General features: G+C 65.0%; 101 protein-coding genes, 2 tRNA genes and 1 pseudogene (1 of these 104 only partly in view). 56 read left to right on the plus strand and 48 right to left on the minus strand.

Features of this window, described 5'->3' with window-relative positions:
- The first annotated feature begins 64 nt into the window (after positions 1-64).
- Positions 65-916 carry an NlpC/P60 family protein gene (locus C5L14_RS04870; RefSeq protein WP_105860923.1) on the plus strand — a complete coding sequence of 284 codons (852 nt, stop codon included), beginning with the start codon at positions 65-67 and terminating at the stop codon, positions 914-916.
- Positions 917-962: 46 nt separating this feature from the next.
- On the plus strand, positions 963-2,012 hold the full coding sequence (locus tag C5L14_RS04875) for a serine hydrolase domain-containing protein (protein ID WP_105860924.1): 1,050 nt from the start codon (positions 963-965) through the stop codon (positions 2,010-2,012).
- A 39-nt stretch (positions 2,013-2,051) separates the two neighbouring features.
- Here C5L14_RS04875 and C5L14_RS04880 read toward each other — a convergent pair whose 3' ends face one another.
- From C5L14_RS04880 to accD, 7 genes are all read right to left on the minus strand, one after another.
- Positions 2,052-3,383: a bifunctional folylpolyglutamate synthase/dihydrofolate synthase gene (locus tag C5L14_RS04880; RefSeq protein ID WP_105860925.1), complete on the minus strand. Its 1,332-nt coding sequence runs from the start codon at positions 3,381-3,383 to the stop codon at positions 2,052-2,054.
- A gap of 113 nt (positions 3,384-3,496) precedes the next feature.
- Entirely contained in the window at positions 3,497-3,973 is a 477-nt protein-coding gene (locus C5L14_RS04885; protein ID WP_146126836.1) for a hypothetical protein, read from the minus strand.
- A 72-nt stretch (positions 3,974-4,045) separates the two neighbouring features.
- Positions 4,046-4,303, minus strand: a complete 258-nt coding sequence (locus C5L14_RS04890) for a hypothetical protein (RefSeq protein ID WP_146126837.1) — start codon at positions 4,301-4,303, stop codon at positions 4,046-4,048.
- A 235-nt stretch (positions 4,304-4,538) separates the two neighbouring features.
- Entirely contained in the window at positions 4,539-4,949 is a 411-nt protein-coding gene (locus C5L14_RS04895) for a hypothetical protein (RefSeq protein ID WP_105860928.1), read from the minus strand.
- Between the two features lie 89 nt (positions 4,950-5,038).
- The gene (locus tag C5L14_RS04900) at positions 5,039-5,581 is read right to left on the minus strand and encodes a GbsR/MarR family transcriptional regulator (protein WP_105860929.1); all 543 of its coding nucleotides are present in this window, start codon (positions 5,579-5,581) and stop codon (positions 5,039-5,041) included.
- Positions 5,582-5,673: 92 nt separating this feature from the next.
- Positions 5,674-6,609 (minus strand): IS110 family transposase, encoded by a 936-nt coding sequence (locus tag C5L14_RS04905; protein ID WP_146126830.1) that lies wholly within the window; start codon positions 6,607-6,609, stop codon positions 5,674-5,676.
- A 280-nt stretch (positions 6,610-6,889) separates the two neighbouring features.
- A complete protein-coding gene (accD, locus tag C5L14_RS04910) occupies positions 6,890-7,768 on the minus strand; it encodes an acetyl-CoA carboxylase, carboxyltransferase subunit beta (RefSeq protein ID WP_105860930.1) in 879 nt (292 codons plus the stop codon).
- Positions 7,769-7,991: 223 nt separating this feature from the next.
- Between accD and C5L14_RS04915 the strand changes: the two genes are divergently transcribed.
- From C5L14_RS04915 to C5L14_RS04940, 6 genes are all read left to right on the plus strand, one after another.
- The gene (locus tag C5L14_RS04915) at positions 7,992-8,753 is read left to right on the plus strand and encodes an SDR family NAD(P)-dependent oxidoreductase (RefSeq protein WP_105860931.1); all 762 of its coding nucleotides are present in this window, start codon (positions 7,992-7,994) and stop codon (positions 8,751-8,753) included.
- A 237-nt stretch (positions 8,754-8,990) separates the two neighbouring features.
- The gene (locus C5L14_RS04920; protein WP_181161027.1) at positions 8,991-9,863 is read left to right on the plus strand and encodes a 2-dehydro-3-deoxygalactonokinase; all 873 of its coding nucleotides are present in this window, start codon (positions 8,991-8,993) and stop codon (positions 9,861-9,863) included.
- A 35-nt stretch (positions 9,864-9,898) separates the two neighbouring features.
- Positions 9,899-10,543: a 2-dehydro-3-deoxy-6-phosphogalactonate aldolase gene (locus tag C5L14_RS04925; RefSeq protein WP_105860933.1), complete on the plus strand. Its 645-nt coding sequence runs from the start codon at positions 9,899-9,901 to the stop codon at positions 10,541-10,543.
- A gap of 76 nt (positions 10,544-10,619) precedes the next feature.
- Positions 10,620-11,522 carry a ribokinase gene (locus C5L14_RS04930; RefSeq protein ID WP_105860934.1) on the plus strand — a complete coding sequence of 301 codons (903 nt, stop codon included), beginning with the start codon at positions 10,620-10,622 and terminating at the stop codon, positions 11,520-11,522.
- A 289-nt stretch (positions 11,523-11,811) separates the two neighbouring features.
- Positions 11,812-12,294 carry a protein-export chaperone SecB gene (gene secB / locus C5L14_RS04935; protein WP_105860935.1) on the plus strand — a complete coding sequence of 161 codons (483 nt, stop codon included), beginning with the start codon at positions 11,812-11,814 and terminating at the stop codon, positions 12,292-12,294.
- Between the two features lie 567 nt (positions 12,295-12,861).
- The gene (locus tag C5L14_RS04940; protein ID WP_146126838.1) at positions 12,862-13,212 is read left to right on the plus strand and encodes a hypothetical protein; all 351 of its coding nucleotides are present in this window, start codon (positions 12,862-12,864) and stop codon (positions 13,210-13,212) included.
- A gap of 556 nt (positions 13,213-13,768) precedes the next feature.
- On the opposite strand, the gene dnaQ is transcribed toward C5L14_RS04940, so the two are convergent.
- From dnaQ to C5L14_RS04960, 4 genes are all read right to left on the minus strand, one after another.
- A complete protein-coding gene (dnaQ, locus tag C5L14_RS04945; RefSeq protein WP_105860937.1) occupies positions 13,769-14,458 on the minus strand; it encodes a DNA polymerase III subunit epsilon in 690 nt (229 codons plus the stop codon).
- A 135-nt stretch (positions 14,459-14,593) separates the two neighbouring features.
- The gene (gene coaE, locus C5L14_RS04950; RefSeq protein WP_105860938.1) at positions 14,594-15,184 is read right to left on the minus strand and encodes a dephospho-CoA kinase; all 591 of its coding nucleotides are present in this window, start codon (positions 15,182-15,184) and stop codon (positions 14,594-14,596) included.
- A gap of 91 nt (positions 15,185-15,275) precedes the next feature.
- The gene (locus tag C5L14_RS04955; protein WP_105860939.1) at positions 15,276-16,109 is read right to left on the minus strand and encodes a shikimate dehydrogenase; all 834 of its coding nucleotides are present in this window, start codon (positions 16,107-16,109) and stop codon (positions 15,276-15,278) included.
- 18 nt (positions 16,110-16,127) lie between these two features.
- The gene (locus C5L14_RS04960; RefSeq protein WP_105860940.1) at positions 16,128-16,769 is read right to left on the minus strand and encodes a Maf family protein; all 642 of its coding nucleotides are present in this window, start codon (positions 16,767-16,769) and stop codon (positions 16,128-16,130) included.
- A 229-nt stretch (positions 16,770-16,998) separates the two neighbouring features.
- Between C5L14_RS04960 and C5L14_RS04965 the strand changes: the two genes are divergently transcribed.
- The 5 genes from C5L14_RS04965 (at position 16,999) to C5L14_RS04985 (ending at position 22,432) form a co-directional block, all read left to right on the plus strand.
- On the plus strand, positions 16,999-18,126 hold the full coding sequence (locus tag C5L14_RS04965) for an ABC transporter ATP-binding protein (protein ID WP_428832600.1): 1,128 nt from the start codon (positions 16,999-17,001) through the stop codon (positions 18,124-18,126).
- Positions 18,126-19,046, plus strand: coding sequence for an ABC transporter permease (locus C5L14_RS04970; protein ID WP_105860942.1), 921 nt, complete (start codon positions 18,126-18,128; stop codon positions 19,044-19,046). Before C5L14_RS04965 ends, C5L14_RS04970 begins: the two co-directional genes overlap by 1 nt.
- Entirely contained in the window at positions 19,039-19,839 is an 801-nt protein-coding gene (locus C5L14_RS04975; protein ID WP_105860943.1) for an ABC transporter permease, read from the plus strand. The genes C5L14_RS04970 and C5L14_RS04975 overlap by 8 nt, the downstream gene beginning before the upstream one ends.
- Positions 19,840-19,944: 105 nt before the next feature.
- Positions 19,945-20,979, plus strand: a complete 1,035-nt coding sequence (locus C5L14_RS04980; RefSeq protein WP_105860944.1) for an extracellular solute-binding protein — start codon at positions 19,945-19,947, stop codon at positions 20,977-20,979.
- 265 nt (positions 20,980-21,244) lie between these two features.
- A complete protein-coding gene (locus tag C5L14_RS04985; RefSeq protein ID WP_105860945.1) occupies positions 21,245-22,432 on the plus strand; it encodes a serine hydrolase domain-containing protein in 1,188 nt (395 codons plus the stop codon).
- Here the strand turns inward: C5L14_RS04985 and C5L14_RS04990 are convergent.
- Positions 22,392-22,895, minus strand: coding sequence for a hypothetical protein (locus C5L14_RS04990; RefSeq protein WP_105860946.1), 504 nt, complete (start codon positions 22,893-22,895; stop codon positions 22,392-22,394). The two genes, C5L14_RS04985 and C5L14_RS04990, sit on opposite strands and share 41 nt — an antisense overlap.
- 191 nt (positions 22,896-23,086) lie before the next feature.
- The gene (locus C5L14_RS04995; RefSeq protein WP_105860947.1) at positions 23,087-23,926 is read right to left on the minus strand and encodes a pyruvate, water dikinase regulatory protein; all 840 of its coding nucleotides are present in this window, start codon (positions 23,924-23,926) and stop codon (positions 23,087-23,089) included.
- A 545-nt stretch (positions 23,927-24,471) separates the two neighbouring features.
- On the opposite strand from C5L14_RS04995, the gene hemE reads away from it, so the two are divergent.
- From hemE to rho, 3 genes are all read left to right on the plus strand, one after another.
- Entirely contained in the window at positions 24,472-25,494 is a 1,023-nt protein-coding gene (hemE, locus tag C5L14_RS05000; protein ID WP_105860948.1) for a uroporphyrinogen decarboxylase, read from the plus strand.
- 249 nt (positions 25,495-25,743) lie between these two features.
- Positions 25,744-26,184, plus strand: a complete 441-nt coding sequence (gene hemJ / locus C5L14_RS05005; protein ID WP_105860949.1) for a protoporphyrinogen oxidase HemJ — start codon at positions 25,744-25,746, stop codon at positions 26,182-26,184.
- A gap of 242 nt (positions 26,185-26,426) precedes the next feature.
- Positions 26,427-27,692 carry a transcription termination factor Rho gene (gene rho, locus C5L14_RS05010; RefSeq protein WP_105860950.1) on the plus strand — a complete coding sequence of 422 codons (1,266 nt, stop codon included), beginning with the start codon at positions 26,427-26,429 and terminating at the stop codon, positions 27,690-27,692.
- A 373-nt stretch (positions 27,693-28,065) separates the two neighbouring features.
- Here rho and C5L14_RS05015 read toward each other — a convergent pair whose 3' ends face one another.
- Positions 28,066-30,090: a thioredoxin domain-containing protein gene (locus C5L14_RS05015; RefSeq protein ID WP_105860951.1), complete on the minus strand. Its 2,025-nt coding sequence runs from the start codon at positions 30,088-30,090 to the stop codon at positions 28,066-28,068.
- Between the two features lie 109 nt (positions 30,091-30,199).
- On the opposite strand from C5L14_RS05015, the gene mnmE reads away from it, so the two are divergent.
- From mnmE to xth, 6 genes are all read left to right on the plus strand, one after another.
- The gene (gene mnmE / locus C5L14_RS05020) at positions 30,200-31,522 is read left to right on the plus strand and encodes a tRNA uridine-5-carboxymethylaminomethyl(34) synthesis GTPase MnmE (protein WP_105860952.1); all 1,323 of its coding nucleotides are present in this window, start codon (positions 30,200-30,202) and stop codon (positions 31,520-31,522) included.
- Positions 31,523-31,803: 281 nt separating this feature from the next.
- On the plus strand, positions 31,804-33,669 hold the full coding sequence (gene mnmG, locus C5L14_RS05025; RefSeq protein WP_105861323.1) for a tRNA uridine-5-carboxymethylaminomethyl(34) synthesis enzyme MnmG: 1,866 nt from the start codon (positions 31,804-31,806) through the stop codon (positions 33,667-33,669).
- A gap of 207 nt (positions 33,670-33,876) precedes the next feature.
- On the plus strand, positions 33,877-34,521 hold the full coding sequence (gene rsmG / locus C5L14_RS05030; protein WP_105861324.1) for a 16S rRNA (guanine(527)-N(7))-methyltransferase RsmG: 645 nt from the start codon (positions 33,877-33,879) through the stop codon (positions 34,519-34,521).
- Positions 34,522-34,560: 39 nt separating this feature from the next.
- Positions 34,561-35,367: a ParA family protein gene (locus C5L14_RS05035; protein WP_105860953.1), complete on the plus strand. Its 807-nt coding sequence runs from the start codon at positions 34,561-34,563 to the stop codon at positions 35,365-35,367.
- A gap of 9 nt (positions 35,368-35,376) precedes the next feature.
- A complete protein-coding gene (locus C5L14_RS05040) occupies positions 35,377-36,255 on the plus strand; it encodes a ParB/RepB/Spo0J family partition protein (protein ID WP_105860954.1) in 879 nt (292 codons plus the stop codon).
- 214 nt (positions 36,256-36,469) lie between these two features.
- Positions 36,470-37,291: an exodeoxyribonuclease III gene (gene xth, locus C5L14_RS05045; protein ID WP_105860955.1), complete on the plus strand. Its 822-nt coding sequence runs from the start codon at positions 36,470-36,472 to the stop codon at positions 37,289-37,291.
- Between the two features lie 526 nt (positions 37,292-37,817).
- On the opposite strand, the gene C5L14_RS05050 is transcribed toward xth, so the two are convergent.
- The 4 genes from C5L14_RS05050 to C5L14_RS05065 all read right to left on the minus strand — a co-directional run bounded on the left by C5L14_RS05050 (position 37,818) and on the right by C5L14_RS05065 (position 41,776).
- On the minus strand, positions 37,818-38,633 hold the full coding sequence (locus C5L14_RS05050; protein WP_181161028.1) for a DUF3108 domain-containing protein: 816 nt from the start codon (positions 38,631-38,633) through the stop codon (positions 37,818-37,820).
- A 398-nt stretch (positions 38,634-39,031) separates the two neighbouring features.
- Positions 39,032-40,270, minus strand: coding sequence for a tRNA (N(6)-L-threonylcarbamoyladenosine(37)-C(2))-methylthiotransferase MtaB (gene mtaB / locus C5L14_RS05055; protein ID WP_105860957.1), 1,239 nt, complete (start codon positions 40,268-40,270; stop codon positions 39,032-39,034).
- Positions 40,267-41,145 carry a diaminopimelate epimerase gene (dapF, locus tag C5L14_RS05060; protein ID WP_105860958.1) on the minus strand — a complete coding sequence of 293 codons (879 nt, stop codon included), beginning with the start codon at positions 41,143-41,145 and terminating at the stop codon, positions 40,267-40,269. The genes mtaB and dapF overlap by 4 nt, the downstream gene beginning before the upstream one ends.
- 67 nt (positions 41,146-41,212) lie before the next feature.
- Positions 41,213-41,776 carry a GNAT family N-acetyltransferase gene (locus C5L14_RS05065; RefSeq protein WP_181161029.1) on the minus strand — a complete coding sequence of 188 codons (564 nt, stop codon included), beginning with the start codon at positions 41,774-41,776 and terminating at the stop codon, positions 41,213-41,215.
- A 125-nt stretch (positions 41,777-41,901) separates the two neighbouring features.
- Between C5L14_RS05065 and C5L14_RS05070 the strand changes: the two genes are divergently transcribed.
- Complete coding sequence (locus C5L14_RS05070; RefSeq protein WP_105861325.1) at positions 41,902-42,720, plus strand: APH(3'') family aminoglycoside O-phosphotransferase; 819 nt, start codon at positions 41,902-41,904, stop codon at positions 42,718-42,720.
- Here the strand turns inward: C5L14_RS05070 and C5L14_RS05075 are convergent.
- On the minus strand, positions 42,687-43,790 hold the full coding sequence (locus tag C5L14_RS05075) for a glycosyltransferase family 4 protein (protein ID WP_105860960.1): 1,104 nt from the start codon (positions 43,788-43,790) through the stop codon (positions 42,687-42,689). The genes C5L14_RS05070 and C5L14_RS05075 overlap by 34 nt on opposite strands.
- A 577-nt stretch (positions 43,791-44,367) precedes the next feature.
- Here C5L14_RS05075 and C5L14_RS05080 point away from each other — a divergent pair.
- Complete coding sequence (locus C5L14_RS05080) at positions 44,368-45,792, plus strand: hypothetical protein (protein ID WP_146126839.1); 1,425 nt, start codon at positions 44,368-44,370, stop codon at positions 45,790-45,792.
- A gap of 17 nt (positions 45,793-45,809) precedes the next feature.
- Here the strand turns inward: C5L14_RS05080 and C5L14_RS05085 are convergent, their stop codons facing one another.
- Positions 45,810-46,676: a glycoside hydrolase family 16 protein gene (locus C5L14_RS05085; RefSeq protein WP_105860962.1), complete on the minus strand. Its 867-nt coding sequence runs from the start codon at positions 46,674-46,676 to the stop codon at positions 45,810-45,812.
- 497 nt (positions 46,677-47,173) lie between these two features.
- Here C5L14_RS05085 and C5L14_RS05090 point away from each other — a divergent pair, with 497 nt between their 5' ends.
- The 6 genes from C5L14_RS05090 to C5L14_RS05115 all read left to right on the plus strand — a co-directional run bounded on the left by C5L14_RS05090 (position 47,174) and on the right by C5L14_RS05115 (position 55,003).
- Positions 47,174-48,664, plus strand: coding sequence for an oligosaccharide flippase family protein (locus tag C5L14_RS05090; protein ID WP_105860963.1), 1,491 nt, complete (start codon positions 47,174-47,176; stop codon positions 48,662-48,664).
- Positions 48,665-48,668: 4 nt separating this feature from the next.
- Positions 48,669-49,610 carry a glycosyltransferase family 2 protein gene (locus tag C5L14_RS05095; RefSeq protein ID WP_245196823.1) on the plus strand — a complete coding sequence of 314 codons (942 nt, stop codon included), beginning with the start codon at positions 48,669-48,671 and terminating at the stop codon, positions 49,608-49,610.
- Between the two features lie 15 nt (positions 49,611-49,625).
- Positions 49,626-50,489: a glycosyltransferase gene (locus C5L14_RS05100; RefSeq protein WP_105860964.1), complete on the plus strand. Its 864-nt coding sequence runs from the start codon at positions 49,626-49,628 to the stop codon at positions 50,487-50,489.
- 197 nt (positions 50,490-50,686) lie between these two features.
- A complete protein-coding gene (locus tag C5L14_RS05105) occupies positions 50,687-52,999 on the plus strand; it encodes an NADP-dependent malic enzyme (protein WP_105860965.1) in 2,313 nt (770 codons plus the stop codon).
- Positions 53,000-53,015: 16 nt separating this feature from the next.
- Positions 53,016-53,561, plus strand: a complete 546-nt coding sequence (locus C5L14_RS05110) for a hypothetical protein (RefSeq protein ID WP_105860966.1) — start codon at positions 53,016-53,018, stop codon at positions 53,559-53,561.
- A 329-nt stretch (positions 53,562-53,890) separates the two neighbouring features.
- Positions 53,891-55,003 (plus strand): TauD/TfdA family dioxygenase, encoded by a 1,113-nt coding sequence (locus C5L14_RS05115; protein ID WP_105860967.1) that lies wholly within the window; start codon positions 53,891-53,893, stop codon positions 55,001-55,003.
- A 649-nt stretch (positions 55,004-55,652) separates the two neighbouring features.
- Here C5L14_RS05115 and C5L14_RS05120 read toward each other — a convergent pair.
- The 5 genes from C5L14_RS05120 to C5L14_RS05145 form a co-directional block, all read right to left on the minus strand.
- Positions 55,653-55,725: transfer RNA gene (locus C5L14_RS05120), tRNA-Ala, on the minus strand.
- Positions 55,726-55,764: 39 nt separating this feature from the next.
- Positions 55,765-56,262 carry a hypothetical protein gene (locus C5L14_RS05125; protein WP_146126840.1) on the minus strand — a complete coding sequence of 166 codons (498 nt, stop codon included), beginning with the start codon at positions 56,260-56,262 and terminating at the stop codon, positions 55,765-55,767.
- A 287-nt stretch (positions 56,263-56,549) separates the two neighbouring features.
- Entirely contained in the window at positions 56,550-57,365 is an 816-nt protein-coding gene (locus C5L14_RS05130) for a sulfite exporter TauE/SafE family protein (protein ID WP_105860969.1), read from the minus strand.
- A 236-nt stretch (positions 57,366-57,601) separates the two neighbouring features.
- Positions 57,602-58,717 carry a hypothetical protein gene (locus tag C5L14_RS05135; protein WP_105860970.1) on the minus strand — a complete coding sequence of 372 codons (1,116 nt, stop codon included), beginning with the start codon at positions 58,715-58,717 and terminating at the stop codon, positions 57,602-57,604.
- Positions 58,718-59,367: 650 nt separating this feature from the next.
- Positions 59,368-59,443, minus strand: a tRNA-Thr gene (locus C5L14_RS05145).
- Positions 59,444-59,766: 323 nt separating this feature from the next.
- Between C5L14_RS05145 and rpmB the strand changes: the two genes are divergently transcribed.
- The 4 genes from rpmB to C5L14_RS05165 all read left to right on the plus strand — a co-directional run bounded on the left by rpmB (position 59,767) and on the right by C5L14_RS05165 (position 62,989).
- Positions 59,767-60,057 carry a 50S ribosomal protein L28 gene (rpmB, locus tag C5L14_RS05150; RefSeq protein ID WP_105860972.1) on the plus strand — a complete coding sequence of 97 codons (291 nt, stop codon included), beginning with the start codon at positions 59,767-59,769 and terminating at the stop codon, positions 60,055-60,057.
- A 353-nt stretch (positions 60,058-60,410) separates the two neighbouring features.
- Positions 60,411-61,409, plus strand: coding sequence for a TerC family protein (locus tag C5L14_RS05155; RefSeq protein WP_105860973.1), 999 nt, complete (start codon positions 60,411-60,413; stop codon positions 61,407-61,409).
- Between the two features lie 349 nt (positions 61,410-61,758).
- A complete protein-coding gene (locus C5L14_RS05160; RefSeq protein WP_105860974.1) occupies positions 61,759-62,034 on the plus strand; it encodes a sulfur globule protein precursor in 276 nt (91 codons plus the stop codon).
- A 280-nt stretch (positions 62,035-62,314) separates the two neighbouring features.
- Positions 62,315-62,989 carry a FecR family protein gene (locus C5L14_RS05165; protein WP_105860975.1) on the plus strand — a complete coding sequence of 225 codons (675 nt, stop codon included), beginning with the start codon at positions 62,315-62,317 and terminating at the stop codon, positions 62,987-62,989.
- On the opposite strand, the gene C5L14_RS05170 is transcribed toward C5L14_RS05165, so the two are convergent.
- The 3 genes from C5L14_RS05170 to C5L14_RS05180 form a co-directional block, all read right to left on the minus strand.
- A complete protein-coding gene (locus C5L14_RS05170) occupies positions 62,928-63,560 on the minus strand; it encodes a GNAT family N-acetyltransferase (protein ID WP_105860976.1) in 633 nt (210 codons plus the stop codon). The genes C5L14_RS05165 and C5L14_RS05170 overlap by 62 nt on opposite strands.
- Positions 63,561-63,692: 132 nt before the next feature.
- On the minus strand, positions 63,693-63,962 hold the full coding sequence (rpmA, locus tag C5L14_RS05175; RefSeq protein ID WP_068283371.1) for a 50S ribosomal protein L27: 270 nt from the start codon (positions 63,960-63,962) through the stop codon (positions 63,693-63,695).
- A gap of 120 nt (positions 63,963-64,082) precedes the next feature.
- Positions 64,083-64,757, minus strand: coding sequence for a 50S ribosomal protein L21 (locus tag C5L14_RS05180; RefSeq protein ID WP_105860977.1), 675 nt, complete (start codon positions 64,755-64,757; stop codon positions 64,083-64,085).
- A gap of 344 nt (positions 64,758-65,101) precedes the next feature.
- On the opposite strand from C5L14_RS05180, the gene C5L14_RS05190 reads away from it, so the two are divergent.
- Positions 65,102-65,740, plus strand: a complete 639-nt coding sequence (locus C5L14_RS05190; RefSeq protein WP_181161030.1) for a tetratricopeptide repeat protein — start codon at positions 65,102-65,104, stop codon at positions 65,738-65,740.
- A gap of 273 nt (positions 65,741-66,013) precedes the next feature.
- On the plus strand, positions 66,014-67,705 hold the full coding sequence (locus C5L14_RS05195; RefSeq protein ID WP_105860979.1) for a GMC family oxidoreductase: 1,692 nt from the start codon (positions 66,014-66,016) through the stop codon (positions 67,703-67,705).
- Positions 67,706-67,863: 158 nt separating this feature from the next.
- Here C5L14_RS05195 and C5L14_RS05200 read toward each other — a convergent pair whose 3' ends face one another.
- From C5L14_RS05200 to C5L14_RS05230, 7 genes are all read right to left on the minus strand, one after another.
- A complete protein-coding gene (locus tag C5L14_RS05200; protein WP_105860980.1) occupies positions 67,864-70,560 on the minus strand; it encodes a nitrate reductase in 2,697 nt (898 codons plus the stop codon).
- 235 nt (positions 70,561-70,795) lie between these two features.
- Positions 70,796-72,433 carry a sulfite reductase subunit alpha gene (locus C5L14_RS05205; protein WP_105860981.1) on the minus strand — a complete coding sequence of 546 codons (1,638 nt, stop codon included), beginning with the start codon at positions 72,431-72,433 and terminating at the stop codon, positions 70,796-70,798.
- Entirely contained in the window at positions 72,430-74,178 is a 1,749-nt protein-coding gene (locus C5L14_RS05210) for a NirA family protein (protein ID WP_105860982.1), read from the minus strand. Before C5L14_RS05210 ends, C5L14_RS05205 begins: the two co-directional genes overlap by 4 nt.
- Positions 74,178-75,413, minus strand: coding sequence for an NAD(P)/FAD-dependent oxidoreductase (locus C5L14_RS05215; RefSeq protein WP_105860983.1), 1,236 nt, complete (start codon positions 75,411-75,413; stop codon positions 74,178-74,180). The genes C5L14_RS05210 and C5L14_RS05215 overlap by 1 nt, the downstream gene beginning before the upstream one ends.
- Positions 75,414-75,422: 9 nt before the next feature.
- Positions 75,423-76,640, minus strand: coding sequence for a nitrate/nitrite transporter (locus C5L14_RS05220; RefSeq protein ID WP_105861327.1), 1,218 nt, complete (start codon positions 76,638-76,640; stop codon positions 75,423-75,425).
- Positions 76,641-76,985: 345 nt separating this feature from the next.
- A complete protein-coding gene (locus C5L14_RS05225; protein ID WP_105860984.1) occupies positions 76,986-78,239 on the minus strand; it encodes a CmpA/NrtA family ABC transporter substrate-binding protein in 1,254 nt (417 codons plus the stop codon).
- Positions 78,240-78,290: 51 nt separating this feature from the next.
- Positions 78,291-78,881 (minus strand): ANTAR domain-containing response regulator, encoded by a 591-nt coding sequence (locus tag C5L14_RS05230; RefSeq protein ID WP_105860985.1) that lies wholly within the window; start codon positions 78,879-78,881, stop codon positions 78,291-78,293.
- Positions 78,882-79,037: 156 nt separating this feature from the next.
- On the opposite strand from C5L14_RS05230, the gene C5L14_RS05235 reads away from it, so the two are divergent.
- Entirely contained in the window at positions 79,038-79,667 is a 630-nt protein-coding gene (locus C5L14_RS05235) for an HAD family hydrolase (protein WP_245443257.1), read from the plus strand.
- Positions 79,668-79,785: 118 nt separating this feature from the next.
- On the opposite strand, the gene C5L14_RS05240 is transcribed toward C5L14_RS05235, so the two are convergent.
- The 4 genes from C5L14_RS05240 to C5L14_RS05255 form a co-directional block, all read right to left on the minus strand.
- On the minus strand, positions 79,786-81,204 hold the full coding sequence (locus tag C5L14_RS05240; protein ID WP_105860987.1) for an FGGY family carbohydrate kinase: 1,419 nt from the start codon (positions 81,202-81,204) through the stop codon (positions 79,786-79,788).
- Positions 81,205-81,216: 12 nt separating this feature from the next.
- On the minus strand, positions 81,217-82,476 hold the full coding sequence (locus tag C5L14_RS05245) for an NAD(P)/FAD-dependent oxidoreductase (protein WP_105860988.1): 1,260 nt from the start codon (positions 82,474-82,476) through the stop codon (positions 81,217-81,219).
- Positions 82,473-83,849: an NAD(P)/FAD-dependent oxidoreductase gene (locus tag C5L14_RS05250; RefSeq protein ID WP_105860989.1), complete on the minus strand. Its 1,377-nt coding sequence runs from the start codon at positions 83,847-83,849 to the stop codon at positions 82,473-82,475. The genes C5L14_RS05245 and C5L14_RS05250 overlap by 4 nt, the downstream gene beginning before the upstream one ends.
- 157 nt (positions 83,850-84,006) lie before the next feature.
- On the minus strand, positions 84,007-84,585 hold the full coding sequence (locus tag C5L14_RS05255; RefSeq protein ID WP_105860990.1) for an NADPH-dependent FMN reductase: 579 nt from the start codon (positions 84,583-84,585) through the stop codon (positions 84,007-84,009).
- Positions 84,586-84,757: 172 nt separating this feature from the next.
- Between C5L14_RS05255 and soxR the strand changes: the two genes are divergently transcribed.
- On the plus strand, positions 84,758-85,204 hold the full coding sequence (soxR, locus tag C5L14_RS05260) for a redox-sensitive transcriptional activator SoxR (RefSeq protein WP_105860991.1): 447 nt from the start codon (positions 84,758-84,760) through the stop codon (positions 85,202-85,204).
- Positions 85,205-85,515: 311 nt separating this feature from the next.
- On the opposite strand, the gene C5L14_RS05265 is transcribed toward soxR, so the two are convergent.
- Entirely contained in the window at positions 85,516-85,761 is a 246-nt protein-coding gene (locus C5L14_RS05265) for a DUF2312 domain-containing protein (protein ID WP_105860992.1), read from the minus strand.
- Positions 85,762-85,926: 165 nt separating this feature from the next.
- A complete protein-coding gene (locus C5L14_RS05270; RefSeq protein WP_105860993.1) occupies positions 85,927-86,748 on the minus strand; it encodes an N-formylglutamate amidohydrolase in 822 nt (273 codons plus the stop codon).
- A gap of 152 nt (positions 86,749-86,900) precedes the next feature.
- Here C5L14_RS05270 and C5L14_RS05275 point away from each other — a divergent pair, with 152 nt between their 5' ends.
- The 3 genes and pseudogenes from C5L14_RS05275 (at position 86,901) to pyk (ending at position 90,418) form a co-directional block, all read left to right on the plus strand.
- Complete coding sequence (locus tag C5L14_RS05275; RefSeq protein WP_105860994.1) at positions 86,901-87,815, plus strand: DMT family transporter; 915 nt, start codon at positions 86,901-86,903, stop codon at positions 87,813-87,815.
- Positions 87,816-87,938: 123 nt separating this feature from the next.
- Positions 87,939-88,508, plus strand: a pseudogene (locus C5L14_RS30265) (DUF1036 domain-containing protein); the annotation flags it as partial.
- Positions 88,509-88,981: 473 nt separating this feature from the next.
- A complete protein-coding gene (gene pyk / locus C5L14_RS05285) occupies positions 88,982-90,418 on the plus strand; it encodes a pyruvate kinase (RefSeq protein WP_105860996.1) in 1,437 nt (478 codons plus the stop codon).
- Between the two features lie 196 nt (positions 90,419-90,614).
- Here pyk and C5L14_RS05290 read toward each other — a convergent pair whose 3' ends face one another.
- The 3 genes from C5L14_RS05290 to ykgO all read right to left on the minus strand — a co-directional run bounded on the left by C5L14_RS05290 (position 90,615) and on the right by ykgO (position 92,806).
- Positions 90,615-91,607 carry an alpha/beta fold hydrolase gene (locus C5L14_RS05290; protein WP_105860997.1) on the minus strand — a complete coding sequence of 331 codons (993 nt, stop codon included), beginning with the start codon at positions 91,605-91,607 and terminating at the stop codon, positions 90,615-90,617.
- Positions 91,608-92,019: 412 nt separating this feature from the next.
- Positions 92,020-92,577: a tetratricopeptide repeat protein gene (locus C5L14_RS05295; protein WP_105860998.1), complete on the minus strand. Its 558-nt coding sequence runs from the start codon at positions 92,575-92,577 to the stop codon at positions 92,020-92,022.
- A 103-nt stretch (positions 92,578-92,680) separates the two neighbouring features.
- A complete protein-coding gene (gene ykgO / locus C5L14_RS05300) occupies positions 92,681-92,806 on the minus strand; it encodes a type B 50S ribosomal protein L36 (RefSeq protein ID WP_068283257.1) in 126 nt (41 codons plus the stop codon).
- A 377-nt stretch (positions 92,807-93,183) separates the two neighbouring features.
- Between ykgO and zapE the strand changes: the two genes are divergently transcribed.
- From zapE to C5L14_RS05315, 3 genes are all read left to right on the plus strand, one after another.
- Positions 93,184-94,362: a cell division protein ZapE gene (zapE, locus tag C5L14_RS05305; protein ID WP_245443279.1), complete on the plus strand. Its 1,179-nt coding sequence runs from the start codon at positions 93,184-93,186 to the stop codon at positions 94,360-94,362.
- Between the two features lie 19 nt (positions 94,363-94,381).
- Positions 94,382-94,984: a TetR/AcrR family transcriptional regulator gene (locus C5L14_RS05310; protein WP_105860999.1), complete on the plus strand. Its 603-nt coding sequence runs from the start codon at positions 94,382-94,384 to the stop codon at positions 94,982-94,984.
- A gap of 332 nt (positions 94,985-95,316) precedes the next feature.
- On the plus strand, positions 95,317-96,996 hold the full coding sequence (locus C5L14_RS05315) for a bifunctional diguanylate cyclase/phosphodiesterase (protein WP_105861000.1): 1,680 nt from the start codon (positions 95,317-95,319) through the stop codon (positions 96,994-96,996).
- 43 nt (positions 96,997-97,039) lie between these two features.
- Here the strand turns inward: C5L14_RS05315 and phaR are convergent, their stop codons facing one another.
- Positions 97,040-97,648 carry a polyhydroxyalkanoate synthesis repressor PhaR gene (phaR, locus tag C5L14_RS05320; RefSeq protein ID WP_105861001.1) on the minus strand — a complete coding sequence of 203 codons (609 nt, stop codon included), beginning with the start codon at positions 97,646-97,648 and terminating at the stop codon, positions 97,040-97,042.
- Positions 97,649-98,110: 462 nt separating this feature from the next.
- On the opposite strand from phaR, the gene C5L14_RS05325 reads away from it, so the two are divergent.
- The 4 genes from C5L14_RS05325 (at position 98,111) to C5L14_RS05340 (ending at position 101,949) form a co-directional block, all read left to right on the plus strand.
- The gene (locus C5L14_RS05325) at positions 98,111-99,283 is read left to right on the plus strand and encodes an acetyl-CoA C-acetyltransferase (protein WP_105861002.1); all 1,173 of its coding nucleotides are present in this window, start codon (positions 98,111-98,113) and stop codon (positions 99,281-99,283) included.
- A 178-nt stretch (positions 99,284-99,461) separates the two neighbouring features.
- Positions 99,462-100,187, plus strand: a complete 726-nt coding sequence (phbB, locus tag C5L14_RS05330; RefSeq protein WP_105861003.1) for an acetoacetyl-CoA reductase — start codon at positions 99,462-99,464, stop codon at positions 100,185-100,187.
- Positions 100,188-100,343: 156 nt separating this feature from the next.
- Positions 100,344-101,255 (plus strand): polyprenyl synthetase family protein, encoded by a 912-nt coding sequence (locus tag C5L14_RS05335; RefSeq protein WP_105861004.1) that lies wholly within the window; start codon positions 100,344-100,346, stop codon positions 101,253-101,255.
- Between the two features lie 34 nt (positions 101,256-101,289).
- Positions 101,290-101,949, plus strand: coding sequence for a DUF1345 domain-containing protein (locus C5L14_RS05340; protein ID WP_181161031.1), 660 nt, complete (start codon positions 101,290-101,292; stop codon positions 101,947-101,949).
- Positions 101,950-102,110: 161 nt separating this feature from the next.
- Here C5L14_RS05340 and C5L14_RS05345 read toward each other — a convergent pair whose 3' ends face one another.
- On the minus strand, positions 102,111-103,109 hold the full coding sequence (locus C5L14_RS05345) for a GlxA family transcriptional regulator (RefSeq protein WP_082979449.1): 999 nt from the start codon (positions 103,107-103,109) through the stop codon (positions 102,111-102,113).
- A gap of 451 nt (positions 103,110-103,560) precedes the next feature.
- On the opposite strand from C5L14_RS05345, the gene C5L14_RS05350 reads away from it, so the two are divergent.
- Genes C5L14_RS05350 through C5L14_RS05365 form a run of 4 tightly spaced genes read left to right on the plus strand, consistent with a single transcriptional unit; the run spans position 103,561 to position 108,725 of the window.
- On the plus strand, positions 103,561-104,811 hold the full coding sequence (locus tag C5L14_RS05350) for a sarcosine oxidase subunit beta (RefSeq protein ID WP_245443259.1): 1,251 nt from the start codon (positions 103,561-103,563) through the stop codon (positions 104,809-104,811).
- Between the two features lie 8 nt (positions 104,812-104,819).
- Positions 104,820-105,170 carry a sarcosine oxidase subunit delta gene (locus C5L14_RS05355; protein WP_105861007.1) on the plus strand — a complete coding sequence of 117 codons (351 nt, stop codon included), beginning with the start codon at positions 104,820-104,822 and terminating at the stop codon, positions 105,168-105,170.
- Positions 105,167-108,169 carry a sarcosine oxidase subunit alpha family protein gene (locus tag C5L14_RS05360; protein ID WP_105861008.1) on the plus strand — a complete coding sequence of 1,001 codons (3,003 nt, stop codon included), beginning with the start codon at positions 105,167-105,169 and terminating at the stop codon, positions 108,167-108,169. Before C5L14_RS05355 ends, C5L14_RS05360 begins: the two co-directional genes overlap by 4 nt.
- On the plus strand, positions 108,162-108,725 hold the full coding sequence (locus C5L14_RS05365) for a sarcosine oxidase subunit gamma (protein ID WP_105861009.1): 564 nt from the start codon (positions 108,162-108,164) through the stop codon (positions 108,723-108,725). The genes C5L14_RS05360 and C5L14_RS05365 overlap by 8 nt, the downstream gene beginning before the upstream one ends.
- Positions 108,726-108,777: 52 nt before the next feature.
- Here the strand turns inward: C5L14_RS05365 and C5L14_RS05370 are convergent, their stop codons facing one another.
- Positions 108,778-109,671 (minus strand): sugar-binding transcriptional regulator, encoded by an 894-nt coding sequence (locus C5L14_RS05370; RefSeq protein ID WP_105861010.1) that lies wholly within the window; start codon positions 109,669-109,671, stop codon positions 108,778-108,780.
- A gap of 208 nt (positions 109,672-109,879) precedes the next feature.
- On the opposite strand from C5L14_RS05370, the gene C5L14_RS05375 reads away from it, so the two are divergent.
- The 3 genes from C5L14_RS05375 to C5L14_RS30605 are packed head-to-tail and all read left to right on the plus strand — an operon-like array spanning position 109,880 to position 112,231.
- On the plus strand, positions 109,880-110,791 hold the full coding sequence (locus tag C5L14_RS05375; protein ID WP_105861011.1) for a tagatose-bisphosphate aldolase: 912 nt from the start codon (positions 109,880-109,882) through the stop codon (positions 110,789-110,791).
- Between the two features lie 10 nt (positions 110,792-110,801).
- Positions 110,802-111,701 carry an ROK family protein gene (locus C5L14_RS30600; RefSeq protein ID WP_245443261.1) on the plus strand — a complete coding sequence of 300 codons (900 nt, stop codon included), beginning with the start codon at positions 110,802-110,804 and terminating at the stop codon, positions 111,699-111,701.
- Positions 111,698-112,231: an AAA family ATPase gene (locus C5L14_RS30605; protein ID WP_245443263.1), complete on the plus strand. Its 534-nt coding sequence runs from the start codon at positions 111,698-111,700 to the stop codon at positions 112,229-112,231. Before C5L14_RS30600 ends, C5L14_RS30605 begins: the two co-directional genes overlap by 4 nt.
- 131 nt (positions 112,232-112,362) lie before the next feature.
- Here the strand turns inward: C5L14_RS30605 and argC are convergent, their stop codons facing one another.
- Positions 112,363-113,322 (minus strand): N-acetyl-gamma-glutamyl-phosphate reductase, encoded by a 960-nt coding sequence (gene argC, locus C5L14_RS05385; RefSeq protein ID WP_105861012.1) that lies wholly within the window; start codon positions 113,320-113,322, stop codon positions 112,363-112,365.
- Between the two features lie 501 nt (positions 113,323-113,823).
- On the opposite strand from argC, the gene C5L14_RS05390 reads away from it, so the two are divergent.
- A protein-coding gene (locus C5L14_RS05390) for a BufA1 family periplasmic bufferin-type metallophore (RefSeq protein WP_105861013.1) crosses the window boundary here: on the plus strand, positions 113,824-113,968 show its 5' portion. It continues 137 nt past the right edge of the window; only the first 145 of its 282 coding nucleotides appear in the window; it begins with the start codon at positions 113,824-113,826; its stop codon lies beyond the right edge, outside the window.

Here is a 113,968-nt window from a genome sequence, read left to right on the forward strand (position 1 = left end):
AGAGCTTGCAGCCCCCGCCGAGCTGTTCCATTGAAGACATACCCCGATTCAAGGACCGACCTCTTTGACTGCCCATGATCGTCGCATCACCCCGGCCCGGCCGGACCTCGCCGCCGCCTCGCTGCGCGGCATCGTCGCCGCGCCGCGCTATGTCCAGGGCAGCGAACGCCGCGTGATCGAGACGGCGGTGCCGCTGCGGCCTGAACCGGATTTTTCCGCCTCCATCGATACCGAACTGCTCTTCGGCGAGACCTTCACCGTCTATGACGAGATGGAGGGCTGGGCTTGGGGCCAGGCCGGCCGGGATGGTTACGTCGGTTGGCTGTCCGCCAATGCGCTGGCGGCCCCGCGCCCGGCTACCCATCGCATCGGCGCGTTGCGCAGCTTCGTCTACCCCGTCCCGTCGATCAAGGCACCGGTGATGCTGGCGCTGAGCCATGGTTCCGCGCTTTGCGCGGCCGCCAGCGAAGGGCAATTCCTCCGCCTCGCGGATTGGGGCTTCGTCTTCGCCGCCCATGCCAGGCCCATCGACATCAATGACAGCGATCCGGTCGCGGTCGCCGAGCGTTTCCTCGGCGTGCCCTATCTGTGGGGCGGCAAATCGAGCCTTGGCCTCGATTGTTCGGCGCTGGTGCAGACGGCACGCCATGCCTGTGGCTTGGCCTGCCCGCGCGACAGCGACATGCAGGAACGCGAGCTGCCGGGCGAAAGGCTCGACCCCGGCGGCCCCCTCTCGCAGATGCGGCGCGGCGACCTCCTGTTCTGGAAGGGCCATGTCGCCATGGTCCGCGACGGCGAGACCATGATCCACGCCACCGGCCATACCATGACCGTGATGGTCGAGGGCCTGGCCGAAGGCGTCGCGCGCATCGCTGCGGCGGGCAGCCCTTTGCGCAGCATCGTCAGACCGGACTGAATCGGGGCGGGACGCTCACAACTTCGGGAAGAGGAAACCAGCCGCCATGAGCTCGACGGACGTTCCGCCAAGAACCATCGACGGCAGGCTGACCATGTCGGGCAAGCTTGCCGCAGGCATCGCCTCCGGCCTCCTGCGCGACCTGCATGCGGTCCTCGCCAGCCATGCCGGCGGCATCGTTCTCGAACATTACCAGGCCGGGCTGGACGAAAGTTGGGGGCGGCCGCTCGGGGAGGTCGCTTTCGGGCCTGAGACGCTGCACGATCTGCGCTCGGTCACCAAGAGCGTCGTCGGTCTGCTCTATGGCGTCGCCCTCGATCGCAAGCTGGTGCCGCCGCCGGACGCACCCTTGCTACCGCATTTTCCGGAATATCCCGACTTGCTTGCCGCACCCGATCGGCAAAAGCTGCGGATCGAGCATGCCCTCACCATGACGCTCGGCCTCGAATGGGACGAGGAGCGGCCCTATACCGATCCGCTGAACAGCGAGATCGCCATGGAAAGGGCGCTGGATCGCTACCGCTTCGTCCTCGACCGACCCGTAGTCGCGGAGCCCGGCACGCGCTGGATCTATTCGGGCGGCAGCGTAGCCCTGATCGGCGAGCTGATCCGGCGGGGAACCGGCAAGACCCTGCCTGAATTCGCCAGGGAAGCGTTGTTCGATCCGCTCGGCATTGGCAGCTTCGAATGGGCCTGCGGTAGCGACGGCGTCGCATCGGCCGCCTCGGGCCTGCGCCTGCGGGCCGCGGACCTGCTGCGGATCGGCGAGCTCCTCCTCGCCAAAGGCCTCTGGAACGGCAGCAGGGTCGTATCGCAGGACTGGGTCGAGGCTTCCTTCAAACCGGTCATACCAACCGGCGACGGGCTGGCCTATGGCCGGCTGTGGTTCATCGGTGCGGCGACGACGACCGCCCTGCCCGGCGGCGAGCATCCCTGGATCGCCGGATTCGGCAATGGCGGCCAGCGCCTGTGGCTGATGCCCGACGCCGGCATCGCCGCCGTGATCTATTCGGGCAAATACAACGCGGCCGACGCCTGGGTGACCCCGACCCGCATCTGGCGCGAGATCATCCTCGCCAATGCCGACAGGAACTGAGCCCCAGGCGCACCTCTCGGCAGCAAAGCACCATCGAATCTATTTCGGGGTCGTGCCGTTGAAGGCCAGGATCTCGCCGGCGAGATAGAGCGAGCCGGTGAGCACCACGCGGGGCGCCACAGGGAAGGCTTCGCTGGCAATCGCCTCGAGGGCGGCCCGAAGGCTGCCATGGGCGCGGGCGGCGAGCCCGGCCTGGCGGGCGGCTTCGGCCACGGCCTCGGGTGAACGGGCGGCCGCGCTGTGCTCGATCGGCACCGTGTGCACCTCGCGGGCGAGGCCGGCGAAATTGTGCAGAAAGCCGTCGGAATCCTTGGTGGTCAGCATGCCCGTCACCAGCACCAAGGGCCGGGAATGGCGCTCCTCCAGCTCGGCGAGGGCCTCGGCCAGCACGCGGCCGCCATCGACATTGTGGCTGCCGTCGAGCCAGATCTCGGAGCCCACCGGCAGCAGGGCCGGAATGGCACCCTGGGCGATGCGCTGCAGGCGGGCGGGCCATTCCGCCGCCTGCATCGCCTTTTCGAAATGGGCGTCCTCGACGGTGAACAAGCCCTGGTTGCGCAGCGCGGCGATGGCAAGACCGGCATTGCGATGCTGGTGCCGCCCGGCAAGACGCGGCAAGGGCAGATCGAGCAGGCCCCGCTCGTCCTGGTAGACCAGGCGGCCGTTCTCTTCATGTATGTCGAAATCCTGGCCGCCGATCACCAGCGGTGCGCCGACTTTGGCCGCCACGCTCTCGATCACGGCCCTGACAGCGTCGATCTGCGGATAGATCACGCCCGGCGCACCGCGCTTGAGGATGCCGGCCTTCTCGCGGGCGATGCCCTCGATGTCGTTGCCGAGAAAATCGGCATGGTCATGCGAGATCGAGGTGATCACGCAGAGGAGCGGCTTGTCGATGACGTTGGTGGTGTCCATGCGCCCGCCCAGCCCCACCTCCAGCAAGAGAACATCGGCCGGATTCTCGGCGAAGAGCTTGAAGGCGGCCGCCGTGGTGATTTCGAAGAAGGTGATCGGCGCGCCGTCATTGGCCTGCTCGCAGGCTTCGAAAGCCTCGATGAGCTTGTCCTCGCTCACCAGCGTGCCGCCACCGGCTTCCCCCGTGGGCCGGGCCAGGCGGATGCGCTCGTGGAAATGCACGAGGTGCGGCGAGGTATAGACATGCACGCCATAGCCGGCCGCTTCCAGCGCCGCGCGCAGGAAGGCGATGGTCGAGCCCTTGCCATTGGTGCCGGCGACATGGATCACCGGCGGCACCCGCCGCTCGGGATGGCCGAGCTTGGCCAGCAGCCTCTCGATCCGGTCGAGCGAGAGATCGATCTTTTTCGGATGCAGCGCCATGAAGCGGGAGAGATAGGCGTCGGACTGCGTCATGACGGCGGTAGGGCCTCGAATTGACCTGGTTCGGATAGAACCGGGAGGAAATGGCGAATTGTCAGCCTTACCTTTTCCCCCGGCAGCGGGCCAGACCCTTTTTTCGCACGCCATTATGTCACCCAGGAGGTACGCCAGCGACAGATCGAAGCAACCACCGCCCCGGTAAACGCGAAGGCGGTGAGAACCACCCCGTCTCCAACGCCGATGCAGGCAGCGGGGCCTGTGGCAGCGAACGCCCCCGTCAACGCCCAGAATGCCGGGTGACGCAGCCCGATATTGTCCTGGCCGAGTCCCGACAGCGCCATCGCTCCCAGCATGGCGAGCGGGAAGGCAATGATGGCGCCGACGATGACGGCGGCCAGCATCAACCCCATCAAGGCCGGCAGCAGATCCGGATCGAAATCGAGCGGAACGGCCCGCTCGGGCCGCCAGCTCAATGCGCCCAGGCCCAATCCGAGGAGGAAGGCGGGGCCCGCGGCAACCGCGCCGAGCGCGATACCGGGGAAGTAGGGGCGCCTGCTACCAGGGCGATTCAGCAGGAAGATGGCGGCGCAAACCAGGCAGAGGAGGACAAGTGCGGCAAGCATGGCGACCATCCTTTTCGATCAGACTGCAATGGGGATCTCGGATCTGCCCGTTGTGGAGCAGGCATTGTTTCATCATTGGCCGCCGAGCTCGGCCCGCTTGGCTCCAAGCCAGCCACGCCCCTTGCTGCCCGAGCGGGATTTTTCGCGGCTCCTGCCATTCGACGCCACGGCGGAGATGCGCGCGACGACTGCGCCGGCAAAGGCGAGAGCCAGATAAAGGGCCGGCTCCTCTCCGGCCGCGATGAAGGCGGGAACCCCTGCCATCACCGCTCCTGTCACCGTCCAGACGAGCGGCCGGCGAACGAGCGCATGGCGCTGGCCTAGTTCCATCAGTGCCGTGGTCCCGAGCAATGCGAATGGGAACGCAGTGAGGGGTCCGACAACGAAGGCGAGCAATACCAAGAACGTCAAGGTGGACCGGGCCTCCGGCGTAAAGGCCAGTTCCCTGATTATCGGACCCCAGGACCACGAAGACGATGAACGCCACCGGACCTGCGGCAAAGCACCCAAGACTTACCCCGCCATAGCGGTTCTGCTCGGGTCTGTGGCGCATCGCCGCCTCCTTTCAAGGCAGGGGTGCCGCTTCGGCGGCGGGCGGCGCAGCCCGAGCAGCCGGCCGCTGTGCTTCTCCGAGCCAGCCATTCACCTTGCGGCCGAACTGGGCGATCGCGCCCATGTTGAAGAAATGCATGGCGCCGAGCACCAGCACGGCGAGGCCCACCTTGCCGCTCAGGAAGCGCATCGCGCCGGTGACGGTGGTCGGTTCATCGCCCAGGCTGAGGGTCAGGGTGATGAAGCCAATATTGACCAGATAGAAGCCGACGATCAGCAGGTGATTGGTGGAACGGGCCAGGGTCTCGTTCTGGCCGAAGCATTGGATCAGGAAGACCAGCCCGCTGCGCGATAAGGTGCGCGCCACCCAGACGGTGATGCCGATGGTGATGACGAGGTAGAGCAGGTAGACGATCTCGGTCATGTCGTTTCCTATCGTTATATCCGTTATTTCTGAATTTTCAGAAATATTATGGCGAACAAGAATTGGAGCCGGTTTCCCGTCTTGCCGATCTACTCCTTGGCTCTTCCGGGAATGAAGCGGGCGACCTTGCCGCCCAGTTTCATCAGCGTGACCAGCGTCGGCTTGGGCAGGACACGGACCTGCTCGTACCAGCCACTCAGGGTGGACATGAATTCGTGCAGGCGTGTCACGCGCTCGCGGATATGGGCGGGGGCGTTGCCGTCGCGCTGCAGCTTTTGCGAAAGCTCGCCGAGCAATTGGATGGTAGGGTCGATCTCGCGCCGCTTGCGTTCGATGGCGATGCGCATCAGCATCTCCCAAAGATCGGTCTCAGCGACGAAATGATCGCGCCGGTCACCCTCGACATGCACGCGGCGGACGATGTTGTAGCCCTGCAATTCCTTGAGGGCTGTGGAAACGTTGGAGCGGGCGAGGCCGAGTTCCCCGACGATGGTTTCCGCGTCGACAGGCCTGTCGGACAGATAGAGCAGCGCATGCACCTGCGCCACCGAGCGGTTGACCCCCCAATAGGTGCCCATCTCGCCCCAATGGAGCACGAAGGTCTTGGCTTCGGGGTAGTCGAGCAGGCGCATGATTTATCCTATTTCTGTAAAAACAGAAATAACAGTCATGGGCGAGGGAGTCAATCCAGCAACCTGCTCCGGCAACTGTAGTTGAGCGAGTGTCAGGCCTTGAACGGGGCCTGATCGCGCAAGATTGCATTGAGAGTGATGAGGATCTTTCGGGCCAAGGCGATGAGAGCCAGTTTGGGCGGCTTTCCGGCTTGTCGCAGTGCGCGATAAGTTTGGGCGAAGTTGGATTTGGATCGGCTGGCTGAAACAGCAGCCATGTAGAGGGCCTGGCGCACGCGTCGTCTGCCGCCGATGACTTTGCGTGTGCCGCGCATGAGGCCGCTATCGCGATTGAAGGGAGCCAGGCCTGCCAAGGCGGCGATGGTCTTGGGCGAGCGTTGGCCAAGTTCGGGCAGGAGAGCCAGCAGGGTCGTGGAAATGACCTTGCCGATGCCTGGAGTGGAGCACATGAGTTGGCGCCTTTGCTCAAGGCTGTCATGGCGGGCAATGAGGCGAGTGATATGCTGGTCGAGGCTGGCAATGGCGGCCTCCAGCCAGGCGAGATGGTCCAGGAGGCTGTCGCGGATCTGGGCCATGTCGGCTTGAGCCAGGCGCGTCAGTTCCTGCTTGCGGGTGGCGACGAACTGGTCGCGGCGCTTGTGCAGCAAGGCCAGTTGCTGGCGGTGGGGATCATCGGCAGGGTCGGCTTGCAGGTTGAGGCACTGGGCCATGGCGGCGAGCATGCGGGCGTCGATGGCGTCGGTCTTGGCCAGCAGGCCGATGGACTTGGCAAAGTCGCGGGCACGGGCCGGATTGATGCGGACAAGGGACAGTTGCAGGCTGGCCAGAGCCGTACGCAACGGCCCATCATAAGGCCCGGTCGCTTCGAAGGCGACGAGCTTGATTGGATCGGCTCGCAAGCGCTCGAAAGTCGAGGTGATCGCCTGTGGGGTGTTGTCGATGCGCTCGACATGCTGGGTGGTGGCATTGAAAATGTCGAGATGGTGTTTGGAGACATCGATCCCGATGAAGCCAGGGTGTATGATCATCGCGCCTATCCCTGTGCTACGAGGTCCGGTGGTGCGGCCTCGATCAACTGTTCAGGTTGGGTACTCGAACGCGGGCGAGGACCAAGCCGGAAAACGGCCTTAACGGGCCGGGGTGCACACGGTCTCTCGCCCGCACCCATCCTGACACATTCCAACTACACAGGGTGCACGGGCATCTTACCCGTTCTTCCGATCCTGCAAACGCCGCATGTCCAGGGCACGGGCAAGATGCCGTGCACCCGGAAACGCGCCTGAGGAAAGGCTTGGCCTCCCTGGAAGATCAGGCGGCTTCCGCCGGGATCTCCTTGGGCGGGGTTTTGGTCAGCAGGCGGCAGATGCGCGCCACCGTGGCTTTCATCTCGTTGCGGTGCACGACCATGTCGACCATGCCGTGCTCCTGGAGATATTCGGAGCGCTGGAAGCCCTCGGGCAGTTTTTCGCGGATGGTCTGTTCGATGACGCGCGGGCCGGCGAAGCCGATCAGGGCGCCGGGCTCGGCCAGCTGCACGTCGCCGAGCATGGCATAGGAGGCGGTGACGCCGCCGGTGGTCGGGTTGGTCAGCACCACGATATAGGGCTTCTTGGTTTCCCGGAAACGCTGGATCGCCACCGTGGCGCGCGCCATCTGCATGAGGGACAGAATGCCTTCCTGCATGCGGGCGCCGCCGGACGAGGCGAACATGATGAAGGGGACGCCGCGGTCGGCCGCCGTGAGCAGGCCCTTGACCACCGCCTCGCCCGCCGCCATGCCGAGCGAGCCACCCATGAAGTCGAAATCCTGCACGGCAATCACGGCCGGCAGGCCGTCGATCGTACCGGCGCCGAGCTTCACCGCATCCTGCATGCCGGTCTTGGTGCGGGCATCCTTCAAGCGGTCGACATAGCGCTTCTCGTCCTTGAACTTGAGCGGATCGGGTACGACCTCGGGAAGCGCGATGTCTTCCCACTTGCCATCGTCGAACATCAGCTTGAGACGCTGCGTCGCCGTCATGCGCATATGATAATTCGAGGCTGGAATGACGTAGTTGTTCTGCTCCAGGTCCTTGTGAAAGACCATCTGTCCCGTCTCGGGATCCTTGATCCAGAGATTCTCGGGCGTGTCGCGACGCGAGAAGAAGTCCTTGATGCGTGGCGGAACAACGTTGGCGATCCAGTTCATGGGATACCTTTGAGCACGGGCGCCCGGCCTGGGGCGCCGGGGCTGCAGATCTATCATTGATGCCCTACTTAACCGTTCCAAACGCCTTTGTCAGCGTCCCCGGCGCAAGACCGCCTCTGCACCGGGGCCGTGACTTTCGACATGCGCTGGACGGCGCACGCGAACCGCGCAATATGTAGGACGAATCCACGTTCAGACCGAGAAGCATCAGGGAGTCCCAGGGATGGCGAATGCCATTTATCCAGATTTGAAAGGCCGCACTGTCGTCATCACCGGCGGCGGGCAGGGCATCGGCGCCGCCACCGTCAGGCTGTTCGCCGACCAGGGCGCCAAGGTAGGCTTCATCGATATTGCCGAAAAGCCGTCCCAGGCGCTGGCGGACGAACTCAACCAGGGCGGCGCCACCGTCCTGTTCAAAAAGGCCGACATCACCGACATCGAGGCCTTGAAGGACGCCATCGCCGATATCAGCGCCACGCTCGGCCCGGTCACCGTGCTGGTCAACAATGCCGCCCATGACCAGCGCCACAAATTCTTCGAGGTGACGCCGGACTATTTCGACGACCGTATCGCCGTCAACCTCAAGCACGCCTTCTTCGCCGCCCAGGCCGCGATCCCCGACATGATCGCCGCCGGCGGCGGCACCATCGTCAATCTCGGTTCCGGTTCCTGGCTGATGGGCTCGGAGGATCTGAGCGCCTATGCCACCGCCAAATCGGCGGCCTACGGCTTGACCCGCGTGCTGGCCCGTGAATTCGGCAAGGACAATATCCGCGTCAATTGCGTCATTCCCGGCTGGATCATGACGGAACGCCAGCTCGCGCTCTGGGTCGACGAGGCGGGCGAGGAAGCGATCGCGCGCAACCAGGTGCTCAAGCGCAAGCTGGTGCCCGACGACATCGCCAAGGCGGTGCTCTTCCTCGCCTCGGAGCAATCCTCGGGCATGACCAACCAGCAGATCATCGTGGATGGTGGCTGGCATTGAGCCGAGACTTGCGCGGCGGCCGGTGGACGCGCATGTAAGCGCAATGCGGTTCGCCTGTGCGTCAGCCGAGTTTGCACGACCTTTGTCATGGCCGGGCCTGACCCGGCTATCCCTCTATCATGCCCTCACCTGGTGGGGGCGGGATTGCCGGGTCGAGCCCGGCCATGACAAATCGGAGTGCTTTCGGCTCAGATGAACTGCATTTCGCCACCTGGCGCTCAACCGGATTGGACCAGCATGACTTCTGAACTCATTGCCGTGGATTGGGGTACCAGCCGTTTCCGGGCCTATCGCCTCGATAGTGCCGGCAAGGTGCTCGACCGCGTCTCGGCGGAGGACGGCATGTCGACCGTCCCGGCCGGGGGTTTCGCGGGCGTGCTGGAACGCCATTGCGGCGCCTGGATGAAGGCGAGCCCCGATGCTCCGGTGCTGATGGCCGGCATGGTCGGCGCCCGCAATGGCTGGGCGGAGGCTGCCTATGCTCCCTGTCCCGCTTCGCCCAAGAGCCTGGCCGAGGCGCTGCTGCGGATCGACGACCGGATTTCGATCGTTCCCGGTGTGATCGCACACGATGAAACGGGTCCGGATGTGATGCGCGGCGAGGAAACCCTGATCTTCGGCACCGATGTCCGCAACGGCCTGGTCTGCCTGCCCGGCACCCACTCCAAATGGGCGCGGGTGGAGGACGGCGTCATCACCGGCTTTGCCACTTTCATGACCGGCGAGACCTATGCCCTCTATCGCCAGCACAGCCTGCTCGCCCGCCTCGCCGCCGAGCCCGAGGATCTCACCGGCTTCGACGACGGCCTGGAGGCGGCCACCGACGAGCGTGGCCTGCTGAACCGCCTGTTCCAGGCCCGTACCCGCGTGCTCGCCGGAGAGATGAGCGGCGAGAAAGTTGGCCCCTATCTCTCCGGCCTGCTGATCAATGCCGAGATCGAGGGCGCCTTCAAGCGCTATGGCGCCGACCATCTCGTGACTCTGGTCGCTGACGGCGTGCTGGCCAAGCGCTATGTTTCGGCGCTGAGAGCCCGCGGCAGCGCCATCGAGATCATCGCGCCCGAACGTGCTTTCCTCGATGGTCTTTCCACCCTGGCCGCGGCTCGCTGATAGCCGGCCTCTTGAACCAACGACAAGGACAAACCATGAGCCTCACACTCGCCTCCGCCCTGGCGCAGATGCCGCTGGTCGCCATTCTGCGCGGGGTCAAGCCGGATGAGGTGGAAGCCATCGCCGAGGCGATCGTCGCCGCCGGCATCCGTATCCTGGAAGTGCCGCTCAACTCGCCCGATCCCCTCACCTCCATCGGCCTACTCGCCCGCAGCCTCGCAGGGCGCGCCTTGGTGGGTGCGGGCACCGTGCTCACCGTCGAGGATGTCGCCGGGGTCGCCGAGGCGGGCGGCACGGTAATCGTCTCGCCCAACACCAATGTCGAGGTGATCCGGGCCAGCAAGGCGCGCGGCCTGCTGTCCCTTCCTGGCTTCTTCACACCGACAGAGGCTTTCGCCGCGCTGGATGCGGGAGCCGACGCGTTGAAGCTGTTCCCGGCCGAGATGGCTTCGCCGGCAGCCGTCAAGGCCATGCGCGCCGTGCTGCCGCGCAGCACCAAGCTGCTGGTGGTCGGCGGCGTCTCGCCCCAGACCATTCCGCCCTATCTCGCCGTCGGCGTCGACGGTTTCGGCGTGGGTTCGGACCTCTATTCCGCCGGCCGCGGCGCCGCCGAAGTCGGCGAGCGCGCAGCTGCCCTCACGGCCGCCATCCGGGCGCTCAACGGCGAGCGCACGGCCTGAACCTTTCCCGTCAAGGCCGAGTTGCGCGCCCCGCCTTTCCCGTTATGCTTTCCAAAACAATCGAGGAAACCGCCCTATGATCGTCGTGTTCGGTTCGCTTGGCGTGGACCTGGTCACCAATGTCAGCCACATCCCTCACCCCGGCGAAACCGTCCTGTGCGAAGGCTATTTCATGGTGCCCGGCGGCAAGGGTGCCAATCAGGCGGTGTCGGCGGCACGCGCCGGTTCGAAGACGGCCATCATCGGCTCCCGGGGCAATGATGGTTTTGCCGATCTAGCCCTTTCGGTGATGCGCGAAGCCGGTGTCGATGTCGCGCCGGTACTGCCGGTCGACAAACCGACCTGCGTCGCCCTGATCACGGTGGACGAGAAGGCCGAGAACGCCATCGTCGTCGCCTCCGGCGCCAACCAGGCCACGCGCGCCGAACAGCTGGAAGCTTTCGACCTCGCCGAGGGCGACATCGTGCTGCTGCAGCGCGAGATCCGCGACTCCGAGAATTTCGCCGCGATCAAGCATGCCAAGTCGCGCGGCGCCCGCATTGTCTTCAACGTGGCGCCGGCCGGCCCGCTCCCCGAGGAGATTCTCCGGCTGGTCGACGATCTCGTCGTCAACGAGCACGAAGCCCTGGTGGTCGCCAAGGCTGCCGGCATCGAAGCGACCGATCCGGTCGAGGCCACCCGTGTGATCAGCGAGCGCTTCGGCTGCGCCGGCATCGTCACGCTGGGCGCCGAAGGCGTGGTCGGCTGGAGCAAGGGCGCGCGCCACGCGGCGCCGGCCCTCAAGGTGACGCCCGTCGACACCACCGCCGCCGGCGACAGTTTCACAGGCGCCTATGCCGCCGCGCTCGACCAGGGCCTCGGCTTCGAGATCGCCCTGGCACGCGGCGCCGCCAGCGGTTCCCTGGCCTGCACCCGGCCTGGCGCCCAGTCGTCGATCCCGACCAAAGCCGAGATCGACGACGCCCTGCGCCAATCGTGACCTGAAAACGGGCAGGCGCGACGCGTTCCTCCAGGAACGCAAGTGCAGGGCTCCCCTTGTCGCCACGGCGCTGGCGTGGTACCCGCGCGCTGGCTCAGCGGCCAGTCACGATCGGGCTGCCGCTGGATTGTGATTCCTAGAGTATGGTGTGTCCGAGCCGGAATGCGCCTTGCCCTAGCCCTTTGTTCCGATGCGTCGTTGCCCGGCTCGGCGGCCTTGCCGAGCCACGAGATGCCCCGGAACGCTTTTTCCTTCGGCCCAAGGGCTGCACACCCATAAGGAACCTGACATGGCGAACGAACAGCAGAACGGCCCCGAAGAGGCGCAGGAAATCCAGCCCTCCCTCAACGTGCTGGCGCAATATATCAAGGACCTCTCCTTCGAGAATCCCAACGCGCCGCGCTCGCTCGGCAACCTGCAGAACTCGCCGCAGATCCAGCTCACCGTCAACGTCAACGGCAAGCCGCTGGGCGGCGCCGACTATGAAGTCGAGCTGTCGATCGAAGGAGGCGCCGGCGAAGGCGCCAACACCCTGTTCAAGTTCGAGCTGCTCTATGGCGCGGTGATCCGCCTCGGCGGCATCCCCGAAGAGAACATCCACGCGATGGTGATGATCGAAGGTCCGCGCCTGCTCTTCCCCTTCGCGCGCCAGATCATTGCCGACTGCACCCGCAATGGCGGCTTCCCGCCCCTGATGATCGACCCGATCGATTTCGTGGCGCTCTATCGCAACCGCCTCGCCCAGAGCCAGCCGACCGTCGGCCAGGCCTGATCGTCGCGAACTGCGAAACTCTCCTGGACAGGTCCGGCGGCGCGCACCCGATGCGCCGCCTGGGGTCCTTTTGAAACAGGCGCCCTTCCCGATCGGTTTTCGATCATCCGGCCGCGCCCCATTCCCGCCGCCACGGAACAAGTCGCGGCGATCCTCAGCCTCATGTCCCTGACCGGCAGCGATACCGGCTGCGAGAAGCCGATGGACGACATCCCCGCAAGCCGTTCCGGTTTCGGCCAGCTCGACTCGGACAACCAGCGATTTTGGCGCGAGGGTCGCGAGGGTCTGGGCTACGCCCTGTCCCCGTCGGCGACTGATGCCCCCGAATATACTGACACGTCACCAAGATGCTCATCGGCGCCGGTACGCTGAGAGGAAGAGAGTCGACACCGGTTCACCGTAAGGCTGGACATTGGAACGGTTCTTCCCTCTCATACCCCGTCATGGAGTTGACCCGGCATGCCTGGAAACCTTGCAAGACCCGCTTCCAAACGACCGCAGCGGCACTTTCGAACAGGTTTTGCCGTCATACTCGGCCTGCTGCTTGTTCCAACGGATGGAAGGGCGGTGCTGCCAGCGTCCCCCCAATTGGAACGGGAGAGCCGGAACGCCCTGGTGAAGGCGCTCGGCGAGGCCGGTATTTCCGAAACCGGCAGCTCCGCCGTGCTGAACACGCTATTGTCGGTGCTGGGCACGGAGCCGGCGGCCCGGCAATATCGCTACAGCGAACCCTATCCGCAGCTGCCCGACGTAACCGCTACCTCGGTGCCCGCCGAACCGGACTGCGCCAGGGTGAAATTGACCGCCTTGCCCAAGACGGAACCAAGACGCCCGGTGATGCTGCACGGTCTTTATTGTCTGGCGGACAGGGCTAGCTACACTTGGCGTGGCCGTTCCCTGCAGGTCGAACCCCGCTGAAGCTTCTCACCAGGACCGGCTCTTCCCAGGGAAACGTGTCTTCGATGGCTTGGACTTTTTGCAACCCAGCATGAGATCGCAGGAAGCAGGTGGCATCGGCCCGGCCGGTGCTGCAGATCTTGAGAAAACCCGCTTCTCGGATCTGCACCATGACGATGCCGGTTATTTCCAATTGCCCGATGGGGTCCATCGAATGGGGGCTGTTGCTCGCCCTCTCGTTGCCGTGGGCGGGTCCTTCTTCTTCAGCTGAAGCATTTCGCCGAGATGGCCTTGGTCGGCCTGGCGTTGATTGCGATCGACGGGTGTCGCGTCGGGCGCCTGCGTACGGCGTGAGGCGAGAAGAAGGCTGGTCTTCAGACCAATGCGGTTCACCTAAGCGTCTTTGAGTTTGCTCGACCTTTGTCATAGCCGGGCTTGACCCGGCAATCCAGCCTGGATCTCAACGTTGCGCCTGCGGCTTCCGGATAGCCGGGTCAAGCTCGGCTATGACAATCGGCAGCGTTTCCTCCTTAAGTGAACCGCATTGGGTCTTCAGACCGTTATTCCGGCGACCCCGTCACGGTGCATATTTCTTCCACAGAGCGTTCTCGCCCAGACCGGTGATGAAAGCCTCATGGGCGGCCAGTTCCTCGGGCCGGATGCGCGAGGGCAGCGCCTTGGGGCGCGGTCTGACCGTGCCGCCGCCGGCGCGGGCGATAATGGCGGCGGAGGCCGAGGCCAGGCTGAGCGCCGTCTGGCGTCCGCCGGTCAGCTCGATATAGACCTCGGCCAGGATCTCGGCGTCGAGCAAGGCGCCATGCTTGACGCGCTTGGAATTGTCGATGCCGTAGCGCTGGCAGAGCTCGTCGAGCGAGGCACGCGCGCCGGGATGCTTGCGCCGCGCCATGGCCAGGGTATCGATGACCCGATCCATCGCCAGGGCGGCCAGGTTGACCCGCTTCAGCTCCGCATTGAGGAATCGCATGTCGAAGCCGGCATTATGGATGACGAGATGGGCGTCACCGACGAAATCGACGAATTCCTGGGCGAGTTCGGCGAAAAGCGGTTTGTCGGAGAGGAATTCGGCGGAAAGCCCATGCACGTTGAAGGCTTCCACCGGCATGTCGCGCTCGGGATTGAAATATTTGTGCCAGGTGGCGCCGGTTGGATTGCGGTCGATCATCTCGACGCAGCCGATCTCGACCAGCCGGTGCCCTTCATTGGGATCGAGGCCGGTGGTTTCGGTATCGAGGATGATCTCGCGCATTTAGGGTCCGTCGTCAGCTATGGTTTGGAATTTGATGAGGTCAAAAGTGGTCAGATGGGAGGACAGAGCGTAGCCAAGACTTTCGTCTTGGCAAGCGAAGCGACGCTGCAGATGACCATTTTTCACCTCATCGCCTCAGGCGGTGGAGGAGAGGGCCGCGATTATGGCATCCACCTGACTCTGGGCAAAGTCGAGACCCTTGCTTGAATCGATGATGAAATGGGCACGGCGGCGCTTTTCCACATCCGGCACCTGGCGGGCCAGGATCACGGCGAACCGTTCCTCGTCCATGCCGGGGCGCGCCATCACGCGCTCGCGCTGGATGCGGGCCGGAGCGGACACCACCGCAACAGCCCGGCAGCGCCGCTCGCCGCCGGTTTCATAAAGCAGGGGAATGTCGAGCACGGCGAGGTTCGCACCTTTGGCGCGAGCCGCGGCCAGGAACTCCTGTTCTGCGGCATGGACGAGCGGATGTACGATCGTCTCGAGGGTGCGCATCGCCTCGGCATTGCCGAATACCTGTCGGCCGAGCTTGGCGCGGTCGATCACCCCGTCCACCGACACCCCCGGAAAGGCGGCCTCGACGGCTGCCACGGCGGGGCCGGCATAGAGGCGGTGGACCGTGGCATCGGCGTCATGCACGGGAATGCCGCGCGCCCGGAACATCGCCGCCGTCGCCGACTTGCCCATGCCGATCGAGCCGGTCAAGCCAAGGATGAAGGTCATCATCGCCTCCAGGGGGACGGGCGTCCACCCGCATCGTGATCACATTGGGGCACTGGCAGAGATCACCAGCAACGCCTACGCCCCAAAAATCCTACGCTTTCGCCTCGATGTCCGCCAGCACCAGCGCTCGCAATTGCGGAGTCACCTCGGGCCTGGCGCCGAACCAGCGCTCGAAGCCGGGAACGGCCTGGTGCAGGAGCATGCCGAGCCCGTCCACCGTGGCGAGCCCGGCCCGCCGGGCCGCGGCGAGCAGGGGCGTCTCCAGCGGCACATAAACGATGTCGGTCACCAGCGCCGATCGGGGCAGGCGCGAGAGATCGAGCTCGAGCGGCGGCTGGTCTTTCATGCCGAGCGAAGTGGTGTTAACCAGGAGATCGGCCCCCTCGAGGGCAGCCTCGGCCTGATCCCAGGCCAGGGCCTTCACCTTCTGGCCGAAATGGCGAGCCAGGGCCTCGGCGCGCTCCACCGTGCGATTGATCAGCAGGATCTCGCCGGCGCCACGCTGGATGAGGCCATGGAGAATGGCTCGGGACGCGCCGCCGGCGCCGAGCACCACCGCCCGCCGCAGACTATCGCCCCAGCCCGGCGCTTCCTGGTCGAGATTGGCCAGAAAACCCGCCACGTCGGTATTCATGCCCTTGAGCTTGCCGGCTTCGAACCAGAGCGTGTTGGCGGCTTCGAGATCGCGCGCGACAGGATCGTCCACGCTCGCGAGGCGGAAGGCCGCCTCCTTGTGCGGCACCGTCACGTTTCCGCCGACGAAGCCCCGGTCGGCCAGAGTCGTGACGAAGGTCTCGAAAGCCGCCGGTTCCACGGCGATGCGCTCATAGCTGCCCTGAATGCCGAGTTCCTTCAGCCAGAAGCCGTGAATCAGCGGCGAACGCGAATGGGCGATGGGATAGCCGACGACGAAGGCGCGTTTCATGGCATGTCCTGTAAAGGTTCAGGCAGTCGCAAGGCCCCGCTCGCGCAGCGCGGCGAGCAAAGGCAGCAGGGGAAGGCCGAGAATGGTGAAATAATCGCCCTCGATCGCCTCGAACAGGGTCACGCCCAATCCTTCGAGCTGGTAGCAACCGACGCTGCCCAGGATGCCCTCGCCCGCGCGGTCCAGATAGTCGTCGAGAAAGGCATCGGAGAAGTTGCGCATGGTCAAGCGGGCGCTGGCAACCCCGCTGGCGACGACTTCGCCGTCCCGTGCCAGCGCATAGGCGGCATGGAGTTCGTGGCACCGTCCCCGCAAGGCGAGGAGCTTGTCGCGGGCCTGTGCCAACGTCGCCACCTTTGAAAAGCGCTGCTCGCCCATGGCCATGGTCTGATCGGCACCAATCACCACGGCACCCGGCTCGGCTCGGGAAACGGCGAGGGCCTTCTCGCGGGCAAGCGCCTCGGCGACCCGGTCGGGAGCCAGATTGTCCGCCTGCCATCGACGTTCGAAGCCGCGCTCGTCGATCGACGCCGGAATGGTCTCGATCGCGAGCCCGGCTGCTCGCAGCATATCGCCGCGAATGGCGGATTTGGACGCCAGCACGAAGCGCGGCGGCGCTCCCGTGGCTTTATCCCGCAGCTGAGCGTCAACTTTTTTCATTCGTCTGAAAATCCCGTTTTCCGCCCTGCCTTAGCAGCCCATCCGGCATTTGCGTAGGGGAACGGTCAAAAATGCCGCGTGATCGCTGCTTTGCGCCGCAGGGATCGCCTAAAAATCCTGCATATCCTACCGTTGCAAACTGCCGGATATTGTGATCACATTATCAAAAGCCAAGAAAAATGAACCGAGACGAGCCTGGCCGCGAGCCATGGCAGATGAGGGGTTGTGCGTGCCGGACGGAACGGTTGTCAATTCAATCGAAGTTCGCGATGTGCGGAAGGTTTTCGGCGCTGGCGAGAATGCCTTCGTCGCTCTGGATACGGTAAGCGTATCCATTCGCCAGAATGAGTTCTTCACCCTGCTCGGGCCGTCGGGCTGCGGCAAGACCACGCTGCTGCGCCTGATCGCCGGGTTCGACTTTCCCACATCCGGGCAGATCCTGCTCTATGGCGAGGATATTGCCGGTCTGCCGCCCTTCAAGCGGCCAGTGAACACAGTATTCCAGAGCTATGCGCTCTTCCCGCACATGTCGGTGGCCGAGAATATCGGCTTCGGTCTGGAGATGCTCGGCAAGCCTAAATCCGAAATCGGCGCCCGCGTCGCCCAGATGCTGCGCCTGGTGCGCATGGAGCACCTCGCCGACCGCAAGACCAGCCAGATCTCCGGCGGCCAGCAGCAGCGCGTCGCCCTCGCCCGCGCCCTGGCGCCCCAGCCCAAGGTGCTGCTGCTCGACGAACCCCTGTCGGCCCTCGACTACAAGCTGCGCAAGGAAATGCAGCTCGAATTGAAGCGCCTGCAGCACGAGACCGGCATCACCTTCATCTTCGTCACCCATGACCAGGAGGAAGCCCTGGCCATGTCGGACCGTATCGCGGTGATGTCGTCGGGGCGGATCCTGCAGGTGGGCGCCCCACGCGAGATCTATGACACGCCGGCCGAGCGCTTCGTCGCCGAGTTCATCGGCGAGACCAATTTCATAGAGACCGATTTTCTCGGCCGCGACGGTGCCCAGGCCCGCGTCAAACTGCCCTCGGGACGTGAGATCCGCGCCGGCCTCAGCGACGGGCACCAGCCCGCCGACAAGACCTGGCTGGTGGTCCGCCCCGAACATGCCCAGCTCACCGGCGCCGAGGGCGCACTCCTGGCCGGCACGGTGGAGAATGTCGTCTATCTCGGTACCGATACGCATTTTCACCTGCGTCTCGACCACGGCCCCCGCTTCACCGTGCGCCGGCAGAATACCAGCGCCCAGGCCGCGGGCCATCACGCTTCCGCCGGCTCGAACGAGAGCTTCCAGCCGGGCCAGCGCGCCGGCGTCACCTTCGCCGAAGGCACAGCCCGGGTGTTGAGGGACTGATGACAGAGGCCGCCGAAATCGCATCCAAGGCCCGGCGGAATGAAATCCGCAATCGCTGGCTGCTCTCCACCCCCGCTTTGCTGGTGATTCTGCTCGCGGCCACCGGCCCGCTCCTGATCGTGCTGGTCTATTCCTTCCTGGAACCCGGCCCCTATGGCGATGTGAAATGGAACTTCTCCACCGAGGCCTGGACCTCGGTGTTCTTCGAACGCGACATGTTCGACGACACGCTGTCGCTGGCCGGCGCCCATCTCACCATCTTCTGGCGTTCGGTGAAGCTGGCGCTGATGACCACGCTGGTCACGCTGGCGCTCGGTTTTCCCACCGCCTATTTCATCTCGACGCGGCCGGCCCACCGGCGCGACCTCTGGCTGTTCCTGATCACCATTCCGTTCTGGACCAACCTTCTGATCCGCACCTTCGCCGTACTGCAGATCATCCGCAACGAAGGCCTGTTCAACGCGGTGCTGATCAAGCTCGGCGTGATCTCGGCGCCGCTGCAGATCCTCTATACCGATACCGCCATCCTGGCCGGCATGGCTTATGTCTATCTGCCGCTGATGGTGCTGCCGATCTATGCCAGCATGGAGAAGTTCGACTTTCGCCTGGTCGAGGCGGGCTATGATCTCTATGCCAGCCGCTTCCAGGTGCTCCGCCGCATCATCATCCCGCTGACCAAGCCCGGCATCGTCGCCGGCTCCATCCTGGTGTTCATCCCGGCGCTCGGTGCCTATGTCACGCCGAACCTGCTCGGCGGCGGCAAGAACATGATGCTGTCCAACCTGATCGAGCTGCAGTTTGGCCAGGGCCGCAACTGGCCGCTGGGCGCCTCGCTCTCCATCACGGTGATGGCGATCGTGATGGTGGCGCTGCTGGTCTATGTGCGCAACACCGGCGGCTCGGGGGTGAAACATGGCTGAGCCCTTCTCCATCCGCCGCCAGCCCGGCTTCACCACCATCGCGCTCGTCTGCTTCGTGCTGCTCTATCTGCCGATCGTGGTGATGGTGATCTATGCCTTCAACGAAGCGACATCGGTCTCCACCTGGGGCGGCTTCTCGCTGAAATGGTTCGTGGCCGCCTGGAACAACGACCAGGTGGTCGACGCCACCTTGCGCTCCTTCCAGATCGCCACCATCGCCGCAGTGCTCTCCACCGTCTGCGCCACCATGGCAGCGCTCGCGACCACGCGCACCGAAGCCTATCCCGGCCTCACCTTCACCTATTCGGCCATCAACCAGCCGCTGATGGTGCCCGAGATCGTCACGGGCGTGGCGCTGCTGATCTTCTTTTCGCGCATCAAGATCGTCACCGGCTATGATGGGCTGGCCTATCTGATCGCCGCCCACACCGCCTTCTGCGTGCCCTTTGCCTATCTGCCGATCCGGGCCCGCCTGGAGGGCATGGACCTCACCCTGGAGCGCGCCGCTGCCGATCTCTATGCCACGCCATGGCAGGCCTTCCGGAGGGTGACGCTGCCGCTGCTCTGGCCCGGCATCCTCGCAGGCCTGATGCTGGCCTTCGTCACCTCGCTCGACGACGTGGTGATCACCGAATTCGTCAAGTCCGGCGGCCAGGATACGCTGCCGACCTACATGCTCGGCCAGCTGCGCCGCGGCGTCACACCCGAAGTCAACGCGCTGTCGACGGTCTTCCTCCTCCTCTCCGTCGTCATCGTCACGATTTTCTTCTTCATCAGCAGGAAGAAAGACTGAGACGGCGGCGGGGCGGGGATCGAACCTCGTCCGCTGCCCTATCACCAACCAGGTTGGGGCAAAAGAGCTCAAGCCGGTGCCCCGGCTTTGCAACGGGAGACAGGAATGAACTGGAAATCGACGGCCACAGCTGCCGCCCTGGCGCTGCTCGCATCCACGAGCCTCGCCAGCGCGGAGGGCGCGCTCAACATCTTCAACTGGGGCAATTACACCAGCCCGGAGATGATCAAGAAGTTCGAGCAGAAATACAACGTCAAGGTCACCATCACCGACTACGATTCCAACGACACGGCGCTCGCAAAGGTGCGCCAGGGCGGCACCGGCTATGACATCGCCGTGCCCTCGCAGAACTTCATCCCGATCTGGATCTCCGAGGGCCTCGTCCAGGAAGTCGATCCGTCCAAGATGGAGAACTTCAAGAACGTCGCCAAGGAATGGGCCGATCCGCCCTTCGATCCCGGCCGCAAATATTCCGTGCCGTGGGCCTGGGGCACGGTCGGCGTCGCGGTCAATACCGACGTCTACAAGGGCGACATCAACACCTGGGGCATCATCTTCGACACGCCGCCCGAGCTGAAGGGCAAGACCAATGTCGTGCCGGAGATGAACGACGTCATCCACGCCGCCATCCGCTACAATGGCGGCAAGATGTGCGACGGCGACAAGACCTTGCTCAAAAAGGTGCGAGACACGCTGGTCAAGGCCAAGCCCAACTGGATCGCCATGGAATACAACACCATCGAAAAGATGGGCGCCGGCGATTTCAAGGCCACCAGCGACTGGAACGGCTCGGCCCTGCGCCAGCGCCTGGCCCATCCGCAGATCCACTACGGCTATCCCAAGGAGGGCGTGCAGCTCTGGAGCGACAATATCGTCGTGCTGAAGGAGGCCAAGAATGTCGAGAACGCCAAGCTGTTCATGAACTTCATGATGGACCCGGAAAACGCGGCGCTGAACTCGGCCTTCCACCGCTATGCCAACGGTATCGCGGGTTCGGAGAAGTTCATGCCGGCCGACATGAAGGATGCGCCTGAAGTCAACGTGCCCGAGGCGATCATGAAGACCGCCGAATTCTCGCATGCCTGCCCGCCCGAAGTGACCGAGCTCTACAGCAAGATCTGGACCGAGCTGCAGAAGTAAGGGCTCGACGTCTCGACCGAGCAAAATGAAGCGCTATTCCCTTCTCCCCTTGCGGGAGAAGGTGGACCGGCGCAGCCGGGCCGGATGAGGGGTCCGCACCTCCCTCTCGGCAAGGTTGCGTTTCTCCCCTCATCCGCCCCCAGGCTTCTTACTCGGACGCGTGCTCCTGAAAGGAGCACACTGCGGCACCTTCTCCTGCAAGGGGAGAAGGCTGGCTGCGCCGCACCCTGATCTCCCATCAATTATTGACGCCTCTTCAGCGCCCATGCCTCATTCAGCCTTCGAATCCGCCTACGGTTTTTCCCGCAATGCCGTACAGCTCTCCAATTGGCGCCAGGCGCCCTGGAATGTCTGGGCCTTCCGCAACGTTTCCGAACTGGTCCCGTCGGCGCGGATCTCGGCCGGCATCGTTAAGCCCGAAACACCGGATGCCGATCCCTCCGGCCTGCTGCGCGAGAGCCTGACGATCGGCGGCGACAGCCGTTCCATCGCCGACTTCCTCACCACGACCTCCACCGATGCCCTTGTGGTGATGAAGGCGGGCCGCTTCGTGGCCGATTACCATGCCGCGCATTTCACCAACGCGAGCCGACACATCGTCTTCTCGATTTCCAAATCGCTGACCGCGATCCTGGCCGGTGTCGCCGAGGACGAGGGCCTGCTCGATCCCGAAACGCCCATCGTCGACTACGTGCCCGAGGTCGCCGGCTCGGCCTTTGCAGATGCCAGCGTGCGCCATTTGCTCGATATGCGCGTCAGCCTCGCTTTCGAGGAAGCCTATCTCGACCCAACCGGCGAATTCGCCCGTTATCGGCGCGCCACTTTGTGGAATCCCTCCGCGCCGGGCCAGGATCCCGGCACGCTGCTCGGCTTCATCGCTTCCATGCCCAAGGGTGCCGGCGCGCATGGCGGCCCCTTCCGCTATCGCTCGCCCAATTCCGACCTGCTCGGCCTTGTGGTCGAACGAGCCAGCGGCGAGCGCTATGCCGATTACGCCTCCTCGCGCCTGTGGCAAAAGCTCGGCGCCCGCCAGGACGGCAGCGTCACCGTCGATGCAGCGGGCACGGCGCGCGCCGCCGGCGGCGTGAGCATGAGTGCGCGGGACCTTGCGCGTGTCGGCGAAATGATGCGCCGGGGCGGCGATCTCGAAGGCAGCCGCATCGTCTCGCAGCGCTGGGTGGAGGATACCTGCCGGAGCGGCGGCAGCGCCGAGGCCTGGCAGCAGGGCGATTTCGTACATCTGCTCGGCCAGGGCCGCTACCGCAACAAATGGTACCAGACCGGCTACGCCAATGGCGCGTTCCTGGCCATCGGCATTCACGGCCAATGGCTCTATGTGAACCCGGCCGACGAGGTGGTGATCGTCAAGATGTCGTCGCAGCCCGAACCGGTCGACGACGCCACCGACAAGCTCAATCTACAGCTGTTCGAGGCCCTGGCCACCAGGGTTTGAGCGCGAGGCCGGCGGGGAGCCGCACCGCCACCAGCCAGAACACCAGGCCGCAGAGAGCGCCCATCAAGCCGAACCCGCTGGCTACCCCGGCCAGTTCGGGGCTCCCGTTGGAAATCCACTCGGTGCCGAACATCAGATAGACCGAGCTTACGGCCGCGACGATCGCAGCCGCCGCCATGTAAGGCCAGGCTGCCCGCCAGCCGAGCAGATGCATGAGGGCGCGCGTCAGCAGCGCCGGCAGGCCTGCGAGCAGCACGGTCATATAAGCCAGGAAGCCGACCAGGGTCGGGATATCGCCGGCATCGCCGAGGCCGGTGTCGGAGCGAACCATCATTGCGCCGATATAGATCAGGGCCGCGGTGAGCGAAGCCACGCCGATGCCGATGATGCTGAAGGCGAGGTGGACGAAGAAATTCAGAACCGGGCGGGGCTTCGGCGCCGCAGGGGTTGCATCGGCCATCATCGTAATGTTCCTGACCCTACCAAACCGGCCCTTACCGCAATCGGACTACCCGGTCGCTGTTGGGAGCGAAGCAATCCACGGTCCGAAATCGAATCCCGGCGACCCCGCTAGTTCCTGTCGGCGCAGACATAGCCGGCCCGTCTCCTCGACGTTGTATCCGGCGCAACAGCAAGAGGTGCATGCACCTGCCCTCACGTCTCCACGATGCGGGCGCGGCGATGGGCGCGCAGCAGGCCCTGGATGGCCGCCGCGGTTTCCTCGATCGAACGGCGGGTGACGTCGATCATCGGCCAGCCGCGCTGGGAAAACAGGCGGCGGGACTGGGCAATCTCCTCGGCCACGGCCATGCGGTCGGTGTAGGTATCGACATCATGATGCGGACTGAGGGTCAGCACGCGGTTTTCGCGGATCTGCACGATGCGCTCGGGCGAAGCGAACAGGCCTACGATCAGCGGGTTCTTGAGATGCTCGACCTCCGGCGGCAACGGCACGCCCGGCACCAGCGGAATATTGGCGGTCTTGACGCCGCGATGGGCCAGATAGATCGAAGTCGGCGTCTTCGAGGTTCTGCTGACGCCGAGCAGCAGCACGTCGGCTTCCTCGTAATCGGTCGGCATCAGGCCGTCATCATGCATCATCGTGTAATTGAGGGCGTCGATGCGGCGGAAATAATCGGCGTTCAGCACATGCTGGGCACCGGGCTTCACCATCACCTCGGTGCCGAGATAGGACTTGAACAGATCGAAGATCGGCTGCAGCACCGACAGCACCGGCGCGCCCATCTCACGGCAGCTGCGCTCCAAGCGCTCGGCCAGTTCGGGTTCGACCAGCGTGTAGAGCACCACGCCGGGATTGGCTTCGATCTCGGCGATGGTGCGATCGAGATCCCGCTCGCTGCGCACCAGCGGATAGATGTGCTCGAGCGCCGAGACCGCCGGATATTGGGCAGCGACAGCCCGCCCGGCCATGATCAAAGTCTCGCCGGTGGAGTCCGAAACCAGGTGAAGATGGAAGAAGCTTCTTGTGGCCATGACAGGACGTAGCGCGGGATGGCACTGTGGACAAGTGGGGACAGGAGAAGGGCCTTAACCCGATCTTAAGAAGGGCTGTGGAAGAACTCGATCTTTCATCAACAGGCTGATCGCTTGGGATGGGATTCCGCGCGCTCGGCTGCAAAAGACTCATAAGGCGCTAAGTGGGACTCTGCGCCCTCCCCCCGGCCTTGCCGCCAGCACCTTGATTCAATAGCCGGAATCCGCGTTGTTCTCTCCCGATTTTTCGCACCGAATTTCCGGCGTCACACCTGTGTCGCCTGTGAATAGATTGTGGACGGCAAGGAAGCACGGTAAACGAAGCGTTAAGAAGAAAGAGAATGAAGATTCATATCTCTCTCTTTTATTTTCTTTGGCGGTAGGTCGGATCGGGCGAACCCTTTCGCCGGGCTGAATTCCCGAGCGCCCCTATGAGTGGATCCGTACACGCCAGCCACGTTTCAATCTTTCAGCGGGGCCAACCGGCCGAAGCGTCGGTTCGATCCATTGGCCCTGTTTGGTGTTGCCGAGAAAGCCTGACCGACATGACCAAACCTCTCCTCGACGTTCTTGCCGGCAAGGCCCAGCCGGTGCCGCCAATCTGGCTGATGCGCCAGGCGGGCCGTTATCTGCCGGAATATCGAGCGATCAGGACCAAGGCCTCGGGCTTTCTGAACTTCTGCTACACGCCGGATCTCGCCGTCGAGGCGACCTTGCAGCCGATCCGGCGCTTCGGTTTCGATGCAGCCATCCTGTTCTCGGACATTCTGGTGGTGCCCGATGCCCTGGGGCAGACGGTCTGGTTCGAGGAAGGCGAAGGCCCGCGGCTGGAGCCGGTCACCGATCTCGCCGGCCTGGCCAGGCTCAAGACCCAGGTCGATCTCGACCATCTGGCGCCGGTGTTCGAGACGATCCGCCAGGTCAAGGCAGCGCTGCCGGCCAACGTGACCTTCCTCGGCTTTTGCGGAGCGCCCTGGACGGTGGCGACCTATATGATCGCCGGCCGCGGGGTGAAAGACCAGGTGCCGGCGCGCCTCGCCGCCTATCAGGATCCCGCCTTCTTCGCCGCCCTGATCGATCGGCTGGTTGCGGCTTCCATCGATTATTTGTCGGCCCAGCTTGAAAATGGCGTCGACGCTGTCCAGATATTCGACAGCTGGGCCGGCATCCTGCCGCCGGATGAATTCGAGCGCTGGGTGATCGGACCTGCCAGGCGCATCGTCGAAGGCGTCAGGGCGCGCCATCCCGAGGCGCGCATCATCGGCTTTCCGCGCGGTGCCGGTTCCTTCTATCGTGATTATGCGCAGGCTGTGGCGGTGGATGCTGTCGGGCTCGACTGGGCAGCCGATCCGGCCTGGGCGGCGCGCGAGGTGCAGTCCGTTAAGCCGGTGCAGGGCAATCTCGATCCGCTGGCGCTGGTAGCGGGCGGCGATCCTCTGAGCCGGGCGCTCGACCGCATCCTCGACGGCCTCGCCGCCAAGCCCTTCATCTTCAACCTCGGGCACGGCATCGTGCCGCAGACGCCGATCGCCCATGTCGAACAGATGCTTAAGCGAATCAGGGGCTAGGGTTGCTAAGGTGCTGCCAGAGCCGCGAAGACGCTACCGCCTTCTCCCCTTGGGGGTGTCGTCAACGCCCTTGTCGACTAGAGGTGTCCCAAAGGGGCGGATCAGGGGAGAAACGCCTCGCTGGCACGGGATCGCACGACCTCTCATCCCCCTACCGGGACCCGAGGCACTTCCGTGGGAGTGCCAAGTCCCGCGAGGAGAGAAGGAAATCGATCCTTTCGGGTTGGTTCGAATAGCAGGAACGACGTGATGGAATATGGCAGCACGGCCTATGATCTTGTAAAGGCGGGGCACATCATCGCCGTGATCGCCTGGATGGCGGGCATGCTCTATCTGCCGCGGCTGTTCGTCTATCATGCCGAAGCTGCCAAGGGCTCGATCCAGAGCGAGACCTTCAAGGTGATGGAGCGCCGCCTGCTCAAGGCCATCATCAACCCGGCCATGGGCGCGACCTGGATTTTCGGCCTGCTGCTGGTGTGGTCTTCGGGCTTCTACCACCAGCCCTGGTTTCATGCGAAGTTCCTGCTCGTACTGGTGCTTTCAGGCGTGCATGGCTGGTTTTCGAAGCTGACGCGCGAATTCGCAGAGGACCGCAATGTGCGTCCTGCCAAGTTCTTCCGCATGATCAATGAAATTCCCACCGTGCTGATGATCCTGATCGTCATCCTGGTGGTGGTGAAGCCCTTCTGAGGATTTCGCGCTTTTTCGATATTTGGCCGGTCCGCCCGCTTGCCGAGGCGCGGGGCCGGCTGTATAAAGCGCTTCTCCTTCCATTGCAGGCTGGCGTCTTGAGGGTATGGGTGTCGAACCCGGCCACGGCGCTGACGCAAGACTAAGTCTGGCGATAACAAGACCTGTTCCCCCCGAAAATCCTTCTGCCCGCGCTTTTCAATGCGCGTCATGAAACGAATCGATCCCCAACAAGGACCCCCATGCGGGAAATCAAACTTCAGGATCTCAAATCCAAAACCCCAATCGAAATGCTTGCCTTCGCGGAGGAACTCGAGGTCGAGAACGCCTCCTCGATGCGCAAGCAGGAACTCATGTTCGCCGTGCTCAAGCAGCTCGCCAATCGCGAGGTCGAGATCGTCGGCGAGGGTGTCGTCGAGGTGCTGCAGGACGGCTTCGCCTTCCTGCGCTCGCCGGAAGCCAATTATCTGCCCGGCCCCGATGACATCTATGTGTCGCCCTCGCAGATCCGCAAATTCGGTCTGCGCACCGGCGATACGGTCGAGGGCATTATCCGCTCTCCCAAGGATGGCGAACGCTACTTCGCCCTGCTCAAGGTCAACACGATCAATTTCGAAGATCCGGACAAGACCAAGCACAAGATCAATTTCGACAATCTCACGCCGCTCTATCCCAACCAGCGGCTGAAGCTCGAAATCGGCGACGCCACCAAGAAGGACTATTCCTCGCGCGTCATCGATATCGTGGCCCCGATCGGCAAGGGTCAACGCGCCTTGATCGTGGCGCCGCCGCGTACCGGCAAAACGGTTCTCCTGCAGAACATCGCCCAATCGATCACCGCCAATCACCCCGAATGCTATCTGATCGTGCTGTTGATCGACGAGCGTCCGGAAGAAGTGACCGACATGCAGCGTTCGGTGAAGGGCGAGGTGATCTCCTCCACCTTCGACGAGCCGGCCGCCCGCCATGTGCAGGTTTCGGAAATGGTGATCGAGAAGGCCAAGCGCCTGGTCGAGCATGGACGCGACGTGGTGATCCTGCTTGATTCGATCACCCGCCTCGGCCGTGCCTACAACACCGTGGTGCCGTCTTCCGGCAAGGTGCTGACGGGTGGTGTCGACGCCAATGCCCTGCAGCGGCCCAAGCGCTTCTTCGGCGCGGCGCGCAACATCGAGGAAGGCGGCTCGCTGACCATTATCGCGACGGCCCTGATCGAGACCGGCTCGCGCATGGACGAAGTCATCTTCGAAGAGTTCAAGGGCACCGGCAACTCGGAAATCATCCTCGACCGCAAGGTCTCGGACAAGCGCGTCTTCCCGGCGATCGACATCACCCGCTCGGGTACCCGCAAGGAAGAGCTGCTGGTAGCGAACGACATCCTCAAGAAGATGTATGTGCTGCGCCGCATCCTCAATCCGATGGGCACAGTCGATGCCATCGAGTTCCTGCTCGACAAGCTCCGGCAGACCAAGCTCAATGCGGACTTCTTCGATTCGATGAATACCTGAGGCGTCCAACCCGGATGGCTTGCGAACGGCCCGGCAGCGATGCCCGGGCCGTTTTGCTATGGGCATCGATTCGGACGCGGAACGGGAAATGACAGTGGAATGAGCCGCAGGCACCTTCCTCCCCTGCGGGAGAAAGTGCCAGGAAGGAGCGGATGAGGGGCGGTGGGCAACTCTCGAGATATGGGCCAACACCCTTATTCGTCATTGCTTCGCAACGCTGCCTTCTCCGAAGGGGAGAAGCAGCTGGAGCCTACCCTGACGATAAAAAAATGAGCTGTCCGCGATTAACCCTGTTTCACGTGAATCACCCTCACGGCCTGATTCACGTGAAACAGGCGCAAGATGATTCACGTGAAACAAGCCTCGATCGCGCTCAGCCGCCCTCGGCTCGCATGGCTTTGATGGTTTCCGACAAGCCCGCCTCATCCCTGACGGGCAGTGAGCAGCGCTGGCCGGAGCAGACAAAGGCTGCGGGATGACCATCGATCCCGGCACTGCGCACGGCGTGTCCGGCCGGTAGCTCGTCGGCACTGGTCGCCCGCAGAATGATCCGGCCTGGGAAAGGCTGATCGAGGGCGGCCCGGTAAAGCTGATCCGCCGCCTGCCCAGTGCCCACCACCACGATTTCCAGGCCGTGGAGCCTGAGGTCGAGGGCGTTGAGCAGGGAGGCATGCCCGAAGACATTGCCGGCCATGGCTGGCGACAGGGCCGTCAGCACCTCATCTGCGCGGCGGAGCCAGCGATCCTCGCCGGTCAGGGCGGCGAGACGGATGAGATTATCCGCCATGATGCCATTGGCGTTGGGAACGGCGTCGTCGAGCGTGGAACGCGGCCGGGTAACCAAGGCCGCGGCATCCGCCGCGGTGAGGAAATAGCCGCCCCCCTCGGCATCGGCGTAGTCATGCTCGATGGCCTGGGTCCAGCCGAGGGCGTGATTGAGATAGGCCGGCCCCGCCCCGCCTTCATACAGAGCGAGCGCTGCACGGATCATGGCGGCAAGATCAGTGGCCAGACCCGGCTTCAGCAATCGCCCCTCGCGCCAGGAATGGCCGAGCCGCGCTCCGTCGGCCATGGATTCGGCGACGAAACGAAAGGCATCGCGAGCGAGCGTGAGCCAGTCCCGCCTTTCGAATATCACGGAGGCGCGTGCAAGCGCCGCAATGGCGAGGCCATTCCAGTCGGCCAGGACCTTATCGTCGCGGGCGGGGGCAACACGCTTGGCCCGCTCGGCGATCAGCCTGGGCCGCAGATCCTGCCAGCCGATCGCGAGGGCCGGTTCGAGGTCGGGCTTGCCGAGGCGATTGGGGATCGACTGGCCCTCCCAGTTGCCGCCATCGGCGATGTCGAAGGCGTGGGCGACAAACTCGGCATCGTCCATGCCGAGGATCTCGATGAGTTCATGGGGCTTCCAGACATAGAAACGGCCTTCGTGGCCTTCCGAATCGGCATCGAGAGAGGCCGCGAAAGCGTGACCGTCACCCGCCATCATCTCGCGCTGCAGCCACTCGACCACCTCGATGGCCGCCTGGCGATAGAGATCGCGTCCGGTCTCCAGCCATGCCAGGGCCAGCAGCTCGAGCAATTGGGCGTTGTCGTAGAGCATCTTCTCGAAATGGGGCACCAGCCACCGTTCATCGACGCTGTAGCGCGCAAAACCGCCGCCGACATGATCGCGGATGCCGCCCTGGCAGATGCGCTCCAGCGTCAGCAGCATCAGCTTGCGGGCCTCGCTGCCCGGCCCGCCGCGCCAAAGCAGTTCGAGATAGGAGGCATTCGGGAATTTCGGTGCCCCCTTGGTGCCGCCATCGACCGGATCGGTAATGCCGGCCAACGCGCTGATCGCCTGGGCGAGGCTATCGGCCCCGAAAGCGCGATCGCCGCGCTGGGGAATGCGGTTGAGCACGCCGAGCAGCGCCTCGCGATTGCGGCCGACCCGTTCGAAATCGGTGTGATAGGCCTTGGCGATGGCCCGGAGCACGTCGACGAAGCCGGGACGGCCATAGCGCGATTCAGGCGGAAAATAGGTGCCGCCCCAGAAAGGCTCGCCGCCAGGCGTGAGGAACATGGTGAGAGGCCAGCCACCCTGCTCCCCGAGAGCATGAAGGGCCGTCATATAGATCTGGTCGATATCCGGCCGTTCCTCGCGATCCACCTTGATGTTGATGAAAAGCTCGTTCATGACAGCGGCGATGTCGGGATTCTCGAAACTCTCATGCGCCATGACATGGCACCAATGGCAGGCGGCGTAGCCGACGGAGAGCAGGATCGGTTTGTTCTGGGTCCGGGCCAGCGCCAGGGCCTCTTCCCCCCAGGGCTGCCAATGCACGGGATTGCCGGCGTGCTGGATCAGATAGGGGCTGGTTTCATGAGCGAGGTTGTTTTGCAGCGCGTTGGACATGAGGACAGCCTCCCTTTTCTGACTAGAGTATGGGGTCGCCAGCCGGGAAGTGAAAGCGCGGCGGCGTCGCCAGGGGCGGAATCCGCCGGGATCGGCGGAGCCTTTGGGCATGGCTGAGACCATTGTCGCGCTTGCGTCCGGGGTGGGCCGCGCCGGCATAGCCGTGATCCGGCTGTCGGGTCCCTCGGTTCGATTCGGACTGGAAACGATTGCGGGGGGTGTGCCGCAGCCGCGCCGCGCTGCATTGCGGCGCCTGAAGGATCCCGAAAGCGGAGAAGTGCTCGACGAGGCGCTGGTGGTGTTTTTCGCGGGGCCGGCCAGCTTCACGGGTGAGGATGTCGCCGAATTGCAGGTGCATGGCGGCCGGGCGATCATTTCCGGGGTGATCGCTGCCCTGACCGCCCTGCCCGGCTTTCGCCTGGCCGAGCGGGGCGAGTTTACCCGGCGGGCCGTTGCCAATGGCCGCATGGATCTCACCTCGGCAGAGGGCATTGCCAGCCTGGTCGAGGCCGAGACAGGGAGCCAGCGACGGCAGGCCCTGCGCCAGGCGGGCGGCGCGCTGGAACGGGCGGCGACGGCCTGGAGGCAGCGCCTTGCTGCCCTGCTGGCGCTGATGGAGGCCGAGATCGACTTTCCCGACGAAGAGGACGTCCCTATCCTGTTCCAGTCGGTCCGGTCCGGCGCCGGGGCCTTGCTGGCGGAGATCGAGGCAGCCTTGCAGGGCGCACGCAGCGGCGAGCGGCTGCGCGAGGGTGCAGTGATGGTGATTGCGGGCCCGCCCAATGCCGGCAAATCCACACTGCTCAATGCCCTCGCCCGACGCGATGTCGCCATTGTCTCGCCGATTGCCGGCACCACCCGCGATACGCTGGAGGTGCATCTCGACCTTGGCGGCTACCCGGTGACCCTGATCGACACCGCCGGCCTGCGCGAGACGGTGGATGTGGTGGAGGCGATCGGCGTGGAGCGGGCGCGGGCAAGCCTGGACCGCGCCGATCTGGTGATCTGGCTGGAGGCCGGCGATGCCCGCGCCGACCCACCCGATCTGCCTGTTCCTCTCCTGCGCGTTTTCACCAAGCAGGACGGCGGCCAAGCTCCCCTGCCCCAGACGCTGCCGGCAGCCTTTGAGCTTGGTTTGTCGGCCCGCAGCGGCGCCGGTATGCCGGCCTTGCTCAAGCGGCTCGAAGAGGCGGCGAGAGCAGCTCTGGAAAGCGGCGAGACGGCTTTGGTGACGCGGGAGCGGCATCGCCGGGAGCTCGAGATCGTGAAGGCCCATCTGGCCTTGGTGCAGGCGGCTGATGAGACGACGCCTGTGGAATTCGTCGCCGAGGATCTGCGCCTGGCCGTGCGGGCCATCGGCCGTCTGACAGGCAGGGTCGATATCGACGAGATCTATGACGTGATCTTTCGCGAATTCTGCATCGGCAAGTGAGCGGAACGAAGCCGATCCAGCCGCCCCGGCATTGCAGCCGGAATTCCGATTTCCAGGATGTGATTGCGAGTGAAGCGAAGCGATCCGGGGCAGAGACACGCTGCATCCATGGCTTCAACATTGCTTCTCTTCGCTCGCAATGGCGGTGGAATAACGAAATTACCACCAGGGCTGGGGTTTTGACGCGGAGGCTGCTTCGGCGTAATAGCTGCAGCCGAAACACGGATATTTTGCGCGTCATTGCGAGCGCAGCCCCGGATGACGGGCGAATGGATTCGATGATGAACCGGCAATTCGATGTGATCGTGGTAGGTGGGGGTCATGCCGGCTGTGAGGCGGCGGCGGCTGCTGCGCGGCTTGGCGCGCGGACAGCTCTTATTACCCATCGGGCCGAGACCATCGGCACCATGTCCTGCAATCCGGCGATCGGCGGGCTCGGCAAGGGACATCTCGTGCGCGAGATAGACGCGCTCGATGGTTTGATGGGACGGGTTGCCGATCAGGGCGGCATCCAGTTCCGCGTCCTCAACCGGCGCAAGGGACCGGCCGTGCGCGGTCCGCGCGCGCAGGCGGACCGTGTGCTTTATGCCGCCGCCATGCAGGCGGCGATCGCCGGGCAGGCCAACTTGACCGTGATCGAAGCCGAGGTCGACGATCTCGAAATCGCGGAGGGCCAGGTCCAGGCCGTATCGACCACCAAGGGCGATCGATTCGGATGCGGATCGGTTGTTCTCACCACCGGGACCTTTCTGAGCGGTGTCATTCATATCGGGGATATCCGGATCGCGGCCGGCCGTGTCGACGAAGCCCCCGCGCTCGGCCTTTCCCGGACCCTCGCCCGCATCGGCTTCGAGTTGGGGCGACTGAAGACCGGCACCCCGGCCCGTCTCGACGGCCGAACCATCGACTGGGCCTCGCTCGAGATGCAGCCCGGCGATGAGCCACCGGAGCCGTTCTCGACCTTGACCACGCATCTGCCCAATCCGCAGGTTTCCTGTGGCATCACCCGTACCACGCCCCAGACCCACAAAGTCATCCAAGAGAATATCCATCGCGCTCCGATCTATTCGGGGCAGATCGAAAGCCGCGGCCCGCGCTATTGCCCGTCGATCGAGGACAAGGTGGTGCGCTTCGGCGAGCGGGACGGCCATCAGATCTTCCTGGAACCGGAGGGCCTGAACGACCATACCGTCTATCCCAATGGCATCTCGACCTCCCTACCCGAAGACGTACAACAGGCCATGCTCGCGACCATTCCAGGCCTGGAAAAGGTCCGGATGGTCCGTCCCGGCTACGCCATCGAATATGACCACATCGATCCGCGCGAGCTCGATGCCACGCTGGAGGCGCGGCGGGTGCGCGGGCTATTCCTGGCTGGCCAGATCAATGGCACCACCGGCTATGAGGAAGCGGGCGCTCAGGGCCTGGTCGCCGGTCTCAATGCGGCGCGCCGGGCGGGCGGTGGCGACGGCGTCGTTTTCGGTCGCGACGAATCCTATATCGGCGTGATGATCGACGACCTCGTCACCCGCGGCATCAGCGAGCCCTATCGCATGTTCACCTCGCGGGCCGAATATCGCCTGACCCTGCGGGCGGATAATGCCGACCGGCGTCTGACCGATCGCGGCCTTGGCCTTGGCCTAGTCGGTGCAGAGCGGGAGACGGCCTGGAAGGCCAAGCAGGCGGCTTTCGATACAGCCTCGGCCTGGAGTCGATCCGTTTCGGTGACGCCCAATCAGGCCGAGGTGGCCGGTATTCATATCAATCGCGATGGCGTCAGGCGCTCCGCTTTCGATCTCCTTGCCTATCCCAATGTCGGTTTCTCCGATCTCGCCCGTCTGTGGCCGGAGGCGGCCCAGTTCGATGATGCCGTGCTGGAGCAGGTCGAGATCGAAGCCAAATATGCGGTCTATCTGGAACGGCAGAGGGCGGACGTGGCCGCCTTTCGTCGTGATGAAGACATTGAAATTCCTAGCGATTTCGATTTTCAGTCCGTGGTTGGCTTCTCTAACGAAACCCGACAGAAATTCGCCAGCGTACAGCCGCGTACCATCGGTCAGGCAAGCCGGATCGACGGCATCACGCCTGCAGCCACCACTCTTTTGCTTGCCGCCTTGCGCAAACGCAGACAGAGGACCGCCTTGTGATCGATTCGGACTCGTATCGAATCCTGATCGAACGGCGCTCGAACTGACAGTACAGTTAGATCCTATTTCAGGAGTGGACCGCCGGCGGGGATCTACAGTTATTCGGCTGAGGCCGAATGGGGGTCAAGCTAGGGGCTGACACCCGCAGCGTTGGATTATTCCAGGTCCTGCTTGCCTCAACGAGTGGTATCAGCCATGGTCCGGGGCATGACACCCGATCTCGATCGCCAGGAAGCGCTGCAATCCCTCCCTGTTTCACGTGAAACAGTTGGAGACTTGGATCTCTATGTCGAGGCACTGCAGCGCTGGCAGAAAATCAAGAACCTGGTGGCGCCATCGACCCTTTCTCAGATCTGGAGCCGGCATATCGCTGATAGCGCGCAATTGCTTCCCTTACTCGGCGATGCCAGGACGGTTGTCGATTTCGGCAGTGGCGCGGGCTTCCCGGGCATGGTTCTGGCGATTGCGAACAAGGCTGTTCCGGGTTTCCGCGTGCATCTGGTCGAGTCAAACGGCCGCAAGGCGTCCTTCTTGCGCGAGGTGGCGCGGATAACCCATGCGCCCGCGACCGTGCATGCGATGCGGATCGAGGATTTCGTTTCGAACTGGCAGGGCCGGGCGGATCTGGTCACGGCCCGCGCCTTGGCGTCGTTACCCGAATTGCTCGATTACAGCGCGGAGCTGTTGAAAACGGGGGCCCGGGCTCTGTTTCTCAAGGGTCAAGATGTAGAGCAGGAATTGACCCAAGCAACCAAATATTGGAATATCCAGGCGCAATTGATACCGAGCCTTACTGACTCGGCCGGGCGAATTGTTTCGATCAACACCGCGACAAAGCACCCGGACGAGTGACATTTAGATACCGTTTCCACGCTTTAGGCTGCAGGAAAGATGGGTGCCATGACGTTGCCGCGTATTCTCGCTATTGCCAACCAGAAGGGTGGGGTGGGCAAGACCACGACGGCCATTAATCTCGGCACGGCGCTCGCCGCCATTGGCGAGGATGTGCTGATCATCGATCTGGATCCCCAGGGCAACGCTTCAACGGGCCTGGGCATCGGCATGAAGCAGCGCGTAAGAACCACTTACGACGTGATGGTAGGCGATTGCGATTTGCGGGCGGCGATCGTCGAAACTGTGGTGCCGCGCCTGCATATCGCACCGTCCAATATGGACCTGCTCGGTGTCGAACTTGAAATCGCCGGTGAGCGCGACCGCGCGTTCCGTCTGCGCAAGGCCATTCACGCCCTGGCTTCGTCAGGTGATGTCCCCTGCTCCTATGTCTTGGTGGACTGCCCACCCTCACTCAATCTTCTCACCGTGAATGCGATGGCAGCTGCCGATGCTGTGCTGGTTCCCCTGCAATGCGAATTCTTCGCACTGGAAGGGCTGTCGCAGCTGCTGCGTACGGTGGATCAGGTACGCAACTCGCTGAATCCGCATCTCAGCATTCACGGCATCGTGCTGACCATGTATGACGCCCGTAACAATCTTTCCGGGCAGGTCATGGCAGATGTCCGCGAATTCCTGGGGGAGAAAGTTTACCAGACGGTGATTCCGCGCAATGTTCGCGTGTCGGAAGCCCCTTCCTATGGCAAGCCGTCGCTGCTCTACGATCTCAAATGCCCGGGCAGCCAGGCCTATGTTCGTCTCGCCTCCGAAGTGATTCAACGCGAGAAATTGCTGCGTGCCGCGTAAGGAACGACCATGACTTCTGACGATAAAATGCGCCCAAGGCTTGGACGCGGCTTGGCCGCCCTGATCGGCGATGCAGGTGATGAAGGCGCGGCGATCGAGCGGGCACGCGGCCAGCGTCGGGTGCCGACGGGTTTCCTGCGGCCCAATCCCAAGAATCCCCGTCAGAATTTCAGCGAGGAAGAACTCGAAGATCTCGCCAATTCCGTTCGAGAGAAGGGTATCATCCAGCCCATCCTGGTTCGTGCCGTCGCAGGCAGCATGGATGCCTACGAGATCATCGCCGGGGAGCGGCGGTGGCGCGCCGCACAGCGCGCCGAACTTCATGATGTACCCGTAACGATCGTCGAGGCATCCGACAAGGAGGCGCTTGAACTTGCCATCATCGAGAACGTCCAGCGGGCTGACCTCAACGCCATCGAAGAAGCGATCGGCTATGACCGCCTGATCGAGGAATTCTCCTATTCTCAGAATGATCTCGCCAAGGTGATCGGTAAGAGCCGCAGCCATGTGGCCAACACGCTGCGTCTGCTCAAGCTTCCCGATACGATCAAAGCCAATGTGGTCAATGGCAAATTGACGGCGGGGCATGCTCGCGCGCTCCTGTCAGTTTCCGATCCCGAAAGTGTCGCCCGGCTGATCATCGATGAGAACATGTCGGTGCGCGATGCCGAGAGCATCGTGCAGGATCAGTCACAAAGTGCCGGCAAGACGTTGAGGGCTCGCAGCCGTGTCGAGAAAGATCCCGATACCATCGCCCTGGAGCGAACGATCTCGGACGTTCTCGGTCTCAAGGTCGTGCTCGATCATCGTGGCGATGGCGGCGAGCTGAAGATTCGCTACAAATCGCTCGAGCAGCTCGACGATCTCTGCCGCCGGCTACGTGGCTAGAGGTTTTGCCATCCGGCGAGTCGAAAGGCGATAGCGGAGAACATGCGGGACCAGGCTGAACAGAGCCGGGGCGCGACCCTAGCACCCGAGAGGGCATGGGGCCGGAGAGAGCGGCTTCGCTTCTCGCCTCGAAATCACCGCCCGGCCGCATATTATCACCGGCGAGACGCCTCATCTCAGGCGTAGCGGCCACCCCCATCGAGTGCCATTTTTCATGCAGATCACGCTGACAACCTGGAATATCAATTCGGTCCGCCTGCGCATGGGGCTGGTGGAGCGGTTCGTGAGGGAGAAGAACCCGGACATCCTGTGTCTGCAGGAAACCAAGGTCGAGGACGGCAAGTTTCCCCTCAACGATGTGCGCAAGCTCGGCTTCGAGCATATCGCCTTCAACGGCCAGAAGGGCTATCACGGCGTGGCGATCTTCTCGCGCTTGCCTTTCGAAACGGTCGACAAGCGCGAGTTCTGCCAGAAGGGAGATGCGCGTCATATCTCGATCCGGCTCGGGGCCGCAGCCGGACTGAAGCAGCCCCTCACCGTTCACAATTTCTACGTGCCGGCGGGCGGGGACATTCCCGATCGCGAGCTCAATCCGAAGTTCGGGCACAAGCTCGATTTTCTCGCGGAGATGCATGCCTGGTTTGCCGGCGACTTTCCCCAGGCCAATGGTCGTGCTCTGCTGGTGGGGGATTTGAACATCGCACCTTTCGAGCATGATGTCTGGAGCCACAAGCAGCTTCTCGACGTCGTCTCGCATACGCCGGTGGAAACCGAGGCGATGAAGGCGATGATCGCCGTCGGGGGCTGGATCGACCTGATGCGTGAATTCACGCCCGAACCGGCCAAGCTCTACACATGGTGGAGCTATCGCGCCGCCGACTGGATCGCCTCCAATCGCGGCCGGCGACTCGATCATATCTGGGCAAGCCCCGGCCTGGCCGGCACAGCCCGGGCAATCGAGATTCTCAGCGAAGCCCGTGGCTGGGAGAAGCCTTCCGATCACGTACCCGTCACCGGCGTCTTCGAAATCGACTGACAGCATTTGGGGAAGCACCTGATGAGCTCTTCTCGGACGCTGTTCTCGTCCGCCCTTCGAGGCGGGGGCTAATTGGCTGGCAGGAGCGGACAAGGACGTCCTGTGGCGCGGTTCTGTCCGCCTCGACATGGTTGACAGAAAACTAAGCCGGCAAGGTAACGTAGGGCGCCCGCCGTTAATCCCCGCAGAAAGTGCAGCCGAACCCTGAACGAATCACCGACGAATCGGCAAGGGCCCAGGCTTTTCCCAGTGGTCGCGCGATCGAGCGATACTGGCCCCGCGGACGTAAAGTAGCACACCGGAACGCTGCAAATGGGCATTCCCGCTTCGATTCCGTGCGGAATGTACCAAAAGCGCTACCTGGCGGGGGAGATGGCCGGTTCTCCGCCGAGTGGACACAAGCCAATCGATAGTCGGCTAAAAAGAGCGCGGACCCGGCCCCGCCGACGACCAAATCCCAACTGTGCCGGGATCGACGCACCCGAGCTTAACCTCGCTGTCCCGCTTCGGGACAGCCCTATACGTTTCAGTCTGCGTCGCCGCCAAAGCGGGAGGCGGTGAGGGTCAGACGGCCGATCTGGGTGCCGATGATGATCTTGAACGGAGCGAGCACATGGGTCTCGCCGATCGGCGCCAACCATAGTTCGATATCGCGATTATCGACCATGAACTTGGTCTGGGAGCGCGAAGGCCGGTGCCCTGCGATCGGCACATAGCGCGCCGAGCAGACGATGGCGGGGCCGGCATAGCCCTTGCCGCTGACCTGCTCGGTACGGGCATAGGAGAGCTTGATGTCGAAACGCTGCGCGCCGTCGAACACCGGAAGCGAGCGCCGGCATGCCGAGGCATCCAGGACCGCGCCGCCGTTGACGGGGACCAGCACGGCGGAAAGCGGGTCGATCACGCCATGCTTGTCGGCGTCCGTGAGCGGCACGCGATCCTTGCGCGGCGGCAGGTCTGGCTGCAGCTGGAGGGCGGTAACATTGCCGCCTGCGAGCGCCATCTGCACGGATTGCGGCTTCTTGCCCGCCACGGAGGTGAGGGTATAGGCCGTCGGCCGAACCTGGCTGGAACCGAGCTTTCCCGACGAGGAGGCCGAGCCGCGCCCGTCACTGATCAGCCGGATCAGACCGCCTACCTTGGCGGAGGCGTCGATCTTGTAGGGGCCGCCATCGCTCAGATTGATGGCGAGATTCGCCGTGCCGATGGGGAAGCCCGCAAGGGTGACACCGTAGTTTATCGCTGTCCTGGTACTGGCTGCCACCGCCAGGGAAGGCGCCAGGCCGGCGGCGATCAAGAGGCTGGCGCCGAGCGCCGATCGAAAGAAATGCGATATCGTCACGCCGGTCTCCGGGAGCCGCTTATGGCGACGGATCCGAATTCGGGTTCGGGGCCCGGCGCCATAGGTTGTTGTCGTCGCGTCATTCTCGCCGAAAACGGCGTCCACTTTTCGGCAGGAGGCTGCAGTCGGCGAGTCCGTCATGCGCATGGAATCTTCCACATACATTCTAACAAGGTAAACGTTGCGTAAATCTTGCCGATGCCATTGCTGCCGAAGCTATCTTGGCGCCCATTGGCTGAATGGCCGATGAATCAGAGATGGCGCAATTGTGTCATGAGGAGCGCGGGCATCCGGATCGCCCTCCTGCCGCCGCTCGGCCCGTTCCAAAATGCGGACATCGCGACATGCAATCATAGGCTGAGACGTACGCCGTTCGGTGAAACGCCCGCTGGCGCCGCCTACAAAGCCGTCGCCGTCAGCTCCCGGCCTTGGTGCGCCTCGATCCGCACACGCATGAAGCTGCCCGCGGCATCCGGCCTGTCGGGACGCACGGCCGCGAACTGCGTGGTGCGGCCAATGCCGCCGCGTTCCATCAGGATCTCGCGGGTCTCGCCGATCTCGCCGCCAAGAAAGCGTGCCATCGCTCGGTCGCCGGCCTCCCGCAGGCGGGCGGCGCGCTGTTTCACTTCGGTCCCGTCGACGGGCGGCATGCGCGCCGCCGGCGTGCCGGGGCGGGGCGAGAAAGGGAAGGCATGCAGATAGGTGATGCCGCACTCCTCGATGAGATCGAGTGAACGGGTGAACATCGCCTCGTCCTCGGTGGGAAAGCCGGCGATCAAATCGGCTCCGAATACGATGTCGGGCCGAAGGCGCCGGGCCTCGGCGCAGAAGCGGATCGCATCCTGGCGCAAATGCCGGCGTTTCATGCGCTTGAGAATGAGATCGTCGCCGGCCTGCAGGGACAGATGCAGATGCGGCATCAGCCGATCTTCCTCGGCCAGGGCCCGCATCAGATCGGAATCGGCCTCGATCGAATCGATGGAGGACAGGCGCAGGCGCGGCAGTTCCGGCACCTCGCGCAGAATGCGGCGCACCAGCGTGCCCAGGGGCAGGGGATCGGCGAGATCGGGGCCATAGCTGGTGAGGTCCACCCCGGTCAGCACGATCTCCTTGTAACCGGCCTCGACCAGGCGGCGGATCTGCGCGATCACCGTCTGCGGGGGCAGGGAGCGCGAATTGCCGCGGCCGAAGGGAATGATGCAGAAGGTGCAGCGGTGGTCGCAGCCATTCTGAATCTGCACGAAGCCGCGTGCCCGGCCCTCGAAGCGCTCGATCTCGGGCAGGGCGATGTCGTCGGCCGCCATGATGTCGGAGGGTACGAGCTTGCCCGAAATCTCGCTCAGGGATGCCCAGGTCCGGGCCTTCAGCTTTTCGGCATTGCCGACCACGAAGTCGACTTCCGGCATGGCGGTGAAACGGCTCGCATCGGTCTGCGCCGCGCAGCCGGTGACGGCGATCTGCCGTTCCGGGTTCTCGCGCTTGAGCCGGCGGATGGTCTGCCTGGCTTGGCGCGCCGCCTCGGCCGTCACCGCACAGGAATTGACCACGGTCAGATCGTCACGCGAGCCGATGGCCGTCTTCATCGCCTCGGATTCGTGAATGTTGAGGCGGCAGCCGAAGGTGACGATCTCGGTCATGCCGCGTCGGCGAACCAGGAGGCCGCGAAGCGGCCTTCATGCTCGAGTGCCGCCGCACCGGTCATCAGCACGTGGCCATCGGCCTCGCGCCATTCGATCCGGAGGTCGCCACCCGGCAGGCTGATGCGGGTCTTTCGTCCGGTGAGACCAAGCCGCGCCGCAGCCACGCCGGTGGCGCACGCGGCCGAGCCGCAGGCGCGGGTGAGGCCGGCACCGCGCTCCCACACGCGCAACACGATCTGGCTGTTGTCGCGCACCTGGGCGATCGAGACATTCACCCGCTCGGGGAACAGGGGATCATGCTCGATGGCCGGGCCGATGGCCGCGAGGTCGATCTCGGCGGGGTCCCGGTCGATCCAGAACACCGCATGGGGATTGCCCATGCTCACCACGCTCGGCGATTGCAGGAGGGGAGCCTCGGCCGCGCCATAGGCATAGTCGATCGCCCTGGTGTCGCCGGCGTCGCGGGCCAGGGGTATCGCCTGCCAGTCCAGGGCCGGCGGGCCCATATCGACGGTAAAGTTGTCGGCGGCGAAATCCGCTCCCGCGCGCCGGGCCTCGACCAGGCTGGTCGGCGTCTGCAGCATCAGTTGGTCCTTGCCGAGCACCGGCATCAGATACCAGGATACGCAGCGCGTGCCGTTGCCGCAGGCGCCGGACTGGGAACCGTCACTGTTGAAGATGCGCATGAAGGCGTCTGTTCCCGCCTGCTGCGGCGGATAAAGCACCATCAGCTGGTCGAACGGCTCATGCGCAGCAATGGCGCGGGCCTCCGCCGGCGTGACGGCATGCGACCCATCGGTGAGATCGAGCACGACGATTTCGTTGCCGATGCCGTTCATCTTCAGATAGGGGCGGTTGGCGAGGCCAGACATGGTGCTTCCGAGTGGTTGAAGGCCCTTGATATAGGGCAAAAGCCCCTGCGAACCAATGGGGTGCCGCTCAGCCCGTGGCATGCCCGAGTTCGAGACGCAGAATCGGCCGCTCCGGCGTCGGAGAGGGGACAGGCCGGAAACCGAGCCGTTCGAAGGTGGTCATGAAGCCCGTGGAGGATGAGGAAGGCGACATGCGTCGGTCGATCGGATAGGCCTCGATGATGGTGGCGCCGCCGCTGCGCCCGAAGTCGATCGCCTCCTTGACCGGGTGGGAAGCGACGCCCTGCCGCCGGACGTCCTTGGCGACGTAGAGACAGGAAATCGACCAGACCGGCTTGCGGTCCGGAGATCGCAGCCGCCAGACGCGGTCGATATGGGGGATGGAACGGCGCGGCCCGATCTGGCACCAGCCAACAGGGTCCGCGGCGACAAAGGCCAGCAGGCCCGGCGGCGGTCCAGCCTCGACCACGGCCCGGAAGGCGTCGCGATTCTGGGCGCCTGCCTGCCGGCGATAGAGGCTCCCGATCCGCCAATACATGCACCAGCAGCCGGATTTTGCACCCTTCTCGCCGAAGAGGGTCTCGAAGGCGGGCCAAAGTCCGGCGGTAAGGGGGCGGGTGGTCAGCTCCATGCGCAGGTCTCCTTCCCGGGGCATCCAACCATGATCGTTCGAGGGCAGTCGGCTTACGGCGCGCCCGTCCGGCTGCCGCCTTATTCTGCATTATGGTCGCGGCTCCCAATTCGGAGCGATTCGCCATGCCTTCGGCCTTCTTCATCCGCGACCTGCTGCCGTCCCTGCCATCGGGAAAAGAATGGCTGGCGGTCAGCCACGGCGAGTCGGGCGACAGCGTCTATCGCCGCAGCGATGGGGCAGCCTTCGCCAAAATATCACAGGACCGGGGCGCCTTGGCTCTGGAAGGGGAACGTCGACCGATCGAGTGGCTGAGCCGCTTCGATCTCGGCTCGCCGCAGATGCTCGATTGGCGCATAGGGGAGGAGGGTGCCTGCCTCATCACCAGCGCGGTGCCCGGCGTGCCGGCAAGCGACCTCGATGGCCGCCAACTGTTGCAGGCCTGGCCGTCGATCGCGGCGCGGATCGGCGCGCTGCATGCGCTGGCGGCGGAGGATTGTCCGTTCGAACGCGGCCTGTCGACCATGCTGGCGCGCGCGGCCGACGTGGTGTCGCGCGGCGCCGTCAATCCGGATTTCCTGCGGCCGGAGCAGCAGGAGACGGATCCGGCCGATCTCCTTCTTGCGCTGGAAGCAGAGCGTGAAAAACGCCTGGCGGAAGAGGCCGGGGATCGCGTCGTCTGCCACGGCGATGCCTGCATGCCGAATTTCATGGTCGATCCCGCCACGCTGCGCTGCACCGGCATGATCGATCTCGGCCGTCTCGGCACGGCAGATCGCTATGTCGATCTTGCGCTGATGCTGGCCAACGCCGGCGAGAGCTGGTCCGGCCCGGATCAGGCGCAAGCGGCCTTCGCCAGCCTGTTCGAGGTACTCGGGCTGGAGCGGCCGGACCGGGAGAGGCTCGACTTCTATCTAAGCCTCGATCCGCTGACCTGGGGCTGAGACCCGCCTGGGGCTGAGGCCGGCAGGCATTCGCGATAGACCGCGAAGGTCTCCTCGACCACGCGGTCCAGGGTCATGCGCGCGGCATTGGCGCTTGCGCGGCTCTTGGCCCCCGCCAGGGCTCCCGGGGTGGTGAGCAGGGAGACCAGGGCCTCGGCCAGGCGGGTGGGATCATCGGGCGGCACCAGCAGGCCGGCCTTGCCGCCATCAAGCATTTCCGGCACGCCGCCGACATCGGAGGCGACGATGGCGCAGCCCGCTTCGCTGGCTTCGGACAGGACCAGCCCGGCCGGCTCGGCCAGCGACGGCAGCACGAAGACATCAGCTCCCCTGAAGAAAGGCCGCGGGTCGTCCCAGCCACCATGGAAGGTGATCGCTGCCGCGCATGGCATGGCCGCTGCCATGGCTTCGTATTCGGCGCGATGCGGTCCGTCGCCGACGAAATGGAGCGAGGCTTCGGGCACCGCCCTGGCGACGCGCTCGAAGGCCTGCAGGAGAACGGGGGCGCCCTTGCGCGGGTGCAGGCCGCCGACATAGAGGATCGACGGCGTACTCAGGGCCGCGGGCGGGCCGGCCGGTGCCGAGAGGCGCGGCGAGCCGATATTCCCGTTCAGCACGGTGCGGATGCGGGAAGCGGGGATACCGCGCCGGGCCATCGAACGGGCGACGGCATCGCTCACCGCAATGACCCGCCGGCCGACGCCCATCGCGACGGCGCTGCGCGCAAACTCGTTGTGAACGGTGGTGATCAGCGGCACGCCGGCCGCCTTGCAGGCCGGCCAGCACAGCACGGCGCTCGTCATCATATGGGCATGCACGATGTCGAAAGGGCGGGAACGCAGCAGCCGGGTCAGAGCGGCGACCGCACGCAGCGCGACCAGGGGCTTCTGGCGCTGGTCGATCCTGATGACCTCCACGCCGTGGGCGGCCAGCAAGGCGTCGAAGTCACCGTCGCCGCTGGCGATGGCCACCTCATGCCCGAGCTGCGCCTGCATGCAGGCGAGATCGATGGTGAGGTGCACGTGCCCGTTGAGGCGACGCGTATGATTCAGGACATGAAGGATGCGCAAGGCCGGCTCTCGTTGGAAGTTGCAAACGCCAAACGGTTCATTGTCGATGCGGCTTGCGAAGAGCCCGTCGCCATGGAGTGGTTGCGTCGCCGGGGCCGACTGCGATGGCAAGGTCCCTCCGTCAAGTTTCAACACGCGAAACAGGCGGCAGCATGGCCAAGACGATGCGAGAATAATCCACAAAAGCGCGGCGCAAGCCACTTGGCAAAAGGGATGGGGCTCCCTCCCTTTTTGATATCCGTCGAATGGGTATCTGTCGGCTGGAGGCGCCATTGTCTAGAAAAGCCCGCTGGCCCGCCCTGCGGGGCCGGTGTCGCCGCGGCGTTGCCATGCTTCGGCGGGGCGCTCGAGCCGGAATCATCGCGCGCCATGATGTGGTACTGTCCCCTCAGCGGAACCGGGCGCGCATCTCTTGCGCGAGCGGGCCCATTCCGGAAGGTTTTCCCTCGGCCGGAATACAGGTTCTCCCGCGGCGTGACGCGATTTCGAATGCCGCAGGCCCGGGCCGAGGCTAGGAGTGAGGGCAGGGTGCGTTTCCGCCGAAACGGGCCTGTGGGGCAGACAGAAAGGGCCTGGCGTGAGTTTGGAACCCATCGGCGTCTTCTTCATTCTGCTCGGGATCATGGTCCTGAGGCGGGGCCCGGTTTTCGGCGTCTCCATGCTCATCCTGTCGATGATCTTCGGTTCTTCCGCCGCGCTGATCCTGGCGGGCACCACGATCCAACCGGCCCATTTGCTGCTGGGCTTCACGGCGGCATCCGTCCTGACGCGCCCGGGCATCTGGTCGGTCGTCACGGCGCGGCTCACCTTTCCGCGTGAGGGCTTCTGGTTCGTCGCCACCGCGGCTGTCGGCATCGTCGGCGCCTTCATCCTGCCGCGCTTCTTCGCCGGTGCGGCCTATGTGGCCGCCATCGGCGCCACCGATGGCCCTTCTGCGCCAATTCTGGTGCCGCTTTCTCCCACCACCGGCAATCTGACGCAGAGCGTCTATTTCATCGGCGACATCGTCTGCTTTCTGGTCTGCTATATCGTCGCCCGGACCAGGGAAGGCCTGGAAGCCGTCACCAAGGCGGCCCTGGCCTATTGCGCCCTCAATATCTTCTTCGCGGTCGTCGATCTCGCCACCTTCTGGACGGGAACCGCCTTCCTGCTCGATTTCATGCGCAACGCCACCTACACCATTCACGACGATACGGTGGTCAACGGCCTCAAGCGCATCAATGGCTCCTTCACCGAGGCCGCGGCCTTCGCCTCCTCGTCGATGTGGGCCGGCAGCTTTGCCTTCCGGCTCTGGCTCGGCAATATCCGTCCCCAGCTCACCTTCTGGCTGGCAATGATCAATATGCTGCTGGTGATCTTCTGCACCTCTACCAGCGGCTATGTCGCCTTGCCGGTGGTGCTGGCAATCATCTATGCCGAATCCCTGCTGCGCCTGGTGCGCGGCGGGCCACTGCCCCGCAGCGTCTATGCCTATCTCGCCTTCGCACCCCTGTTGCTAGCCGTGATCACCGCAGCCGTACTGCTTACGCCCTCCTTGGCGGAAACGATTTACGGCATGATGCAGGACTTCGTGCTGAACAAGGGCACGAGCCAGTCGGCGGCGGAGCGCGGCATGTGGAACCAGACGGCGCTCGAAACATTCTTCGCGACCTACGGGCTGGGAGCCGGCATCGGCACGGTGCGCGCCTCCAGCTTCCCGCTGGCGGTTCTGGCCAATCTCGGCGCCATCGGTGCGCTCACCTACGGCATCTTCATCCTGATGGTGCTGTTCAAGCCGGCGATCCGCCCTCTCGACTGGGCGACGATTCAGGTGCGTGCCGCCGTGCGGATCGGCTGCCTCGTCGGCCTGATCATGGCGACGATCTCGGGTACCCTGATCGATCTCGGACTGCCCTTCTACATGCTGGCCGGCATTGCCTGCGCCACCTGCGATCTCGAAACGGGGGCCAGGAAGCAGACGGCGGAGACCGTCCGGCCGGCCAGAGCCGAGGTCATGGGTTAGAGATCACCGGTTAGAGATCAGGGGGTGATGGCGACCGCGTCCGGATCCTTGGAATAGATGCGGATATAGTCGATCAGCATGTCATAGTGGCCGCTTTCCGGAACAGTGATCGGCCAGCCGCCGCCCATGGCCAGATTGAACATCCAGAAGAAGCGGTCGACGCTGTCGGCCCGCAACAGCGAAACCGTCTGGACCAGCTTGCCGTCGAGAAAAGCGGAAACCTTGTCGTCTTCCACCAGATAGCCATAGGTGTGGAAGTCGGCGCTCAGGTCGGGAAGCTTCCGCGACATGGCGGGGGAGGAGGTCTTGTTCCCCCAATTGTGGACGATGGTGTGGAAGATGGTCATGTCGACGCCATAGGCTTCCAGCCCGTCGATCTCGATGGAACCGAGCGGATCGCCCTCAGGGGTCTGCGATTTCAGATTGAGGGCCCAGTTGGCCGGCCACACGCCCTTTCCGGCTGGGAATTTCTGGCGGATCTCGACATAGCCGCGCCGAAACGCGGCGCTGGGCGGTTTTCCGTTCGGAAAAGCCGTGCTGATCATGCCGGAATACCATTTGCGCTTCCAGCCGGTGGGATCGGCAAAGTCGGCCTTGTGGTTGGCCCGGATCCGCAGCTTGCCGTCCGCCATCTGGTAGACCTGGCCGAACAGTTCGGCGTCCGCCTGGCTGGCCGTGACGAAATAGCTGTCGGACCCCCATTGCTCGCCCTTGGGATTGGTGCCGATATGCCATTTGTCGCGGTCGAGTTCGGTACCGTCGAACTCGTCCTTGAAGATGAGCTTGTAGCCGCTGAGATCCGGCACGGCCTGCCCCCATGCCGGTGCGGCGAACAGGCTCAGGGCGGGAAGAGCCAGGAACAGGCGCCGGGTGATGGGGCTCATGGGTACGAATTCCTTTCAGGCTCGCGGATGCCCCATCGACGGAGCGTTGCAACGGGCTGCGGATGTGTGATGATTGGGAGCCGCCGGTCTTTGCCGGGCTGCGCGAGGATAGCCCAGAGGCCGTGGCGCGGGCCACCTCCCAAAAGGGGGGAGTCACTCCCTTTTGGCGATCCTTCGAATGGATAGCTGTCAGCCTGCGAGGCCTTTGCATAAAATGGCTGTCGCTGGTAGCAGCCGTCATGATCGGCGGTCATCCGCGGCTTGACCGGCCGCAGCTTGTTTTGATGCTCGACCTGGGAGATGCACGTCCAGGTCGAGATTTTTTTAACTCAGTGATGAAAGGCCTCGGTCGTCGCGCCGTGACATTCACGTTCCATATAATCCAACCTCGATGATGATCCCGATCGCACACCCTCACTGGCGGCGCGGTGCCTTGAGCGCCGGCTTCGAAACTGCCCGGCCCCCACGAGGGCGGGGAGCAGGAGACCTTCGTCGTCATGAGCGGTAAGATCGGGGCTCTCTCCAAGCAGACGGCCAAGGCCGGTGCCTGGACGGCCGGAGCGCGGCTTGCCGGCAAGTCGGTGGATTTCGTTGCGCTGATCGTGCTGGCCCGTTTCCTCGGGCCCAGCGATTTCGGCCTGGTCGCGATGGCGATGACTTTGATCTTCATCGTCGAGGCCGTGATGGAGCTGCCGCTCGGCGCCGCCATGCTGCGCGTCCCCGAGCCGGCGGAGGAGGTCTACAGCACCGCCTTCACGCTGGGGGCCCTGCGCGGGCTGATCATTGCCGCCTTCTTCATTCTCTGTGCCTGGCCGATATCGATCTTCTACGGCGAGCCCCGGCTGGTGCCACTGGTGATGTGCCTGGCCCTGGCGCCCGCCATGCGCGGCTGCGTCAGCCCCAAACTGGTGGAATTCAACCGGCGCATGGATTTCCGCCGCCAGGCAGGGCTCGACATCGCCAGCAAGACCATTGCCGTGAGCACCGCGATCATCGTGGCGATCCTGACGCGGAGCTACTGGGCGATCGCGCTCGGAACCATCCTGGTGGCATTCGTCGCCCTGGCCGGTTCCTATTGGCTTGCCCCGATGCGCCCGCGCCTGACGCTGAAGGCCTGGCCGGTCTTTGCCGACATCCTGACCTGGAACCTGATGTCGCAGATCCTCTCGGCCATCAACTGGCAGGCGGACCGGTTCATTCTGCCCCGTTTCATTCCACCCGCCGCCTTCGGCCGCTATGTCATGGCCAATGATCTTTCCTCGCTGCCGTTCCAGGTCCTGGCTGCCCCGCTCGGGACGCCGCTGAACGTGGCCTTCGTCAATGCGCATCAGAATGGCAGTCTTCGCAACAGCTATCTCAAGGCGAGCGTCGGCATCTTCCTCTTGATGGCGCCGATCCTGTGCTTCGGCGCCATCATGGCCGAGCACCTGATCCATGTCTTTCTCGGCGCGCAATGGGCCGAGGCCGCCCCCATCCTCACCGGCATCGCGCTGGCCTGCATCGGCTCCATCCCAGCGCTGCCGATGGCGCCCCTGGCCGTCAGCCTCAACAAGTCGCGGCAGATCACGTTCAGGAACCTGGTGGAGTTTGCCGTGCGCGTGCCCCTCACCATCGCCGGTATCCTGTCCTTCGGGGTGATGGGAGCGATCGCCGCCAAGGCGCTCGCCACGCTTGCGGTGCTGGTCTCGACCATGATGGCGGTGAAATCGATGATCGGGCTGGGCTATCGCGCCCAGCTTGCCGCTTTTGTCGGGCCTTGTGCAGCCCTGGTGATCAGTGCGCTTTTCCTGGTCTATGTTTCGACCCTGTTTCAAGACAGTACGGACATCGTCATGAATCTGGTCCGGATCGGCGCCGCCGGCGCGGTGTATGTCGTGACTTATGTTTGCAGTGTCTATCTGATGTCGCGCTGGTTCGGCGACGCACTTGGGCTGACCGGGCTGGTCGACCAGCTCATGTCCCGGGCGCGGCTTCGGTTCAGGACGTGACGACATGCGTGGCGATGGCAAGGAAGACCTGCATCATGGAGAGACCGGCGTGAAGGCGCATGACAACATGCGGATTGCCGTCGCGATCGCGACGGCGGGCCGGCGGGATGTGCTGACCGAAACCGTACGGGTGATGATGGGCCAGGAGCGCCGGCCCGACGATTTCCTGATCTGCCCGGCCAAGCCTGCCGATGCCGACGAGGCCGCCCTCCGCGAGCTCGTGCCGGGCCTGAAGATGATCGCGGGCCCGGTGGGCCTTCCGCATCAGCGCAATGCCTTGATGGCCGCCACCGATGCGGACATCGTGATGTTCTTCGACGACGATTTTCTGCCTGCTCCCGATTTCCTGGCCGAGACGGTGAGGCTGTTCGCCGAGAATCCCGACGTGGTGATGGTGACCGGCACGGTGCTGGCCGATGGCGCGCCGGGCGCGGGCCTCGGCATGCGCGAGGGCCTCGACAGGCTGGAGGCGGCCGGCCCCAATCGGGGGGCGGAGACGCTGGAGCCGGTCTATAACGGCTATGGCTGCAACATGGCGGTGCGGCTCGAGCCGGTGCGTCGGCACGGGCTTGCCTTCGACGAGAAGCTGCCGCTCTACGCCTGGCTCGAGGACGTCGATTTCTCCCGGCAGCTCGCGCCCTTCGGCCGCATCGTCAAGAGCGGCCGCCTGCGCGGCGTGCATCTGGGCACCAAGTCCGGCGGCCGCAGCCCCGGCCGGCGGCTCGGCTATTCGCAGATCGCCAATCGCGTCTACATCATGCGCAAGGGCAATATGAGCCTGCGCGGCGTGCTGGAGGGCAGCATGGAGAACCTGGCTTCCAATCTGGTCAAGAGCGCCTTTCCGGAGCCTTGGACCGACCGGCGCGGGCGGCTCGCCGGCAATCTTCTGGCTTTGTGGGATCTGGTACGGGGGCGTCTCGATCCTGCGCGGATTCTCAAATTGTAGGTCAAGGCGCAGACGATGACCGTACATTTCTCACTGGTGATGGCGACGCTCGGACGCTCCGAGGAGATCGCATTGATGCTCGACAGCCTGGAAACCCAGACTTTCAAGGATTTCGAGGTGATCATCGTCGACCAGAATCGCGACGAACGGGTCACCGAGGTGCTGGCGCGCAAGACGCGTCCCTTCCCGATCCGCCATCTGCGCACGCCGGGCGTGCCGGGTGCGAGCCGGGCGCGCAACAACGGCGCCAAGGTCGCCCATGGCGAACTGCTCGGCTTTCCGGACGATGATTGCACCTACCCGTCCTGGCTGTTGGAAAAGGTGCTGAAGACCTTCGCGGAAACGGGGGCCGACATCGTCAACGGCCGGGCCGCGGACGAGACGGGGCGCTCGATCAATGGCCGCTTCGCCGAGGGCGCCCGCTGGACCGGCGCCCGCGACGTCTTCGACACGCTGATCGAATGGGTGTCCTTCTGCAGGCGCGAGGCCTTCGAGGCCGTCGGCGGCTATGACGAGGATGTCGGCGTCGGCGCCACCTCGCCATGGCAGGCCTGCGAAGCGCCGGATATCGTGCTGCGCATGCTGGAGCGCGGCTATCGCTCCTATTACGACGACGCCATCTATGGCCATCATCCCGAGATCCGCATCGACATGATGGATGTTCGCATGCAGCAGAAGGCGCGCGGCTATGGCCGCGGCATGGGCTATGTGCTGGCCAAGCACCGCATGGGCGCGCTCTATTCCTTCAACTACATGCTACGCTCCTTCGGCGGCTATGTGCTCAGCCGGGCGCGGGGCCAGCGCGGCCGGGCGATCTATTACCTCAACACGCTGAAGGGCCGGCTCGAAGGCTATCGCGACGGCCGCCGGGCGGCCTGACGCCTCCTCGCCGGCGCGGCTTGGGATTTGGCGGAATCGCCGGGAATCGCAAGAACGCGTCGCACCAAAGATGTTTGCGGACATGAATTGTCCGGGCCGGAGGCCTTCAATGCCGCGGATTTTCGCCGGATCGTCCGTGGACGAAGGCGGGAATTCTGCTTAGGGTCGGTTCCCCTGATAATGGAAACGCCCCTGCAATGACGGATAAGAAACCGCCGCGCCAAGTCGGCTCGACCCCGGTCCGCTCCAATCAAGCCCGCCCCAGCTTCACCGACCAGGAGGCCCTGGCGTTCCACGCCCAGGGCAAGCCCGGCAAGCTGGAAGTGGTGCCGACCAAGCCGATGGCGACGCAGCGCGACCTCTCGCTCGCCTATTCGCCGGGCGTGGCGGTGCCGGTGCGGGCGATCGCGGAGAATCCGGCATTGGCCTACGACTATACGGCCAAGGGCAACATGGTGGCGGTGATCTCCAACGGCACCGCCATTCTCGGCCTCGGCGATCTCGGGGCTCTGGCCTCCAAGCCGGTGATGGAAGGCAAGTCCGTGCTGTTCAAGCGCTTTGCCGACGTTGATTCGATCGATCTGGAGGTCGATACCAAGGACGCCGACGCCTTCGTCAACGCCGTGCGCTATCTCGGGCCCAGCTTCGGCGGCATCAATCTGGAGGACATCAAGGCGCCCGAATGCTTCATCATCGAGCAGCGTCTCCAGGAATTGATGGACATTCCGGTCTTCCACGACGACCAGCACGGCACCGCCATCATCGCCGCCGCCGGCCTGTTCAACTGCCTGAAGCTGACCGGGCGCGACATCACCTCCACCCGCCTGGTGGTCAACGGCGCCGGGGCGGCCGGCATCGCCTGCGTCGAGCTGGTCAAGGCCATGGGCTTTGCGCCGGACAACGTCCTGCTCTGCGACACCAAGGGCGTGGTCTACAAGGGCCGCAGCGACGGCATGAACCAGTGGAAGTCCGCCCATGCCGCCGAGACGGACCGGCGCACCTTGGCCGAGGCACTCGACGGTGCCGATGTCTTTTTCGGCCTTTCGGTCAAGGGCGCCCTCACCACCGAGATGCTGCGCTCCATGGCGCCCAATCCGGTGGTCTTCGCCATGGCCAACCCCGATCCGGAGATCACGCCGGACGAGGCCCACGCCGTGCGCGACGACGTCATCATCGCCACCGGCCGGTCCGACTATCCCAACCAGGTCAACAACGTCCTGGGCTTTCCCTATATCTTCCGCGGCGCGCTCGACGTGCATGCCACCGCCATCAACATGGAGATGAAGGTGGCGGCAGCCCAGGCCCTGGCCGAGCTTGCCCAGGAAGAGGTGCCGGACGAGGTGGCGAGCGCCTATCAGGGCGCGCGGCCGCGCTTTGGCCGCGACTACATCATCCCGGCGCCCTTCGATCCCCGCCTGATGACGCGCGTGCCCGTGGCCGTGGCCAAGGCGGCGATGGAGACCGGCGTCGCCCGCAAGCCGATCCCCGACCTTGCCGCCTATCGCGCGGCCCTCTCGGCCCGCCGCGATCCCGTCGCCGGCACGCTGGCCGGCATCTTCGACAGGGTCCGCCGTTCGCCCAAGCGCGTAGTGTTCGCCGAGGGCGAGGAGGAGGCCGTGATCCGCGCCGCCGCCTCCTTCGTCAATCAGGGACTGGGCACCGCCATCCTGGTCGGCCGCGAGGATCGCGTGGAAGCCGCCGCCGCCTTTGCCGGTGTCGAGCTGCGCGAGGGCATGGTGATCCAGAACGCCCGCATCTCGCCGCGCACCAATGCCTATGCGCAATATCTCTATGACAGGCTGCAGCGCCAGGGCTATCTGATGCGCGATTGCGTGCGCCTGGCCTCGATCGACCGCAACCATTTCGCCGCCTGCATGGTGGCGATGGGCGATGCCGACGCGATGGTCACCGGCCTGACGCGCAATTATTCGATCGCCCTCGAGGATGTCCGGCGCGTGGTCAGCGACAAGCCGGGCCATTGTGTCCTCGGCCTTTCCATCGCCATCGCCCGTGGGCGCACGGTGCTGGTCGCCGACACCGCCGTGCACGATATGCCGACCTCGGAGGAACTCGCCGCCATCGCCATCGAGGCCGCTTCGGTGGCCAAGCGCCTGGGCTATGAGCCGCGCGTGGCGATGCTGGCCTATTCCACCTTCGGCCATCCGGAGGGCGAGCGGGCCGAGCGCGTGCGTGAGGCGGTGCGCATCCTCGACCGCCGGCGCGTGGATTTCGAATATGACGGCGAGATGGGCGCCGATGTCGCGCTCAACCGCGAAGCCATGGCGCTCTATCCGTTCTGCCGCCTGTCGGGGCCTGCCAATGTGCTGATCATGCCGGCGTTCCACTCGGCCTCGATCTCCACCAAGATGCTGCAGGAACTCGGCGGTGCTACCGTGATCGGCCCGATCCTGGTCGGCCTCGACAAGCCGGTGCAGATCGTGCCGCTGGCCGCCAAGGACACCGACCTCGTCAACATGGCGGTGCTGGCGGCGGCCAATATCGGCGGGTGAGCGGGGCTGGAGGCCGGTGAACGACGAGCGCTGGAATCGCTATCTGTTCGAGCGCCACAGCCGTGCGGAAATCGCGGAGTGGGCTCGCCGGCTCCGCTATTTCCGCTTCTGCCGGGCCTATGGCGGCCATGCGGGAGATGGCGACCGGCTTCTGGCGGCGATCGCACTCGCCGGCACGGTCCCGGACATCAGGGAGGTTCTCGGGATACTCGGCATCGCCGCCGATCCCGTTCCCGTCGACGCTCCTCAGCCGATCCCAGGCGTGAGCTATACGGCCGAGGCGTTCGAGCGTTTCGTCCGCATCGCGCCCGGGCCGCTGCGCATCCGGCAGCCCGGCCATGTCACCCTCGGCGGGCATACGGTTTTGGTTTATCTACATCCGGGCCGGCTCGAGCTCAGCATGAGCGATGTCGAGTCACCCTTCGAGGTCACGCAGGCCGTCATTTTGTCAGCCGAGGCCGTGGAGGCTTTTCTTCTGCCCTTGGCGAATCGCCTGATCGACCCGCCGCAGGCTGATCGCAACTGCCTAAGCCCGGCGACCTATCCGGAATTCTGGCTATAGCGTTTTGCGATTAGACGGAGTCACCAAGAATCGCAAAGACGCGTCAGAACAATGAGTTAGAGCAAATAAGCGTTCACGCTTGAACGCGCTTTGCTCTAGGATGACCGGGACTGGACGGCAGGCAATGATCTCGGGCATGGCCCGGCTTGACACCCCGTGATCCTGGCAGCAATTTGCTGCGTCCCTTCACGGAAGGCCTGCGTGCCTAAGACGCTCATCATCCTGTTGCGCTTGCGCGGGTTTCGCTACGGCAAACCCCAGATGTGGTGGCCGCCGCCACGGTGAAGCCGTGCGCGTGTCTCTCACCCCACATCACAGGATAGCTTCCCATGCAGATTGCACGATTGAGCGATCAGGCTCTCGAATTGCGCCATGACGGTGCTTCTCCCATCGTCTTTCCATTCCTTTGGCTCCGCGACAATTGCCCCACGGCCTTCGATCCGCAAACCAAGGAGAGGAACTTCGACCTTCTGTCCGTTCCTGACGACTTGAAGCCGGCCAGCGCGGAGACTTGCGACGATGAACTGGTCATTACCTGGCCGGACGGGCATGTGAGCCGCTTCGAGCAAAGCTGGCTCCTGGCACATCAGCCCGGAGTGCCTCGTCCCGATGCAGCCGCGTTACCTCGCAAGATCTGGCGGGCTGCCGACATGCCGGAACTGCCCCGCTTTTCAGGTGCGGAGATTCTCGCCGACGACAGGGTTCTCCTCGACTTTCTCGTCACCACGCAGAGCCTCGGCCTTTCATTGGTGGACGGCCTGGCCCCCGGACAAGGCCTCGACGTTGCACAGCGCATCGGCTTCCTGCGCGAGACCAATTTCGGCAAGGTCTTCGATGTCGTTTCGAAGCCCGACCCCAACAATCTCGCCTACACCGCCCAGGCGCTCGCCTTGCATACCGATCTGGCAAACCAGGAAATTCCTCCCGGCTTCCAGTTTCTGCATTGCATCGCGAATGAAGCCCAAGGCGGCGGCTCCGTCTTCGCGGACAGCTTTGCCATCGCCGAGGACTTGCGGGAGACCGACCCCGGGGCGTTCCGCGTGCTTTCGACCGTTGCCTTGCCTTTTCGCTTCCACGACCGGGCCTATGACATTCGTCTGCGCCGCCCGGTCATCACTCTGCGTCCCGATGGACGGCTCGACGAAATCCGTTACAACGCCCACTTGACGGATCTTATCGACCTGCCGGCGGACCAGCTGGGCACGTTCTATCGGGCCTACCGGGCCTTCATGAAGCGAACGCGTGACCCCGCCTTCGTCATTGCGTTGCGTCTGCGTGGTGGCGAGATGGTGGTATTCGACAACCGGCGGACGCTCCATGGGCGCGAAGCCTTCAACCCGGCGACGGGTTTCCGCCACCTGCAGGGCTGCTATGTCGACAGGGGCGAGTTCGAGAGCCGCATCCGGGTGCTCGACCGGCGGCACGACGGAGCGTCGCTTTAACGCATCGGCGGTAAAAGCCCAGACATATGACGGCGTAAGCCGCCATATGTCGCTTTCGCCGGGGCTCGGAGAGCGGCGTGTCGCGCCCTGCGCCCGTCGGCCGGAGGCGACCTCCCCCTCATGGACCATAGGCATACGCCGCAGCGACTGCCGGCGAGCTGCTTCGCGGTCCCTGGCGGATCAGAAATGTCGGGTGGTTTCAATGGCGAGAGTGGTGCCGCTTGCATGAAAATGCGCTTGCGATGCCATTGAAATTACTGCTAAATTCCGCAGCCTTGTTAGAGAATGTATGGCAGTCTCTTATGGGATGCAAGGCCAGCAAGGCGGGGTGCTTGAGGGACCTGGACGGGTAAAGGTGGCTTGCTTCAGTTAGATATTAGGTGCGGTCTCCAGGCTTAGGAGAGCCAACCCGAATAATGCTTCGCTCAGCGCTGGTAGCTAACGGCTTTCTTTCTTCGTCAGATTGGTATTTCACAGGCGCTTGCGAACATCGTGGCTGTCGATTGGCTAGCGAGAAAAGTGCATGGCGCCCAACCCCTGGATATCGCAAATCGAGTAACCAAGAAATCGATAGTCTCAAAAGGCGCTTGAGGCTGGCGCGAAATTGTGATTCTCTAAGTGTCCAAGCGAAGCGAATGCTTCGTGGGTGAGACCGGGGCCGGATTCGAACCGGCATCTTCGGGGGTGCAAGCCTGACGCATTAACCATTTTGCTACCCGGTCTTCGAATCGCCTCGCCAGAAATGGTGGGGCGATTTTCTTTTAGGCATCATGTTCCGACGTTCTATGCGTTCCATCCTCAAGGAAATCGAACTCAGGTCCGAAAACACCAGTCCCCTCGACGGCATATTGACCCCGAGCGACCCGCTGCAACCGCCCGGTTCGGACGAGATAATTCAACGCATTGTACAAGGCCTTAAGATCAACAGTCCCGCCGAGCTTCTTTTCCAAAGCCACCTGAACTTCAGGCACGGTTAACCGAGAGGCGGCTTTAGTTGCGAAAAGCTGAATTACGTTGTTTGGGAGTTCACCCAGTTGATTTTGGCTAGACGATGCCCCCTGGACTCCCTGCAACTCAGCTAGATACCGAACGCGGTCACTATCCGACACGTTATCGAGAAGGCTCTTGATCAAATCCTCAAGTCTCGAAATTCTGACTTCCGCCTCTACCTTTGATTTGCGGGCCAGACGCAATTCATCGGCCAGATGCTCGAACATTTGGCGGGTTGGATCGGTACGGTGAGCAGCCTTCGGGTTCATTCTTAATCTCTTAGCGCGAATTCAGACAAAAAGCGAGTCGGATTCGACACTTAGCTCGAAGCCGCTGCCGGCGGCGGAGGATGGGTTCGCACCGCCTCAACCCAAACGCCCCGATGCCCCAGATCCTTTTGCACCCGGAATTAAGCGCCGTTCGTATCTTGTGAATGTCACTCAAAGGGGCCTTCGCCCCACGGGCGTATCCGGCCGTTCGCAGAAGCGGAATCCACCAATGGCTCTCGCTATTTCGGGGCGGCACCTCTGGCGCGGCATCTTGAGCTTAGATTAGTCTACCTGTGCCGCCAAACCTTGCACGCGGAAATCAGGAGGATGAGCGCAAGGACTGGCAAGAGCACCGAGTGCGGCACGAGGCCAAGCAAGCGACCGCCGATGAAGGTGCCAACGATGGAGCCCGCTGCCATCACTAAGAGGAAAATCTTGTTGCGCCCAAGGACGGAGAAGCTTTGATCTCGGCTGTAGCGCGCGAAGCCCACCAGCATTGTCGGAAGGCTCACCGCGAGAGACAAGCTCCCAGCAAGTTTGATGTCCGCGCCGAAGAGCAGGATCAACGTGGGAATGAGCAGTTCACCCCCGGCAACTCCCAGCAGGGCCGCCACGATGCCGATAGCAAACCCCACGATGCCGACAACGACAATTTGCGTGGCACCGGTGAAGAGCGGCTGGCCTGCGGTTAGCTCGTGACCTACCAGGAGAATGCCAGCTATCGCCACCAAGAGAACGGCAATGACCTTGTAGAGGGTTTCGGATCGAAGCCTTGTCGCCCATCCTGCACCGAACCAAGCGCCTAAGAGGCTGCCCGCTAACAGGTTCAAGATGATTGGCCAGTGTGCAGCGATGTCACCGAAGGGCACTGTGGCGGCCCTGAAGGGTAACGCCGTGGCCACCACTACGAGGCTCATGGCCTTATTGAGGATGACCGCCTCAAGTGGCGCGAAGCTGAATAGTCCGATGAGAAGAGGGAGCCGGAACTCCGCACCACCGAGCCCGATGAGGCCCCCGAGAGCCCCGATGATTGCGCCCCCGCCGAATGCACCAGGGAGGCTTCTGGCTCGGGCCGGGGTTTGAGGCGTGGTCACGGTGTCCATGTTGCTATCTATGCGGAGATACAAGCGGGCAGGCAATACGGCAGGAAGCTAACCGACGAGCCTCAAGGTGCTCCTTGGGGCGGAATGTTTTTGCCAGAAAAATTCGTGACTGGACCTCGACGGAATTGAACGCGCGGTTCCCCCGTACGCCGGCCTAGCGGTAACGTGGACGGTACCCCGCGCGATGTCGTGCGGTTTATTGCGAGCGTGCGAGCGACCCGCTGGCAACCCTCCCTCTATTCGCCCGGTCTCTTGAGGCGCGTTAGGGGCACCTCTGCGATGAAGCATTCGCCATCCGTGCTGCTTCCCTCTCGGGTGATCAGCGCATCACTATTTGGTGCCGGCAGACGCTCGCCTACCACGACCGCCGCTCCCGCCCATCCACAATCATCGCAGACTGGTCGCTCCCAGGCGACATCTGGCATGTCCTCCTGCCACCCTTCCTGAGGCGACAGATGCGGGGAGCCACAAGCGGGGCACGCCTCGGGAACGTCACGCAGATACTTAAGCGTGTATTCCAGGACCATGCCCAGCGCGTGCTCCGTAGTGGTTTGCGCGGCCTCCGCGTCCTGCCACGTGGCGGATTTGGCATGGGTAAGCCAATTGGCGAACGTCCAAGCCTCTCCGAGTAATGTCTTCAGCAGGTGCCGACGCTCTTTCTGATGGCCACCGCTATGAAGCTCGTTGCAGATGATTTCGCTCCAGGCCCGGAAGTCTGCCCGCTTAGGTGGTGCTTCGGTGGTCCATCCTGCCACATCCTGCACAGTCGCCACGAAAGCGAGGAGAGCTTCGCGGCTCCGCATTCCGATGGCTTGATAATCCGCCACGTTTTGGGCCAGCCCCAAAGCATCGCTCAGCTCCCGCAGCCTCGCATATACCGAAGCGAACTCCCGCACGGTTGCGACTGGCACGGAGCCACGATGGGAGCGGGGAATGCGGAGGCAGAGGCCCATATGGAAAGTCACTGCGTAGTCCATGTTCGGGAATTGGTCCTGCGAGTAAAGGTTTGTGGGGTTCGTGATCACCCACCACCGGCCATCGCTAGAATGGATGTCCCAGACATCGTGACGATGGTCGATGACCGCCTCCGAATAAACCTTCTGAAGGAAATTTACGGCAGTGCCAGCCGGTGATTGCCCCAGAAAATATTCGGTGACTCTTTGCCTCTCCTCGTCCGTCGCGGGCAGCATCTGCTTTTGATCCTCATATGGAGCCACCACGAGCCTACCAGACCGCGCCACACCCCGCGAGAGCGACCGTCTCCTCAGGGTATAGCCATAGAGCGCACGGATAGTCGCGAGATAGGTCTTGTCTATCTCTTTCCGCCCCTCGCCAACCAACGCGTCTTCCAACGGGTGACATCCTCCTTCGTCACGCGGTGGGAATCATCGTGGCCCAAGTGTTTGGTGAACCGTCGCAAGCGGCCTTCCCAGGTTGAGACGGTATTGGGGGAGGGCTCCGTCTCCATTTTCCACCGGGCGAATAGATCATCAAAGCTCCGAATTGCCCCACTTGGCAGGCTAGGAGCGTTCGTAGGCGGCTTCCATGTCGGAAACCGTTGGGCTGCCTCATCGGGCCTATAGTCGCCTTCAGCGTAGCGTTGAATAGTTTGAGCAGCTTGCACCAGGGCCTTGTCTGTCTCCTCGATGAGGCGCTGGCGGCTCAGTTCATCGGGAAGCAAGCCCTCACGGATGGACACCTCATCGACAAGCGGCCCCACCCATTGATTCAGCCTTCCAGCCTGTCGGGCTTCCCGGTGAAGCCGCAGGACACTATCCCAGGCAACCGCAGAACCGGGTTCCTCAGAGCGTACACTCACGAGTTCATTATAGACGAGACCCGCAAGGGCAACGATTTGGCGCTGAGTCAGCGAGGCAGGCCCGGACCGTCCCCTTGCGGGTAGTCGGGCGGGTCATGCTAAGCACCACTGTATGGCAGTCGGGGTAGGCCAAGTCCCTGATAATCCAAAACTATCAGTGATTTCAATGGTGCGAGGTGTGGGTGGTGCCGCTTGCGTGACTCGAACACGCGACCCCATCATTACGAATGATGTGCTCTACCGGCTGAGCTAAAGCGGCGCCAACGGTCTTCAGAAGGCGATCCTTTTCGGATGCGCCGCCCTGATACAGGCAAGCACAGCGGAAGGCAAGCCCTCTCGCGCATGCGCCGTAAGTTTAGAGTCAAACTCTTGACGCGGCACAAGCTCCCGACTATAGCAACCCACACAAATTTTGGCGGGAGGTTCCGCCCCCAACAGGGGTGGCGGTTTTCTTTTTGCCCAAGCGGTCCTGTCGGCGCAAGCCGGGCAGGATTGCCGGACCCTCTTAACACCGGCAGGTCCCTGCGGATCTGCCCTGGCCCCGCCGCAGCGAGGCCGTTCCGAATCGAGAAGGATAGACCCATGTCCCGCCGTTGCTCGCTGACCGAGAAGGGCGTTCAGACCGGCCACAAGGTGAGCCATTCGAACGTGAAGACCAAGCGCAAGTTCCTGCCGAACCTGCACAACGTCACGCTGATCTCCGACGTGCTCGGCCGCTCCGTGCGCCTGCGCGTCTCGGCTGCCGGTCTGCGCACCGTCGAGCACAATGGTGGCCTCGACGCCTGGCTGATCAAGGCCTCCAACCATGAGCTTACCGCGCCGGCCCTGCGCCTGAAGCGCGAAATCGAAAAGAAAATGACGACCGCCCACTAAGGCTGGTTGCATCTCTGACTTTTCGGGCCGGGGCCTTGCGCTCCGGCCTTTTTCGTTGTCCGGGCACCTAGAGCAAAGTGCGATTTCTCCGAATCGCACTTTGCTCTCTAATTTCTTGTTTTGGCGCGTTTTCCTAATCGAAGAGTCTATCAACTTTTCCGGAAAACGCTCCAGCGCGACTGCCTTGTCTTGCGCCAGATGAGCAAAGCTTAATGTGCTCGGCCTTGACGGCGGCCCCCTGTTTCGGCGATGCAGGAGCGCCGGTTACCGGGCCCCTCTGACGGTTAGCGCAAGCATGCCGTGATGTCGGAGCCGGCTTCGATTGTTTTTTCGAAGCAAAAGGGTCCGGCGTCATGCTCGATTTCCTGTATTCCGACTTTGCCGGCCAGCCCGCCTGGATGTGGCTGGCCTTTCTCGCCTTCGTGGCGTTGCTGCTCGCCTTCGACCTCGGCGTGCTCAACCGCGACGACAAGGTGCTGAGCGTTGCCGACAGCTTCAAATTGTCGGCGGTCTATATCGCGATCGCCGTGGCTTTCGGCGGTGCCATCTGGTGGGGCATGGATACCCGCCCCGACGGCACAAGCCCGGCGCTCGACTATTTCACCGGCTATTTCATCGAGAAATCGCTGTCGATCGACAATGTCTTCGTCATCGCGCTGATCTTCCGCTACTTCGCCGTGCCGGCGGCCTACCAGTATCGCGCCCTGGTCTGGGGCATCCTGGCGGCCGTGGTGCTGCGCGGCATCATGATCGCGGCCGGCGCCAGCATCGTGCAGAGTTATGGCTGGGTGCTCTATATCTTCGCGGCCTTCCTGATCCTGACCGGCCTGCGCATGCTGGTGGCCTCGGACGACCATACCGAGTTCAAGGAGAACTGGCTGGTCCGCTTCCTGCGCCGCCACATGCGCATCAGCGAGAGCCTGCATGGCAACCGCTTCGTGGTGCGCCAGCCGGACCGTGCCACCGGCAGGAACCTGCTGCACGCCACGCCGCTGCTGCTGGCCCTGATCGTCATCAACGTCGCCGACATCGTCTTCGCCGTGGACTCGGTGCCGGCCATCCTGGCGATCACCACCGATACCTTCATCGTCTATACCGCCAACATCATGGCCATTCTCGGCCTGAGGGCGCTCTACTTCGCGCTGGCGGCGATGATCGATCGCTTCCATTACCTCAAATATGCGCTCGCCCTCGTGCTCGTCTTCATCGGCGGCAAGATCTATTGGGGCCATCTCGTCGGCAAGGTCGATCCGGCTCTCGCCCTGATCGTGACCGTTGCGATCATCGTCGGCGGCATCCTCTTTTCGCTGTGGAAGACGCGCGGCCAGGATAGGTCGAGCGTATCGTCCTGACGGCTCCCTCCCGATGACGGTAGAGAAGAAAGGCCGACTCCCGCAAAAGTTGATCTGTTTCAGCGGGAACAGACAGGTTAGACTGACGGCGTGATGATGGCTTGATCGGGTCCGTCTGCTCCTTGCGGCGCAAGGGAGCCGATCGGCGTCGCCGGGACGGGTCCTGCGATCCGTTTCGCGTCCGGGGGGAAGTAAGGCAACGACCATGCCGGACGGCATGGCCGGAATGGTTTCGTGCGATTTCTCCTCCAGGCAGGCAGCGCTTTTGAGCAATCATCATCCGAAAGCCTGCCCGCACGGCTTACCGGGCCTTGCTTTTCGGAATCGTGTTCGAACGAGGAGAACTGCGATGACGATTTCCGGCCTGAAGCTCCGTTATCTGCTGCTGGGCGCCGTGCTGGGCGCGGCCGCCCTGGCGCCATTGCCGGCCTCCGCCCAATATGGTGGCGGGGGATATGGCGGTGGCGGATACGACAGCGGCGGCTATGACGATGACGACTATGGCGGCGGTTATCGCCGGCAATATCGTCCCCGCTGCTATTATCGCGTCGTGCGGGTGTATGACGATTATTACGGGCGCTACGTCAAGCGGCGGCAGCGCGTCTGCGAACGCAGCGGCTACTAATACAGAGCGCGTTTAACCGAACACGGCTTTGCTCCACAGCATCGAGCCCGATCTCCAAACCGGGTTCGATGCGCATTTGCGATTCCGGGTGCTTCTGCCGAATTGCAAAATGCTCTAAGTCACCTTCTGCGGCACCGGGCTCGACCGTGAATGGGATCCGGTGCAGCCACGTGCCACTTGTCACGGCCCAGACACAATCCTTGGCCTATGGCATTCGGACAAGGATTGTGTTTCGTGGCTTTTCCGCCCGCGGGGCGGTTAGAGACAAGGAAGCGTCGTCATGCTGATTCACCGCCGTACCGTGCTTGCAGGCCTGGCCCTCGCCGGGCTGCGGCCGGGTGTCGCCTCGGCGATGCAGATCGTCGAGGTCGGCACCGTGCTGACCGTCACGGGGCAGACCACCGGGCAGTTGCGGGGCGAGAAACGCGCCCTTCAGGCCGGCGAGCCGGTTTTCATCGACGATATGCTGGCAACCGGCGAGGGTGCCCGGCTGGCGGCCCGGCTCGGGGATGCCACCCGCCTGTCCCTGGGCGAGCGCACCAGGGTGCGCATCGACAAGTTCCTGGTGGACCGGGGCGGGGAGCTGGTGCTGGAGCGCGGCGCCATGCTGTTCGACCGGCCCGACAACCAGCCGTCCGGTCCGCTCAATGTCACCACGCCGTTCGGCCTGATCGCCGCCCGCGGCACCAAGTTTTTCGCCGGCCCCAGCGAAGGGGTCTTCGGCGTCTTCGTCGAGCATGGTGTGGTCACCGTCGCCACCAAGGGCGGCCAGGTGACCCTCACCAATGGCCTCGGTACCAACCTCGTCAACGCCCGGCAAGCGCCGTCCGAACCGACGAGCTGGAATACGCTGCGCATCGCCCAGGCGGAAGCCTCCGTGATCGGCGGAGCTTCTATGGAGTCAGCTCCGCCAGCGGCGCTGCCTCGCGGACGACGGCCGGCACCCAAGCCTTGAAGCTCGCCCAATCGGGGCGGGCCAGGCTGAAGCGATCGATCGGCAGGGCGCCGCCGCGGGCCGGCGCATGCTGCAGGCCCGAATTGACATAGCGCAGCCCGCACTTTTCCATCACCCGCCGCGAGGCCTCGTTGATCACCCGGCATTCACCGGTGATCGAGGTGATCGGCAGCGTCGAGAAGCCATGATCGATCAGGGCCCGCGCCGCTTCCGTGGCAAGCCCCTGGCCCCAATGGGGACGGCCGAGCCAGTAGCCGATCTCCGCGACCTCCCGCTTGGGAAAACGCAGTCCGATGCAGCCGAAGAAGGCGCCGGTCTCCCTGCACTCGATGGCGAAGGCGAGCTCCTTGCCCGTCTTGCGGGCCTCGTCCTGGTAGCGCACGAAATCCGCCGCGTCGCTTTCGCCATAGGGAAAGGGCAGGCGCCCGGTCATCAGCGCCACGGCCGAATCATTGGCGAGGCGCGCCATGCTGGGCACGTCGCCCTGATGCGGCTTGCGCAGCACGAGGCGCAGGGTCTCGATCTCGATCGAGGTAACGACAGTGGCCGGGAGAGACTTGAAGGGGGGCATGATGGGCTCCTGGCAAGAAGAAGGGGCGGAAGGATTTCTCCACCGCCCCTGCGTCAACCTGGAGTCCCAAATGGGGTCTTTTCAGGTCCGCCGGTCCAGTGGAGCCGGCGGAGCTTTCAAGTCCCGCCGGGATTATTCTGCTGCTACTTTGGTCGTGGCGACGTTGACGTAAATTCGGCCGTTGGCTCGGGTGCGGAAATCCACTCGGCCGTCGGTAAGCGCAAAGAGCGTGTGATCCTTGCCCATGCCGACATTGACGCCCGGATGCCACTTCGTGCCACGCTGGCGCACGATGATGTTGCCAGCGACGACGGCTTCCGAACCGAACTTCTTCACACCCAAGCGACGACCGGCCGAATCACGACCGTTGCGCGACGAACCGCCTGCTTTTTTGTGAGCCATGGCGATAACTCCTCGAATTCTATCTACGCCGGTGCTGTGACACGGCGGTGAAATCCATCAATCGGGGGCGACAATGCCCGAAAGCCGGGCTGTTGTCGACCCCATCCGTCCGAAATCGGCTCAGAGGTCCTTGCCGGAAGCCTGCTCGGCCTGGTCGACCTTGGCGCGGGGCGGCTTGCCGTCCAGCAGTTCCTTGGCCTGGACGACCCACTCTTCGCGGGTGGCGCGGCCGCGAAGCGAGAGCTCTTCATCCCACTTGGCGATGTCGGCTTCGGTCCAGGCGGCGATGTCGTTCCAGCTGTTGATGCCGGCGGCACGCAGCTTCTTCTCGATGGTCGGGCCGATGCCCGAGATCAGCGAGAGGTTGGAGGCGTCGAGATCACCGGCCGGAACGGCGGCGGCAGCAACGGGAGCCTCGTCCTTGGCAGCCTTGGCGGCGGCCTTCTCCGACGATTTGGCGGCAGCCTTGGAAGGCTTGGCGCCACCGGTGAGGATCTCGGAGATCCGCACCACGGTCTGGTGCTGGCGATGGCCGCGCTTGCGCTTCGAATTCTGGCGGCGACGCTTCTTGAAAGCGATGACCTTGTCATCACGGTCCTGCTCGACCACTTCGGCGGCAACCGAAGCACCGGCAACCGTGGGAGTACCGAAAGTCAGGCCGGCGTCACCGCCAACGGCCAGGATTTCGGGGAATACGATGACTTCTCCAACCTTGGCATCGAGCTTCTCGATGCGGAGAACGTCGTTCTGATTGACGCGGTATTGCTTACCGCCCGTCTTGATGACCGCGAACATGTTTTTCCTCGTTCGGACCCGGCTTTCGCCCGCCTTGCCTCCCTGAAGGGGAACGCGACGGATCGGGTCCTTGCCTGAGCAAAGTCCCCGCAGCGGCCGGCTTTTCCAGTCGTTGATATTCGCCGTCCTTCCCCGCAGGAATGAACGGCCACGAAAAAAGGCACGCGGCCCAAAGGCCGCGCGCTGGCGTGGCTTATACAGCCGGGAGCCGCAGAGTCAAGGAAGTAAGGCCTATTTTCTGCAAGAGCGTCCGGCGGCCGACTGCCGGCGACCCAGTACAGCCCGCCGGCGAATAATTTCCCTCCCCATGTGTTTTCCCGACATCCATGCAAGGGAGAGACAGCATGTCCTTGAACCGATCCTCGACGCGCCGCCTGGCGGTCACTGCTCTTTCGACAGCCTTCCTGTTGGCCGCGGGTGCGGCTCTTGCCGCGGGCGGGGGCGGCGGCGGTGGCGGTTCCGGTGGGGGTGGTTCCGGCGGTGGTGCCGGTGGTGGAGGCGGCGGCAGTGGCTCCAGCGGCGGGGGCGGTGTCACCAAGGGCAAGCCGATCACCGACATGACCACCTGCCCGCGCGGGCAGGTCTGGAGCACCCGCAAGAAAGCCTGCCTCAAGCTGAAATCCGAAGCGCTGCCCGATGACGACATGGCCAATTATGCCTGGGTGCTCGCCAAGGCCGACCGCTACGACGAATCGCTGCAGGTGCTGGATCTGCTCAAGGATCCGAATACCGCCAAGGCCCTCAACTATCGCGGCTATGCCACGCGCAAGCTCGGCCGGACCGACGAGGGCATCGGCTATTATCTGAAATCGGTGGCGGCCGATCCCCACTATGCCCAGGTCCGCGAATATCTGGGCGAGGCCTATGTGATCAAGGGCCGGCTCGATCTGGCAAAACAACAGCTCGACACCATCAAGACGCTCTGCGGCACCGGCTGTGAAGAATATCAGGACCTGAACGAGGCCATCGAGAAGGGCATCTGATCGCTGCTGTTCCGCCGGAAATAGCCTCCGGCGAGAGCAACAAGCAAAGTGTGCAGACCCCTTTCCCCTCGAAGGGGTTTGAGCGGGTGTGGCCCTGCCGGTTTTCGTCGCGGTAGCCGGCGGGGCTTCACTCCCGTCCAGGTCATGCTTCCAGGCCGTTCTTCCAAGGTCGCGCCCTCTTGCAGGGCGGCGCCGGGCGACCCGTGCATTTCCGGTTGGAGAGCACCGCCAAGCCCGGCTATGACTGATGGCTGAACTATCGAGGGTGGAAGCATGTCGCGCGGCAAGGCTGAGCAGTCCGGCTCTTTGGCGGGCCCGTTCGATTTCATCGTGGTGGGAGCCGGCTCGGCCGGGTGCCTGCTGGCCAACCGGCTCTCCAGCAATCCGGCCCGCCATGTCCTGCTGCTGGAAGCGGGGCGGCCGGATAATTATCCCTGGATCCATATTCCCGTCGGCTATCTCTATTGCATCGGCAATCCGCGTACCGACTGGCTCTACCAGACCGAGGCCGAGCCGGGCCTCAACGGGCGTTCGCTGCGCTATCCGCGCGGCAAGACCCTGGGCGGCTGCTCATCCATCAACGGCATGATCTACATGCGCGGCCAGGCGCGCGACTATGACGGCTGGGCCGCCACGACCGGCGACGAGGCCTGGAACTGGGCCAACAGCCTGCCCGACTTCAAGGCGCATGAGAATCACTATCGCCTCGACGGCGGTGCCGACCCTGTCACCGGCGACAATAGCCGCTTTTCGGACATGCACGGCCATGGCGGCGAATGGCGCATCGAAAAGCAGCGCCTGCGCTGGGACATCCTCGATGCCTTCGCCGAGGCAGCGGTGCAGGCCGGCGTGCCCCGCACCGACGACTTCAACAGCGGCGACAATGAAGGCGTCGGCTATTTCGAGGTCAACCAGAAGGCCGGCTGGCGCTGGAACACCGCCAAGGCTTTCCTGCGGCCGGTGCGCTCGCGTCCCAATCTCACCGTGTGGACGCAGGCTGAGGTCGAGCGCCTGACCTTCGCGGCCGAGGATGACGGCCGCCGCCGCTGCACCGGCGTGATCTTGCGGCGCGGCGGCGAGCGCGTCGAGGTCCAGGCCAGGCGCGAGGTCGTCCTGTCGGCCGGCGCGGTCGGCTCGCCACAGATCCTGCAGCTTTCCGGCATCGGGCCGGCCGGCCTGCTGCAGTCGCATGGCATCGAGGTCGTGCATGACTTGCCGGGCGTCGGCGAGAACCTGCAGGACCATCTGCAGATAAGGGCGGTGTTCAAGATCGAGGGGGCCCGCACGCTCAACACGTTGGCGAGCAGCCTGACCGGCAAGATGGGCATCGGCCTCGAATATATGCTCCGCCGCAGCGGGCCGATGAGCATGGCGCCCTCCCAGCTCGGCGCCTTCAGCCGTTCCGACCCCGGCCGCCCCTACGCCAATCTGGAATATCATGTGCAGCCGCTCAGCCTGAACGCCTTCGGCGAGCCCCTGCACGATTTTCCGGCCTTCACGGCGAGCGTGTGCAATCTCAATCCGACCAGCCGGGGCAGCGTACGCATCCGCTCCAACCGCGCGGGCGATGCGCCGGCCATCGCGCCCAGCTATCTCTCGACGGAGGAGGACCGCAAGGTCGCCGCCGACAGCCTGCGCCATGTCCGCAACATCGTGAGCCAGAAGGCGCTGGCCCCCTACAAGCCGGTGGAATGGAAGCCGGGCATCGAGTTCCAGACCGACGAGGAACTGGCGCGCCTGGCCGGTGACATCGCCAGCACCATCTTCCACCCGGTCGGCACCACCCGGATGGGCCGGGCCGATGATCCCGAGGCGGTGGTCGACAGCCATCTGCGCGTGCGCGGCGTCGAGGGCCTGCGCGTGGTCGATGCCGGCGTGATGCCGGCGATCACCAGCGGCAACACCAATTCGCCAACGCTGATGATCGCCGAGAAGGCATCCCGCTGGATTGCTCGGGGCGAGTGAACAAGACAGGGCGGACAGGATGTCCGCGGTCCCAGCCGCGGTGGTTCAGCCGCAAATCATGACAGGCTCGCGCAAGAAACAGCACGGCTGGGACCGCGGACGTCTCGTCCGCCTCCTTCCCGATGCCGGGCTGTCTCTGCCACGACGCTGAGGCTTGCTCAAGCCGGCTGACGACAGCCTTCCAGGATCTTGCGGATTTCCGGCCGGCAGGACCCGCAATTGGTGCCGGCCTTCAAGGCCGCGCCGATCGCCTCGACGCTGTCGGCGCCGCCGCGGGCGGCCGCCTCGATGCGAGCCTCGTCGACGCCGAAACAGGCGCAGACCTGCCGGCTCGGCCGCAGGCCCGGGTCGGGTGCGCGCCCGGCCAGGATGAAACGGCGCGTGGCGGCGTCGATCCGTTCGCGGGCCAGCAGGTCCGTGGCCCAGGCTATGGCGTCCTCGTCACGGCGCGGCCCGGTCGAGAGCAGGATCTCGAGGCGATGATCGACGATCGAGGCCGAGCGGTAGAGATCGGCGGCGGGATTGCGCTGATGCAGCGGGCTCGTCCACAGATTGAGCCAGTTCGACAGCAGATCGTGCAGCGCTCCCGGCGCACGCGGGCTGGCGAAATGGACGATCTCGCCATCCGCGACCGTCATGCGGGCATGGCTGAGCCAGGCCGGCAGGGGCAGGCGGCGGCGCGAGGCGATGAAGCCCTCCGCCTGCATCGCCCAGGGCCGGATCGAGGCCGGCACCGTCTTCGAATCGGGCTGGCCGGAGACGGGGTCGGTGCGGGCATGCACGAGCGAGCCCACGCGGGCGCGCGCGGCATTGGCATCGGTCCAGTGAATCGGCGCGAAGATCGAGCCGGGCTGCTGGCTGTCGGTGACCACCACGCGTAGTTCGACCTGGCCCTGCCGGGTGCTTACGGCGGCGAAGGCGCCATCCTCCAGGCCGAAGCGCTCGGCATCGGCGGGATGCACTTCCACGAAGGGAGCGTTGCGGTGCTGGGCCAGGCGCGGGCTGAGCCCGGTGCGGGTCATGGTGTGCCAGTGGTCGCGCACCCGGCCGGTGTTGAGCAGGAGCGGATGCTCGGCGGTCGGCGGAGCCGACAGCGCCGGCGGCGCCAGCGGGACGAGGCGGGCGCAGCCATCGGCATGGGCGAAGCCGCCATCGGCGAACAGGCGCTGCGTGCCGGCATCCCGGCCCGACGGCAGCGGCCACTGCACGGGCTCCAGGGCATCATAGGCTTGGTCGGTGAGGTCGGCGAGGCCGCCGATGTCGAACAGGCGCGCGCCGTCATTCTCGAAGGCGGACAGGGCGGCATGTTCGCGGAAGATCGCGGCAGGCGAGGCGAAATCGAAGGCCTGCCCATGGCCGAGCCGTCTGGCGACCTCGCAGATCTGCCACCAGTCCGGCTGCGCCTCGCCGGGAGGCGCCAGGAAGGGCCGCTGGCGCGAGATCCGCCGCTCGGAATTGGTGACGGTGCCGTTCTTCTCGCCCCAGGCGGCCGATGGCAGCACCACGGTCGCGGCCTCGGCGAGGCCGTCGACATGGGCGCTGACCTCGGAGACGGCGAGGAAATCGAGCTGGCGCAAGGCCGAACGCATGGCGTCGGCGCGCGGCAGGCTGGCGGCCGGATTGGTGCAGAGCACCCACAGCGCGCGGATCTCGCCGCGCTCGATCGCCTCGAACATCGAGACCGCCTTGCGGCCTTCCTTCCCAGCCATTCCAGGGGCCTGCCAGAAGCGGCCGACGCGATCCACCTCGTCCGGCGAAAACCCCATATGGGCCGCGAGCTGGTTGGCGAGCCCGCCCACCTCGCGCCCGCCCATGGCGTTGGGCTGGCCGGTGAGCGAGAAGGGCCCGCAGCCGGGCCTGCCGATGCGGCCGGCGGCGAGATGGACGTTGAGGATGGCGTTGACCTTGTCGGTCCCCTGGGCCGACTGGTTGATGCCCTGGCTGAAGCAGGTGACCACGCGCGGCGTCTCGATCCACCAGTCGAGAAAGGCGGCGAGGGCCTGTTCTGTGAGGGCACAGCGGGCGGCGGCATCGGCGCGGCTGGGTGCGATCTCCCGGGCATTGGCAAGAGCGGCTTCGAACCCGTCGGTGTGGCGGGTGACATAGTTGGTGTCGACGGCGCCTCCCTCGGCGATCTCGACCAGCAGGCGGGCGAAGAGAACGGCGTCCATGCCCGGCGCCACGGCAAGATGCAGGTCGGCGCTGTCGGCCGTGACCGTCCGGCGGGGGTCGATCACCACGACGCGGGTGCCGCGCCGGGTGCGGGCCTGCTCGATGCGCTGCCAGAGCACGGGATGGCACCAGGCCGTGTTGGAGCCCGTCAGCACGACGAGATCGGCTTCATCGAGATCCTCATAGCAGCCCGGCACGATGTCGGCGCCGAAGGCGCGGCGATGGCCGGCAACGGTGGAGGCCATGCACAGGCGCGAATTGGTGTCGACATTGGCCGAACCGATGAAGCCCTTCATCAGCTTGTTGGCGACGTAATAGTCCTCGGTCAGCAATTGGCCCGAGAGATAGAGCGCCACCGCATCGGGGCCATGGCGCTCGATGGTGTCCCTGAATCCCTTGGTGACGGCATCGAGGGCGCGGTTCCAGGTGGTGCGCACGCCGTGGATGGTGGGATGGAGGAGGCGATGGCCGGTGGCCAGCGTCTCGCCGAGCGCCGCACCCTTGACGCAGAGCCGGCCCTGATTGGCGGGATGGGCGGCATCCCCGGCAATGGTGGCACCACCCTTGCCGTCGGCGGTGGCGACGACGCCACAGCCGACCCCGCAATAGGCGCAGGTGGTGCGCACGGGGGCGGGGGCATGCGTGATCGTCGAAGGATCGGGGGTGGGCATGGAGACGTTCATGGACGGGGTCTCCGGGGCCTGGATTTTAAGACGCGGATACCCTTCTCCCCTTGCGGGAGAAGGTGCCCCGAAGGGGCGGATGAGGGGAGAAACGCAACCTTGCGAGGCTTCCGCCGCCACCCCTCATCCGGCGCTTCGCGCCACCTTCTCCCGCAAGGGGAGAAGGCTGGTTGCGCCTTTTGGGGCAAGGGGTGCGTAGCGCCGCGTTTCGCCTGTATCATCGCGCCGCTCCCCCTCAATAGACGTCGGCCTGGTAGCGGCCGGCCTTTTTCAGCGAGTTGACGAAGCTGGCCGCCTCCTCGGTGGAGCGCGCGCCCCATTGCGCCACGATGTCGACCAAAGCGCGCTCCACATCGCGCGCCATGCGCTTGGCATCGCCGCAGACATAGAAATGGGCGCCCTCGGCCAGCCAGCGCCAGAGATCGGCGCCGACCTCGCGCATGCGGTCCTGCACGTAGAACTTGCCCTCGGCGTCGCGCGACCAGGCCAGCGACAGGCGGGTGAGCAGGCCGCTCTCGCGCATGGCGGCGAACTCCTCCTCATAGAAGAAATCATGGTCGCGATGCTGGTGGCCGAAGAACAGCCAGTTGCGCCCGGAGGCGCCCTCTGCCTTGCGCTCCTGCAGGAAGGCGCGGAACGGGGCGACGCCCGTGCCCGGCCCGACCATGATCACCGGGGTGTCGCCCTTCTCCGGCAGGCGGAAGCCATGGGCCTTCTGCACATAGACCTTGAGTTCCTCGCCCTCGGCGATGCGTTCGCCCAGGAAGGTGGAAGCAACGCCCAGCCGGTCGCGCGCGCCGATGCGGTAGCGCACCGTATCCACGGTCAGCGAGATCCGGCCCGGATTGGCCTTGTGCGAAGAGGAGATCGAATAGAGCCGCGGCTGCAGGGGATCGAGAGCCTCGAGGAAAGCCTCGGCGCCGGGGCGGATGCCCTGGAACTTGTAGAGCACGGCGAGCACGTCGAGCGTCGCCGCATCGCCGTCCGGGTCCTCGCCATTGGCCAGCGCCCGGGCTTTGCGGCGCAGGTCCCCGGTGCTGAGATAGGACAGGACCTGGAACAGGGTGTCGGGCGGCGTGCCGAGCGAAACGTCCTCGATCAGCCTGTTGCGCAGGCTTTTGCCATCGATCAGCGCCTCCGGGCGCGCGCCGAGCAGGGCGATGATCTGGTCGGCGAGGCCCGCCTGATTACGGGGAATCACCCCGAAACTATCGCCTGCGACATAATCGAGGCCGCTATCGGAGAGATCGAACTCGACGTGCCAGGTCGTCTTGGCGGATTTCTCGCCATTGAGCCGGCGGCGCGACAGGAAGCGTGCCGCGACCGGATTGTCGCGCGAGCGGCCGGGCAGGCCAGCAGCCGGGGGCTTGCCGACCTCGGCCTGGATATTCTCGGCCCTCGCGGCGGTGCTCGCGGGCGAAGCGATGGCGTCCTGTCCGATCTCCTGTGCCAGAGCCTTGAGCATGCGGGCGGTTTCCTTGCCGCCGGGCGCACACAAGGTGAGGCGTTCTTCCTTGCGCAGAAAGAGCGCGTTGGCATAGTCGGCGCAGTTGTAGCCGCATTGGCCGCAATCCTGCTGGGCCATTGCCGCCATCAGGCGCGGTGCCAGCGGCCTGTCCTTGGCCAAGGCAAGCCGTTCCTCGAGGCCCATGCTCGGATCGTGCCAGGGAGCCTCGTCATTGTCGGCCAAAGTGGGGCCGGCGGGTTGAGCGGAACCGGGGCTATCCGATGCCGGCAGGTCGGCAACAGCCATGCCGCCCTGGGCGGCGAGGACAGCACCGAAAAAGCCGTCGAGCCAGGCTCTCTGCTCCGGGCTGAATGGCGCGCCTTCAGGGATGAGCGAACGTTGGGGCGGGATGGCGATCATATTCATGCGCTGGCATGCTCCCTGTCGTCGACCAGGCCGCGCAGGGCCTCCGGCTCGTGCCGGCTGGTGAAGGCTTGGAAGCTCTCCGCCGGACCCTCGCGGCGCTCGAGATAGGCTCGCAGCAGCCCCTCGACCTTGCCGGCGCAATCCTCGGCCCGGATCTCCTTCCAGAGTTCACGGCCGATCCTGGCCTGGTCGCCATAACCGCCGCCGACGACGATCGAATAGCCCTCGGCCTGGTCGCCTTCCTCGTTCAGTGTCACCTTGGCGCCGATCAGGCCGATATCGCCGATATAGTGCTGGGCGCAGGAATGATGGCAGCCGGTGAGATGCACGTTGACGGGCACGTCGAGCGCAAGCCTGGCATCGACGTGATCGGCGATCTCCAGCGCGTGCTCCTTGGTGTGGGCGGCAGCAAACTTGCAGCCGGTGGCGCCGGTGCAGGCCACCAGGCCGGCGCGTAGCGAGGTCGCCTTCCAATCGAGGCCCAGAGCCTCGATCGCGGCCTTGGCGTCCTCGACCTTGCCATCCGGCACGCCGGAGATCAGCAGGTTCTGCCAGACGGTGAGCCGGACGTCGCCATCACCGAAATCACGGGCAATGGCCGCGAGCCCGCGCATCTGGGGAGCGTCCATGCGGCCGACGGGCAGAGTGACGCCGATCCAGTTCAGGCCGGGCTGGCTCTGGGAATGCACGCCGATATGGGCCAGGCGGTCGAAGGCGGGGCGCGGCTCGGCCCCGTCCTCGGACAGGCGGGTGAGTTTGCGGCCGAGCTTGGCCTCCACCGCCTCGAGATAGGCCTCGAAGCCAATGGCATCGAGGACATATTTCATGCGCGCCTTGGTGCGGTTGGTGCGGTCGCCCTTGTCGATGAACACCCGCACGATGGCATCGGCGATGGCGCAGCATTCCTCGGCCTTGCAGAACACGCCGGTCGGGCGGGCGAGGTCACGATGGCCGGTGATGCCGCCCAGGACGAGGCGGAACCAGATCTCGCCGCCGATGCGCACGGCCTGGAAGCCGATATCGTTGGTTTCCTCGAGCGTAGCGATGCGCCCGCCGCCGTCGAAGGCGACGTTGAACTTGCGCGGCAGGCCGTAGAGCGAACGGTCGTTGAGGATGTGATAGTGCCATTCGCGGGCGAGCGGCCTGGTGTCGGCCAGCTCCTGGGGATCGATGCCGGCAGTGGCCGAACCGGTGACGTTGCGGATGTTGTCGGCGCCCGAACCGCGCGAGCACAGGCCGAGATCCTGGATCGCCTCGACCACGCGGGGCGCATTGTCCGGCATCACCTCGCGGATCTGCAGATTGGCCCGGGTGGTGACATGGGCATAGCCCCCGCCCATGCGTTCGGCGACATCGGCCATGCCGGCGAACTGCCAATGGTTGAGGATGCCGTTGGGAATACGCAGCCGCACCATGTAGCTCGACTGGGCGGGCGCCACATAGAACAGGCCGAAATAGCGCCAGCGGAAATTGTCCTCGGGCTTGGGAAATGCACCGTCCTTCGCCTGGGCCTTCAGGCGGGGATAGGCGTCGAAGGGATGTTCGGCCCGCTTCCATTTCTCCTGGTCGACGAGCTTGCCGCCGGCGGCGGTCACGGCGTCCTGCGCCTGAAGATGCGTGGCGTCCGGGCCCATCGGGACCGGCGCTGCCGCAGCGGGTGCCGATTTGGCGCCGCCGACGGCCTGCATGCCGGAGACGAAACCTTCGAGATAGCGTTTCTGGTCGGAGGTGAAGTCGCCACCCATCATGCGGCCTCCCTCAGAACCCGCGAGGGGGCGGTTTCGCAGAAGGCGCGGCCGAAGATCAGGCTTTCGCGGATGGCGGAGATGTCGCTGCCGGCCCGGATCAGTTCCTTGTACCAGACGGCATCCTCGGCCTCGCCGACCATGGCGGCGCCGATGAGGCGGTTGTCCTTCAGCACCAGGCGCTTGCACAGCCCGGCGCCGCGGTCCTCCAGCAGGATGTCGTCATTGCCGTCACCGAGGAAGTCACCGGCCGAGAACACCGGAATGCCGGAGACCTTGAGATTGGTCGACAGGGCGGTGCCCTCATAGGCGGCCTTGGTGTCGCCGCCCCAGCGGCGCGCCAGCACGCGCGCCTGTTCATAGGCGGGCTCGACCAGGCCATAGACCTGGCCGCGATGCTCGGCGCATTCGCCGATGGCGTGGATGAAGGGCACCACGGTGGCAAGGCCGTCATCCACCAGGACGCCGCGGCCAACCGGCAGGTCGGCGGCCTTGGCGAGGCCGGTATTGGGGCGCACGCCCACGGCCACGACCACCATGTCGACGGGCAGGCGGGAACCGTCGGCGAAGAGGAGAGCCTGCGCCTTGTCCTCGCCCTCGACCTCCTGGGTCTGGGCATTGAGCAGGACGCGGATGCCCTTGCGCTCCACCGCGCGCTTGAGAAAGGCGGCTGTCCGTCGGTCCAGCTGGCGTTCCATCAGACGGTCCATGACGTGGACCAGGGTGACCTTGGCCCCGCCCTTGGCCAGGCCATAGGCGGCCTCGATGCCGAGCAGCCCGCCGCCGATCACGGCGATGCGGCGGTTGAGGCGGGCCGCTTCCTGCAGGGCCGGCAGGTCGGCGAAGTCGCGGAAGGTTGTCACCCCCGGCAGCGTCATGCCGGGAATCGGCAGGCGGATGGCGGAAGAGCCGGTTGCCAGCACCACCCGGTCGAAGGACAGGGCGGTGCCGTTGGCGAGGTGGGCCGTGCGGGCGGCCGGATCGAGGCCGGTGACGGTCTGTCCCGTGACCAGGCGGATGCCCTGGGCGCCATACCAGGCCTCGTCCCGCAGCGCGATGGCGTCCCGGCCGATATCGCCGGCGAGCAGCGCGGAGAGCAGCACGCGGTTGTAGCCCGGCCGCGGCTCGGCGCCGACGACGCTGGTCTCGAACCGCCCCGGTGCATGGGCGGCGAGTTCCTCGCACAGCCTGACGCTGGCCATGCCGTTGCCGATGATCAGGAGCTTTTCCGTCATGTCTCGTCCTCAGATGCGGGCCGTCGCGACGCCGTCCTGCAGGGTCCAGGTCGCGCGCCAACGGCGCTTGACCCGGGTGAGCGCGACAAGGGCGAGGACGGCGAGCGTGGCGAAGATCAGGAAGCCGGCCTGGTAGCTGCCGGTGAACTGCTTGGAGAGTCCGAGGCTTGAGGCGAGATAGAAGCCGCCGACGCCGCCCGTCATGCCGACCAGCCCGGTCATCACGCCCATTTCGGCGCGGAAGCGCTGCGGCACGAGCTGGAACACCGCGCCATTGCCCATGCCCAGAGCGAGCATGGCGACGACGAGGATACCGAGGCCGAGCCAGAGCTGGGCGAAGCCGAAGCTCACCAGGATCAGGGCGACGGCGGCGATGGCGTAGAGCGCGCTGAGAACACGGATCCCGCCGAAGCGATCGGCGACCGCGCCGCCGATGGGGCGGAACAGCGATCCGGCGAACACGCAGGCGGCCGTGCAATAGCCTGCCGTGACGGCGTCCAGCCCATACTGCGTATTGAAGTAGAAGCCGAGCGAGGAGGCGAGGCCCGAGAAGCCGCCGAAGGTGACGGCATAATAGAACATGAACCACCAGGCATCGGGCTGGCGCAGGATCGTGGCATATTCGCCGAGCGATTTAGCCGGCGGCTGGTTCGGGCTGTCCTTGGCGCAGGCGAGATAGACGGCGAGGGCGACGACCAGCGGGATGGCGGCAAGGCCGATGACATTGGTCCAGCCCACCATGGTGGCGAGCAGCGGTGCGAACAAGGCGGCGAACACCGTGCCTGAATTGCCGGCGCCCGCGATGCCCAGGGCGATGCCCTGATACTGCGGCGGATACCAGCGCGAGGCGAGGGGAAGCGCCACGGCGAAGGACGCTCCGGCCATGCCCAGGATCAGGCCGAGGAACAGCAGCTGGCTGTAGGAGCCGATGCCGACGGCCCAGAAGCCGACGAGGCCGCCGATCACCACGAGCTGCGCCAGGATGCCGGTGAGCTTGGGCCGGAGATAATCGACCAGGAAGCCGTTGACCACGCGCAGGAAGGCACCGGCGAGCACCGGCAGCGCCACCATCAGGCCCTTCTGGGCGGCATCGAGGTGAAGGTCGCTGGCGATCTGGACGGCGAGGGGCCCGAGGATCACCCAGACCATGAAGCTCATGTCGAAATAGAAGAAGGCGGCGAAGAGGGTGGGCCAGTGCCCGGCCTTGAGAAAGTCCCGCGTCTGCATCGTCGTGTTCCGCGTGCTGAATGCGCCAAAACAAAAAGCCGCCGAACCATTCCCGCCGATGAAAAGGGCAGCAGGAATCGTTCGGCGGCGCTGCCGTTTCGCGTCCATCGATGGACGCCGGGCTCTTGAGCCCAGAATCTTCAAGGAAAAGCCGCTTATCGGGCCGTCATTGACCCAGACGCGGAAAGAGACCTCTGTCTCTCATTATGTGCAGTTTAGAAGCAGGCTGCTTTTTTAGGCAAGATCAAATGTTGTGCGCCGCAGCATGGATTTGCCGATATTTTCAGCGCCAAGCAGGAAACGATGGAGTGTCGGCCTCCGGCCGACGGCTAGCCGGCCGATATGTCAGCCGGAGGCCGACACGCCGAAGGAGCGCAGATAGGCTTCGATGTCGTCGGGATCGAACAGCCTGCCGTCGAAGAAGCCATCCGGACCGAGCACCATGGTGCCGTGGCGCGAGGCGACCGGCGTCGCCTGCCGCAAGGCACCCTCGACCTTGGCGCTTGCCCGGGGCAGGTCGATGCCGGTGCCGGCGAGGGCAGCACGATAGAGGTCCGGGCGGTAGACCTGGCCAGCCCGGCGGGCCAGAGCGGCGCTGTAGTCCACCTGACCCCAGCGCACCATCTGCGAATAGAACCAGAGGGCGTGGCTGGCCCAGGGGAAGTTGGCGGCGTGGTCATGGAAGACCAGGAAATCGGGGATCTCGGTCGCGGCCTCGCGCTCGCGTCGCACCAGCCTGCCACTCAGCGCTCGGGCGATGATGGCGGGCGGCCTGTCGAGATAGACGGACGCCGCTAGAATATGGGCAAGTTCCTTGCGATTGCCGGCCTCGCCCGCCCAGCGGGCCGCGGCATGCAGGGCGCGCAGCAAAGCAGCGAGACGGTCCGGGGCGCGCTCGGCGAAATCGGCACGAAAGCCCAGCACTTTCTCGGGGCCCTGGCGCCAGAGGGTGGATTTGGTCACGGCGATCACGCCAACCCCGGCCTCGACCGCGAGGGAGTTCCAGGGTTCGCCCACGCAGAAACCGTCGATCTGGCCTTCGCTGATGGCGTCGACCATGAAGGGGGGCGGCAGGACGACCAGCCGGATATCCCTGTCGGGGTCCACGCCGGCGGCGGCCAGCCAATAACGCAGCTCGTAATTATGCCCCGAAAAGGGATGCACCACCGCGAAGGTGAGGGGAGACTGCCCCGCTGCCTGTCTTTTGACGACGACCTTGGCCAGGGCAGTGCCGATGGCGGCCGGGCCGGCGGCAAGAACTGTGCCCTCTTCCTCCATCCGGGCGAAGAGCGGCGGCGCGAGCGTGATGGCATTGCCGCCCAGGCCCAGCGAAAAGGGCGCGATCATTGGCACTTCGACATGCCCGATGCCGAGCGTGGAGGCGATCGGCATCGGCCCGAGCATATGGGCGGCATCGAAATGGCCGAGCATGACGCGATCGCGGATATTGGCCCAGGAGGTCTCGCGCGCCAGCGTGAGATCGAGGCCCTCGGCAGCGGCAAAGCCCTTTTCCCTGGCGACGACCAGGGGCGCGGCGTCGACGAGCGGAATGAAACCGAGCGTCAGGTCTGCGGCGCCATCCCTGCCCTTGTTTCTCATCGCGCATACTCCCGGATTTCGTCGCCGTCCGCGTAACCGCTCATCATCGGCCTATTTGTCCAGCAGCATGGCGGCGGTGACGAGGCTGCGTGCCACCTCGGCCACGCGCCGGCTTTCGTTCATCGCCGTGCTGCGCAGCAGGGCGTAGGCCTCCTCCTCGCTGATACCGCGCCTTTTCATGAGAATTCCTTTCGCCTTGTCGATGGTCTTACGGTCCTCCAGCGCCTGGCGCGTGCGGTCCAATTCCTCGCGCAGGCGATGAAAGGCGTTGAAGCGGCTGATGGCCATGTCGAGGATCGGCCGGACGCGCTCCTTGCGCAGGCCGTTCACCACATAGGCCGAGACGCCGGCATCGATGGCCGCCTCGGTCGCGGCCTTGTCGGATTGGTCGACGAACATCACCACCGGGCGGTGCACGCTGCGCGAGACCTGGAACATTTGCTCCAGGACGTCACGATTGGGGTTCTCCAGGTCGATGAAGATCACGTCGGGATCCGCGTCCACGACCTGCCGCAACAAGTGGCGCATCTGGGTAATGATGGTGACGCGCTGATGTCCAGCCTCGCGCAGGCCTTCCTCGATGATGGAAGCCCTCATCGCATTGTCGTCGATCAGCAGGACATGCAGGGGCGCGTCATTCATGCCCGCAATTTCAGGCGAGAGCGTCGGCGAGGCAAGGCGCGATATTAGGCAGCATGCCGGAAAGGCGGGCGTGGCGAGGCATTGCGTTCACGCATGAATTTGCGTAAAAGCGCATAATCATGCATATTAGCGCATAAATAGGCAATGGAGAAGGCTGTGGCAGATTCAATCGAGGCGGTGGTGTTCGATCTCGGTGGCGTGCTGATCGATTGGAATCCCCTCTATCTCTACCGCCGGCTTCTGCCGGACGAGGAGGCGGCCCGCCGCTTCCTCGCCGAGGTCTGCACGCCGGCGTGGAACGGCCAGTTCGATGCGGGCAAGCCATTCGCCGAAGGGGTGGCCGAGCTCTCCGCAGAATTTCCCCATCATGGCGAGCTGATCTCGGCCTTTCACACGCGCTGGCCCGAGATGCTGGGCGGTGCCATCGAGGGGACGGTCGCCATTCTGGAGGAGCTGCGCCGGGCGGAAGTGGCCCTGCATGCGATCTCGAACTGGTCGTCCGAAACCTTTCCGATCGCAGCCGAGCGCTACGCTTTCCTGTCCTATTTCGAGGTGCTGATCGTCTCGGGCGAGAGAAAACTGGCCAAGCCGGATCCGGCGATCTTCGAGCTGTTCCTGCAGGAAACGGGCCTGTCGGCCACCGCCTGCGTCTTCATCGACGACAATGCGGAGAATATCGCCACAGCCTCACGTCTCGGCTTCAAGGCGATCCGCTTCCGCGACCCCGAAACCCTGCGCCGCGACCTGGGTGCCCTGGGGCTGCTGAGCGCGCAATCCGCCGTGTGACGGGTCTTGCCGGATCTGAACTGAAAACCACCACCTTGCTCGCCTCTGTCGCCAAGGCCCCACCAAAATCAGGGAAGGCACATTTAGCCAACTTTTCCCGGCAATGTTCCAGGGGCTCTCAGCGCCAGCCCGACGTACGCTCGACGGCGGTGCGGAAGCGCCCGCGCCAGCGCTCGCGGGGCGCATCCCTGGGCTCGTACAATTTCCGGTTCGAAGCCGAGACGGCCGGTATCTCCACCCCGATGCCGAGGGCCGCGAGCTGGGCCGTGCCCAAGGCCGTGGTCTCGTCGAAATCCGACAAGGCGACGGCCTTGCCGGCGCTGTCGGCCAGGAACTGGCAGAAATAGGGGCTGCGCGACAAGCCGCCATCGATGGCGATCACATCGCCCGTCTGCACCTCGGCCTCCATGGCCGCCAGGATGTCGCAGGTGAGCAGCGCGATGCCTTCGAGCAGGGCCTGACGCAGATCCGCGAAATCGGAGGCCGGTGTCAGGCCAATGATGACGGGGGCGGCGGTGCGGTCCCAATGCGGGCAGGCGAGGCCTGAAAAGGCCGGCACGAAGACGAGTCCGCGCTCGATTGCCGGCGGCCGCCGGAATTGATGGAAATCGTCGACGCCGCTGGCGACCCCGGTCTTGATCGCCCATTCGATGCTCGAGCCGACATCATAGACGCCGCCGTCGAGGGCATAGGTCGGGCGATCGCCGATATGCCACGCCACCGTCGGCAGGAGGCCGCCGGTCAGGGCGGGCGCCTTGGGAATTGTCGAGGTGACGGCCAGGCAGAAGGCGCCCGTGCCGAAGGTGATCTTGAGGTCGCCGGCGCGGCGGCAGCGGTGGCCGTAGAGGGAGGCCTGCTGGTCGACCAGCGAGGCGGTGATCGGGCCGGTCTGCGTCTTCCCGAAAGCCGCCACGGTCTGCCGGATCGGCGGTAGGCTGTCGAGGGGCACGCCGAACAGGGCGCAGAGTTCCTCGTCCCACGCCCCGGTTGCCAGATTCATCAGCGAGGTGCGGGAAGCCGTGGTCGCGTCCGTGGCGAATTCCCCCGTCAGGCGCTGCAGGAAGAAGGCATCGGTGGTGCCAAGGCGCAGCCGTCCCGCAGCGCGGGCCTGGGCGACCTCCGGCAGGTTGTCGAGCATCCAGCGGAATTTGGTGGCGGAGAAATAGGGGTCGAGCGGCAGGCCCGCCCGTTCCAGCACGGCAGCGGCCTTGCCGGCGGCCCGCAGTCCTTCGACCATATCCGCCGTGCGGCCGTCCTGCCAGACGATCACCGGCGAGAGAGGCTTGCCGGTTTCCGCGTCCCAGGCCAGGCAGCTTTCCCCCTGGTTGGAAAGGCCGATCGCCGCCGCCGGGCCGGCTGCTTCCAGGCAGATCCGGATATTGGCCAGCAATTCTTCCGGATCATGCTCGACCCAGCCCGGATGGGGATGGCGCTGGCCATGCCGGATCGCCTTGACGATGGCGATGGCGCCGTCCTCGCCCACCAGGAGGGACCGGGTGGAGGTCGTGCCTTGGTCGATTGCCACGATATTTGCCATCGAGAACTGCTCCTATGGCGCTTTGCTCTGGACCACTTGCAATGTCAGCTCGGCCGCTGCGGGCGGAATGGCGAGACGCGCGGTGGGAATCAGGATTCGCCGTTCCGGCCCGGAGGCGATGGCCCGCGACCACAGCACGGCGCCGCTGGCCGAAAGGATGAGGGTCCCTCTCAGCCGTTCCGACAGACGCAACTGGAGTTCCGGCAAGGCGCGCGGCAGATCGGCGTGCCCGATTCCCCTGCGATCGATTTCCTGGGGTAGGACCAGCTTGATGCCCGCCCCGATACGCAGGGGAATCGTGGCTTGGCGGGCAGGCAGCCCGCTTTCGAGGTCGTGCGCGATGCTGCCGGCGATGCGTCGCGCCTCCGCCCAGCACCAGCCGGCGGTCTCCACCGGCCGCAGCAGATTGCCGGCGGCGAAGATCGCACCGTCACGGGTGCGGCCGAAGGCATCGACGACAGGGCCGCCGCTGCCCGCGTCGATGGGCAGACCCGCCAGGCGGGCCAGGGCCGATTCCGGCGTGAAGGCGCCGGTGAACAGCACGCCGTCGCAGCCGATGCTGCGGTCTCCCGCTTCCGAGCGCACGACGACCTCCTGCACCCGGCCCTTGCCGCTGATCGTGCCGATCTCGCTGCGATAATGCACGGGAATGCCGAGCAGGCGCGGCAACAGCCCGAAGGGGAAGCGGGCCGTCGGGCGGGCGTTCGGCTCGATCATCGCGGCTGGCCGGATGCCGCCCGACAGGCAGGTGAGGATAGCCGACATCGCCACCAGTTCGGTGCCGACGATCACCGGCCGGCGGAAGGGCGCGAGCTTTTCCAGATGCACATAGGCCTGCAGCGCCGCCGTGTTGAGAATGCCGAGCGGGCGCTCGCCCGATACCAGCCGCGCGGCCCGCGAGGCCTCGCGCGTGCCGGTGGCGAGCAGGATGCGCCTCGGCCTGAACTCGATGGGTCCGTCGGGCGACACCGCTTTCACCGCGCCGTCCTGGACCGAGAGCACGGAGTGGCGGGTGAGGATCTCGACTCCCCGGTCCTTCGCCCGGGCCTCGAGCCGGGCGGCATAGCGCGTGCCCGAGAGGATGCGGCGGAACTCGCGCATGCCGAAGGGCGAGTGGCCGCAATGACGCGGAATGCCGCCCACGACCGTGTCGCGTTCGAGCAGCACGACCCTGCCCACACCCAGCTCCCTGAGCGTCGTCGCCGCCGACAGGCCGGCGGGGCCGCCGCCGACCACGAGAACATCCGGCGCCATCGTCTCGGCCGCACTCATCGCGCCGCTCCGCTGTCGAGGGGTACGGCAAAACGGCCCTGTGTCAGGCTTGCCAGCCTGGCGCTGCAGTTGAAGCCCTGGCAGCGCCCCATGGCGCAACGGGTGCGGCGCTTCAGGCCTCCGAAATCGCGGGCGGCCAGCGGACGCGACAAGGCGACCTCGATCTCGCGCTTCGTCACCAGCTCGCAGTGGCAGATGATTTCCCCATAGCCCGGCCGGCCATAGTCGCGCGGCAGATGCTCGGCGAGATTGGGAACCGGAGAGGCAGAAGCTGGCGGGACCGGCGCGATGGTGCCTCCTGCCTCCTGGTAAAGCCTCAGTACGTGGCGGGCGATGCCGAGCGAGGCGGACAGGCCGGTCGAACGGATGCCGCCGACGCTGATCCAGTTGCGCTCGGCATAGGCGTCGATGCGATAGTCCTTCTTTTCCGTGGCGGGCCGCAGGCCGGCATAGCAGGCGGTCACCGGCATGCCGGCCAGGGCCGGCAGGATCTCGATGCCGCGGCGGATCAGGGCCTCGAGCGCGCCGCGGTCGACATCGGCCCGGTCGCGCTCCTGCTGTTCCTCGGCGGTGGGACCGACGAGCAAATTGCCGAAGACGGTGCGCGTGACCACCACACCCTTGGTGCGCTCATTGGGCACCGGCAGGATGATGGCCGAAGCCAGCCTGTAGGCCGCCTTGTCGAACACCACGAACTGGCCCTTGCGCGGACGGATCTCGAAGGCGCTGTGGCCGAGCAGCGCCTTGTCGATCTCGTCGCCATGATTGCCGGCGCAATTGATCACGCTCGAGGCCTCGACAGGCCCGGCCGTGGTTTCGAGGCGCCACAGCAGGCCATTGAACTGGCCGCCGGTGACGCGCGTGCCGCGCAGGACGGTCGCGCCATGCGCCATGGCCTGCTCGACATAGGCGAGGAAAGGGCTCCAGGGATCGATCAGCGCCTCGTCCGGCACGAAAAGGGCGGCGCGCGCCGATTCGGACAGGCCCGGTTCCCTGGCGTGCAGCTCCGCCCGGCCGATCACAGCCACATTGTCGATGCCGTTCTCCAACGCCTTGGCGCGGATGCCTTCGAGGCCGGCTTCCTCGCTTTCGTCCCAGGCGACGACGAGGGCGCCACTGCGCAGGAGCGGCAGTCCGAGCGCCTGGTGGATCTCGCGATACTCGGCATAGCCGTCGCGGATGCAAGCGTGTTCCAGACTGCCGGGCGGGGCGTCGAAACCCGTATGCAATATGGCGCTGTTGGCCTTGCTGGCGCCGGACAGGATATCACCGCCGGCTTCGATCAGGGTGACGGCGAGCCCTTCCAGCGCAAAGCGTCGGGCGATCGCGCAACCCACGACCCCTGCGCCGATGATGGCGACATCGCTGACCATTATGCCGTCTTCCCCGCAGGCCGCCGGGCGCGAGCCTGTCGTGCCATCTCAGCAAATTCGCGGCTGCTTCGCTACTGGCTGGAGGTACTATCACCCCTCATGAAGATTGACACCTATTTGATGTGGCGGGCTGCGGCACGACCGAGGTTCGCCAGGTCTATGCCGAAGCCATGGCAGCATCCATCTGCCGGACCTGCCTGAGCGTGCTTGCCCAGCGGTGAAGCTGCCCGACCAGCACGTCCATGGCCTGGCTGGCCTCGGGGCCGGGGATGAGGCGGCCCTCGCCATCGATTGCCCGCCAGGCATTGGCAAGGCTCACGCAGTCGCGCAGGGCGATCGCATGCAGCTCGGCGAAGACCAGCCTCAATTGCTCGACCGCCCGCAATCCGCCGGAAATGCCGCCATAGGAGACGAAGGCGACCGGCTTTTCGGCCCATTCACGGCTGGCGGCGTCGATGATCAGTTTGGCGGCGGCCGTATAGCCGTGATTGTATTCCGGCGTCACCAGGACGAAGCAGTCGGCCTCGGCCAGCCGGCCGCGCAGTGCCTGTCTGGCCGGGCAATCCTCCTGGTGCAGCAGCGCCGGCAGGTCCAATTGCTGCGGATCGATGATGTCGATGTCGAATTGCCGGGTGCGGGCAATCCGCGAATGGGTCCATCGGGCGACGGTGTCGCAGAAGCGGCCGCGGCGGCTGCTGCCATGGATCAGGCCGAGGCGCAGGGGCTGCCCGCTCATGCCGGCCTCCCCTGGCTTTCCGGCTCAACGCAGCGAAAGCCGGAATATTTCGCGTTTTCGGATCGCTCGGTCGCTCGAATTGTCATCAAACTCAGCCTCCAATGGAAGGAAGAGTTCTTCTACAAGTTCAAGTGAACTTGAGATCAAGCGATAAATATGCTTTCATGCCGGCATGGATCCGACCCTTACCATCAATCAGATTTCACGCCGGTCGGGCGTCGCGGCGTCGGCCCTGCGCTATTATGAGGAGCGTGGCCTGATCCGGGCCGAACGCGCCGGTTCGGGGCATCGGCGCTTTCCGCGTTCGACGCTCAGGCGCATCGCCTTCATCGTTTTCGCCCAGCGCCTGGGCATGTCGCTGGAGGAGATCGGGCAGGAACTCGCGAGGCTGCCCACCGATCACGTCCCGGGCGGCGAGGATTGGGCGCAATTGTCCCAGCCCTGGACCGAGCGGATCGATGCCAGGATCGCCGAGCTTCAGCGGTTGAAGAGCGGACTCACGCGCTGCATCAGCTGCGGCTGCCTGTCGCTGGAATTCTGCCAGCTCGCCAATCCGGACGATCGCGCCGGCCGGCTCGGCCCCGGCCCGCGTTATTGGGTCACGACGCGCCACAATTGAGGCCATCGGAGCGTTTTCCGGAAAAGCCGGCCGGTTTTTCGATTGGAAAACGCGTCAAACAAAAAGCTGGAGAGCAAAGCGCGTTCAAGCATGAACGCTTATTTGCTCCAGCTCATTGTTCTGACGCGTCTTTGCGATTCTTGGTGGCTCCGTCTAATCGCAAAACGCTCTAGTCAGCAGGCATCGCCAGGGATCATCCCGCCGATAGCCATTGTCCGCGAGCAATCGAAGCGCCGCCTCTGTCGGGCCCGGCTTGGCGCGGGCATGGCACAGTTCGAGCCAAGCCGGTCCGCTTATTGACGGACGAAGCCTTACTCCATGCCGAGGGCCTGGAGGTAGAGCTCCAGGATGGCATCTTCTTCGGCGCGCTCGGCAGCCGGCTTTTTGCGCAGGGATACGATCTTGCGCAGGATGGCGACATCGAAGCCGTTGGCCTTGGCCTCGCCATAGACTTCCTTGATGTCGTCGGCGATCGCCTTCTTGTCCTCTTCGAGACGTTCGATGCGCTCGATGATCGACTTGAGCTGGTCCGCGGCGACCGATGTTGCGTCCGTCATTGCTTACTCCTGAGACAAATTTGGGGGCGGATGTGGCTGATAAAGCCGAGTCGGGTCAAGTCCCACCGCATTTCGCACCCTGACGGAGCCGCCGAGAATCGCAAAGGCGCCTTGAAACCAGGGTCCAGAGTTTCCGACAAAGGTTAGGGATTTCCTCACCGCCCCTCATCGGTGCGAGGGCTGGGCCAGAGGTCCTGTGCGCGATCCCCAATGCTCGATGCGCCGGATGGCGGGATCGATGATCAGGGGCGACAGGGCGCGGGCGATGCGGTCGGCCCAATCCTCGGCGCCCTCCTGGGTGCCGATCAGGTCCTGTCGCAATTCGATCAGGGCATGGGGCAGGCCACGCAGCGTGGCGTGCTGATAGAGCGTGTCGCCTTCAAGGGCGCCGTCATAGGGTTCATTATCGCCCACCACCAGGGCGGGGTCGCGCCTGAAGGCCTCGATCATTGGTCTGGCGATGCGCGGATCCTTGTCCCAGAGCAAGGTGACGTGCCAGGGGCGTGGCACGCCGCGCCAGACCGGCGTGAAGGAATGCACCGAAAACAGCACCGGCACGATGCCGCGGGCGAGCTTGTCGTTCACGAGATCGCCGATCGCCCGATGATAGGGGCGGTGGAAGCGTTCGATCCGCCGGGCGATCTCGGCATGATCGACCCGGGCATTGCCGGGCACCAGGGCGCCGTCGGACAGGCGCATCACCAATGTGGGATCGTCGGCACCGCGATTGGGATCGATCAGCAGGCGCGAAAAGCGGGTGAGCAAGGCAGGAGCCCTCAGCCGCGCCGACAGGGCCAGCGTAACCGCCCGTGCACCGATATCGTAGCCGATATGACGCTCGAGCTGCGCCGGCGGCAGGCCCAGCGTGCCATATTCGGCGGGCAGGGCGTTGGAGGCGTGGTCGCATAGCAGGATGAGACCGGAGTCGGGCTGGCCATCCAGCCTTTCGATGGGCGAAAAATCGGACTGCAAGGGAGATGCTGACATTGTGGTATCGAAGCAGGCAGCATAAAGACGTGGCGGAGCTGGCGCCACCGCCAATGCGCCTTTCCCGCCCGTGTTTTCTCCCGGCGGGCGTGAGAACCAACCCTTCGAAGGCGACTTGCCGGCAGCATTGATTCGCCAGGAACCGTGATCGGATGACCACTGCAGCCCAGTCCGCAGCCCCGGCGCCAAGCGCCTTCTGGCCTGCTTTTGCCGCGCTGATCGCCGGTGCCATAGCGATGGGCATTTCGCCGATCCTGGTGAGGCTGACGGATGTCGGGCCCTTCGCCAGCGCCTTCTACCGGGTACTGCTGGCGCTGCCGGTGCTCTATGCCTGGATGCGCATCGAAGAAAGCAAGGCGGGCGCGCCGGACACCGGCCCCGCCTTCTCCCTGCCGGTGATCGCCACCGGCGTGTTCTTTGCCGCCGACCTCTTCTTCTGGCATCTCGCCATCACCAATACCACGGTGGCCAACGCCACTTTCTTCGCCACCATGGCGCCGTTGTGGGTGGTGGTCCTGGGATGGCTGGTCTATCGGCGCAAGGCGAGCCGTGCCGCGCTGATCGGCCTCGGCCTGTGCCTGCTGGGCGGGCTGGCGCTGGTCGCCCAATCGCTCGGCTTGGCGCCTGGCCATCTCGTCGGCGACGGCTTCGCCGGGGTGACGGGCCTCTTCTTCGGCGCCTATTTCCTGGCGGTGGAGAAGGCGAGGCTTCGCCACCGCGCCGCGCGACTCACTTTCTATATGTCGGTGGTGACCGTGGTGATTCTGGCCGGGGCCGCGCTGTGGGCCACGCAGACCCTGGGCCAGCGCTTCCTGCCGGCCGGAGCGACGGGCTGGCTCGTCCTGATCGCTCTCGCCTGGGTTAGCCATGCCGGCGGACAGGGGCTGCTGTCGGTCGCGCTCGGCTCGCTGCCGGTGGTGTTCTCTTCGCTGGTGATCTTCCTGGAGGCGGTGGCGGCAGCGGCGCTCGGGTGGCTGATCCTGGACGAGCCGGTCTCCCTGCTGCAGGCGCTCGGCGGCCTGATCATCATCGCCGGCATCTGGGTCTCGCGCCCGCGACAGGCCTGAGGAAGGCGCCGGGACAGGAATTCAGGGGGCGGCAACAAGATTTACGCCTTCTTGCCGCCTTTCTTGCGTCCGAACGAAACCTTAGCCATGGTCCATCACTGCTTCTAGGTCGAATCGCTCCGGATGATCTCTTCCTCTCTTCGTCTCCCGTTTGCTGCAGCCGTAATCTGCGTAGCGCCGTTGCTTGCAGCCAGCCCGGCCATGGCCGATTTCCGCCTGTGCAACAATACGTCGAGCCGGGTGGGCGTCGCCGTCGGCTATCGCGACAAGCAGGGCTGGCTCACCGAGGGCTGGTGGAACGTCGCGGCACGCAGCTGCGAGTCCATCCTGAAGGGTCCGTTGGCAGCACGGTTCTATTATGTCTATGCGGTCGACTACGACCAGGGCGGGGAATGGAGCGGCAACGCCTTCATGTGCTCGCGCGACAAGGAATTCACCATTCGCGGTTTCGAGAACTGCCTGGCGCGCGGCTATAACCGCACCGGCTATTTCGAGATCGACACCGGCGAGCAGAAGGCCTGGACGGTCCAGCTTTCCGAGCAGGCCCAGAACGGGGCGAAGCCCAAATCGAACGCTCCGGCCGACACCCCGCCCGCGCAGGGGCCTTCGGCTCCCGCGGCGCCGGCGCCCGCCGTTCCGCCTGCTTCCGGTGCGGCGCCTGCTCCGGCCAATCCGCCGACCGTGACCACGCCGCCGGTGGTCTCGCCCGCGACGCCGTCGCCGATGACGCCGCAGGACGCGCCGGCTCCCGCTGCGCCGGCGCAGCCTCCCAGCGAAGGCGCGCCGCCGCCGAACCCGCCAAGCCCCGTTCCGCCGACTCCCGACAAGCCGCCGCAGGATGCGGCTCCACCGCAGCCCGGCGCCGACGGACCTCCCCCTGCGGAAGGCACGCCAGCCACGCCCGCCCCCCCTCTGCCGCCGGAGCGACCGACCTCGGCACCCTAGAAGCTGTTACGGACCATGGATGGGGTTTCGACGTGTCCTTGCGATCCGGGGTGATTTCACTCACTTGCAAAACGCCATGGGCGAATTAGCGGGCCAGCGTGGCATTTATGTCACTTAACTGGCGTGAAAATCGGACTAGAGTGCCATCTCATCCTTGCGGATGCGCTGCATCAGCGCGCCGAGATCCGCGCAAAATACCAAGACAAGAAAGAAACAGTCGTATGCGACGCCAGCGAAAAGTAAAAATTCTCGCCACCTTGGGTCCTGCCTCGTCGTCGCGGGAGATGATCGCCCATTTGTTCCGCGCCGGTGCGGACCTGTTCCGCATCAATATGAGCCACACCTCGCATGACCGCATGCGTGAAATGGTCGGCCTGATCCGTGACGTCGAAAAGGAATGCGGCCGGCCGATCGGCATCCTGCTCGACCTCCAGGGCCCCAAGCTGCGGATCGGCGAATTCGCCGGTGGCGCTGTGCAACTGGTCAATGGAACCAGCTTTACCCTCGATTCGGACCCGGCGCCGGGCGACGCCAGCCGGGTCTACCTGCCCCATCCGGAAATCCTGTCGGCCCTGCGGCCCGGCCATACGCTGCTGCTCGACGACGGCAAGGTGCGGCTCAAGACCACCGAGGCAACCGGCGACCGCGCCGTCACCGAGGTCGTCGTCGGCGGCAAGATGTCGAACCGCAAGGGCGTTTCCCTGCCCGACACCGAAATCGCCGTCTCGGCGATGACGCCCAAGGACCATGCTGACCTGGAGGCCGGACTTGGCGCCGGCGTCGACATCGTCGCCCTCTCCTTCGTGCAGCGTCCCGAGGATATTCTGGAGGCGCGCGAGATCATCCAGGGCCGCGCCTTGGTGATGTCCAAGATCGAAAAGCCGCAGGCCATCCTGCGTCTCGACGAGATCTTCGAAGCCTCCGATGCCCTGATGGTGGCGCGCGGCGACCTTGGCGTCGAACTGCCGCTCGAAAAGGTGCCGGGCCTGCAGAAGCGCATCGTGCGCGGTGCGCGCAAGCTCGGCAAGCCGGTCGTGGTGGCCACCCAGATGCTGGAATCGATGATCACCTCCCCCGTGCCGACGCGCGCCGAAGTCTCGGACGTGGCCACGGCCGTCTATGAGGGCGCCGATGCCGTGATGCTCTCGGCCGAAAGCGCCGCCGGTGAATTTCCGCGCGAGGCGGTGGCGACGATGAACCGCATCGCCGAGGAGGTGGAGCGAGACGCCCTGCACCGTACCATCATCAACGCTCAGCGCAGCGAGCCCGAGCAGACCGGTGCCGACGCCATTGCGGCGGCCGCGCGCACCATTTCCGAAACGCTCGACCTCTCCGCCCTGATCGCCTGGACGGCCTCGGGCTCGACCGGTATCCGTATCGCCCGCGAACGTGCCGAGAAGCCTCTGCTGGCGCTGACGCCCAATGTCGGCACGGCGCGCCGGCTTGCCCTGGTCTGGGGCGTGCATGCCGTGCTTACCGACGATGCCCGCGACATCAACGACATGGTCGACCGCGCCTGCCGCCATGCCTCGCAGGACGGCTTCGCGCAAACCGGCCAGCGTGTGCTGATCATGGCGGGCATACCTTTCGGCACGCCGGGCGCGACCAATATGGTGCGCATCGCCGTGATCGGCGCCGACGGTGGCGAAGGACCCTGATCGTCCCATTGCGACGATTTTGCGGACAAATTAGCCGACAATAAAATTGCCGGCTAATATTTTTTATTCTGGTTTAAAGCCAAGAAATTCAACCAAAAGTCCGCAATAGAAGGGGGAAGCGTCGGCCGGGCCCACCTCGGGTTGCGGTGCTTGCGGAAAGCAGCGACTCCGGATTTGCCTTTAAATAGGCAGCTAACTATTGCGCAGCCTGTCGCATCGAGTGGAGCTCGTCGGCTGCCTGGGCGACGCGGCCGATCTCCTCCAGCACCACCTGTTTGGCCGTGTAATGGATCTGATGGCCACCGCCGGGAACCAGGACCAGCCGGGACCCCTGCACCTGCCGGTGCAGCGCCTCGGCATGGATGCTGGTCGACACCACGTGATCGGCCGGATCGGCAATGATGGCGGTGGGGACCGTGATCCCGTGATAGCGGAGAGACTGGACCATCAGGCAGGCCTTGAGGGCAGCGACATCCTGCCCGTTCCAGCGGAACTCGTTCGGCCGCAGCACCAAGGCGGCGCTGGCCTTGCGGACATAGTCGGCCGGTGCCTTACCCGGACGGAAGGAATCGTCGACCGCCTTCTTCAGGCCCCAGCTGCCGACCGGGGTCATCACGGTGTGCACGAAGAGCCGCCCGAGCGCCGGCAGGGCGGCGAGACGGTAATACCAGTTGATGCCGCCCGGCCAGGGGTGGGTAGCCCCGGCCAGCACCACCAGACCGGCGACCCGATCCTTGTGTTCGACGGCCAACAATGTGGCGAGCGAGCCGGCGAGGGAATGGCCGACGACGATGAAGCGATCGATCCCATGCGTGTCCAGGGCGGCCATCACCAGCTTGGCCTGCGCCGCGGTGGCGGCATCGCGACTGCCGTTCGGCCGGTCGCTCCAGCCATGTCCGGGCCGGTCCACCGCGATCACCCGGCGCTGGCGCGCCAGGTCCTCGCCGATGCCGTGGACAATGTCGCGGGCATTGGAGGTGGCGCCATGCAGGAGCAGGACCGGCAGTCTCTCGCTGCCATGGCCGGTCCCGAGATCGATCAGGTGCAGCCGTCCGCCGGGCACGGGCACGAAGACCCCTTCGGGCGGATTTTCCTCGGCAATGCGGGCGGCGATGACATTGGTGGCCTGGATGGCTCCGAGCACATGGGCAAGGAGGAGGATGCCGATAAAGAGCAGAAAGAGGGTCAATCGCGGCCTTTTGGCGTGCTGGTATCGCTAGGAGATATGCTTCTAGCCGTTTTGCCGTGAGGTCGAAAGTCCCCCGGGATCGCAAGATTCCAGCCTATGGGTGCCAGCTTTCCGGCAAGGACGCAGGAGCATGGAGGGTCGATCTCCAGATCGACCATCTCTAGTGTGTTGCGATCAGACAGAGTCACCAAGAATCGCAAAGACGTTGAACAATGAGTTAGAGAAAATAAGCGTTCACGCTCGAACAGGCTTTGCTCTAGGAAAGGTCATGCTTGATTGTGGGCGAAGACGGTCGATCTGGAGATCGACCCTCCAATATTATGGCCGGTCGCCAAGCTGTCCGGCGAGCATCTCGTATGCTGCTTTACAAGCACCGTCCCCCAGGCCGGCCGAAGCTTGCTGTCCCGGAGCCTTAGATATCGCGTCCTTCGACTTCGGACTTGAGCTCGTCCATCATCTTGCGCGCGCCGGAGATATGAGGATTGATCGCCAGCGCATGTTTGAGTGCCTCATAGGCATTCTTCTTGTCGCCCAGGTCGACCAGCATCATGGCCAGCCCGTTCCAGGCGCCATATTCGCGCGGATTGCGCCTGAGCGTCTCGGCGACGTCGGCGATCGAGCGGGCATAGTCCTTTTTCAGGTAATAGGCGGTGGCGCGTTTGTTCCAGGCCTCGGCGTAATCGGGCTTGAGATGGATGACGGCATTCAGGATCTTGATGGCCTTGTCGGTATTCGAGGCTTTGATCGCCGTCAGCGCCCGGTCCATCAAGAGGTCGGTGGTATCGCTGCCCGAGCGCAGCTCCACCCGTTCGATAGCAAGGGCGATGTTGTCGGCTTCCTTTTCCGACTGGGCCTTGGCAAGGCGTTCATAGAGGCGGTCGAGCTCGGGATCGCCGGCCGGCCTGGCGTCGGCCAAAGCGGCGGCGGGGGCGGCAAGCATGCCGATCAGGGCCAGAATCGCGATTCTCATGCCTGGATAGTGGCGCGAGATTGTGGCGGATTCAAAGACAAAAACCCGGCCGCATCGCTGCGGCCGGGTTCAAACGCGGCAGACCCGAAAATTCGGCGCGAAATCAGCCCTGGCGGGCCTTGTAGCGCTTCTGGGTCTTGTTGATGATGTAGACGCGGCCCTTGCGGCGGACCAGCTGATTGTCGCGGTGGCGCGTACGCAGCGACTTGAGCGAATTGCGGATCTTCATGATTCCCGTGCCTCAGATTGGAGCACGCGAGAAGACGCAAGAGCTCCCAAATTCGAAAGATGCGGGGTTCTAGCGACGAGGGGGCCGGATGTCAACGGCGGAAGTGATACATCAGGGCTCCGAATTCGGGTTGACGACCTCGCCGGAAGGCAAGTTCCGAATGTATGCGCATTGCCCGTTCCTGGAAACACGGCATTCGCGGCATAGGAAGAAAGGGCAAGATGCCCGCGCATCCGGAAGTCCCTCGCGCCACAATGCGTCCGGGATGATCGACAGGCTTTCACCCGATCGCCTTGCAACGCCACCCCTATGCCAGTGCTGCAGCATTGGTTAAGACTGCGCGCCGACCGGGCATTGCCGCCACCACCGAACGGGACATTTCCTTGCACGCACCCGCCCCGACTTCCCTTCTCGACCGCTACCTCGCCCTCGTCGCCGCCGGCGGGCTCGAACGCGATGCGGCCCAGGAGGCGGTCCTCGCCCGCCTGCAGGGCGTTCTGGACGAGTTGGGCGAGATGCCCGCAGCACGCAAGCCCGGCGCCCTCGGCTGGCTGTTCGGGCGTGCCAAGCCCAGACCGGCGCCGAAGGGGCTCTATATCTGGGGCGAGGTCGGGCGCGGCAAGACCATGCTGATGGATCTGTTCCACGAGGCGGTGCCGGCCGGCATCAGCCATCGCCGCGTGCACTTCAATGCCTTCATGAACGACGTGCATGAGCGCATCTTCCATTATCGCAGCGAGATCCGGGCAGGGCGGGTCAAGGGCGATGATCCGATCGGCCCGGTGGCCGAGATATTGGCCAAAGAGGCCAAGCTCCTGTGCTTCGACGAATTCTCCGTCACCGACATTGCCGATGCCATGATTCTCGGCCGTCTCTTCACCCAGCTGTTCGCGCATGGCGTGGTGGTGGTCGCCACCTCCAACGTGGTGCCCGACCGGCTCTATGAGGATGGCCTGAACCGCGCCCTATTCCTGCCCTTCATCGCGCTGCTGCAGCAGCATATGGAGGTGGTGAAGCTGGAGGCGCGCACCGATTATCGCCTGGAGAAGCTTTCGGGCGGGGAGACCTATCTCGTCGGCAGCGGGCCCGGGGTCCGCGCCGGTATGGATGCGGCCTTCGAGCGCCTTACGGGAAGGAAAGAGGGCCTGCCGCTGGTGCTGACCGTCAAGGGCCGTGCCCTGAAAGTGCCGCAGGCCGCCATGGGCGTCGCCCGTTTCTCCTTCGCCGAACTTTGCGGCCAGCCTCTGGGTTCGGCCGACTATCTCGCCCTGGCCGAGCATTTCCACACGCTGCTGGTCGACGACATCCCGGTGCTCAGACAGGAGCAGCGCAACGAAGCCAAACGTTTCATCCTCTTCATCGACTGCCTCTATGATCGCGGCGCCAAGCTGGTGGCCTCAGCGGCGGCGGAGCCGACCGGGATCTATCCCTATCAGGAAGGGCGCGAGGGCTTCGAGTTCCAGCGCACCATCTCGCGCCTGATCGAGATGCGTTCGGAAGTCTATCTCGCCCAGCCGCATCGGGCGCCGGCGAAGACCTCGCTGGTCGACGGCTGAGCCGGCAGGGAGGCAGGGCATGGGCGGCAAGAGCGAACCGACCGGCGCGCGTCTCCTCGATATCGCCACCGATCACGTGCGCAAGCACGGGCTGGAACGCACGTCCGTGGTGTCGGTCGCGCGCGAGGCCCAGGTCAGTCATGCCGCGGTCTATCGCTATTTTGCCTCCAAGGACGCGCTGATCGACGCCGTCACCGCCGACTGGCACAAGGCGGTGGAGACCCAGCTCGCCGTGGTCGCCGACGCGCCCGATCCGGCCGACGATAAGCTGGAGCGCATGATGCTGCTGCTGGCACGGCTCTATCGCGAGCGCCTCGACCAGGAACCCAATCTCTTTGCGGCCTGGCTGTCGGCGATCGGCGAGAACCGCGCGGTGGTCCGCAAGCATCGGCGCCGTATCCGCAGCCTGATCGAACGTGTCATCGACGAGGGGCGCTCCATCGAACTGTTCCGCGCCCGCTCGAACGAGAGGCTGATCGCCTTTCTCGGCGATGCCTTGCATCGTTTCATCGATCCGGCGGCCATCGCTGCCGATCGGGATGCCAACCGGCTGGAACTGGACCAGCGTCTCGCCCGCCTGCTGCGCGTGATGATCCGCGCCATGGTGGCCGGCAGCGTGTAGAGGCCTTCGCGGGGGAGCTGGCTCTTAGCGATGGCTCAAAAGTAAGCGCTCTGTCATCCCCGGCGCCGCCACCGGCGGCGGGAAGGGGATCCAGGGGCCACACATCGTGCCTCGGCCCTTGGAACTCCTTCCCCTCGCCCTCTCTCGCGGCGCTCGCGAGAAGCTCGGCCGGGGAGGACAGGGCGCTTACTCTTGAACGGTCCTCTGCCCTCGTTAGAGCGAGGGCAAGAGTCCGCGTTCCCCGCCTCCCCATTTCCGACCTATTAATCATTCCACGGCATTGTTCTTGCTTCCCCTTTCACGCCCGATGCCGCGGGCGCAGGACGCGAAGCATGTATGATAGTGCCGTGCCGGTTTCCGGCATTTGTGTCGACCAGCCGACCCTTCATCCCGGCGCCCTTCTCGGCGCCCTCGGCCAGGCCAGCTACGAATGGTGCCTGGAGACCGATCGCCTCGCCTGGGGAGCGGGAGCATCTGCCGTACTCGGCGTGCGCACTGCAGCCGACATCGCCGACGGCAAGGCCTTTGCCCGCCTGATCGACCTCGACCGGCCCGGCGGTCGGCACGAGGCCATCCTCCAGAGCGCCCACGGGGGAACGACGGAAGGGGCGCCCTATTGCCTGCGCTACAGCTATCGTCCGCATGCGGTGGGCCGGAAGCGCTGGATCGAAGATCGCGGACGCTGGTTCGCCGGGCCGGACGGCCGCCCCGTTGTCGCGCGCGGCCTGGTGCGTGTCGTGGCCGAATGCCCGGAGGACGAGGCTGCCGGCTCCACCCATACCGTGATCGGCATTCACGACCGCGTCTTCGCCGCAGCCCTGGCCGAGGCCTGTGCGGCGGGCCGGCAGGCCGGGTTGTTCCTGGCGACCATCGACCGGCTCGGTGCCATCCACGGCGCCTTTGGCGCCGTGGTGGCGGATCGCGTCTGCGCCCAGGTGATGCGCGGATTGCGCAGTGTCTTGCGCATCGGCGACAGCCTCACCAGCATTGCGGACGGTAAGTTTGCCGTGATGTTGCCCGGATGCCAGGCCGGGGATATCAGGGCGGCGGCGGAACGCTTCCAGCTCGCGATCGAGCGCGTCACCGTGGAAGCAGAGGCTGGCGCGATCCAGCCAACGGTCTCGATCGGCGCCGTCCACATCGCGCCTTCGGCGGAGACCGCCGGCACGGCGCTCCATGCAGCCCAGCAGGCCCTCGACCGCTGCGAACGCGAAACGCCGGGCGGCATCGCGATCTTCGCGGAAGGTGACCACCAGGCCGCGTCGGCCAATGCGGCGCAGCGCCTGGCGCTGGCGCTCAACGAAGACCGCATCTTCCTCGGTTTCGAGCCGGTGCTGGCAGTCCAGGCGGGAGGGCGGCAGGCTTTCCGGGCTCGGGCCTTCATCCGGATGCCCGGCATTGCCCCGGCATCGGCGTCCCTGCAGCCGGCCTGGCTGACTCCGGCCTGCGACCGCGCGCTCGTCCGCAGGCTTGCCCTGCGGCTGGTGGACCTGGCCGGCATGGTGCTCGACCGCCATCCCGGTATCGAACTGATCCTGCCCCTGCCGGTCGTCGTCGATCCGCGCCGGGGGCCGGGGGACAGTTTCGAACGTTTGACCATCGAGCTCGACGAGGCGCTGGCCAAGGCCGATCTCGACAATAATGGCCGCTACTGCCGGGCGATCCGCGCTTCAGGCGCCCGGCTCGGTATTGGCGGTTTCGGCGGCGGCCATCTCGATTTCGCCGAACTCCAGGCCCTCGAAGTCCGCCAGGTGACGCTCAACGGCGTGCTGGTCGAAATGGCCGACCAGGTTGCGCAGGGGCGCTTCACGCTGCGCTGCCTGATCGAAACCGGCGCGCGGCACGGCCTCGACATGGCGGCGGAATGGGTGGATGACGAGGTGATCGCCCGCCAGCTGCTGACCTGGGGCTGCAGCCGCCTGATGGGAACGGTGGCGGGCACGCTCCGGCTGGAACTGCCACGCCTGCGCGATGCCGGCCGCCAGGCGCCGATGGCGCTGACCGGGACCTGAACTGCAGACGCCTTCTGCCTTTGCGGGAGACGGGCGCTGCGTTCTACTTCTTCTCGTCGCTGATGCGGTCGAGGCGCGACTTCATCTCCGCCAGCTCCTTCTTGAGCGTATCGAGATCGTCGCTGCTCTTGGAGGTCGCGGTTGCGGCCGGTTCCTTCACGTCCTCGCTCTCGGTCTGGGCGAAGGGCGAGAACAGGCGAAAGGCGCGCTGGAAGGCCGCCATATTGTTGCGGGCCTGTTCCTCGAGCGCGCCGAAACCGCCATTGACCCAGGGCGCCTGGCCCCAGCCGCTGGTAAGATGCTGCGTCATCTGCTCCCGCAGCTTCTGCTGATCCTTCGTGAGATTGTCGATGGAGAATTCGAGGAAGCTCGGCACCAGCGCCTGCATGCTGTCGCCATAGAAGCGGATCAGCTGGCGCAGGAAGGTGATCGGCAGCAGGTTCTGGCCCTTGTTCTCCTGCTCGAAGATGATCTGGGTGAGCACCTGGCGGGTGATGTCCTCGTTGGTCTTGGCGTCATGGACCACGAAATCCTCGCCGGCCTTGACCATGGCGCCGAGATCTTCGAGCGTGACATAAGTCGAGGTACCCGTGTTGTAGAGGCGCCGGTTGGCGTATTTCTTGATCGTGGTCGGCTCTTTTGCTTTCGCCATCCTACTGCCCCTTACGCTCTTCCCTGCCTTGCAGAATTTCCGAACGGGCTCGCCTGCACAAGCCTGGAAATTCCGAACCATCCCGGGTTGCCGCGACGGCCTTCCGTCCGACGACGGTACCCCGCTCCGGAATTGCTCTTCCGGAAGGATGATCACCCCCACGGTCTGACAAATCTAGGCTCTTTTCGCGGTCGCGAAAACATCTTTGTGCAAGCGCGGTAAACTCACCTGGCGCATTGACGGCGGCGCGCCAAGCGTCCCATATGCCCAGGCAGATTGCGCTCGGGTGGATCTGAGATCGGCTCGACTGCAATCGGTAGACTTGGAAGATTTGCAGACTTTACCTGCTTCATGCCCAGACCTGCTTCATTCCCAGGGCGGATGAAGCAGGCAAAGTCTGCTTCGGAAAGCGTTGGTCCGCCGGGCAGTCGCAGAACGGAACACTAGAGGAGTGAAATTGCCATGAGTGATGTCGTCATCGTCAGCGCCGCGCGCACGCCGGTCGGCTCCTTCAACGGCGCCTTCGCAGCAACGCCGGCCCACACGCTCGGTGCGGCGGCCGTCAAGGAAGCGCTGGCTCGCGCCAAGGTGGAGGCCGGCGAGGTCGACGAAGTCATCCTCGGCCAGGTGCTGAGCGCGGGCGGCGGCCAGAACCCGGCCCGCCAGGCGGCAATGGCGGCCGGCGTGCCCCAGGAGAAGACCGCCTTCGGCCTCAACCAGCTCTGCGGCTCGGGCCTGCGCGCCGTCGGCCTCGGCCTGCAGCAGATCGCCAATGGCGACGCCTCCGTCATCGTGGCCGGCGGCCAGGAATCGATGTCGCTCGCCCCGCATGTCGCGCATCTGCGCGCCGGCGCCAAGATGGGCGACGTGAAGTTCCTGGATTCGATGCTCAAGGACGGCCTGATCGACGCCTTCCAGGGCTATCACATGGGCACGACCGCCGAGAACATCGCGGCCCGCTGGCAGCTCACCCGCGAGGAACAGGACGCCTTCGCCGTCGCCTCGCAGAACAAGGCCGAGGCCGCCCAGAAGGAAGGCCGCTTCAAGGACGAGATCGTCGCGATCACGGTGCCCGGCCGCAAGGGCGATGTCATCGTGGATACCGACGAATATCCCCGCCACGGCGCCACGCTCGATGCCATGGCCAAGCTGCGTCCGGCCTTCAGCAAGGAAGGCACGGTGACTGCCGGCAACGCTTCCGGCATCAATGACGGCGCCGCCGCCGTGGTGCTGATGAGCGCCAAGGATGCCGAGAAGCGCGGCCTCACCCCGCTGGCGCGCATCGCTTCCTGGGCCACTGCGGGCGTTGATCCCGCCATCATGGGCACGGGCCCGATCCCGGCTTCGCGCAAGGCGCTCGAAAAGGCAGGCTGGAGCGTCAAGGACCTCGACCTGGTCGAGGCCAACGAGGCGTTCGCGGCGCAGGCCCTGGCCGTCAACAAGGACATGGGCTGGGATCCGTCCATCGTGAACGTCAATGGCGGCGCCATCGCCATCGGCCATCCGATCGGCGCCTCCGGCGCTCGCGTGCTGGTCACGCTGCTGCACGAGCTTGCCCGCCGCGGCGGCAAGAAGGGCATCGCCACGCTGTGCATCGGCGGCGGCATGGGCATCGCCCTCACCGTCGAGCGGTGATCGCGAGTCGTCCCGTGCGCACTGCATCCACGGGGGTGCAGTGCAGACACGGGACGGCATTATGGAAGGGGTATCTTCGGCTTACGATTCAGCGTCCGCGAAGCGTCACTGTGTGCCGCATCGCGCGCGGAATGACTAAATTTCCAAAAAGAACACCAATCGTTACCAAGGAGGCACCATGACCAGAGTTGCAATCGTCACCGGCGGAACGCGCGGCATCGGCGCTGCCATCTCCAAGGCGCTCAAGGCGGCCGGCCACACGGTTGCCGCCAGCTATGCCGGTAATGACGAAGCGGCGGCCAAGTTCAAGGCCGAAACCGGCATTGCAACCTACAAGTGGGACGTCGGCGATTTCGATGCCTGTGCCGCCGGCGTGGCGCAGGTGGAAAAGGACCTCGGCCCGGTCGACATCCTGGTCAACAATGCCGGCATCACCCGTGACGGTTTCTTCCACAAGATGAGCAAGGACCAGTGGTCCGCCGTCATCCGCACCAATCTCGACAGCCTGTTCAACATGACCCGCCCGGTCATCGAGGGCATGCGCAATCGCGGTTTTGGCCGCGTGATCGTGATCTCCTCGATCAACGGCCAGAAGGGACAGGCGGGGCAGGTCAACTATTCCGCCGCCAAGGCCGGCGACATCGGCTTCGTCAAGGCATTGGCGCTGGAAGGGGCAGCCAAAGGCATCACCGCCAATGTGATCGCGCCCGGCTATATCGGCACCGAGATGGTGCAGGCGATCGATCCCAAAGTGCTGGAGACCCGCATTCTGCCGCTGATTCCGACGGGCCGGCTGGGCCAGCCGGACGAAATCGCCCGCGCGGTGGTATTTCTGGCCTCCGACGATTCCGGCTACATCACCGGTTCGACACTCAGCATCAATGGCGGGCAATATCTGGCCTGAGGCCGGGCTGCACCGCCTGTCAGCGGAGGCGGCGACGATCGATGGAACGCGGCGACCCGTTTCGCGTTCCATCATCGCGGCCAGCCTGCGTTGTTTCCCGATAATCTTGCGTGATCCTTTCCCGGGTCGGGAGAGGAGAGTTTCCATGAGCGTTTCATGACCGTCGATTTCCATCACCGCCTCGCCTCCGTGGCCAGTGAGATCGAAGATGTGCTGGTGGCGATCTTCGATGTGGCCACCGATCCGCCGGTGCCGCCGCGGCTGCTGAGCGCCATGCGCTATGCCGCCCTTGGCGGGGGCAAGCGGCTTCGTCCCTTCCTGGTGGTCGAAACCGCCCGCCTGCTGGGCGGCGATCAGGCGACGGCCCTGCGGGCGGGCGCGGCGATCGAGCTCGTGCATGTCTACAGCCTCGCCCATGACGATCTGCCGGCGATGGACGACGACGAACTGCGCCGCGGCAAGCCGACGCTGCACCTGGCCTATGACGAGGCCACCGCCATCCTCGCGGGCGACGCATTGCAGACCCTGGCCTTCGAGACCCTGGCCGATGGCGCCACCAGCTTGGATGCGGCCATGCGGGCCGAACTGGTGCGACTGCTGGCAAGAGCCGCCGGAGGGGCGGGCATGGCCGGCGGCCAGATGCTGGACCTCGAAGCGGAGGGCCGATTCGAGCAGACAGCCGAGCTTTCAGCCCCTGCCGTCGCCAAGCTGCAGGCAATGAAAACGGGTGCGATCCTCTCGTGCGCGGTGGAAATGGGAGCGGTGATCGGGCGCGCCGACGCGCCGGTCTACCAAACCCTGCTGTCCTATGGCCGCGCATTGGGCGCCGCCTTCCAGATCGCCGACGACATTCTCGACATCGAGGCTTCCAGCGCCGAGCTCGGCAAGGCCACCGGCAAGGATGCCGGGCGCGGCAAGGCGACCTTGGTCGGCCTGTGGGGCGTCGAGAAGGCGCGGGCCGAGCTCGAGCGTCTTACCGGCGATGCCCTCGCCGCGCTTGCCGGATTTGGCGCGGAGGCGGATATTCTGCGCGCCGCCGCCCGCTTCACGGCGGACAGGCGCAAATGAGCTTCCAACCGGGGCTGCGAGTGGAACCTCTGGAGTGAGGCATTTTCTGCGTCCGCTGACCACCAGGCCGGTCCTGCTCTGGAGCCTGGTCGCCGGCATGGCTCTCGGTCTTGTCGTGCCGGGCCTGCCCTGGCTCGAACGCCTGCTGGCCGGTTGGTGCCTGGCCACGGTCCTTTTCGTGGTGATCGTCAGCTACAGGCTGTCGCGCCTGCCGCCGGAACGGTTCAGCCACAAGGCTGATTCCCTCGATGAAGGGGCCGTCACCATCCTGATCCTGTCGATGCTGGCTGCGGCGGCGAGCTTTGCCGGTGTGATCTTCGAGCTTCAGGCCACCAAGAGCCAGGTGGGCGGTGATATCCTGTCGCTGCCGCTGATGGTGACCACGATCGTCTGTTCCTGGTTCTTCATCCACACCATCTTCGCCATCCATTACGCCCATATCTACTACAATGACGGCGGACGCCCGGGTAAGCCGAGCCTGGATTTCGGCGGTGATCCCGAGCCGCCGGATTATTGGGACTTCGTCTATTTCTCGGTGGCGATCGGCGCTTCCTCGGCGACATCAGACACCAATCTGCGCTCGCGGCCGATGCGCCGCATCGTCGCTGCGCATGCGGTGTTCTCGTTCTTCTTCAACGCCACCATCCTGGCCCTGGCGATCAATATCGCCGCCGGATTGCTGGGTGGGAATTGATCGGCTCGACCATTGTCGCCGCCGGGGCACGACGAAGAACCGCCGTCCCCTTTGCGGGGCCGCCGCGACCGGAAGCGTGACGCTGCATCGGTCGCAGGCCTCCCTGCCGCCGGCTCATCGAATTCCTCGACCATGGCAGTGGCCGAGAATGCCTCCATAAGTCAGGCGATCGCCGTCGCCACGTTGCGTTCGACCCGCATGCCCTTGCGCTCCTCGGAGGGGGTGCGGTCGAAATGTTCCGAATAGCATTTGGAGAAATGCGAGGCGGAGACGAAGCCGCAGGCCAGGCCCACCGACAGGATGGGCATCGAGGTCTGGCGCAGCAGCTGGCGGGCTCGGTTGAGGCGCATTTCGAGGTAATAGCGGGTCGGCGTGGTGTCGAGATAGCGCTGGAACAGCCGCTCGAGCTGGCGGGGCGACAGGCGCACCGTGCGGGCGAGCTGGGCGCAGGAAACCGGGCGCTCCAGGCGCTTGTCCATCTCGCCGATCACGGCGAGTAGCTTGGGATGGGAGACGCCCAGGCGCGCGCGCAGTTCCATGCGCTGGCGCTCATGCGAATCGCGCATGCGGTGATGGATGAGCTCGTCGGTGACCAGGGCGGCGATGACCGCGCCTTTCTTGGCGGTGATCAGCGCCAGCATCATGTCGATCGAAGCGGTACCGCCGGCGCAGGTGAAGCGGTTGCGGTCGATCTCGAACAGTTCCTGCGTGGCGTCGATCTCGGGGAATTCCTCGCGGAAACTGTCGTAATTTTCCCAGTGAATGGCGCAGCGATGACCGTCGAGCAGGCCGGCCCGGGCCAGGATGTAGGTGCCCGTGCACACGGCGCCGATCGAGACGCCGTAGAAGGCGAGCTTGCGCAGCTTGGCGATCAGAGGACCATGGTCATATTTCTGCACGTCCATGCCGGAACACACGATGATCTCCGGCATCGGCCCGACATCGCCATAGGAGCCGTCGACCGCCAAAGCCACGCCGTTCGAGGCCTCGATCGGCTGGCCGTCCGGGGAGTAGAGCCGCCAGGCGAAGGCCTTCGCGCCCGTGACGTAATTCGTCAGGCGCAAAACCTCGACGGCCGCCGCGAAGGCGATCATCGAGAAATTCGGAGTGAGCAGAAAGCCGACGGTATGCGTGGCGCCGATATCCGGCCGGATATTCATACGCAGTTCTCCCTGGGACCTCCGCCGGGTTGGCCGGCGGTACGAAGCGTGACGGAGGCGGGAAAGCGCACTGGATGGAGCGCTCGCCCTCATGATGGCATCGGGCGTCTACGCGCCCATTCTGGTCAAAACGTCGGTTGCGGGGCGGCTTTTACCGCGTTCTCCGAAACGACGAACCGAGACGATATTGCGACATTTTTTGAAGAATTCTGATGTGGGCCCGACCATATGTCGCCTTTAATGTCGTAAATTGACAAATGTGAGGCATTGGCTTGCGACCTAATGGTCAAATACTATCCCAAATGCGTCCTGTTCGGGCGCGGGCGAATGGGGGCGTTTTGCGCAATTTCTTCCAATGCGACAAAAGGCGCGTCGCTTCCGTGCTAGACTGCCCCTGGGCGGAATGATGATAGTCGCGCCATTCAAGACTCCATCCAACGGGCGGCAACACGTGCGGTTTTCTGTCTTTTCCCTGGCGCGCAACGCGCTGCGTGGTCATCAGGACTGGCCCGAGCAATGGCGCTCGCCCGAACCGAAGGCCAGCTACGACGCCATCATCATCGGTGCCGGCGGCCATGGCCTCGCCACCGCCTATTACATGGCCGCCGAGCATGGCATGACCAATATCGCCGTGCTCGAAAAGGGCTGGCTGGGCGGCGGCAATACCGGCCGCAACACCACCATCATCCGCTCCAACTATCTGTGGGAGGAGAGCGGCAAGCTCTACGACCACGCGATGAAGCTGTGGCAGAACCTGTCCCAGGTGCTGAATTACAACGTGATGTATTCGGCCCGCGGCGTGATGATGCTGGCGCACAACGTGCATGATATCCAGGTCTTCAAGCGCCATATCCATGCCAATCGCCTGGCGGGTATCGACAATGAATGGCTGACGCCCGAAGAGGCGAAGGAATTCTGCCCGATCCTCAACGTCTCCAAGGATATCCGCTACCCGATCATGGGCGCCGCCCTGCAGCGGCGCGGCGGCGTCGCCCGTCACGACGCGGTGGCCTGGGGCTATGCCCGCGCCGCCGACGCGCTGGGCGTCGACATCATCCAGAACTGTGAGGTCACCGGTATCCTGCGCGATGCCTCCGGCGCCGTTTCCGGGGTGGAGACCTCCCGGGGTACGATCCGTACCAAGAAGCTCGGCGTGGTCGCCGCCGGCCACACTTCGGTTGTGATGGAAATGGCCGGCGTGCGCATGCCGCTGGAAAGCTACCCCCTGCAGGCGCTGGTGTCGGAGCCGCTCAAGCCGATCATGCCCTGCGTGGTGATGTCGAACACCGTGCATGCCTATATGTCGCAATCGGACAAGGGCGACCTCGTCATCGGCGCCGGCACCGACCAGTATGTCTCCTATTCGCAGACGGGCGGCCTGCATATCGCGGCCCACACGCTGGACGCGATCTGCGAACTCTTCCCGGTGGTGCGCCGCACCCGCATGATGCGCAACTGGGGCGGCATCGTCGACGTCACGCCCGACCGCTCGCCCATCCTGTCCAAGACCCCGGTGCCAGGCCTGTTCGTCAATTGCGGCTGGGGCACGGGCGGCTTCAAGGCGACGCCGGGCTCGGGCCATGTCTTCGCCCATACGGTGGCGACGGGCGAGCCCCATCCGATCGCCGCTCCCTTCACCCTTGATCGCTTCCGCACCGGACGCCTGATCGACGAAGCGGCCGCCGCCGCCGTCGCGCACTGAGGACCGCCATGCTGCTCATTCGCTGCCCTTATTGCGAACAGGATCGTCCGGAACTGGAGTTCCGCAACATGGGCGAGGCCCATATCGCCCGCCCTGCCTTTGCCGACAATCCGACGGACGAGGTCTGGGAAGGCTTCCTCTACACCCGCTCCAATCCCAAGGGGCTGATCGCTGAGCGCTGGCGCCATGTGCATGGTTGCGCGCGCTTCTTCAACGCCGTGCGCCACACCGTGACCGACAAGTTCGTGAAGACCTACAAGCAGGGCGAGCCCAAGCCGGATCTCGCGGCGCTCGCCGCCGAGCTTGCCGCCGCCACGCCCGCCAATCGTGAAGCCAGGAACTCGGAGGCGCGCTCGTGACCGCCTCTCTCCGCACGGCGGCCGGCGGCCGCATCGACCGCGCCAAGCCGATCAATTTCACCTTCGACGGCGTCGCCTATCAGGGCGTGCGCGGCGATACGCTCGCCTCGGCCCTGCTCGCCAATGGCGTACACCTGATCGGGCGGTCGTTCAAATATCACCGGCCGCGCGGCATCATGTCGGCAGGCTCGGAAGAGGCGAATGCGATGGTCACGGTGATCCGGGATGCCGGACGCACCACGCCCAATCTGCGCGCCACGCAGGTCGAGCTCTATGAGGGCCTCGTCGCCATCAGCCAGAATCGCTGGCCTTCGCTGAAATTCGATGCCGGTGCCGTCAACGACGCGATGTCGCCCTTCTTCGCCTCGGGCTTCTACTACAAGACCTTCATGTGGCCGCAGAGCTTCTGGAAAACGGTCTATGAGCCGAAGATCCGCGCCGCGGCCGGCTTCGGCGAGGCGCCCAAGGTGGCCGACCCCGACCGCTACCTCAACCGCTATGCCCATTGCGACGTGCTGGTGGTGGGCTCGGGGCCGGCAGGCCTGGCGGCCACCATCGCGGCGGCCGAGACCGGCGCCTCGGTGATCCTGGTCGACGAGCAGGCCGAGCTCGGCGGCTCCCTGCTGGCTGAGACCACGGCGACCATCGAAGGCCGGGCCGCACGCGACTGGGCCACCGACATCATCATGTCGCTGGCTCTCAACGATCGCGTCCGGCTGATGCCGCGCACCACCGCCTTCGGCTGGTATTCCGACAATTTCGTCGCCTTGGCCGAAAGGCTGACCGATCATGTCGCCCAGCCGGAAGCCCGCATGCCGCGCGAGCGGCTCTGGCAGGTGCGCGCCAAGCAGGTCGTCATTGCAGCCGGCGCGATCGAGCGTCCCCTGGTGTTCCCGGAGAATGACCGCCCGGGCATCATGCTGGCGGATGCCGCCCGCACCTATGTCAACCGTTACGGCGTCAAGCCGGGCAATCGGGCGGTGGTGTTCACCGCCTGCGACAGCGCCTATCAGGCCGCACTCGACCTCAAGGCCGCCGGCATCGATATCGCCGTGATCGCCGACATCAGGCCCGATGGCGGCGCGCTTACCGCCGCTGCCCGGGAGGCCGGCATCCGCGTCAGTCTCGGCGCAACGCTGATGAGCACCAGCGGGCGGCTGCGCGTCAATGCCGTCAGGCTCGGCCGTGTCGGAACCGACGGTACCGTGAGGGACCGGGAGACGGTCTCCTGCGACCTCGTGCTGATGTCGGGCGGCTGGACGCCGACGGTCCATCTGTTTTCGCAGTCGCGCGGCAAGCTGCGCTATGACGAAGCCAAGCAGATCTTCGTGCCGGGCTTCGCCCGGGACGAGGAACGTTCGGCCGGTGCCTGCCGCGGCGTGTTCGACTTCGGCGCCGTGATCAATGACGGCTTTGCCGCCGGCCATGACGCCGGGCGAGACGCCGGCTTCGACAAGGGCGCGCTCAAGACCTTCGACGTCGCTGGCGAGACCTCTCAGGAAGGGTTCTACACCGGCGCCCTGCCGCATGACCGCAATGCCAACAGGGTCAAGGCCTTCGTCGATTTCCAGCACGACGTCACCGCCAAGGACATCAAGCTGGCGACGCGCGAGGGTTTCCGCTCGATCGAGCACGTCAAGCGCTACACCACCACCGGCATGGCGACCGACCAGGGCAAGACCTCCAATATCAACGCGCTGGCCATCGCCGCCAAGGCGATCGACAAGAAGGTGCCGCAGGTCGGCCTGACCACCTTCCGCCCGCCCTATACGCCGACCACGTTCGGCCTGTTCGCCGGCACGGCGCGCGGCGACCTGTTCGATCCCGTCCGCAAGACCGCGATGCACGAGGCCGAGGTCGAGATGGGCGCGGTGTTCGAGGATGTCGGCTTGTGGAAGCGCGCCTGGTACTATCCGCGCGCCGGCGAGAGCATGCACGATGCAGTCAACCGCGAATGCAAGACGGTGCGCGAAAAGGTCGGCATGTTCGACGCCTCCACCCTCGGCAAGATCGAGGTGGTCGGCCCGGATGCGGCGGAGTTCATGCACCGCATCTATGTCAACCCGTTCATGAAGCTGGAGCCGGGCCGCCTGCGCTACGGCATCATGACCCGCGACGACGGCTTTGTTTATGACGACGGCGTGGTCGGCCGCATGGCGCCCGATCGCTTCCATGTCACCACCACCACGGGCGGAGCGCCGCGTGTGCTCTCGCACATGGAGGACTATCTCCAGACCGAGTGGTCCGACCTCAAGGTCTGGTTCACCTCCACCACCGAGCAGTGGGCGGTGGTCGCCGTGCAGGGCCCGCATGCCCGCGATGTGCTGGCGCCGCTGGTCGAGGGCATCGACATCTCCAGGGAGGGCATGCCGCACATGTCGGTGAAGGAAGGCCGCATCTGCGGTGTACCCACCCGGCTGTTCCGCATGAGCTTCACCGGCGAGGCCGGCTTCGAGGTGAATGTGCCGGCGGCGTATGGCCGCGCCGTCTGGCAGGCCATCCATGCCGAGGTCGTCAAATATGACGGCTGCGCCTACGGCACCGAGGCGATGCATGTGCTGCGCGCCGAGAAGGGCTACATCATCGTCGGCCAGGACACCGACGGCACGCTGACGCCGGACGAGGCGGGCGTCGGCTGGGCCGTGGGCAAGGCCAAGGCCGATTTCGTCGGCAAGCGCGGCCTGATGCGGCCGGACCTGCAGGATCCCAACCGCAAGCAGTTCGTCGGCCTCCTCACCGTCGATCCCGGCGTGGTGCTGGAAGAGGGCGCGCAGATCACCGAGGTGGCGCAACCCGCCATCGGCGAGCATGCCCTCGGCCACGTCACCTCGGCCTATTGGAGCGCCAATCTCGGCCGTTCCATCGCCTTGTGCAATCTCGAGCGCGGCCGCTCGCGCTATGGCGAGACGGTCTATGTGCCGATGCCCGGCGGTTCGATCGCCGCGAAGGTGGTCGATCCTATCTTCATCGACAAGGAAGGAGCGCGGCTCAATGGCTGATATCGCAACCCGCCGCGATCCGCTCGACGGCATCGCGCCGATCACCGCCCGCAGCCGCCTCACCATCGAGGCGGCGCCGCGCGGCGCCCGCCTGGTGCTGCGCGGCCCGGACAGCGCCGCTGTCGCGGCCGGCCAGGCCTTCGGGCTGGCGTTGCCAACCGCGATCAACACCGCCGCCACCGATGGCGTCCGCACCGCCTTCAAGCTCGGCCCGGACGAATGGCTGCTGCTCGCGCCGGAAAATACCGAAGCCGAGGCCTATGCCGCCATCGAGGCCGCCGTGCAGGAGCCACATTCGCTGGTGGATGTGAGCCATCGCAATGTCGGCATCCTGGTTTCCGGCTCGCTGGCCGCCGACGTGCTCAATGCCGGCGTCATGCTGGATCTCGACCCCAAGGTCTTTCCCGTCGGCACCGCCACGCGCACGCTGTTCGCCAAGGCGGAAATCGTGCTGTGGCGCAAGGGCGCGAGTGACTTCCACGTCGAGGTCTGGCGCTCCTTCACCGATTATCTGCACGGCCAGCTCGAACAGGCTGCACGGGAATATGTGAAGTAGCGGGCAGCGGGTCTTCAGACCCGCCTCCCGGATGCCGCGACCAGCCCGCGCTCTATTTTCGCAGCAAGGCGAGCATGGTTTCGGCCGTGGCGGTATCGGTCACCACCGCATTGATCAGCCTTGCCCGCACAGCGCCGATGATCGACTTCGCCTTGGCGGGGGAAACGGCCACGCCGATGACGAGGGGAACAGCCCGCAACTGCTCGGGCGACACCGCGATCAGCCGCTCATCCCCGTCCCAGGGCACGAGACGGCCGTCTTCGTCGAAATAATGCCGGATCACGTCGCCCGCCGCGTGTACCAGGGCGCGTTCGCTCGAGGTGGCGGCGCCGGCATGCACGGGATCGACCCCATGCGGCAGGCCGACCCCCACCAGGGCGGCATCGATGCGGTCCCATAGGGCGATCTGATCGCGAATGGTGGGATCATTGACGAAGGCGTCGCGATATTCCTGCGACGGCAGATAGGGCGCGTGGATGAATTGGGGCGTGCCGCCGAGCTGTTCGGCCGCCAGCCTTACGAATTCGCTGATCTGGAAATGGGGCGCCGGCTGCTGCATGCCGCCGGTTGCGGGCACCGTGATCACGCCCGGTATGCTGGGCAGCCCGGCGCGGATCACCTCGCGGATGGCGCGGCCCCAGCCGATGGCGAGCACCGAGCCGTCCTTCAGCCCCGCCTCCTTCAAGAGCGTGCCGACGGGCTGGGCCAGGGCCGCCAGCAGCCCGACCTCGGTCGTCTCCACCAGGGCCGCCTTGCGCAGGCCGAGGGTCTCGACGAGCTCGCGGGTCAAATCCTCGGGCGCTGTGAAATCGCGGATCTCGATGCGGACGATGCCTTCCTCCCGCGCCCGGCGCAGCAGCCGCGAGATGGTGGCCGTCGACAGGCCGAGGCGCCGGGCGATCTCGACCTGGGAGAGGTCGGATTCGTAATGAAGGCGCGCCACCATATGCAGCGTCTTGCGGGTGGCCGTGGCGTCACTGGGCGAGGTGTCCGGCAGTTTGCAATTCCTTTCAGAAATATGTTACATACATGGCGACGCAGTGGGAAGAGCATCACTGGCCGGTCCCACGCCCGCCATGGCAAGATCGCTACCCGCTCGACAGGAAACAAGCAACGGCCGCGATCGAGGCAGCCGCGCAAGGGGAGAGAGCGCCATGGCGGCGATGACGACGGCGGAATATCGCGGCTATCGGCAGATCTGCGGCGGCAATGGCGCCATGATGGTGATCGCCTGCGACCAGCGCGGCGGCATGCGCACCATCCTGGCGAGCGATCCGGCCGAACAGGCGGCGATCAGCGATGCCATGCTGGGCGAGACCAAGGCCGACATCGTGCGCCACCTCGCCAACGAGGCGTCCTGCGTGCTGCTCGATCCGCTCTGCGCGGTGCCCAAAGTGGTGGATGATGGCGTGCTGGCGCGGGACGTCGCGCTGCTGATCGGGCTCGACGCCTCCGGCTTCGACCGCTCGCCCGAGGGCTATCGCCTTTCGCGCCTGGTGCCCGGCGTCGATGCGCGCCGCGTGCGCGAACTCGGCGGCACCGGCGGCAAGATCATGGTCTATCTCAGGGCGGACAGGCCCGAGGCCAACACGCACAACATCGAGATCCTGCGCCGCTGCATCGAGGATTTCGCCCGCGAGGATCTGCTGCTGGTGGTGGAGTTCCTCACCTATGACCTGCCGGGCGAAAGCCGCGAGGACTATGCGGCCAAGGTCCCGGACCTGGTGGTGGAGGGCACGCGCATCTGCCTCGATCTCGGCGCGAAGGTGCTGAAGCTGCCGTTTCCCGGCCATGCCGAGGCCTGCGCGGCGGTTTCCCGCCTTGCCGGCAACGTGCCCTGGGCCGTGCTGTCGGCCGGCGTCGACCATGCCACCTTCCTCGGCCAGGTCGAGACCGCCATGCGCAATGGTGCATCCGGCGTGATCGCCGGCCGGGCGCTGTGGAAGGATTGCATCTCGCTCGACCGGGCGGCGCAGGCCGACAGGCTGCGCAACATCGCCGTGCCGCGCCTGCGCGAGATCCAGGCGGTGATCGAACGACATTTCGCCAAGGCGCAGGCCGCCTGAGAAACCGGCCATGCCAGCAGAGCCAGAGGCGATCGGCATCGACATCGGCGGCACCAATCTCCGGGCCGCGCGTGTGGCGGCCGGAGGCGAGATCCTGCAATGGTTCGCCGAGCGTAGCGTGGCGGAGCCCGTTGCCCTTGTCGACAGGCTGGTCGAGATGATCGGCCGTCTCGACAATCCTCATGTGGACAGCGTCGGCATCGGCGTTCCCGGCCGGGTCGATGCCCTGCGCGGCGAGGTGCTTTCCGGCGGCTATGTCGATTTGTCGAGCGTGCCGCTGGCGTCCACGCTGGCGCAGCGTACCGGCAAGCGGATCTTCGTCGACAATGATTGCAACATGGCGCTGGTCGGCGAGATGGCGGCAGGCGCGGCGCGGGGAACCGCCAATGTGGCGATGCTGACGATCGGAACAGGTATCGGCGGCGCCGTGGCGCTGGATGGTAGGGTGCTGCGTGGCCAGCGCAGCGCCGGCCAGTTCGGCCATGTCACCGTCGATGTCGGCGGCCTGCCCTGTGCCTGCGGCCGACGCGGCTGCGTGGAGACTACCAGTTCCGGCACGGCGCTGGGGCGGCATATCCGCGAAGCCGGCCTGCCCGCGGACATGACGGCCGGGCAGCTGCTCGGCTTGCGCCTCGAAGGGGACAGGCGGGCCGAGGCCGTGATCAGAGCCTGGGCCGAGCCGCTGCGGGCCGCCATCGACAGCCTGGTGGCGGCTTTCGACCCGGCGCTGGTTCTGCTCGGCGGCGGCCTCGGTAAGGCGGCCGCACTCGCCCTGCAGTCCGTGCCCGCCTTGTCGGCCTGGTATCAATGCCCGGTCGCCGCCGCGACTCTGGGCGACGATGCCGGCGTGATCGGGGCCGCCCTGGCCGGCAGGCGGGAGGCCGATCCCGAGAAGAAGGCCGTGCCATGAAGAAGGCGGTGCTGGTCAACGGCGTTCCCGCCAGCGGCAAGAGTTCCGTCGCCCGCTTCGTCGCCGATGTGCGCGGCTGGGCCATTCTCGGCCTCGACACGGTGAAGGAGCCGTTCTTCGACCATCTCGGCGTGGGCGATCGCGACTATAACCGTAAACTCGGCCGGGCGAGCTCGCAGGCGATCTGGTCGATCGTCGCCGCCGCGCCGGATGGCATGACCTTCGTGGTGGACGCCTGGTTCGGCTTCCAGCCCCGCGACGTCCTGGAAGATCATCTTGCCCGGGCCGGAATCGGCCTCACGGCGGAGATCTGGTGCCATGCCCCGCCGGACATTCTGGTGGAGCGCTATCGCGCGCGCCTGTCGTCCCGCCATCCCGGCCATCCCGGCGAGGCTTTTTTGTCCGAGCTGCCGTCGCTGGCGCAGCGTGCCGAGCCGCTCAGGCGCGGCCCCCTGTTCGATATCGATACCAGCACCGGTTTCGATGAGGCGGCGCTGCTGGCCTGGCTGGACCAGGTCTTGGCGGGGTGAGGGGAATCTCACGTTATCCCGGCAACACGAAGCGCGACAAACCTTCCCCACTTCGTGGAGAAGGCATGGTACGCCCCATTCTGTCAGGGCGCTCTAGCCGGGAACGGAAAAGAGGGCGGTCGATGCCGCTCTCAGACGCCCAGCATCAGCTGGATGTTCTGCACCGCCGCCCCGGAAGCGCCCTTGCCGAGATTGTCGAGCCTCGCCACCAGGACGGCTTGGCGATGGGCCTCGTGCGGGAAGACGCGAAGCTCCAGCTGGTCGGTGTCGTTGAGCGCTTCCGCCTCGATCTTGCCGGCGCCGTCCAGCGGCTCGACGCTGACCAGTCTGGCGCCGGCATAATAGTCGGCGAGGATGGCGTGGAGGTCCGCTGCCTTCGGCTTGCCCGGCAGCGTGTCCAGATGCAGCGGCACCGAGACCAGCATGCCCTGGCGGAAATTGCCGACGGAAGGCACGAAGATCGGCCGGCGGGTCAGCCCGGTATAGGCCTGCAATTCCGGCACGTGCTTGTGCTCCAGCGTCAGGCCGTAGAGCTCGAAGGAGGGCGCGGTGCCGGCCTCATAGGCCTCGATCATCGATTTGCCGCCGCCGGAATAGCCGCTCACCGCATTGACGGTGACGGGATAATCCGGCGGGATCACGCCGGCATCGACCAGAGGGCGGATGAGGGCGATCGCCCCGGTGGGATAGCAGCCGGGATTGGCGACATGGCTCGCCTTGGCAATGGCCTCGGCCTGGCCCGGCGCCAATTCGGCAAAGCCGTAGACCCAGCCCGGGGCGACGCGATGGGCGGTCGAGGCGTCCAGCACTTTCGGCTTCTTGCCGTCGAGCTCGCTGATCAGCGCCACGGTTTCCTTGGCAGCGGCGTCGGGCAGGCAGAGCACCACGAGGTCGACCTCGGCCAGCAGCGCCTTCTTCGCCGCGACGTCCTTGCGCAATTCGGGCGCGATGCTGCGCAGGGCAACGCCCGCTACCGACGCCAATCGCTCGCGGATGCCGAGACCCGTGGTGCCGGCTTCGCCGTCGATGAAGACGGTGCGGACGGCGCCGGCCTGGTGCGGCTTTTCGGCGAGGTCGGAGAGGGCGGCCATGTCTGATCCTCCTTGAGGAGAGGCGGGCTGTCGGGAACGCTGGCTATATCGGAGCAAGAGCCGTCACTGTCAATGCCGGAGCGTATTGCGGCTACGCGGGGACGGCCCGCTCTTGGAGGCGCTCTTGGAGGCATCTTGCTTCCTCAAAGGAAAATACGGGCGAGACGCCCATAGGCGTCGACTTTGCGGAGCTTGGCGCTCTTTGGGTGGGTCGATCTTCAGATCGACCCACCCAAAAGCCCCGGGGTCGGCGCCGATGGGGCGGGACGTCCATGCACCGGAAAGCGCGTTGCGAGCATTTCCTTCAAATCCGGCGGGTAACAACTTACGCCGCAGCGACGAATATCGTTACAGCGGCTGGAATCACATGTTTTAGCGCAAAAAGTGTGGTTTTCGGCACGCTCACTTGATTTGGCTCCGATACCGGGGCCGGTCATAGTCAAGGCCATGCGGAGCGGCGACAGGCCGTTTCCGCCTTCCAGCCAACAGAAGGAAACTCCCATGTCCATGTTCACCAAGGCCAGCACCGCCTTCGCTCTCGCCGGTGCCGTCGCCAGCGCCGCCGCTCTGCTGTCGGCTCCCGCCAAGGCCGACGACTCCAAGGAAAAATGCTACGGCGTCGCCCTCAAGGGGCAGAATGATTGCG

Origin of the sequence: Labrys okinawensis (genome assembly GCF_002982075.1) — a bacterium.
Lineage (GTDB): Bacteria > Pseudomonadota > Alphaproteobacteria > Rhizobiales > Labraceae > Labrys > Labrys okinawensis_A.

Coding starts and splice junctions, on each gene's coding strand:
- pyk (WP_105860996.1), top strand. CDS start 88,982: ATGCGACGCCAGCGAAAAGTAAAAATTCTCGCCACCTTGGGTCCTGCC.
- soxR (WP_105860991.1), top strand. CDS start 84,758: ATGGATCCGACCCTTACCATCAATCAGATTTCACGCCGGTCGGGCGTC.
- C5L14_RS05100 (WP_105860964.1), top strand. CDS start 49,626: ATGACCGTACATTTCTCACTGGTGATGGCGACGCTCGGACGCTCCGAG.
- ykgO (WP_068283257.1), bottom strand. CDS start 92,806: ATGAAGATCCGCAATTCGCTCAAGTCGCTGCGTACGCGCCACCGCGAC.
- C5L14_RS05165 (WP_105860975.1), top strand. CDS start 62,315: ATGCTGATTCACCGCCGTACCGTGCTTGCAGGCCTGGCCCTCGCCGGG.
- phaR (WP_105861001.1), bottom strand. CDS start 97,648: ATGGCGAAAGCAAAAGAGCCGACCACGATCAAGAAATACGCCAACCGG.
- mnmG (WP_105861323.1), top strand. CDS start 31,804: ATGAACCGGCAATTCGATGTGATCGTGGTAGGTGGGGGTCATGCCGGC.
- rpmA (WP_068283371.1), bottom strand. CDS start 63,962: ATGGCTCACAAAAAAGCAGGCGGTTCGTCGCGCAACGGTCGTGATTCG.
- C5L14_RS05115 (WP_105860967.1), top strand. CDS start 53,891: ATGCAGATTGCACGATTGAGCGATCAGGCTCTCGAATTGCGCCATGAC.
- C5L14_RS05210 (WP_105860982.1), bottom strand. CDS start 74,178: ATGGGTGGCGACTTCACCTCCGACCAGAAACGCTATCTCGAAGGTTTC.
- C5L14_RS05275 (WP_105860994.1), top strand. CDS start 86,901: ATGACCACTGCAGCCCAGTCCGCAGCCCCGGCGCCAAGCGCCTTCTGG.
- C5L14_RS04930 (WP_105860934.1), top strand. CDS start 10,620: ATGATCGTCGTGTTCGGTTCGCTTGGCGTGGACCTGGTCACCAATGTC.
- C5L14_RS04960 (WP_105860940.1), bottom strand. CDS start 16,769: ATGAAAAAAGTTGACGCTCAGCTGCGGGATAAAGCCACGGGAGCGCCG.
- C5L14_RS05195 (WP_105860979.1), top strand. CDS start 66,014: ATGTCGCGCGGCAAGGCTGAGCAGTCCGGCTCTTTGGCGGGCCCGTTC.
- C5L14_RS05335 (WP_105861004.1), top strand. CDS start 100,344: ATGACCGTCGATTTCCATCACCGCCTCGCCTCCGTGGCCAGTGAGATC.
- C5L14_RS05200 (WP_105860980.1), bottom strand. CDS start 70,560: ATGAACGTCTCCATGCCCACCCCCGATCCTTCGACGATCACGCATGCC.
- rsmG (WP_105861324.1), top strand. CDS start 33,877: ATGACACCCGATCTCGATCGCCAGGAAGCGCTGCAATCCCTCCCTGTT.
- C5L14_RS05085 (WP_105860962.1), bottom strand. CDS start 46,676: ATGAGCCCCATCACCCGGCGCCTGTTCCTGGCTCTTCCCGCCCTGAGC.
- C5L14_RS05095 (WP_245196823.1), top strand. CDS start 48,669: ATGCGTGGCGATGGCAAGGAAGACCTGCATCATGGAGAGACCGGCGTG.
- C5L14_RS05230 (WP_105860985.1), bottom strand. CDS start 78,881: ATGAATGACGCGCCCCTGCATGTCCTGCTGATCGACGACAATGCGATG.
- C5L14_RS05355 (WP_105861007.1), top strand. CDS start 104,820: ATGCTGCTCATTCGCTGCCCTTATTGCGAACAGGATCGTCCGGAACTG.
- C5L14_RS05070 (WP_105861325.1), top strand. CDS start 41,902: ATGCCTTCGGCCTTCTTCATCCGCGACCTGCTGCCGTCCCTGCCATCG.
- rpmB (WP_105860972.1), top strand. CDS start 59,767: ATGTCCCGCCGTTGCTCGCTGACCGAGAAGGGCGTTCAGACCGGCCAC.
- argC (WP_105861012.1), bottom strand. CDS start 113,322: ATGGCCGCCCTCTCCGACCTCGCCGAAAAGCCGCACCAGGCCGGCGCC.
- C5L14_RS05295 (WP_105860998.1), bottom strand. CDS start 92,577: ATGAGAATCGCGATTCTGGCCCTGATCGGCATGCTTGCCGCCCCCGCC.
- C5L14_RS05365 (WP_105861009.1), top strand. CDS start 108,162: ATGGCTGATATCGCAACCCGCCGCGATCCGCTCGACGGCATCGCGCCG.
- C5L14_RS05245 (WP_105860988.1), bottom strand. CDS start 82,476: ATGAGTGCGGCCGAGACGATGGCGCCGGATGTTCTCGTGGTCGGCGGC.
- C5L14_RS04985 (WP_105860945.1), top strand. CDS start 21,245: ATGCCTCATTCAGCCTTCGAATCCGCCTACGGTTTTTCCCGCAATGCC.
- C5L14_RS05090 (WP_105860963.1), top strand. CDS start 47,174: ATGAGCGGTAAGATCGGGGCTCTCTCCAAGCAGACGGCCAAGGCCGGT.
- C5L14_RS04880 (WP_105860925.1), bottom strand. CDS start 3,383: ATGACGCAGTCCGACGCCTATCTCTCCCGCTTCATGGCGCTGCATCCG.
- C5L14_RS05220 (WP_105861327.1), bottom strand. CDS start 76,640: ATGCAGACGCGGGACTTTCTCAAGGCCGGGCACTGGCCCACCCTCTTC.
- C5L14_RS05040 (WP_105860954.1), top strand. CDS start 35,377: ATGACTTCTGACGATAAAATGCGCCCAAGGCTTGGACGCGGCTTGGCC.
- C5L14_RS05125 (WP_146126840.1), bottom strand. CDS start 56,262: ATGAACCCGAAGGCTGCTCACCGTACCGATCCAACCCGCCAAATGTTC.
- hemJ (WP_105860949.1), top strand. CDS start 25,744: ATGGAATATGGCAGCACGGCCTATGATCTTGTAAAGGCGGGGCACATC.
- C5L14_RS05190 (WP_181161030.1), top strand. CDS start 65,102: ATGTCCTTGAACCGATCCTCGACGCGCCGCCTGGCGGTCACTGCTCTT.
- C5L14_RS05345 (WP_082979449.1), bottom strand. CDS start 103,109: ATGAATATCCGGCCGGATATCGGCGCCACGCATACCGTCGGCTTTCTG.
- C5L14_RS30605 (WP_245443263.1), top strand. CDS start 111,698: ATGAAGAAGGCGGTGCTGGTCAACGGCGTTCCCGCCAGCGGCAAGAGT.
- C5L14_RS05370 (WP_105861010.1), bottom strand. CDS start 109,671: ATGGTGGCGCGCCTTCATTACGAATCCGACCTCTCCCAGGTCGAGATC.
- C5L14_RS04905 (WP_146126830.1), bottom strand. CDS start 6,609: ATGATCATACACCCTGGCTTCATCGGGATCGATGTCTCCAAACACCAT.
- C5L14_RS05155 (WP_105860973.1), top strand. CDS start 60,411: ATGCTCGATTTCCTGTATTCCGACTTTGCCGGCCAGCCCGCCTGGATG.
- xth (WP_105860955.1), top strand. CDS start 36,470: ATGCAGATCACGCTGACAACCTGGAATATCAATTCGGTCCGCCTGCGC.
- C5L14_RS04885 (WP_146126836.1), bottom strand. CDS start 3,973: ATGCTTGCCGCACTTGTCCTCCTCTGCCTGGTTTGCGCCGCCATCTTC.
- C5L14_RS04975 (WP_105860943.1), top strand. CDS start 19,039: ATGGCTGAGCCCTTCTCCATCCGCCGCCAGCCCGGCTTCACCACCATC.
- C5L14_RS05105 (WP_105860965.1), top strand. CDS start 50,687: ATGACGGATAAGAAACCGCCGCGCCAAGTCGGCTCGACCCCGGTCCGC.
- C5L14_RS05170 (WP_105860976.1), bottom strand. CDS start 63,560: ATGCCCCCCTTCAAGTCTCTCCCGGCCACTGTCGTTACCTCGATCGAG.
- coaE (WP_105860938.1), bottom strand. CDS start 15,184: ATGACCTTCATCCTTGGCTTGACCGGCTCGATCGGCATGGGCAAGTCG.
- C5L14_RS04955 (WP_105860939.1), bottom strand. CDS start 16,109: ATGAAACGCGCCTTCGTCGTCGGCTATCCCATCGCCCATTCGCGTTCG.
- C5L14_RS05310 (WP_105860999.1), top strand. CDS start 94,382: ATGGGCGGCAAGAGCGAACCGACCGGCGCGCGTCTCCTCGATATCGCC.
- C5L14_RS05250 (WP_105860989.1), bottom strand. CDS start 83,849: ATGGTCAGCGATGTCGCCATCATCGGCGCAGGGGTCGTGGGTTGCGCG.
- C5L14_RS05130 (WP_105860969.1), bottom strand. CDS start 57,365: ATGGACACCGTGACCACGCCTCAAACCCCGGCCCGAGCCAGAAGCCTC.
- C5L14_RS05270 (WP_105860993.1), bottom strand. CDS start 86,748: ATGTCAGCATCTCCCTTGCAGTCCGATTTTTCGCCCATCGAAAGGCTG.
- C5L14_RS05015 (WP_105860951.1), bottom strand. CDS start 30,090: ATGTCCAACGCGCTGCAAAACAACCTCGCTCATGAAACCAGCCCCTAT.
- C5L14_RS05265 (WP_105860992.1), bottom strand. CDS start 85,761: ATGACGGACGCAACATCGGTCGCCGCGGACCAGCTCAAGTCGATCATC.
- C5L14_RS05205 (WP_105860981.1), bottom strand. CDS start 72,433: ATGAATATGATCGCCATCCCGCCCCAACGTTCGCTCATCCCTGAAGGC.
- C5L14_RS05035 (WP_105860953.1), top strand. CDS start 34,561: ATGGGTGCCATGACGTTGCCGCGTATTCTCGCTATTGCCAACCAGAAG.
- C5L14_RS05255 (WP_105860990.1), bottom strand. CDS start 84,585: ATGAGCGGGCAGCCCCTGCGCCTCGGCCTGATCCATGGCAGCAGCCGC.
- dnaQ (WP_105860937.1), bottom strand. CDS start 14,458: ATGCGCGAGATCATCCTCGATACCGAAACCACCGGCCTCGATCCCAAT.
- C5L14_RS04995 (WP_105860947.1), bottom strand. CDS start 23,926: ATGGCCACAAGAAGCTTCTTCCATCTTCACCTGGTTTCGGACTCCACC.
- C5L14_RS05065 (WP_181161029.1), bottom strand. CDS start 41,776: ATGGAGCTGACCACCCGCCCCCTTACCGCCGGACTTTGGCCCGCCTTC.
- C5L14_RS04900 (WP_105860929.1), bottom strand. CDS start 5,581: ATGCGCCTGCTCGACTACCCCGAAGCCAAGACCTTCGTGCTCCATTGG.
- C5L14_RS05315 (WP_105861000.1), top strand. CDS start 95,317: ATGTATGATAGTGCCGTGCCGGTTTCCGGCATTTGTGTCGACCAGCCG.
- C5L14_RS05325 (WP_105861002.1), top strand. CDS start 98,111: ATGAGTGATGTCGTCATCGTCAGCGCCGCGCGCACGCCGGTCGGCTCC.
- C5L14_RS04895 (WP_105860928.1), bottom strand. CDS start 4,949: ATGACCGAGATCGTCTACCTGCTCTACCTCGTCATCACCATCGGCATC.
- accD (WP_105860930.1), bottom strand. CDS start 7,768: ATGAACTGGATCGCCAACGTTGTTCCGCCACGCATCAAGGACTTCTTC.
- C5L14_RS04980 (WP_105860944.1), top strand. CDS start 19,945: ATGAACTGGAAATCGACGGCCACAGCTGCCGCCCTGGCGCTGCTCGCA.
- C5L14_RS04920 (WP_181161027.1), top strand. CDS start 8,991: ATGACTTCTGAACTCATTGCCGTGGATTGGGGTACCAGCCGTTTCCGG.
- hemE (WP_105860948.1), top strand. CDS start 24,472: ATGACCAAACCTCTCCTCGACGTTCTTGCCGGCAAGGCCCAGCCGGTG.
- phbB (WP_105861003.1), top strand. CDS start 99,462: ATGACCAGAGTTGCAATCGTCACCGGCGGAACGCGCGGCATCGGCGCT.
- C5L14_RS05375 (WP_105861011.1), top strand. CDS start 109,880: ATGGCGGCGATGACGACGGCGGAATATCGCGGCTATCGGCAGATCTGC.
- C5L14_RS05180 (WP_105860977.1), bottom strand. CDS start 64,757: ATGTTCGCGGTCATCAAGACGGGCGGTAAGCAATACCGCGTCAATCAG.
- C5L14_RS30600 (WP_245443261.1), top strand. CDS start 110,802: ATGCCAGCAGAGCCAGAGGCGATCGGCATCGACATCGGCGGCACCAAT.
- C5L14_RS04925 (WP_105860933.1), top strand. CDS start 9,899: ATGAGCCTCACACTCGCCTCCGCCCTGGCGCAGATGCCGCTGGTCGCC.
- C5L14_RS04990 (WP_105860946.1), bottom strand. CDS start 22,895: ATGATGGCCGATGCAACCCCTGCGGCGCCGAAGCCCCGCCCGGTTCTG.
- C5L14_RS04915 (WP_105860931.1), top strand. CDS start 7,992: ATGGCGAATGCCATTTATCCAGATTTGAAAGGCCGCACTGTCGTCATC.
- C5L14_RS05160 (WP_105860974.1), top strand. CDS start 61,759: ATGACGATTTCCGGCCTGAAGCTCCGTTATCTGCTGCTGGGCGCCGTG.
- mtaB (WP_105860957.1), bottom strand. CDS start 40,270: ATGACCGAGATCGTCACCTTCGGCTGCCGCCTCAACATTCACGAATCC.
- C5L14_RS04875 (WP_105860924.1), top strand. CDS start 963: ATGAGCTCGACGGACGTTCCGCCAAGAACCATCGACGGCAGGCTGACC.
- dapF (WP_105860958.1), bottom strand. CDS start 41,145: ATGTCTGGCCTCGCCAACCGCCCCTATCTGAAGATGAACGGCATCGGC.
- C5L14_RS04970 (WP_105860942.1), top strand. CDS start 18,126: ATGACAGAGGCCGCCGAAATCGCATCCAAGGCCCGGCGGAATGAAATC.
- mnmE (WP_105860952.1), top strand. CDS start 30,200: ATGGCTGAGACCATTGTCGCGCTTGCGTCCGGGGTGGGCCGCGCCGGC.
- C5L14_RS05225 (WP_105860984.1), bottom strand. CDS start 78,239: ATGAGAAACAAGGGCAGGGATGGCGCCGCAGACCTGACGCTCGGTTTC.
- C5L14_RS05215 (WP_105860983.1), bottom strand. CDS start 75,413: ATGACGGAAAAGCTCCTGATCATCGGCAACGGCATGGCCAGCGTCAGG.
- secB (WP_105860935.1), top strand. CDS start 11,812: ATGGCGAACGAACAGCAGAACGGCCCCGAAGAGGCGCAGGAAATCCAG.
- C5L14_RS05240 (WP_105860987.1), bottom strand. CDS start 81,204: ATGGCAAATATCGTGGCAATCGACCAAGGCACGACCTCCACCCGGTCC.
- C5L14_RS04890 (WP_146126837.1), bottom strand. CDS start 4,303: ATGGAACTAGGCCAGCGCCATGCGCTCGTTCGCCGGCCGCTCGTCTGG.
- rho (WP_105860950.1), top strand. CDS start 26,427: ATGCGGGAAATCAAACTTCAGGATCTCAAATCCAAAACCCCAATCGAA.